Source organism: Streptomyces sp. NPDC049837, assembly GCF_040674455.1.
Classification (GTDB): domain Bacteria; phylum Actinomycetota; class Actinomycetes; order Streptomycetales; family Streptomycetaceae; genus Streptomyces.
Genome location: NZ_JBFAMP010000003.1, coordinates 115,344 through 230,686, shown reverse-complemented (window position 1 = coordinate 230,686; position 115,343 = coordinate 115,344). Strand labels below are relative to the sequence as shown.

The window sequence follows — 115,343 nt, the reverse complement described above, 5'->3', positions numbered from 1 at the left end:
GGTGGCGTTCGGCGAGGCGGCGACGCCCGAGTTCGCGGCGTACACCCATCGGGTGGTCGCCAACGCCCGCGCGCTGGCCGACGCGCTCGCCCAGGAGGGCTTCGCCATCACCACCGGCGGCACCGACACCCACCTGATCACCGCCGACCCGACGCCCCTGGGCATCGACGGGCGCGCCGCCAAGGCCCGCCTCGCCGCCGCCGGCATCGTGCTGGACACCTGCGCCCTGCCGTACGGGGACGGGCGCGGCATCCGGCTGGGCACGGCCGCCGTGACGACCCAGGGCATGGGCGCCACGGACATGGAGCGGATCGCCGCCCTGTTCACGGCGGCGCTCCAGGAAGGCGACGAAGTGGCCGGGAAAGTCCGTACCGAGGTACGTGAACTGGCCGAGCGATTTCCACCGTATCGGGGGTAGAAGAGCGGCCGTGCAACCGTCCGCGGCGGACGTGTGTCCTCAAGCATGGGGACGGCAGAGCTAGGGTGTGGGGCTGAGATGGCCAGCGATTCCTGTGGGGCAGCCCGTGCGTGATTACCTGCTGACGCTCTGTGTCACGGCCGCGGTGACCTATCTGCTGACCGGTCCGGTGCGGAAGTTCGCCATCGCGGCCGGAGCGATGCCGGAGATCCGCGCCCGCGACGTGCACCGAGAACCGACGCCACGGCTCGGCGGCATCGCCATGTTCTTCGGGCTGTGCGCGGGGCTGCTGGTCGCGGACCACCTGACGAACCTCAACAGCGTCTTCGAGCTGTCCAACGAGCCACGCGCGCTGCTCTCCGGCGCCGCCCTGATCTGGCTGATCGGCGTCCTGGACGACAAGTTCGAGATCGACGCCCTGATCAAGCTCGGCGGCCAGATGATCGCCGCGGGCGTGATGGTCATGCAGGGTCTGACGATCCTGTGGCTGCCCATCCCGGGCATCGGCACGGTCGCCCTGACGCAGTGGCAGGGCACGCTGCTGACCGTCGCCCTGGTCGTCATCACCATCAACGCGGTGAACTTCGTGGACGGCCTCGACGGCCTGGCCGCCGGCATGGTGTGCATCGCCGCCGCCGCGTTCTTCCTGTACGCGTATCGCATCTGGTACGGCTTCACCATCGAGGCCGCCGCCCCGGCGACGCTGTTCGCGGTGATCCTGATGGGCATGTGCCTGGGCTTCCTGCCGCACAACATGCACCCGGCGCGGATCTTCATGGGCGACTCCGGCTCGATGCTGATCGGCCTGGTGCTGGCCGCCTCCGCGATCTCGATCACCGGCCAGGTCGACCCCGACGCGCTGAAGATCTTCGAGGGCTCGACCCGTGAGGCCACGCACGCCGCGCTGCCGGTGTTCATCCCGCTGCTGCTGCCGCTGACCATCATCGCGATCCCGGTGGCCGACCTGGTGCTGGCGATCGTGCGCCGGACGTGGAACGGCCAGTCGCCGTTCGCGGCCGACCGGGGGCACCTGCACCACCGGCTGCTGGAGATCGGCCACTCGCACAGCCGCGCCGTTCTGATCATGTACTTCTGGTCGGCGCTGATCGCCTTCGGGACGCTGGCCTACTCGGTGCACTCGGCGTCGATGTGGATCGTCCTGGTGATCGTCGCGCTGAGCGCGATCGGGCTGGTGCTCCTGTTGCTGCCGCGCTTCACGCCGCGCGCCCCGCGCTGGGCGGAGGCCTTCGTCCCGCCGCGCTACCGCCGCCGGAAGGTGCGGCCGGCGGCCGCCGAGGCGGTGCCGTCGCCCGCGTACGAGGAGGAGACCGAGCGCGTACCCGTCCCGGCGGGAGTCAACGGGGCGACCGCCCTCAGCGCCCTTCCCGAGCTCCACGACCGGCGGAAGGCCGGAACGCGCGGTTGACGAACCGCCCAGCCGGTTCCTTTACCAGACAAACCGATCCGCTGTCTTGCACACACGCGCAGGGTCACTCTCATGTGTGAGAGTTGGCACACCCCCGGGTAAAGACCTCATCAAATAGTTTGTGATACCGTTCACGAGACCCGGCGACAGAGCCGAAGGACCGTAGTGCGACGGTTCCTCGGCCCCCGAGAGCACGCCTCGGACCGGGCTTACGCTCGTCCATGACGACACCACTGCCCCCACCAGCAAGCGGAGATGCCGCCATGCCGTCCAACGACGCACGCACCCTGCTGTACGCCGCCGTACCCACGCTCGCCACCGGCGCTGTCGCCACCGTGGTGAGCGGTGTGGTCGCCGGCGGCAAGGGTGCGATCGGCGCCGTGGCCGGCACGCTCGTGGTCGTCCTCTTCATGGGGATCGGGCTGGTGGTGCTCCAGCGGACGGCCAAGTCTCTGCCGCAGCTCTTCCAGGCCATGGGTCTGATGCTCTACATGGCTCAGTTGCTACTGCTGTTCATGTTCATGGCCTTGCTCAAGAACACCACGCTGTTCGACTTCAAGGCCTTTGCCTTCACGCTGCTCGCGGCGACCATCGTCTGGGTCGCGGCCCAGGCCCGCGCCTACATGAAGGCCAAGATCCTCTACGTGGACCCCGCCTCCGAAAAGGGCTCGAAGCCCGAGAAGACGGGGCCGTCGACGTGAGGAGTAGGGCCGGGATAAACGCGCGTTCGCGATGCTGCTATCGTCCGGTGCCAACTGCGGCACTGCGGGCGCGGCCATCCGAGCTGACGCCTGTCCCAGCGCGAGGCTCGACGCCGAACCGCCGCCCCCCCATCCGTAAGACCAGTCCAGTGCCGAACCGCGGCTGCGTGCCGCGCCGACACAACGAGGTTGCCGTACCTATGCGCCACGCTGAAGGAGCCCGCGGTGAGTGCTGACCAGACGCTTGCCTTCGACCCGAGCTGCCACATCTTCACCCCATGCGGCTTCCCGGCGCCGGGCCTCCACACGTTCATGTACGAGCCCATCGCCACCGTGGCCGGCTTCGAGTTCACGAAGCCGATGCTGCTGGCCCTCCTGGGTTCGATCGCGATCGTTGTCTTCTTCTGGGCCGCCTTCGCCAAGCCGAAGCTGGTGCCGGGCAAGGTGCAGATGATCGGTGAGGCCGGGTACGACTTCGTCCGTCGCGGCATCGTCTACGAGATCATCGGCAAGAAGGACGGCGAGAAGTACGTCCCCTTCATGGTGTCGCTGTTCTTCTTCGTCTGGATCCTGAACCTCTGGTCGATCATCCCGCTCGCCCAGTTCCCGGTCACCTCGCTGATCGCCTTCCCGGCCGGTCTCGCCCTGGTCGTCTACGTGATGTGGGTCAGCCTGACCTTCAAGAAGCACGGCTTCGTGGGCGGCTGGAAGAACATCCTCGGCTACGACAAGAACCTCGGCCCGATCCTCCCGATGGTCATGGCGCTGGAGTTCCTCTCCAACCTGATCATCCGGCCCTTCACGCACGCGGTCCGGCTCTTCGCGAACATGTTCGCCGGCCACATGCTGATCGTGATGTTCTCGCTGGCCACCTGGTACCTGATGAACGGGTTCGGCTTCGTCTACGCCGGTGCCTCCTTCGTGATGGTCGTCGCGATGACCGCCTTCGAGCTCTTCATCCAGGCCGTCCAGGCGTACGTCTTCGTCCTCCTGGCCTGCAGCTACGTACAGGGCGCGCTCTCCGAGCACCACTGAGCCAGCCCCTCCCTAAAGACCCCCAGTCATCCGGTGGCCAACCCCCACCGGGTCATTGAAAGAGAAGGAAGATCCGGCATGTCCGTTCTCCAGACCCTCGCCGCCGAGAACACCGTCTCCGGCAACATGAACGCTGTTGGCTACGGCCTCGCGGCCATCGGCCCCGGCGTCGGCGTCGGCATCATCTTCGGTAACGGCACCCAGGCCCTCGCCCGCCAGCCCGAGGCGGCCGGTCTGATCCGTACCAACCAGATCATGGGTTTCGCCTTCTGTGAGGCGCTCGCCCTCATCGGCATCGTCATGGGCTTCGTCTTCCAGTAAGCCGGAACCGACAGCCCAACCCCTTTCACGGAAGGCACTGATGTGAACGCTCTGTTCCTTGCGGCGGCGGAGGAGCCTCAGCCTCCTATCGTCCCGCATCTCGACGAGCTCGTCATCGGCCTGATCGCCTTCGTCATCGTCTTCGCTTTCCTCGCCAAGAAGCTCCTCCCGAACATCAACAAGGTTCTGGAGCAGCGCCGCGAGGCCATCGAGGGCGGCATCGAGAAGGCCGAGTCGGCCCAGATCGAAGCCCAGAGTGTGCTGGAGCAGTACAAGGCTCAGCTCGCCGAGGCCCGCCACGAGGCCGCGCGGCTGCGTCAGGAGGCGCAGGAGCAGGGCACCGCGATCATCCAGGAGATGAAGGCGGAAGGCCAGCGCCAGCGCGAGGAGATCATCGCGGCCGGCCACGCCCAGATCGAGGCCGACCGCAAGGCCGCGGCGACCGCGCTGCGCCAGGACGTGGGCAAGCTCGCCACCGACCTGGCCGGCAAGCTGGTCGGCGAGTCCCTCGAGGACGTCGCCCGCCAGAGCCGCACCATCGACCGCTTCCTCGACGAGCTCGAGGAGAAGGCCGAGGCCGCCCGATGAACGGAGCGAGCCGCGAGGCACTGGCTGCCGCGCGCGAGCGTCTCGACGCGCTGACCGACAACACGTCGGTCGACGTGGCGAAGCTCGCCGGTGAGCTGGCCGCCGTTACCGCGCTGCTCGACCGCGAGGTGTCGCTGCGTCGGGTCCTGACCGACCCGGCGCAGGCCGGTGAGGCCAAGGCCGACCTGGCCACGCGACTGCTGAGCGGTCAGGTGGGCGGGGAAGCCGTCGACCTGGTCTCCGGCATGGTCCGGTCCCGCTGGTCGTACTCGCGTGACCTCGTCGACTCCCTCGAGGAGCTGGCGAACACCGCGGACCTCACCGCGGCGCAGCAGGCCGGCGCGCTCGACGACGTCGAGGACGAGCTGTTCCGGTTCGGCCGGATCGTCCAGTCGAGCACCGAGCTGCGGGCCGCGCTGACCGACAAGGCGGCCACCGTGTCCGCCAAGGGCGAGCTGCTGCGCAGCCTGCTCGGCGGCAGGGCCAACCCCGCCACCGAGCGACTGATCGTCCGTCTTGTTACCCAGCCCCGGGGACGTAGCCTGGAAGCGGGACTCGAGTCCCTGTCCAAGCTCGCCGCGGCGCGCCGGGACCGGATGGTCGCGGTCGTCACCTCGGCGGTGCCGCTGAGCGACCAGCAGAAGCAGCGCCTCGGCGCCGTACTGGCCAAGCTGTACGGCCGCCAGATGCACCTGAACCTGGACGTGGACCCCACGGTCCTCGGCGGGATCTCGGTGCGGGTCGGCGACGAGGTCATCAACGGCACGGTCGCAGGCCGCCTCGACGAGGCTGCCCGGCGTCTGGCCGGCTGACCAGCACCAACTCAACAAGCGTTACCTACGGCCCGGTTGGGCCGTGCAGAGGATGCAGAAGTTCTGGGGGGAGCCCCCAGATCCCCCAAAGAAACTTCGGGCCCAACAAGGAGAGCAGGGAACCCAGATGGCGGAGCTCACGATCCGGCCGGAGGAGATCCGGGACGCGCTGGAGAACTTTGTCCAGTCGTACAAGCCGGACGCGGCCTCGCGCGAGGAGGTCGGTACGGTCAGCCTTGCCGGCGACGGCATCGCGAAGGTCGAGGGTCTGCCCTCGACCATGGCGAACGAGCTGCTGAAGTTCGAGGACGGCACCCTCGGCCTCGCCCTCAACCTCGAGGAGCGCGAGATCGGTGCCATTGTCCTCGGTGAGTTCAGCGGCATCGAGGAGGGCCAGCCGGTCACCCGCACCGGCGAGGTCCTGTCCGTCGCTGTCGGCGAGGGTTACCTGGGCCGGGTCGTCGACCCGCTCGGCAACCCGATCGACGGTCTCGGCGAGATCGCGACCGAGGGACGTCGTGCCCTCGAACTGCAGGCACCCACGGTCATGCAGCGCAAGTCGGTGCACGAGCCGATGGAGACCGGCTACAAGGCCGTCGACGCCATGACCCCGATCGGCCGTGGTCAGCGCCAGCTCATCATCGGTGACCGTCAGACCGGCAAGACCGCCCTGGCCGTCGACACGATCATCAACCAGCGCGACAACTGGCGCTCGGGCGACCCGAAGAAGCAGGTCCGCTGCATCTACGTCGCCATCGGCCAGAAGGGCTCCACCATCGCGTCCGTGCGCGGCGCGCTGGAGGAGGCCGGTGCCCTGGAGTACACGACCATCGTCGCCGCCCCGGCGTCCGACCCGGCCGGCTTCAAGTACCTGGCGCCCTACACCGGCTCCGCCATCGGTCAGCACTGGATGTACCAGGGCAAGCACGTCCTGATCATCTTCGACGACCTGTCGAAGCAGGCCGACGCCTACCGTGCCGTCTCCCTCCTGCTGCGCCGCCCGCCGGGCCGCGAGGCCTACCCGGGTGACGTCTTCTACCTGCACTCGCGTCTGCTGGAGCGCTGCGCCAAGCTCTCCGACGACATGGGCGCCGGTTCGATGACGGGTCTGCCGATCGTCGAGACCAAGGCCAACGACGTCTCGGCGTTCATCCCCACCAACGTCATCTCCATCACCGACGGCCAGTGCTTCCTGGAGTCCGACCTGTTCAACGCCGGTCAGCGCCCGGCCCTGAACGTCGGTATCTCGGTCTCCCGTGTCGGTGGCTCCGCCCAGCACAAGGCGATGCGCCAGGTCTCCGGCCGGCTGCGCGTGGACCTCGCCCAGTTCCGTGAGCTGGAGGCGTTCGCCGCCTTCGGTTCCGACCTGGACGCCGCGTCGAAGGCCTCGCTGGAGCGCGGTAAGCGCATGGTCGAGCTGCTGAAGCAGCCCCAGTACCAGCCGATGCCGACCGAGAACCAGGTCGTCTCCGTCTGGGCCGGCACCACCGGCAAGATGGACGACGTCCCGGTCGCGGACATCCGCCGCTTCGAGTCGGAGCTGCTGGACTACCTGCACCGCGAGCACAAGGGGCTGATGACCTCGATCCGCGAGGGCGCGAAGATGTCCGACGACACCCTCACGGCCGTCGCCGACGCCATCGCCGCGTTCAAGAAGCAGTTCGAGACGTCGGACGGCAAGCTGCTGGCTGAAGACGCCCCGGCCGCCGTCAACGTCTCGAAGTGACGACGGAAGGGACCTGACTCATGGGAGCGCAGCTCCGGGTCTACAAGCGTCGCATCAAATCCGTCACGGCGACCAAGAAGATCACCAAGGCGATGGAGATGATCGCCGCCTCGCGCATCGTCAAGGCGCAGCGCAAGGTGGCGGCCTCCACGCCGTACGCGACCGAGCTCACCCGCGCGGTCACCGCGGTGGCCACCGGGTCGAACACGAACCACCCGCTGACCACCGAGACGGACAACCCGACCCGGGCCGCTGTCCTGCTCATCACGAGCGACCGCGGTCTGGCCGGCGGCTACTCGTCCAACGCCATCAAGGCCGCGGACCAGCTCACCGAGCGGCTGCGCGGCGAGGGCAAGGAGGTCGACACGTACATCGTCGGCCGCAAGGGTGTCGCCTACTACGGTTTCCGCGAGCGCAAGGTCGCGGACGCCTGGACCGGCTTCACCGACAGCCCGAGCTACGCGGACGCCAAGAAGGTCGCCGCGCCGCTCATCGAGGCCGTCACCAAGGAGACGGCCGAGGGTGGGGTCGACGAGCTGCACATCGTCTTCACGGAATTCGTGTCGATGATGACGCAGACGCCCGTGCAGAACCGGATGCTCCCGCTCAGCCTGGAGAAGGCTGGGGAAGAGGCCGGGACCAAGGGCGAGATCCTTCCGCTGTTCGACTTCGAGCCGTCGGCCGAGGACGTCCTCGACGCCCTGCTGCCGCGGTACGTCGAGAGCCGTGTCTACAACGCGCTGCTGCAGGCTGCCGCTTCCGAGCACGCCGCCCGCCGCCGCGCGATGAAGTCGGCGACCGACAACGCCGGAGACCTGATCAACAGCCTCTCCCGGCTTGCCAACGCGGCCCGCCAGGCCGAAATCACCCAGGAAATCAGCGAGATCGTCGGTGGCGCGAGCGCCCTCGCCGACGCGACCGCGGGGAGTGACAAGTAATGACCACCACTGTTGAGACGGCCACGGCGACGGGCCGCGTCGCGCGGGTCATCGGCCCGGTCGTCGACGTGGAGTTCCCCGTCGACGCGATGCCGGAGATCTACAACGCGCTGCACGTCGAGGTCGACGACCCGGCCGAGAACGGCAAGAAGCGCACGCTGACCCTGGAGGTCGCCCAGCACCTGGGTGACGGCCTGGTCCGCACCATCTCGATGCAGCCCACCGACGGTCTGGTCCGCCAGGCCACGGTGATCAACACCGGCGAAGGCATCACGGTGCCGGTCGGCGACTTCACCAAGGGCAAGGTGTTCAACACCCTCGGTGAGGTGCTGAACCTCCCCGAGGAGAACGCCAACGTCGGTGAGCGCTGGCCGATCCACCGCAAGGCCCCCGACTTCGACCAGCTCGAGTCCAAGACCGAGATGTTCGAGACCGGCCTGAAGGTCGTCGACCTTCTCACCCCGTACGTCAAGGGTGGAAAGATCGGTCTGTTCGGTGGTGCCGGTGTCGGCAAGACCGTGCTGATCCAGGAAATGATCATGCGTGTCGCCAACCTCCACGAGGGCGTCTCCGTCTTCGCGGGCGTCGGCGAGCGCACCCGTGAGGGCAACGACCTCATCGCGGAGATGGAAGAGTCCGGCGTTCTGGACAAGACCGCCCTGGTCTTCGGCCAGATGGACGAGCCCCCGGGCACCCGTCTGCGCGTCGCCCTGGCCGGTCTGACCATGGCGGAGTACTTCCGCGATGTGCAGAAGCAGGACGTGCTCTTCTTCATCGACAACATCTTCCGGTTCACCCAGGCCGGCTCCGAGGTGTCCACCCTGCTCGGCCGTATGCCGTCCGCGGTGGGTTACCAGCCGAACCTGGCCGACGAGATGGGTCTGCTCCAGGAGCGCATCACCTCGACGCGTGGTCACTCGATCACCTCGATGCAGGCGATCTACGTCCCCGCGGACGACCTGACCGACCCGGCCCCGGCCACCACCTTCGCCCACCTCGACGCGACGACGGTTCTCTCCCGTCCGATCTCCGAGAAGGGCATCTACCCGGCCGTGGACCCGCTGGACTCCACGTCCCGGATCCTGGACCCGCGCTACATCTCCGAGGACCACTACGCCGCGGCCACCCGCGTCAAGGGAATCCTCCAGAAGTACAAGGACCTCCAGGACATCATCGCGATCCTCGGTATCGACGAGCTGGGCGAGGAGGACAAGCTCGTTGTCCACCGTGCCCGTCGTGTCGAGCGCTTCCTGTCCCAGAACACCCACGCCGCCAAGCAGTTCACCGGTGTGGACGGTTCGGACGTGCCGCTCGACGAGTCGATCGCCGCGTTCAACGCGATCTGCGACGGTGAGTACGACCACTTCCCCGAGCAGGCCTTCTTCATGTGCGGTGGTCTTGAGGACCTCAAGAAGAACGCCAAGGAGCTCGGCGTCTCCTGAGTCCCGTGACTCGTGAAGGGGGGCGGGCACGCGTCCCGCCCCCCTTCGTACGCCCCGTTTGACCGAGGGGCCCGGCGTTTCCGCGCCGGGCGCCCTACTAGACTTATGACCCAACACCCGGCACACGCCGGGTGGTGACCCGAGGAGCCACCCTTGGCTGCTGAGCTGCACGTCGAGCTGGTCGCCGCGGACCGGAGTGTCTGGTCCGGCGAGGCCACCCTGGTCATCGCGCGCACCACCTCCGGCGACATCGGCGTCATGCCCGGCCACCAGCCGCTGCTCGGTGTGCTGGAGTCGGGCCCGGTGACCATCCGTACGAGTGAGGGCGGGACTGTCGTCGCCGCCGTGCACGGCGGTTTCATCACGTTCGCCGACAACAAGCTGTCGCTGCTCGCCGAGATCGCCGAGCTGGCGGACGAGATCGACCCCCAGCGCGCCGAGCGTGCGCTGGAGCGCGCGAAGGCAGAGTCGGACGCCGCCGCCGAGCGGCGCGCCGAGGTCCGGCTGCGCGCGGTAGCGGTGCACTGACGCACCGCGCCGACAGTTGTGCCCTCAGCCGCGGCCCGGTCTGGAATCATCCAGATCGTGCCGCGGCTGAGGTCGATGCAGGTGCAGGTTGTATTCCTTGAACGAACGATGCGAGGAGGTCGGTGGAGATGTTCCTCGCTCTGCTGGTGAGCGCCCTGGTCGTCGCGCTGGTGGTGATCGGTCTCTTCGTGTTCGGACTGCGCCGGCGGCTGATCCAGCGCTCCGGCGGCACGTTCGACTGCAGCCTGCGCTGGAACGTGCCGGAGGACGGTGACGTCTCCGGCAAGGGGTGGGTGTACGGCGTCGCCCGCTACAGCGGCGACCGGATCGCCTGGTTCCGTGTCTTCTCGTACGCGCCCCGCCCCCGCCGGGTCCTGGAGCGCTCCGGCATCGAGGTGCTGGCGCGCCGGATGCCCGAGGGCGAGGAGGAGCTGGCGCTGCTCTCCGACTCGGTGGTGCTGGGCTGCCTGCACCACGGGCGCCACCTGGAGCTGGCGATGAGCGAGGACGCGCTCACCGGCTTCCTCGCCTGGCTGGAGGCGGCGCCTCCCGGGCAAAGGGTCAATGTGGCGTGAGCCCCGGGATACCCCGGGTTTCGGCGGGGGAGTGCCATGTGTGGATCGCCGACGCCGTCCGCGTACCGTCGCCGCCGGCCCTGCTGGAGCTGCTCGACGCGCGTGAGCGGGCCCGCCATGACTCGCTGGTACGGGAGCGGGACCGCGCGCTGTATCTGACGGCTCACGCGCTGCTGCGCCAGGTGGTGGCCGGACAGCTCGGGGGCCGGGCGCGCGAGGTGCGGTTCACCCATGTGTGCCGGAACTGCGACCGGCCCGAGCCGCACGGGAAGCCGGGGCTCGTGGGGTCGCCGCTGGAGGTGTCGCTGTCGCACTCGGGGGACCGGGTGGCGGTCGCGCTGTCGCTCGCCGGGCCGGTGGGCGTCGACATCGAGCAGGTCGCGCGTGAGGTGGTGGACCTTCCCGAGGTCGTGCTGGCTGCGCCGGAGCGCGCGGAGCTGGAGCGGTTCCCGGCGGCGGAGCGGCCGCGGGCGTTCACCCGCTACTGGGCGCGCAAGGAAGCGGTGCTCAAGGCGACCGGTGACGGGCTGATGGTGAACCCCGCGCTGCTGACGGTGAGCGCGCCGGGTGCGCCCGCCGCGCTGCTGGAGTGGCGGGAGAGGGCGGAGCCGCACCGGCCGGTGCGGCTCCATGACGTCGACGCGGGTGACGGCTACCGGGCAGCGGTCGCCGTCCTGGGCGACGGGTGCCGTGTGGTGCGGCACGAGGTGGGGTACGGCGGGGACGGCACCCTGGGCCGGCCCCGCCGTGGGTGACTACTTCAGGCCGTTGCTGATGGCGCCCACCAGCTCGCCGTTCGCGGTGTCACCGCTGAACTCCCAGAAGAACGCGCCGCCCAGGCCCTGGTTCTTCGCCCAGCCCATCTTGGACGTGACGGTGGCCGGGGTGTCGTAGCTCCACCAGTTGGTGCCACAGTGCGCGTACGCCGTGCCGGCGACCGTGCCGTTGGCGGGGCAGGTGTTCTTGAGGACCTTGTAGTCCTCGATGCCCTGCTCGTACGTGCCCTGGGCCGGGCCCGTCGCGGTGCCGCCCGGCTCCTTCTGGGTGACGCCGGTCCAGCCGCGGCCGTAGAAGCCGATGCCGAGGAGCAGTTTGGCGGAGGGCACGCCCTTGGCCTTGAACTTGGCGATCGCCTCGGCGGAGTTGAAGCCCGCCTGCGGGATGCCGGGGTAGGAGGTGAGCGGGGAGTGCGGGGCCGTCGGGCCCTTCGCGGCCCAGGCGCCGAAGAAGTCGTACGTCATCACGTTGTACCAGTTGACGTACTGTGCGGCGCCGCCGTAGTCGGCGGCGTCGATCTTGCCACCGGAGGAGGCGTCGGCGGTGACGGCGGCGGTGACCAGGTTGTTCGCACCGAACTTGGCGCGCATGGCCTGCATCATGTTCTTGAAGGCCGCGGGGCCGCTGGTGTCGCAGGACAGGCCGCAGGCGTTCGGGTACTCCCAGTCCAGGTCGATGCCGTCGAAGACGTCGGCCCAGCGCGGGTCCTCGACCAGGTCGTAGCACGACTGGGCGAAGGCGGCGGGGTTCTGCACGGCCTGGCCGAAGCCGCCGGACCAGGTCCAGCCGCCGAACGACCACAGCACCTTGATGTGCGGGTACTGGGCCTTGAGCTTGCGGAGCTGGTTGAAGTTGCCGCGCAGCGGCTGGTCCCAGGTGTCGGCCTTGCCGTCGACGGACTGGTCGGCGGTGTAGGCCTTGTCGTAGTCGGCGAAGGCGTCACCGATGGTGCACTTGCCGTTCTGGACGTTGCCGAAGGCGTAGTTGATGTGCGTGATCTTCGACGCGGAGCCGGAGGTCACCAGGTTCTTGACGTGGTAGTTGCGCCCGTAGACGCCCCAGTTGGTGAAGTACCCGAGGTTGATCTTGGAGCCGGGGGCCGGGCCGGGGCCCGGGTCGGTGCCGCCGCCGGTGGTGCGGACGGCGCGGGCGCCGCTGACCGGGCCGGTCTGGTCGGCGGTGTCGCGGGCCCGGACGGTGTAGGAGTAGTCGGTGCCGGCGGTCAGGCCGGTGTCGGTGTACGTCAGGCCGGTCACCGTGGCGACCCTGGTGCCGCCGCGGAGCACGTCGTAGTTCTTGACGCCCTTGTCGTCGGTGGCGGCGGTCCAGGTCAGCTTCACCGAGGTGTTGGTGATGTCGGACGCGGCCGGGGTGCCGGGTGCGGAGGGCGGGGTGTCGCCGGGGACGCTGCCGCCGTCGCAGGAACCGCCGTTGAGCTTGCAGCCGGAGGGGGATCCGGTGCCGGTGCCGTTGAACCCGAAGGAGACGGTGGCGCCGGGGGCGAGGGTGCCGTTCCAGCCGACGTTCTTGGCGGTCCAGTGGGTGCCGCTGTTGGTGACGGTCGCGTCCCACGCGGAGGTGACCGACGTGCCGGAGGGGAAGTCCCACTCGACGGTCCAGGAGGAAAGGGTGGTGGTACCGGTGTTCTTCACCGTCCACTTGCCCTCGAAGCCGGAGCCCCAGTCGGAGACCTTGGTGTACGTGGCGGTCGCCGAGGCGGCGGCCTGGGCGGGGGAGGCGAGGCCGACCATGGCGGCCAGGGGAAGCAGCAGGGCGGTCAGTCCGGCCGTGGCTCTGGCCCGGAATCTCGTTCTGCGCGGAAGTGCTTGAGTGCTCAACGGTGCTCCTCAAGTTGCGGACGGACAGGTGGGGGTCGCTTGAGTCCGTGAGTCCGTGAAAGGTGCGCGCCGTGAGCGTAGGAAGGTCTGGACCAATCGTCAATAGGTCCAGACCATAGGAGCGTCTGCTTGTATCAAACTCCCAACTCCTGTGCGAGCACCGCCGCTTGCACCCGGCTGCGCAGCTCCAGCTTCCCCAGCAGCCGGCTCACATGGGTCTTCACCGTCGCCTCCGCCATCTCCAGGCGTACCGCGATCTCCGCGTTCGACAGCCCCTGCCCCAGGCAGGACAGCACCTCCCGCTCCCGCCGGGTCAGCGCGTCGAGAACCGACGGGTCGGGCGCGTTCTCCGCCCGCACCGGCCTCGTCGGCGCCGCGAACTCGGCGATCAGCCGGCGCGTCACCGCCGGGGCGATCAGGCCCTCGCCGCGCGCCACCGTCCGTACCGCCTCGATCAGGTCCTTGGCGTCCGTGTTCTTCAGCAGGAACCCGGACGCCCCGGCGCGCAGCGCCCCGAAGACGTACTCGTCCAGATCGAACGTCGTCAGCACCAGCACGTCGGCGAGGGACTCGGCCACCACCTGCCGGGTCGCCGACACTCCGTCCAGCCGGGGCATCTGAACGTCCATCAACACCAGGTCCGGCCGCAGCTCACGGGCGAGGCGCACCGCCTCCTCGCCGTCCCCGGCCTCGCCGACCACCTCGATGTCCGGCGCGCTGCCCAGGATCAGAACCAGCCCGGCCCGTACCGCGCTCTGGTCCTCCGCGACGAGCACGCGTACCCGTGGGCTGTTCGTCATGCGTCCGGCTCCTTGTCGTCCTCCGTCACGGGCAGCTCCACCCGCACCCGCCAGATCTTCTCGCCCCGCTCCTCGACCGGGCCCGCCTCGAACACGCCGCCCAGCAGCGCGATCCGCTCCCGCATCCCGACCAGACCGGCCCCCGACCCGGGTGCCCGCGGACCCGGCCGGGTGCCGAAGGGGCTGGTCACCTCGACGGTCAGGGCGTGGTCGGCGGAGTGCAGCGCGACGGTCACCTCGCCCGCGTCCGCGTGCTTGAGCGTGTTCGTCAGCGACTCCTGCACGATCCGGTACGCCGCCAGCTCGACCGGCGCGGGCAGCTCCGTGTCCGGCGCCCGGCCGTCGACCAGCGTGAACGTCAGGCCGCTCGCCGAGCCGTTCACCCCGGCCTGCCGCACCAGGGCGTCCAGGCCGTCGAGCGTCGGGGCGGCGGCCGGCTCGTCATGGCCGCTGCTGTCGCGCAGCAGGCCGATCAGCCGGCGCATCTCGGCCAGGCCGTCGACGCTGTTCTCGCGGATGACGCCCAGCGCGTCCCGGGACGTCTTCGGGTCGTCCAGCGACAGCGCGGCGGTGGAGTGGATGGCGATCGCCGACAGGTGGTTGGCCACCATGTCGTGCAGTTCCCGCGCCATCCGGGACCGCTCGGCGATCACCGCCTGGCGGCGGTCCATCTCGGCCAGCAGCGCGGTCTGCTCGGCGCGCAGCCGGGCCGTGTCGGCGGCCTGCCGGTGATTGCGCACCACGGCGCCGGTGATGGCCGGGAAGAACGAGATCAGCGCCGTGACCACGCCGATCAGCAGCGCCTCCGGCTCCCGGAACCAGGCCAGGAACCCGAGCGTCACCGCGATGGTGATCAGCCCCGTGGTGACGGGAATCCGCCGGGCGGAGGCGGGCGGCCCGTACACCACGGCGGCGTACACGATGTCGGCGAACATCACGACCGTCAGCAGGTTGCCCCGGGTGAACTGGTCCGCGACGACCGCGACCGTCCCGGCGAGCAGCGCCGTACGCGGCCTGGTCCGCCGCAGCAGCGCCAGCGCGGTCATCGCGAACAGCGGCACGAGCACCACCGGCCCGTCGGGCAGCGGGCTGTTCGGGCCCTGCGTGTACAGCCCGAACGACCACAGCAGCACGCCGCAGGCCAGCCCGGCGGCGGCGATCAGCGCGTCGTCGCGATGCGTACGGGGGAGTCTCACGCCTCCATCCAACACGCTGCGTGCGGCCGGGGCGTCCACGTGCGGTCGGAGCGCCGACTACATCGAAAGATGCAGTACGGGTTCGTCACCGGCGACGACGAATCGGCGCCCGGCGGCCGGAAGGCTGGTTGGGTACCGAAGGGAGAGCGCCGTGGTCGTCACGCTCATCGTGGTCTGTGAGGTCGGCTTCTGGGTGTTGCTGGCCGCCGGGCTCGCCACCCGTTACCTGTTGAAGATGCCCCGTACGGGCGCGGCGCTGCTGCTGTGCGAGCCGCTGCTGGAGGTCGTCCTGCTGGTCGTCACCGCGATGGACCTGAGGAACGGCGCTGAGCCGAGCTGGAAGCACGGGCTGGCCGCGCTGTACATCGGCTACACCGTCGGCCATGGCCACCGCACGGTGAAGTGGCTCGACGGCCACGCCGCCCACCGCCTCGGCGGCGCCCCGCGCCCGGCGGGCCCGCCCCGCTACGGCATGGCCCGCGCCCGCCACGAGGGCCGCATCTGGCTCGGCACGCTCGTCGGGGCGGTGACCGCCACCGTCCTGCTGTGGCTCGCGATCCTGTACGTGGGCGACGCGAGCCGGACCGGCTCGCTGGAGGGGTGGATGTACGCGGCGTGGCGGACGGCCGGCATCCACGGCCTGATCGCCCTCTCGTACGCGATCTGGCCGAGGAAGGCCCCGGACGAACCGGTCACCAAGGAGCGCGAACCGGTCCGCGTCGAACGCCCCTAGCGCCCTGCCGGGCTCAGCGCTCCCCGCCCGGCACCCACAGGACGTCGCCGACCTCCTTGTTGGCCGTCCTCGCGAGGATGAACAGCAGGTCGGACAGCCGGTTCAGGTACGTCGCCGTCAGGGGGTTCATCGTCTCGCCGTGGACCTCCAGTGCGGCCCACGTCGAGCGCTCGGCGCGGCGCACGACCGTGCACGCCTGGTGGAGCAGGGCCGCGCCGGGTGTGCCGCCGGGGAGGATGAAGGAGCGGAGCTTGTCCAGGCCCTCCAGGAACCGGTCGCAGTCCGCCTCCAGCTTGTCGACGTAACCCTGCTCCACCCGCAGCGGCGGGTACTTCGGGTCCTTGACCACCGGGGTCGACAGGTCCGCGCCCACGTCGAACAGGTCGTTCTGCACGCGGACGAGGACCTTGACGACCTCCTCGTCGAGGTTGCCCAGGGCGATGGCGGTGCCGATGACCGCGTTGGCCTCATTGGCGTCGGCGTACGCCGCGATCCGCAGGTCCGTCTTGGCGGTCCGGCTCATGTCGCCGAGTGCCGTCGTGCCCTTGTCGCCGGTGCGGGTGTAGATGCGCGTCAGATTGACCATGCGGCCAGCCTAGTTACGCTCCCGCCTTCCGGAACACACCTGTGCCCACCGTCACGGCCAGGGCCGCGAAACCGGCCGCGACCAGCGCCCCGTACAGCATCGCCGGGCTCGCGTAGTCGCCGACGTACCCCGCCCGGACGGCGTCCACCAGGTAGCGGAACGGCATCAGGTGCGACAGGGCGTCGAGCCAGGCCGGGGCCAGGGCCATGGGCAGCATCAGGCCGGAGAGCAGCATGGACGGCATGGCCACCGCGTTGATGGCCGGGCCGAACTCCTGCGGCTTGGGGAGCCTCAGGGCCAGCGCGTACGACAGCGACGCCAGCGCCACCGTCAGGACGGCGACGAACGCGAAGCCGATCAGGACCCCGCCCAGTGGCGCCCGCAGCCCCATCACCACGGCGGCCAGCACGAGCAGCACCGCCTGGAAGACGAAGAGCGTCGCGTCCCGCAGGACCCGCCCCAGCAGCAGCGCGAGCCGGCTGACCGGGGTGACCCGCATCCGTTCGACGACCCCCATCTGCTTCTCGATGATGATCGCGAAGCCGGAGAAGGACGCCCCGAAGAGTCCGAGCTGGAGCAGCAGCCCCGGGACGAGGACCTGCCAGGAGTCGCCCTCGGCGCCCAGCGGCAGGCCGGTGAGCAGCGGGCCGAAGAAGACCAGGTACAGCAGCGGCATCAGGACGCCGAAGAGGAGCTGGAACCGGGAGCGCAGGGTCTGGCGGGCGTACCGCCCGAAGACCAGCGCGGTGTCGTGGAAGAGCATCGGGTCTCCTGGATCGGGTCTTCTAGACGGCCACGGGGGCGGTGTCGGCGGGTGCCGGGCCGCGGCCGGTGATGGCGAGGAACGTGTCCTGGAGCGACGCGTCGGCCGAGCCGGCGTACCGCTCCTTGAGCGCGGCCGGGGTGCCCTCGGCGACGACCGCGCCCTTGTCGACGACGACGAGCCGGTCGGACAGGGCGTCAGCCTCGTCGAGGTAGTGGGTGGTGAGGAAGACGGTGGTGCCGTACGTGTCGCGCAACTGCCGCACCAGTCGCCACAGGTCGGCGCGGCTGCCGGGGTCGAGGCCGGTGGTCGGCTCGTCGAGGAAGAGGACTTCGGGGCGGTGTGTGAGTCCCATGGCGATGTCCAGGCGCCGCCGCTGTCCGCCGGAGAGCGCCGCGCACGGGCGGTCCAGCAGGTCGGTGAGGTCGAGGTCCCGCGCCAGTTCGCCGGCGCGGTCGGCCGCCTCGGCCTTGGTCAGGCGGTAGAGCCGGCCCTGGGTGACCAGCTCCTCGCGCACGGAGACGCTCAGGTCGACGCCGCCGGACTGGGCGACGTAGCCGATCCGCTGCCGTACGCCGACGGGGTCGCCGACCAGGTCGTGGCCCGCGACGGTGGCGGCGCCGCCGGTCGGCGGCAGCAGCGTGGTGAGCATCCGCAGCGTGGTGGTCTTCCCGGCGCCGTTGGGGCCGAGGAAGCCGAGGATCTCGCCCGCCCGGACGGTCAGGTCGATGCCGCGGACGGCTTCGACGGGGCCGCTTCGGGTGCGGAAGGTGTGGGCCAGTCCGGCCGTACTGATGATGGGCATGACCCAAGAAGAACAGAGTCACTTAAATTTTGCAACGACCCCAAGTTTTCACCGAGCCCAGAAAAGCTAGGATGAGGGCATGGCGACGACCGAGGGACTGAGAGAGCGCAAGAAGCGGCAGACCAGGCAGCACATCTCCGACGTGGCCACGGGCCTGTTCCTGGAGCGCGGCTTCGACGCCGTGACGATCGCGGAGATCGCCAGGGCGGCCGACGTCTCCGTCAACACGGTGTACAACTACTTCCCCGCCAAGGAGGACCTCTTCCTCGACCGGGGCGAGGACGTCGCCGACCGGCTCTCCCGCTACGTCCGCGGCCGCCGCCCCGGCGAATCCGCCGCCGACGCCGTCCTGCGCGAACTGCGCGCCGCCGTCGTGAGCCAGTCGCCCACCGTCGGCCTCTTCGCGGGCTGGGCCGACTTCATGCGCGTCATCACCGACGCCCACGCCCTCCGCTCCCGCCTGTGGGCCATCCAGCAGGAGGCGCTCGCCGAACTCACCGCGACCCTCGCCAAGGAGACCGCCGCCGCCGACGGCGACCCGATGCCGGCCCTCGTCGCCGGGCAGCTCTCCTGGGTCCACGGCACGCTCATGGCCTGGATCGGCGCCGAAATGGTCAAGCGGCGCGACATCGGCGAGGTGGCCCGCGAAGCCCTCGGCCTCCTCGACGAAATGGAGGAGCTGATGGGGCGCAAGGTGCTGGAGTACGCGGTCCGCGCCGACTGACCCGGCTCACTCCGGCGCCCGTACCCGTGTGATGTCCGTCATCTGAGACGTGACGCGCATCTCTTCGGCGCCACACAGCCGCGCCCGCCCGCTAACCTCCGCGAAGAGCCGATACGTAAACGGGTGTTAAGGGGAAGATCGTGGCCAGGAAGCTCGCCGTCATCGGGGCCGGACTCATGGGGTCCGGAATCGCGCAGGTCTCGGCCCAGGCGGGCTGGGAGGTCGTGCTGCGTGACGTCACCGACGCCGCCCTGACCCGGGGCACCGACGGCATCAAGGCCTCGTACGACAAGTTCGTCGCCAAGGGCAAGCTCGAAGCCGCCGACGCCGAGGCCGCCTTGGGCCGCATCACCACGACCACCGACATGGACGCCGCCGCCGACGCCGACATCGTCGTCGAGGCCGTCTTTGAGAAGCTGGACGTCAAGCACGACATCTTCCGTACGCTCGACAAGCTCGTACGTGACGACGCCGTCCTCGCCTCCAACACCTCCGCCATCCCGATCACCAAGATCGCGGCCGTGACCGAGCGCCCGGAGCGCGTCGTGGGCACCCACTTCTTCTCGCCCGTGCCGATGATGCAGCTCTGCGAACTGGTGCGCGGCTACAAGACCAGCGACGAAACGCTCGCCACCGCACGCGAGTTCGCCGAGTCGGTCGGCAAGACCTGCATCGTCGTCAACCGGGACGTCGCCGGGTTCGTGACGACCCGTCTGATCTCCGCCCTGGTCGTCGAGGCCGCGAAGCTGTACGAATCGGGCGTCGCCTCCGCCGAGGACATCGACATCGCCTGCAAGCTGGGCTTCGGCCACGCGATGGGCCCGCTGGCCACCGCCGACCTCACCGGCGTCGACATCCTGCTGCACGCCACCAGCAACATCTACACCGAGTCCCAGGACGAGAAGTTCGCCCCGCCGGAGCTGATGCGCCGGATGGTGGACGCGGGTGACATCGGCCGCAAGAGCGGGCAGGGCTTCTACAAGCACTGAGTCGCATCGAGGCCGTTTCGACCAGTTCACCATCACCCCTCGGGGTGAATTCGGTATCGGTTCGCTTACAAGGCGCAACTGCTCCGCCGGTAAGGCAGTCAGTTGTTGCATAGAAGTACGTGACGACGAAAGACGTGCACGACGTAAAGACGTGACGACAACGCACTCTCGGGGAGCGCATATGCACATCAGGGGCGACCACGCCGAGCTGGTCGTCGGGGGCCGCCTCGACGTCCGCAGCGCGGCGGACGCCCGTACGGTCCTGCACTCGGCCGTCGACGACGGAGCCGGCGACCTGGTGCTCGACCTGACCGGCCTCGACTCCTGGGACGCCACCGGACTCGGGGTCATCATGGGCGCTCACCGGCGTGCGGGCCGCTGCGGCCGCCGGCTGGTGCTGCGGGGCGTACCGCCCCAGATGCAGCGCCTGCTGGTGGCCACCCGGCTGCACCGCATTCTCGCCATCGAGGGCGGAATCGCCGCCGAAACGTTGCCCCGGGTGTAACGGTACGGGGCCTGGTAAACCACACCAGGCGCCCAATCCTCACAAGACCGTGACGTCTTGGGCGCCGTGCCACCCCGGCTCTTCATTCATACTGAGCGAAGGTCTAGGGTTCGGTCGCCTGCCGATTGACGGACCCACCCGGCGGGCACCGGACCAGAAGCGACAGCGGGCGTGCAAGGCCGGGAGGGGCTACGCCGCACGACGCTTTTGGGGGCTCTCACCATGGACCCGATCAACCGGGGACCGGAAGACTTCGGCCACGACGACGACCGCGACGACGCCGGTCGCCCGCGCACCACGCGCGACGACGGCCCCACGCCCGCCTACGGGCAGGGGGGCGCACCACCGGGCAAGGCCCGGACCGCCCAACTCGTCTCGGGCGACCTCCTGCTCACCATCAACCCGATAGACGGCAGCGAGATCGAACCGTGCCCGCCCGGGCGTCGCCCGGAGGCGCCCCGCCGTCACACCCCCGAAGAGCGCGCCGACCTCGCCCGCACCGCCGGCCCGCCCGTACCGCCCGGCCCCGCCGCCCCTCCGCTGCCCCTCCTGGAGCGCCAGGAGGAACGGGAGCGGCTGGTCCGGCTGCTGGCCCGCGGCCGCTCCGTACGGCTCACCGGACCGGCCGGTTCCGGCCGCACCGCGCTGCTCGACGCCGTCGCGGCCGACTGCGCCGACCTCGCCCCCGACGGGGTCGTCCGGCTCTCCGGCCACCACCGCACCCCCACCGAGCTGCTCCACGAGCTGTTCGCCACCGTCCACCACGCACCGGCCCACCGCCCCGACCGCGCCGGACTGCCGGCCGCCGTCCACGACATCGGCGCCGTCGTCGTCCTGGACGACCTGGAGTTCGGCGGCGCCGCGCTGGACGAGCTCCTCGACGCCACACCCGAATGCGCGTTCCTGCTCGCCGCCACGCCCGACGTCGCCGCGCCCTCGGCCGACTCCCACCTCGAAGAGGTGTTCCTCTCCGGGCTCGACCGCAGCTCCGCGCTCGAGCTGCTGGAGCGCATCGTCGACCGGCCGCTCACCGACGACGAGGCCAACTGGGCCGGCGACCTCTGGTTCGAGTCCGAGGGCCTGCCGCTCCGGTTCGTCCAGGCCGGCGCCCTGCTGCGGCAGCGCGACGAGCTGCGCGCACCCTCGGACGACGACGAGGACAGCGTCTTCGCCGACGGCCGGGAGGCGCCGCTGCCCTCCCTCGGCGACGGCGCGGCGCCCGCCCCGCTGCTCGCCTCCCGGCTCTCCGAGTCGGCCCGCGAGACCCTGCGCTTCGCCGTCGCGCTCGGCGGGGAGGTGCCGCACCAGGCACACCTGCCGGCGCTCGTCAACGACACGCACGCCGACGCCGCCCTCGGCGAGCTGCTGCGCTGCGGACTGCTCACCCCGGTCGGCACCCGCTACCGGCTCGCCGCCGGGGTGATGGCGCAGCTCGTCGCCAAGGGCTACGACGAGGGCGCCGCCGACCGCGCCCGCACCGCCGCCCACCACTACGCCTGGTGGGTCGGCCATCCCTCCGTCAGCCCCGAGCGGGCGGCCACCGAGGCGGACGCCGTCCTGGCCGCGCTGACCGCGCTGGTGAAGGCCGCGGCGGACGCCGGTCCGGGCGGGGCGCCCGACGCCGACGCCTCGGTCGGCACCGTCTTCGGCGGCTCCGGCTCCGGCTCCCCGGATTCCCCCGGCCTGTCCTCCTCGGACGACGAGGAAGAGGGCTACGCCGACGCGGCCGTCGTGCTGGCCCGCAGCGCGGCGCCCGCGTTCGCCGCCGGACTGCACTGGGGCGCCTGGGAACGGGCGCTGCGGACCGGCGCGGAGGCGGCCCGGCACGCGGGCGAAGTGGCCGAGGAGGCGTACTTCCACCACGAGTTGGGCGTCCTCGCCCTGTGCGCCGGGAACCTGGACCGGGCCCGCGCCGAGCTGGAGGCGTCGATCGCCATGCGCGGCGCGCTCGCCGACAAGCGCGGAACGGTGGCCGGCCGGCGCGCCCTCGCTCTGGTCGCGGACCGCGAGCGCGGGCCGCTGCCCGGTGGCCGGACGGCGGCGGGCGAGGAGGTGCCCGCGGCACGGTACGAGGAGTCGGCGTCCCCGCCCGGGGGCGTGGCGGCGGCCACGAGCGGGCCCACGCCGAAGCCGGCCGCCCTGGCGGGCCTCGGCGGTGACACCGAGACGCTCATCGCCCGCCAGGAACCTCCCGCCCCGGTTGCCCGGCCGGCCACCCGGCGCACCATCCTGAACGGTGCCCGGCGCAACCTGGTCGCGGCGGGCGCGGGCGCGCTCCTCGCGGCGGTCCTGGGCACGGTCGTGACCCTGGGCGCCACCTCGGGCGGCGACGACGGCAAGGGTGGCTCGGGCCGGGTCACTTCGGACCAGTCGGCCAACGAGGACGGCGGCGACGGCGGCCTCGACGCGGACGTGCCGGCCGAGGACTCCACGCGCGACCCCGGCAGCGGCGACGGCGGCACGGGCGGTTCCGGTTCGGGCTCCCATTCCGGGTCCCCCGGCACCCCCGGCTCCTCGGCCAGCCCGGGCGAGACCGGCTCCGCCGGGAACCCGACCACCCCGTCGGGCGACCCGTCCACGACGAGCGGTGCGACGCCGACCAGCTCGGGGCCCAGTTCGGGCAGCCCCACCAGCAGCGGGCCCACCACGGGCGCCCCGACGACCGGTGGCAGCACCTCGGGCGGCTCGACGTCCGGAGGCACGACGTCCGGCGGCACGACCGGCGGCACCACCTCGGGCGGCTCGACGTCCGGTGACACGACGGGCGGATCGACCTCGGGCGACACGACGGGCGGGTCCACCTCCGGTGACACGACCGGCGGCGGATCGACCACGGGCGATACGACCGGCGGGTCGACGTCGGGTGACACGACCAGCGGGTCCACCACCGGCGAGACGACGAGCGGTGCCGGCGGCGGTACCACCAGCGGCGGGTCCACCACCGGTGATACGACGAGCGGTGCCACCCAGAGCGCGCCCGCCACGAGCAGTAGTCCCACGCCGAGCGGGACGGCCGCCTGAGACGCGTACGGCCCCGGGGGAATCCGGGGCCGTACGTACGTCACAGGGTCAGAACAGCCGCAGCTTGTCGTCCTCGATGCCGCGCAGCGCGTCGTAGTCCAGCACCACGCACCCGATGCCGCGGTCGGTCGCCAGCACCCGCGCCTGCGGCTTGATCTCCTGCGCCGCGAAGACGCCCTTCACCGGCGCGAGGTGGGGGTCACGGTTCAGCAGCTCCAGATAGCGGGTGAGCTGCTCCACGCCGTCGATCTCGCCGCGCCGCTTGATCTCCACGGCCACGGTCGCGCCGTCCGCGTCGCGGCACAGGATGTCGACCGGCCCGATGGCGGTCGGGTACTCGCGGCGGATCAGCGTGTACCCGTCGCCGAGTGTCTCGATCCGGTCGGCGAGCAGCTCCTGGAGGTGTGCTTCCACGCCGTCCTTGATGAGGCCGGGATCGACACCGAGCTCGTGCGACGTGTCATGGAGGATTTCCTCCATCGTGATGATCAGTTTCTCGCCCGCTTTGTTCACGACCGTCCAAACGCGGTCATCACCCTCCTTGAGGGTGCACGGCGGCGACATCCAATTGAGCGGTTTGTACGCCCGGTCGTCGGCGTGGATGGAGACGCTGCCGTCGGCCTTTACCAGGATCAGACGGGGTGCGGAGGGCAGGTGGGCGGTGAGCCGGCCCGCGTAGTCCACGGAGCAGCGGGCGATGACGAGACGCATGGTCCGCAACGCTACAAGACACACGCTCTTCCGCGCGATTCGGTCCTAAACTCCCCTTCTCCCATGGCCGGTTGTGCACCCAATCTCCTGGTGCGGTCCGGACACCGCGCTTACCGTGGAAGCGGGAGGTTGTCGCTCGTGCACGCAGCGTGTCGTGCGGGGGGCGTCCTCCTTCCCTGCCCGTAAGACCCCGGTTCCCCGGGGTCGCGAGAGGAGAACCCATGTCGCTCGACGTCTCACCGGCGCTGTTGGAACAGGCCGAGCGAGGCGAGGTCGACGAAGCCGACTTCGTCGACTGCGTCCGGACCTCCCTGCCCTACGCATGGGAGATGATCAGCTCTCTGGTGGCCCAGCTCAAGGTGGACGGTGGTGCGTTCGCGGACAACCAGACGCCGCCGCCGGACGAGCAGGCACGCGGTCAGTTGCTGCGCGCACTGGCGAGTGACGCGATCCGGGGTGCGCTCCAGCGGCACTTCGGCGTCCGTCTGGCCTTCCAGAACTGCCACCGCGTCGCGGTGTTCCCGCTGGACTCCTCGGTCGACGAGCGGCTCGCCCGCTTCACCTCCGTGCGAGCCCAACTGCTGAACCAGTCGCCGACCCTGCGCGACTGCTGACGCCTTGTGCTGCCGCTCCGCATCGCGGGAGGTGCAACAGGTGCAGGGGCGGCAGCATGGAGCCCATCATTCGAGCCGGGGTACCACCTCCGCCCCCAGCCGCCGCACGTTCTCCTCCGTGGCCGCGACATCGCCGGAGCCCTCGACGAGCAGCGCGAAGCGCGTGATGCCCGTACGCTCCGAGGTCGCCGCCAGCCGGTCCGCCGCCACCCGGGGCGACCCCACCGGATGCAGTCGGCACAGCAACTCCGTGTAGGCGACCGGGTCACGCATCGCCCGGTGCCTGCCGTCCACGGTGACATGGGCGTCCAGCCCCTGTTTCAGCCAGCCGGGCATCGCCTTGACCAGCGTCTCCACCGCGTCCGCCGTGCGGTCCGCGAGCTGTGCGACACCCGCCGAGACATGGCCGTCCGCCGCCCGCGCGACCGCGTCCGGGGTGTGCCCGGCGGCGAGTGCCGCACGCCGCCACAGGGCGACCATGTCGGCCTTCTCCTCGTCGCCGCAGTGCATCCCGAGCAGCATCGGCAGGCAGCGCTCGGCGGCGAGCTTCACGCTCCCGGGCGAGGTGCAGGCGACGATCGTCTCGGGCACGGGATCCCCGTCGATGAGCTCCTGCGGCCTCGGTACGACGGCGACCTCACGGAACCGGTGCCGGGGCCCGTCCGCCGAGACGCGCGGCTCGCGCAGCCAGCGCAGCAGCAGGTCCAGCGACTCGGGGAACCCCGTCTCGTACGCCGCGAGGCCCGTGCCGAACACCTCCAGGTCGACCCACGGCCCGCCCCGGCCCACGCCGAGCGTGAACCGTCCGCCCGAGGTGACGTGCAGCAGCGCCGTCTGTTCGGCCAGCGCCACCGGATGGGCCGTCGGCAGCACGCTCACGGCCGTCCCGACCCGGACGCGCCGCGTCCGGCCGAGCAGCAGCGCGGCGAGCGTCACGGCCGAGGGACACACGCCGTACGGTACGAAGTGGTGCTCGGCCAGCCATACCGAGTCCAGCCCCGCTTCCTCGGCCACCTCCGCCGACCGCACCGCGCGGTGCAGCGTCTCCCCCTGGCCCTGGCCGGGAAACTGGGCCGCCAGTACAAAAGTTCCCACACGCATCGCCTTATGCCTCCTTGACCGGCCGACGCGGCTCCCCTCACTGGCAACAACGTCTGGCAGGTGCCAAAGGCAACGGCCGTGCGGGAAGTTGTTGCGATTTTCCGGTAACTCGTCAGCGACCGTGCGAGTACCCACAGTCGCGGCCCTTAGGCTGGACGGGCAAACGTCCGCGCCTGCCCCCAGTGAGGTGTTCCGTGTCCCCGCGCCGCAACCGCCCCCGTGGCGGCGAGAAGCCGAACGCGACCAGCGGTGAGCCGGGCGACAGGTACGGCGGCTTCCAGCGCACCGAGTCCTGGCAGGACGAGGAGTGGTCGGTCCGTCATGTGGCGGGCGCGAGCGCGGCCGGCAAGCGGTACCGCTGCCCCGGCTGCGACCAGGAGATCCCGCCGGCCGTCCCGCACGTGGTGGCCTGGCCCGAGTACGGCGGCGTGGACGACCGGCGGCACTGGCACAAGGCGTGCTGGAACGCGAAGGACCGCCGCACCACGCGGGTGCAGCGGTCCCGTAACGCTCCCCGTCACTGACGGGAAAGGGTGCTCCTACACATCCCGCTGCTCGGTGGCGAGGAACGCCCCGGCCAGTGCGACGGCGGCGACGCCGCTCAGAATCCACAGCGGGGTCCAGCCGTGCGGTCCGCCCGGGGTCAGGCCCGCTTCGCTGTAGAAGGCGATCAGCAGGCTCGGGATCGAGTACTGGAACAGGAACTCCTGGACCTTCTCCATCGACGACATGAACATCGCGGCCACCAGCGGCAGCAGCATGACACCGATCATGATGGTGATCGCACCGGCCGAGTGCCGGACCAGCGCGCCGACGGCGAGCGCCAGCAGCCCGAGCACCGCCGTGAACAGGCCCGCGCCGACCGTCGCGCGCAGCCACTGCTCCCCGGTCGCGGCGGCGCCGGAGTCGATCATCGCGCTCTGCATGGCCGCGACCAGGGCGGCGGTGACCGTCGTGACGACGAGGGTGAGCAGGAAGAAGACGATGGCCTTGGCGGCCAGCACGCGGCTGCGGCTGGGGCACGCGGTCAGCGTCGTACGGATCATGCCGGTGCCGTACTCGGACGAGATGGTGAGCACGCCGAGGGTGACCACGCAGATGCTGCCGAGCAGCACGCCGTTGAAGCCCAGCCCGAGGACCGGCTCCTGGCCCATGTCCGTGTCGGTGGCGTTGATGGCCACGACGGCGAGCAGGCCGACGCCGACCATGAGCAGGACCATGACGCCGAGCGTCCACATCGTGGAGCGCACGGAACGGATCTTGGTCCACTCGGAGGCGAGCGCGTCCCCGAGGTGGGCGCGCCGCACCGGGATGGGCGAGGTGTACTGCTGCTGGTAGGGGGCGGTGGTCATCGGGCGTCCTCGCTCTTGCTCAGGTCTGCGGGGGCGGGGGCGGGGGCGGGGGCGGGGGCGGCGGGGGGCACGGCCGGTGCGGCGCCGGGCGCGGGCTGCTGTCCGTCCGCGTACGGGTTCTGTCCGGGCGGCGGCGGGGCGTACCAGCCCTGCTGCGGCACCTCGGGGACGACCGGCTGCGGGGGCGCGTAGCCCATCGGGTCCGGCTGCTGCATCAGCCCGGCCCGCTGGTCGGTGGTCGAGCGGTAGTCCACGGCGCCCTGGGTCAGGCGCATGTACGCCTCTTCCAGCGACGCCTGGTGCGGCGACAGCTCCCACAGGCGTACGTCCGCGTCGTGCGCCAGGTCGCTGATCCGCGGCAGCGGCAGCCCGGTCACGCGCAGCGCGCCGTCCGGCTCCGACATGACCTGTCCGCCGGCCTCGGCGAGCACGCCCATCAGCTTCTCCCGCTGCGCGGGCTCGGTCTGCGGCGTACGCACCCGGGCGAAGTCCGCGGAGTTGGCCGAGATGAAGTCCTTGACGCTCATGTCGGCCAGGAGCTGGCCGCGGCCGATGACGATCAGGTGCTCGGCGGTGAGGGCCATCTCGCTCATCAGGTGCGAGGAGACGAAGACCGTCCGGCCCTCGGCGGCCAGCGCCTTCATCAGGTTGCGCACCCAGAGGATGCCCTCGGGGTCCAGGCCGTTGACCGGCTCGTCGAACAGCAGCACCTGCGGGTCGCCGAGGAGCGCGGCCGCGATGCCGAGCCGCTGCCCCATGCCGAGCGAGAACCCGTTGGACCGCTTGCGGGCCACGTCCTGCAACCCGACGACCCCGAGCACCTCGTCGACCCGGCGCGCCGGGATGCCGGCGAGCTGGGCCAGCGACAGCAGATGGTTGCGCGCGCTGCGGCCGCCGTGCACGGCCTTGGCGTCCAGGAGGGCCCCCACCTGCCGGGGCGCGTTGGGCAACTGCCGGAAGGGGTGGCCGCCGATGGTCACGTGGCCCGACGTGGGGCGGTCCAGGCCGAGGATCATGCGCATCGTCGTCGACTTGCCGGAGCCGTTCGGTCCCAGGAAGCCGGTCACGGTCCCCGGCCTCACCTGGAAGGAAAGGTTGTACACGGCCGTCTTGGCGCCGTAGCGCTTCGTCAGGCCGACTGCCTCGATCATTCTCCAGCCCCATCGACAGGTCGGTTGCGTCGTCCGGGCCTGCGGCATGCACACACAGGGCCCCCGTAAGAGGTAAGAGGGTATCCGCAGCTTGACGGTTCCACTCCCGCCCCGGGAGATGCCTCCTGTGTCCGGACAGGGCCTACGCGTCCCGCCGCTTCAGCACCACGTACCCGCCGGCCAGCGCCGCCGCCACCCAGGCGACCATGATCCCCAGGCCGCCCCAGGGGCCGTACGGCGCCGGGTCGCTGCCCAGGGCGCCGGGGACGACCTGCATGATCGTGGAGCCCGCCTGGTCGGGGAAGTACTCGGCCACCTCCTTGGCCTTCGGCACGGCGGAGAGGATCTGGGAGATGAGGAAGAAGAACGGGACGAGGATGCCGAGCGAGAGCACCGTCGAGCGCAGCATCGCCGCCACGCCCATCGAGAACACCGCCATCAGCCCCATGTAGAGACCGCCGCCGATCACCGCGCGCAGGACGTTCTCCTCGCCGATGGTGGTGCGGTGCTCGCCGAGCAGGGCCTGGCCGAGGAAGAAGGACAGGAAGCTCGTCGCCACGCCCACGACCACGGCCAGGACGCCGGCCACCGCGATCTTGCTGAAGAGGAAGGTCGCCCGCTGCGGTACGGCGGCCAGGGACGTCCGGATCATCCCGGTGCTGTACTCGGTGCCGACCACCAGGACGCCGAAGACCACCATCGCGAGCTGGCCCAGCAGCATGCCGGAGAAGCTGACCACCGTCGCGTCGAACGTGGCCTGCTCGATGGGCGGCATCTCGTCGAACGTCTCCCGCACCAGCGCGGACAGCGCCGCGCCCATCGCGACGGTGACGACCAGCGCGCTGGCCAGGGTCCAGACCGTCGAGGAGACCGTACGGATCTTGGTCCACTCCGACCGGAGGACCGCGGGTGCCGACGCCATCGTCAGACCTCCTTCGACCACTGAGGGGCGTTCGCGGAGTGCGCGTGGTACTCGACCGCCGTCGCCGTCATCCGCATGAACGCCTCCTCCAGCGAGGCCCGCTGGGCGCTCAGCTCGTGCAGCGTGATCCCGTGGCGGGCCGCCAGCTCGCCGATCTCCTCGGTCGTCGCGCCGTCGATCTCCAGCGTGCCGTTCGCGGCCTCGACCGCCGTGCGGCCGGCGGAGTGGAGCGCGTCGCGCAACTCCTCCCGCTGCGGGGAGCGCAGCCGTACATAACTGCGCGAGTTCTCGTGGATGAAATCCGCCATCGACCTGTCGGCGAGAAGCTTGCCTTGCCCGATCACGATCAAGTGGTCGGCGGTCAGGGCCATTTCGCTCATCAGATGACTGGATACGAAGATCGTCCGGCCTTCGGCGGCGAGTGCCTTCATCAGATTGCGGATCCAGTGAATTCCCTCGGGGTCCAGACCATTGACGGGTTCGTCGAACATCAAGATCTGCGGATCACCCAGCAGTGCGGTGGCGATTCCCAGTCGCTGCCCCATGCCCATCGAAAAACCTTTCGGTTTCTTCCTGGCCACGGCCGCGAGTCCGACAAGATCCAGCACCTCGGAGACCCGGCGCTCGGGAATGCGGTTGGACTGCGCCAGGCAGAGCAGGTTGTTGTACGCGCTGCGCCCGCCGTGCAGCCCCCGCGCCTCCAGCAGCGCGCCGATGTACTTCAGCGGTTCGTCGAGCTCCCGGTAGTGCCTGCCGTCGATACGGACCGACCCGCTGGTCGGGTGGTCCAGACCGAGCACCATCCGCATCGTGGTCGACTTGCCCGCGCCGTTGGGCCCGAGGAAGCCCGTCACCACGCCCGGGCGGACCTGGAAGGAGAGGTGGTCGACCGCCGTCTTCGTACCGAAACGTTTCGTTAGACCCTCGAGCTCGATCACCCGTCCACGCTACGGGCGCGCCCACGGGGACGCCACCGGAATGACACGGCCCTCTTTCCCGCACGAGAGGCACACGAATTTCCCGCATGAGAGGCACACGAAGGGCCCCGCAGGACCCACGCGCGCACGGCCGTCGGACGTGCGCCACGTGGGTCCGCAGGGCCCTCGCGGAGGAACCAGGCCCCTGATCCGGCCTGATCGACCGGACAGGAACTACCGGGTCTGCTGCGCCGGGACGCCGCGCGAGACCGGCTCGTCGTCGGCCGGGGAGCCGGCCGCGGCGACGGCCGCACCGGTCAGCGTGGCCAGCATCTCGCGGACGTTGGTGAGCTGGGCGTTGATCGAGTCGCGACGGTTCGTCAGCGCCGCCAGCTCGCGCTCCGATTCGCTGCGGATACGATCCGCCTTGGCGTTCGCGTCCGCCACGATGTCCTCGGCCTGGCGCTGCGCCGTCTCCACCGTCTGACGGGCCCGCCGCTCCGCGTCCGTACGCAGCTTCTCCGCCTCCAGGCGGAGCTGCTCCGCCCGGTGCTCGATCTCGGCGAGACGCTTCTCCGCCTTCGCCTGGCGCGAGGCCAGGTCCCGCTCCGACTGCTCACGCCGCTTGGCGAGGTTCGTCTCGAAGTCGGCGGCGGCCTGCGCGGCCTTCGCCCGGGTCTCCTCGAAGAGCGCGTCCGCCTCCTCCCGCTTGGACTGCGCGTCCTTCTGCGCCTCGGCACGCAGCGAGTTCGCCTCGCCCTGGGCCTTCTCGACGATCCGGACGCCCTCGTCCTCGGCCTTCGCCTTGCGCTCGGCCGCGAACGACTCGGCGTCGTTGCGCACCTGCTGCGCCGCCGACTCGGCGAGCTCGCGGTGCTGCTCGGCGGCGCGACGGGCCTCCTCGCGCAGGTCCTTGGCCTCCTCCTCGGCGAGGCGGAGGATCTTCTCGACGCGCGCACCCAGACCGGCGTACGACGGCTCGGCGTCGCTGACCTGGGCCTGGGCGTTCTGCGTCTCGAGGTGGAGCTCCTCGATGCGCTTTTCCAGAGAGGTGATTCGGGCCAGAGCACTGTCTCGGTCGGCGACGAGTTTGGTAATGCGGTCATCCACCTGACCGCGGTCGTAACCACGCCGCACGAGCTCGAAGCCGAAGGGGGAGGAAGTGTCGCTCATGGGGTTCCTGTCGAATGAGACCGGTGAGGTGTTAGGGGGAATCCTAGGGGTCGATGCGGCGTGTCTTCGAGCGGATGCCCGTTCAAACTGGAGAATGTCCAGCCTTTTGAGTGGCTTACTCGTCGGTTGACTTGCCGCTCGAACGGGTAACACCTGCCGCCGCGGTCGCCTTGACTCCGCCCTCCTTGGTACCCCCTGACGGCGCCTCGAAAGATTCCAGCGCCTCCAGCACGTCCTGAACCCGGGAGATTTCCGCCTGAATGTCCTCGCGGCGGCGCACCAGCACCTCCAGCTCCCGCTTGCCCTCGGAGATCATCTTCTCGGCCTCGCGCTCCGCGTCCGCCTTGATCTTCTCCGCCTCGCGGGTGAGCGTGGCCTTCTTCTGCTCGGCCTCCTTGAGCAGTCCCTCGGCCTTCTTCACCGCCGAGATCCGGACCTTGCTCGCCTCTGAATTCGCCTCGGCGAGCAGCTCCTTCGCCTTCGCCTCCGCCTCGGCGCGCTGCTCGGTCGCGGCCTTCACCAGCTTGTCGACCCGCTCGCCGGCCGCCTTCATCTGCTCGGCGCTCTCCCGGCGGGCCCGCTCGTGCAGCTCCTCGATCTCCGTCTCGGTACGCCGGCGCAGCTCCTCCGTACGCTCCCTTATGGCCGTCGCGTCACCACGCGCCCCGACCAGCAGCTCGTCGGCGTCCGTACGGGCCTTCTCCACCAGCGAATTGCCCTCGACGGTCGCCTCGGCGACGATCCGCTCGGCCTCCTTGCGGGCCGCGCCCACCATCGTGTCGGCCTGCGACTCCGCCTCCGCGGTCGCCCGCAGCGCCTCCTCCTGCGCCTTCGCGACCAACTGGTCGGCCTGCTCGGCCGCGTCCGCCCGCCGCTTGGCCGCCGCCTCGCGCGCCTCGTCGACCAGCCGGTCCGCCTCGGCCCGCGCCTCGGCGCGCACCTGCTCGGCCGCCGCCGCCGTCTCCGTACGAAGCCGCTCCGCCTCCGCGCGGATCCGCTCGGCCGCCTGCTGCGCGGAGCCCACCGTCTCGGCGGCCTCGGCCCGCAGCCGCTCCGCCTCGCCGGTCGCCTCGGCCACCAGCCGCTCGGCCTCCGCCGCGGCCTCCGAACGAAGCCGCTCCGCCTCCGCCGTCGCCTCCGCGACCAGCCGCTCGACCCGCTCGGCCGTCTCCGCGCCGATCCGCTCGGCCTCGCTCGTCGCCTCGCCGACCAACTGGTCCGCCTGCGCCGCCGCGTCCGCGCGCCGCTTGTCGGCGGCCTGCCGCGCCTCGTCCAGGACCTGCTCGCCGTCCGCCCGGGCGGCCGCCCGCAGCGCCTCGGCCTGGGCCTCGCCGTCCGCCTTGGCCTGCTCGGCCTCGGTACGCAGCCGCGCCGCGTCCCGCTCCGCCGTGGCCAGCAGCTCGGCCGCCTCGGCCGCCATCCGCTCGGCCTCGCTCGTCGCCTCGCCGACCAGCCGGTCCGCCTGCGCCGCCGCCTCCGACCGGATGCGGTTGGCGTCCTCCCGCGCCTCCGCACGCGTGCGTGCCGCGTCCTGCTCCGCCGAGGCCAGCGAGTCCGACGCCTCCGTGCGCATCCGCTGCGCGTACTCGGCCGTGTCGGACCTCAGCTTCTCCGACTCCGCGATCGCGTCCGCCATCGTGCGCTCCGCGAGCGCCTTGGCGGCCTCCGACTCCTCCTGAGCCCGCTCCCGCAGCCGGCCCGCGTCCTCCGCGGCCCGCTCCCGCTCCGCGTACGCGTCGGAACGGACCCGGTCCGCCTCCTCCAGCGCCTCCGCGCGCGTCCGCTCCGCCGCGTGCTCGGCCGCCGACCGCAGCCCGGCGATCTCCTCCTCGGCCTGCTCGTGCAGCCCCGCGACCGCGTCCCGCACCTGCTGCGCCGTCTGCTCGGCGGCCGACACCATCTCGGTCGCCCGCCGGTCCGCCTCCTCGACCAGCCGCTGCGCCTCGGTCTGCGCCTCCTCGACGCGCTTGCGCGCCGACGCCAGCAGCTCCTCGCTCTGCTCGCGCGCCCGCTCCCGCTCCTGGTCCGCCTCGGTGCGCGCGGCGCCCAGCGTCTCCTCCGCCTCGCGGCGCCGGCGCTCCGCCTCCGTACGCGCGGCGGCCAGCTCCTCGGCGGCCTCCGCCGTGACCCGCTCGGCGGCCGCCTGCGCCTCCGCCCGCACCCGGTCGGCCGACTCCTGCGCCTCCGACTTGAGCCGCTCGGCCTCCGCGGCGGCTTCGGCACCCAGCCGTACCGCGGCGTTCTCGGCCTCCGCGCGCGTGGTGGACGCGTCCGAGGCCGCCTCCGTGCGCAGCCGCTCCGCCTCCTGCTCGGCCTGCGACTGGAGCGTACGGATGCGCTCGGCGGCCTCGGCACGCTGCCGCTCGGTCTCCTCGGCGGCCTCGCGGCGGATCCGCTCGCCCTCCGCCCGCGCGTCGGCCAGCGCCTGCTCGGCGGCCGTGAGGCGGGTCTCCGCCTCCGTGTGCAGCCGGGTCAGCTCCTCGGCGGCCTCCGCCTGGCGGGCCGCGATGCCCCGCTCGGTCTCCTCGCGCAGCGCGGCGGCGGCCTGCTCGGCCGCGGCCTTCACCGACTCGGCCTGCTCCTCGGCCTCCGTACGGAGCCGCTCGGCCTCCTCGCGGGTGCGCTCCAGCGTCTCCTCGGCCTGCTTGCGCAGGGCCGTCGCCCGGTCGATCGCCTCCGTACGGACGCGCTCGCTGTCGGCCGTCGCGGCCGTACGCAGCTCGTCCGCGTCCGCCTTGGCCTTGGTCAGCAGCTCCTCGGCGGTCTTCGCCGCCTCCTCGATCTGCTGGACCGCCTCGCGCCGCGCCTCGCCCCGGATGCGCTCGCCCTCGGCGATCGCGTCGGCCCGCAACTGCTCGGCCTCGCCGCGCAGCCGGCGCGCCTCCTCCTGGAGCTCGACCGTCTTGGCGCGGTACTCCTTGGTGTCGTCCTTCGCGGCGCCCTTGAGCTGCTCGGCCGTGTCGTGTGCCTCGGCCCGCAGCCGGTCCGCCTCGGCCTCCGCCTCGCGGCGGATCCGCTCGGCCTCCTCCGACGCCTTGCGGGTGGTCTCCTGCGCGTCGTCCGACGCCTTGGACAGGACCTCCTCGGCGGTACGGGCCGCCTTGGCGAGCTGCGCCGCCGAATCCTCGGCCGCCGCCGTGCGGGCCTTCTCCGTGGCCTCGGCGATCAGTTGCTCCGCCGCCGCGCGGGCGTCCGCGAGGGCCTGCTCGGCCTCAGCCTTGAGGGCCTCGGACTCCTTGGTGGCCTCCCCGACCAGCCGGGCGATCTCCGCCTTGGCCGTACGGGTGCGCTGCTCCGTCTCCGACTCGGCGGTCGACAGCCGCTTGGCCGCCGCGTCGCGGGCCTCCGCGACGACCTTGTCGGCCTCCGCGCGGGCCTCGCGCAGCCGCTCCTCCGCCTCGGCCATCCGCTGCTCGGCCGCCCGGCTCAGCTCGGCCGCCTGCTGGCGCGCCTGGTCCGACTCGGCGGTCGTCGCGGTACGGAGCTGCTCGGCGTGGCTGGTGGCCTCCGCCGCCTGCGTGGACGCGGCGTTCAGCAGCCGCTCGGCGTCCTTGCGGGCGCGCAGCAGGATCGCCTCGGCCTCCGCGCGGGCGGTCTCGGTCTCCGCGCTGAGGCGCCGGCGAGCCTCCTCGGCGAGCCGGGTCGCCTCCGCGCGGGCCGCCGCCAGGGCCTGCTCGGCCTCCGCGCGGGACTCCTCCATCAGACGGCGGGCCTGCGCCTCCGTCCGGGCGCGGAGCTGCTCCGCCCAGGCCACGTTCTCGTTGACGTGGGCCTCGACCGTCTGGCGGCGCTCGGACAGCTCCTGGTCCAGCCGCTGCCGCCGCTGCACCGCCTCGGCGTGCAACTCCGCCTGGAGGCGGGCCTGGTGCTCGGCGTGCTCCTGCAGTATCCGCTGCGTCTGGGCCCGTGCCTCGCGCAGCTCGCGCTCGGCGTCCGAGCGGAGCTGGTCGGCCTGGATCTGCGCGTTCCGCAGCAACTGTTCGGCCTGGTAGCCGATGTCCGCGTTGTCGTACGCCGGCCGCGACGCGATCGTGCGGCGCGCCTCATGGAGCTTGGCGCGCAACACCTCGACCTGGTAACCGAGGTCCTCGGCGTGCTGGACGGCCTTCTCCCGCTCGGTCTTCAGCCGGTCCATCTCGGCTTCGAACCGCGAAAGGTGGTCGTCAGCCCGGTGGCTCTCCTGGCGTTCGTAGCCCCGCACTGCGCGGTCCCATCCGTCCCCTGGTCGCAACTCTCTTTGTACGAGCACCGTTCGCCGGCGAACGGCCCCCCGGGGAATGGTGTCAGATCACAGACGGAGTCGCGGCACGGCCCCGATCCGGCCCCGGCCCGGAGCCGCCCACTCTACCGGGCCAGGAATCCGGAGGTCAGTGCTCCACTGAGGACGACCCGGAGGAGGGTTCGGCCGAGGTCACCAGTTCCGTGAGGACGCCGTGGCAGTCCTTGGGGTGCAGGAACGTGATACGGGACCCCATGGAGCCGATGCGCGGCTCGTCGTACAGAACCCGCACACCCTTTTCACTGATCGCCGCGGCGTCGCCGTCCACGTCCGCGGTGCCGAAGGCGATGTGGTGGACCCCCTCGCCGTTCTTGGCCAGCCACTTCGCGACGGTGGAGTCCTCGCGGGTGGGTTCCAGGAGCTGGAGGTAGGAGGCGCCGCCGTCGGAGGTCTCGTTGATCTTGAGCATGGCCTCACGGACCCCTTGCTCCTCATTGACCTCGCTGTGGAACACCTCGAAGCCGTACGTGGCACGGTAGAACTCAACGGTCTTGTCGAGGTCGAAACAGGCGATCCCGATGTGGTCGATTCGCGTCAGCATGGGACCAGTGCAGCGCGGCGGAGGTGGTTACGCAACGTGCGCGCCATCACACTCGCTGCCCGGTGACCAGGACACGTACCGCTCAGTACATTGGCGGTAAACCCTCGTTCACTCTCCACATCCAAGGGGCCGTGCCTCATGTCTGGAACGACCGGTACCACCTCAGTCATCGTCGCGGGCGCACGCACGCCCATGGGCCGCCTGCTGGGCTCGCTCAAGACCTTCTCCGGCGCCGACCTCGGCGGCTTCGCCATCAAGGCCGCCCTCGACCGGGCCGGGATCGGCGGCGACCAGGTGCAGTACGTGATCATGGGACAGGTGCTTCAGGCCGGGGCAGGGCAGATCCCGGCGCGGCAGGCCGCGGTCAAGGCCGGCATCCCCATGAACGTGCCCGCGCTCACCATCAACAAGGTGTGTTTGTCGGGTCTCGACGCCATCGCGCTCGCGGACCAGCTCATCCGCGCCGGCGAGTTCGACATCGTCGTCGCCGGCGGCCAGGAGTCCATGACCAACGCGCCGCACCTGCTGCCCAAGTCCCGCGAGGGCTACAAGTACGGCGCGATCGAGATGATCGACGCCATGGCGTACGACGGTCTCACCGACTCCTTCGAGAACATCGCCATGGGCGAGTCCACGGAGAAGCACAACACGCGCCTCGGCATCGCCCGCGAGGCGCAGGACGAGATCGCCGCGCTGTCCCACCAGCGGGCCGCCGCCGCGCAGAAGAACGGCATCTTCGAGGCCGAGATCACGCCCGTCGAGATCCCGCAGCGCAAGGGCGAGCCCGTCGTCTTCAGCAAGGACGAGGGCATTCGCGCGGAGACCACGGTGGAGTCGCTGGGCAAGCTGCGTCCCGCCTTCGCGAAGGACGGCACGATCACGGCCGGGTCCTCGTCGCAGATCTCGGACGGTGCGGCGGCCGTGGTGGTGATGAGCAAGGCCAAGGCCGAGGAGCTCGGCCTGGACTGGATCGCCGAGATCGGCGCCCACGGGAACGTGGCCGGGCCGGACAACTCGCTCCAGTCGCAGCCGTCGAACGCGATCGCGCACGCCCTGAAGAAGGAGGGGCTGGAGGTCGCCGATCTTGATCTGATCGAGATCAACGAGGCGTTCGCCGCCGTTGCCGTGCAGTCAATGAAGGACCTGGGAGTATCGCCGGAAAAGGTGAACGTCAACGGCGGCGCCATCGCCCTCGGGCACCCGATCGGCATGTCCGGCGCCCGTCTCGTCCTCCACCTGGCGCTGGAGCTCAAGCGGCGCGGCGGCGGGGTCGGCGCGGCGGCGCTGTGCGGCGGCGGTGGTCAGGGCGACGCGCTGATCGTCCGCGTTCCGGGCAACGGCAAGTAATCCGCGCTTGATCCGCGCTGCGAGTAAGGAGCTACGTACGTGAAGGTGGACGTCCCCACACTGGTCGCCCAGGCACGGGAGGGCCGGCCGCGGGCCGTGGCCCGGCTGATCTCGCTCGTGGAGGGGGCGTCCCCGCAGCTCCGTGAGGTGATGGCGGCGCTGGCACCGCTGACCGGCGGTGCGTACGTGGTGGGCCTGACCGGCTCGCCCGGTGTCGGCAAGTCGACCTCGACGTCGGCGCTGGTCACCGCGTACCGGAAGGCCGGGAAGCGGGTCGGCGTGCTCGCCGTGGACCCGTCCTCGCCGTTCAGCGGCGGCGCGCTGCTCGGCGACCGGGTGCGGATGTCCGAGCACGCGTCCGACCCGGGCGTCTACATCCGCTCGATGGCGACCCGGGGGCATCTGGGCGGGCTGGCGTGGGCCGCCCCCCAGGCCATCCGCGTCCTGGACGCGGCCGGGTGCGACGTGGTGCTGGTGGAGACGGTCGGTGTCGGCCAGTCGGAGGTCGAGATCGCCTCCCAGGCCGATACGTCGGTGGTGCTGCTGGCCCCGGGCATGGGGGACGGCATCCAGGCCGCGAAGGCGGGCATCCTGGAGATCGGTGACGTGTACGTCGTCAACAAGGCCGACCGGGACGGGGCGGACGCGACCGCTCGGGAGCTGAACCACATGCTGGGGCTCGGCGAGTCGCGGGGGCCCGGCGACTGGCGGCCGCCCATCGTCAAGACGGTGGCCGCGCGGGGCGAGGGCGTCGACGAGGTCGTCGAGGCGCTGGAGAAGCACCGGGCGTGGATGGAGGAACGGGGCGTCCTCACGGAACGCCGCCGCGCGCGGGCGGCCCACGAGGTCGAGACCATCGCGGTCACGGCCCTCCGCGAACGGATCGGCGACCTCCACGGCGACCGGCGCCTGGACGCCCTCGCCGAGCGCATCGTCGCGGGCGAGACGGACCCGTACGCGGCGGCGGACGAACTGGTGGCGGGCCTGACGGGCCGGTAGGCGTCTCGCCCTCTCCGCTGCGGGCTCGCGCCAGGGTGCGGCCCGGCGGGCCGCAGGGCTCCTGCCGGTGGGGTGCGGCCCGTCGGCGGGCCGCCGTGGGCTCCTGCCGGTGGGCGGGTGCGTGGCCGGGGCCTTCGCCCGGGTGCGGCCCGTTTGGGGGTGCGCTGTCCGCTCCGTTGTGGGCTTGCGCCGGGGTGCGGCCCGGTGGGCGCTCTCGCCGTTTCCGTTGTGGGCATTCGTCCCGCAGGGCGGGACGGGTGGGCACAACGGACTGGGGCGGTGCCTGTTCTCGGTGCCCACGCGGGCGGTGCCCTTCCGGCGGCCGCCCCCGGTGGGTGGGGGGCGGGGCCCCTCCGGGCTCGCCTCCTCGAGGCCGGCGGCCTTGGGTTACGGGCGCTGGGGAGCCCACGCTTCGCCGCCAACCTCTGCGGGGGCGACCCTGCACGGCCCCGCCCGGCCGTCGTCCGGGTGCGGGACGTCAGTCGTCCGAGTCGTCCGAGTCGTCCTTGTCCTGGGTCGCCTTGGCCGTCTGCGCGTCGACGGTCCAGTCCTGGGCCTTGCCGTCCTTGGTGACGAGTTCGACGTCCCACGTCTTGGTGCCGCCGTTGTCGTCGTCGTCCAGGTCCAGGGACACCACCGTGCCGTGGTTCGCGACCGCCTTGAGGGCTTCGTCTGCCGTCACCTTGGTGCCCTGGACGGCGCGCTGGGCCTCCTCGGCGTCGGACGCGTCGTCGCGGTCGTCGTCGACCTGGGTCGCGGCGTGGTGGACCTTCGTCGGGGCTTCCTCGGTGGAGGAGGCGAACGCGGCTGCCGTGCCGCCCGTCAGCAGGGCCGCCGCGGTGACCGTGGCGATGATGAGGTTGCGCTTCATGGATGCCTCCGAATGTCGGTGCCTTCTCGGTACGGCAACCACACTGCCGGTGGGGTGCTGAACGCAGCCTGAAGGTGGCTGAAGGCTTCTTCAGGCTGCGTTTGGGACCCTGAACGCATGCGTCTGTTGATCGTGGAGGACGAGAAGCGGCTCGCCCTGTCGCTCGCCGCCGGGCTACGGGCCGAAGGGTTCGCCGTGGATGTCGTCCACGACGGGCTGGAAGGGCTGCACCAGGCGGGGGCCGGGGCGTATGACCTGGTCGTGCTGGACATCATGCTGCCCGGCATGAACGGGTACCGCGTGTGCGCGGCGCTGCGGGCGGCCGGGAACGACGTGCCCATCCTGATGCTCACCGCCAAGGACGGGGAGTACGACGAGGCGGAGGGGCTCGACACGGGTGCCGATGACTACCTGACCAAGCCGTTCTCGTACGTGGTGCTGGTGGCCCGGGTGAAGGCCCTGCTGCGGCGGCGCGGCGGGAGTCCGTCGCCGGTGCTGAAGGCCGGAGAGCTGAGTGTCGATACGGCGAGCCGGCGCGTGCGGATGGGGGACGCCGAGGTCGCGCTGACCGCCAAGGAGTTCGCCGTGCTGGAGCAGTTGGCCACCCGGGCGGGTGAGGTGGTGTCGAAGGCGGAGATCCTGGAGCACGTCTGGGACTTCGCGTACGAGGGCGACCCGAACATCGTCGAGGTGTACGTGAGCGCGCTGAGGCGGAAGCTGGGGCCCGGGGTCATCACGACGGTGCGTGGCGCCGGGTACCGGCTGGAGGAGCGGTGAGTTCCGTACGCGCCCGTACCGCGCTGGGGGCGACGCTGGTGGTCGCGCTGGCTCTGGTGGTGGCCGGGGTCGCTCTGCTGGGGGTGCTGCGGGGCAACCTCGTGGACCAGGCGGAGCTGGAGGCGGAGGTGTCGGCCCGTTCCGTGGCCTCGCAGATCGCGGGCGGGACGCCCTTCGGCAAGCTCGACCTGCCCGACGACACCGAGGAGCACCCGGTGCAGGTGGTCGACGAGGAGGGGCGGGTCGTCGCGATCGGAGAGGACATCGAGGCCATTGGGGGAACCGGGAGTCCTGGGACCAAGGTGGTCGCGGGGGGAGGAGAGGCGGAGACCGGCGAGGTCGGCGAGGAGGCCGCGTACTCGACCGGTGACGTCACCGTGGACGGTGACACCGCCGCGTACCGGTTCGCCGCGGTCAAGGCGTCCGGCCCGCAGGGTGAGGTCACCGTGTACGCGGGGGCTCCGCTCGCGACCGAGGCGGCGACCGTGGCCGGGGTGCGGGACGCGATGCTGGCCGCGCTGCCGTTGCTGCTGCTCGTCGTCGGGGGCGTGACCTGGCTGGTGACCCGGCGCGCGCTCAGGCCCGTCGAGGGCATCCGGCGGGAGATGGCCGCGATCACGGCGTCCGAGGACCTGACCCGGCGCGTGCCGGAGCCGGCGACGCGCGACGAGGTGGCCCGGCTGGCGCGGACGACGAACGAGACGCTGGCCGCGCTGGAGGCGAGCGTGGAGCGGCAGCGGAGGTTCGTCGCGGACGCGTCGCACGAGCTGCGCAGCCCCATCGCGAGCCTCCGCACCCAGTTGGAGGTCGCGGCGGCCCACCCCGAGCTGCTGGACCTTCCCGGGGCGGTCGCCGACACCGTACGGCTCCAGCAGCTCGCCGCCGACCTGTTGCTGCTCGCCCGGCTGGACGCGGGGGAGCGGCCCGGTCAGGGGCGGGTCGACCTGGCGGCCCTGGTGCGGGAGGAGGTCGCCCAGCGGGTGGGCGACCGGGTGCCGGTGCGCGTCGAGGCGGAGCAGGCCGAGGTCGACGGGTCGCGCGGGCAGCTCGCCCGGGTGCTGGGCAACCTGCTGGACAACGCCCAGCGGCACGCGGAGGCGGCCGTGGCCGTGACGGTGCGCCGCGAGGGCCGGCACGTCGTGCTCACCGTCGCGGACGACGGGGCCGGCGTGCCGGAGCCCGAGCGGGAGCGGATCTTCGAACGGTTCGTACGCCTCGACGACGCCCGCAGTCGCGACGAGGGCGGTGCGGGGCTGGGGCTGGCCATCGCCCGTGATGTGGCGGTCCGTCATGGGGGCACGTTGACGGTCGGGCGGGCGCCGTTGGGCGGTGCGCTGTTCGTGCTGCGTCTGCCGGGTGGGTGAGCCGCTACGGTTTGCCGCGCAGACCCCGGAGCTGTTCGGCGATGGGTTTCAGCGACTGGCGCAGTTCCTCCAGGGCCTCGGGGCTGAGCTGGTCGATGAAGTGCCTGCGCACGGAGTCGACGTGGTGCGGCGCGACCTTCTGCATGGTTTCCATGCCCTGCTCGGTCAGCACCGCGTACAGCCCGCGCCGGTCGGACTCGCAGTTCTCCCGTCGTACCAGGCCCGCGTTCTCCATACGGGTGATCTGGTGGGAGAGCCGGCTCTTGGACTGGAGCGTCGCGGCGGCCAGGTCGCTCATGCGGAGGCGTCGGTCAGGCGCCTCCGAGAGGTTGACCAGGATCTCGTAGTCGTTGTTGGTCAGGCCGAACGGCTGGAGGTCCTTCTCCAGTTGGTACGTCAGCAGCCTGTTGACGTCCAGATAGGTGCGCCAGGCGCACTGCTCGGCATCGGTCAGCCAGTTCGTGGCCGTCTCGGTCTCCATATAGGGATTCTACCTAAGAAGTTGAATTCTGGACGAAGTTGTGACGCCGGGCACTCCGGCCCCCCGTCCTCGCGTCCACCTGGGTGCAGACGTTCGAGGGCGTCACACTCCGCAGACTACCGCTCACAGCCCGAAGCGACGCTGGAGGTCCCCTAGCTGTCCGGGAAGGCGCGGTGTCGAGCCGTGGTGACCTTGGCCGGATCCGGCCCCCGGCACTCCCTGCTCGTGCGGCACCGCACCCGTCGCCTGCTCCGGCATCAGTACCTCCGTGGACTGGAGCAGCACCGTGCCGGCCCCCGCGAACTCGAACTGGTGCTCCTCGCCCGACGCGCCGCCCAGGCCGGTCAGCGCGCGCAGCCCGCCCATCACGCCCGTCATGTAGCCGTGGTCGTAGTGGTGGCAGGGGGAGGGGCAGTCCGCCCAGCCGACCAGCGCCTGCGGGTCGACGCGGAGCGGCGGCTCCATGAAGACCACCGGGCCGTTCGACGCGGCGACGAACTTGCCGGTGCCGATCAGGGTGAGGAAGCCCGGCACGATCGACTGCTTCAGGGCGAGGCTCGGCTGGTAGGCGAGGAGGTTGCCGGCCCGGATGGTGAGGTTGCCGTCGTCCAGGTCGAAGGAGTTGACGTCGAAGGCGCGGTCCGCGAGCAGCATCTTGCCGCTGCCCTCCGCCACCACCCAGTCGCTCGCGTGGAGGGGCGAGTGGAAGCTCGTACGGACCAGGCGGTCCAGGCGGCCGTGGCCGATGCCGTTGAAGTCGATCCGCCCGTAGTAGGCGATCATCTTGCCCTTCTGGAGGAACCACTGGGAGCCCTTCAGCTCCACGCAGAAGGTGTACGGATTGACGTTGTCGTCGCTCGGCAGGGTCGACGGATCGTGAATGACGGGCGTGCTCACAGCTTCTCCTCCGACGCCTGGACGTACACCGCACCGCTGCCGCTCAGCTCCAACTGGAACGCCTCGCCGGAGCCGCGCCCCACCATGTCGCGCCAGCCGAGCGCGGTGGAGAGCTTGTTGCGTACGTCGCCGTGGTGGGCGACGTAGGCCTGCGGGTCGACGTGCACGGGGCGGTTCGGGGTGATGGGCAGTTCGATGACCCCGCCGTGGGCCATCACCGCGACCGCGCCGTGGCCCTTGAGGGTGGTGGTGAACAGGCCCTGGCCGGTCACCTGGCCGCGCACCATGCCCATGACGCCGCCCTGGGAGCCCATGAACATCGTGCCCTGCTGGAGCGTGCCGTCGAAGGCGAGCAGGCGGTCGGCCTCGACGTACAGGGTGTCGCCGGAGAGCTGGATGACCTGGATGTGGTGGCCGCCGTGCCCGAACATGACGGTGCCGCTGCCCTCGACGGTCATGAGCGGGGCCGCCTCGTCGGCCACGCGGCGGCCGATCATCGACATGACGCCGCCCTGGCCGCCCGCCATGTTCGGCGTGAAAGTGACGTCACCCCGGTAGGCCAGCATCGCGCCACGCTGGCTGAACATCTTCTGTCCGGGGGAGACGGTCGCCTCGACCATCTTCGAATTGACCTCGCGGAACGGCATCAGACGTCCCCTCCGACCGTGTTGCGCTCGCTGGGCTGTACGTACACGAGACCGTCGCCCTCGAAGCGGATCTGGAACGCCTCGCCGCCACCCTCGCCCATCAGTGTGCGGAAGGTCACACCGGACTGGAAGTTCTGCTGGAGGTTGCCCTGGTGGGCGATGTAGGCGCCGGGGTCGACCGACAGCGGGTACTGCGGCGTGACGCGCAGCACCACGGCCGGGCCGTCCGACATGATCGCGGCCTGGCCGGAGCCCTCCACGGTGGTGGTGAACAGGCCGGTCCCGGTCGCCCCGCCGCGCAGCCCGGTGAAGCTGGTGCCGGTGCGCAGGGAGGCGTCGGCGCACAGCAGGTTGCTGGACTCGACGTACAGCTTGTCGCCGTGCAGCGAGACCAGGTTGATCTCGGAGGCGCGGTCGGCGAAGTAGCAGGTGCCCTGCCCCTTCACCTCCATCATCTCCATCTGCTCGCCGGTGAGGCGGCGGGTGACCATCCCGCGGAGGCCCTCACCGCCGCCGGACATCTTCTTGAAGGCCATCTGGCCGTCATAGGCGACCATCGAGCCGTTCTTCGCTTTGACGGCGTCGCCTGTCATGTCGACGGCGAGCACTTTGCTGCCTTGGAGTCGGAACGTTGCCACGCCACGACGGTAACCGGCGGCCAGGGGTGCGGATACAGCCCTGAGGAGGATCCGGACCCTGATAAAGGGCGCGCGAGGCCGCCTGTCACAATGGACGGGTCGCTTGTGCATCCATTCACAAGATCGGGGCGCAGGTGACAGTCGACCCCCGACCGACGCTGAAGGTGCTTCCTCGTGGACATCAAGACCGCCGCCTCCCTCCACCGCCTCCGACTGGTCTCCGGCCCGGAGGCCGTGTCGTTCATCCTGCTGCTCGTCTGCTCGGTGCTGAAGCGCACGACGGAGTTCAACGCGGTGCCGGTCATGGGCGCGATCCACGGCGTGCTCTTCATCCTGTACGTGCTCTTCTGGCTGGACGCCTGGAACCGCACCAAGTGGGAGCTGAAGACGGCCGCCCTGTACTTCGTGCTGTCCGTGCTGCCCTTCGGCGGCTTCTTCGCCGACCGCAAGCTCAGGCGCGCCGCCGACGACGCCGTCATCGCCTCCCGCGCCCGCCGCGAGGGCAAGGTGAACGCATGATCGTCGCGTTCTCCGTCACCCCGCTCGGCGTCGGCGAGGAGGTCGGCGAGTACGTCGCCGACGCGGTGCGCGTGGTCCGCGAGTCGGGCCTGCCGAACCGCACCGACGCGATGTTCACGTCCGTCGAGGGCGAGTGGGAGGAGGTCATGGACGTCGTCAGGCGCGCCGTGGCCGTGGTCGAGGCGCGTGCGCCGCGCGTCTCGCTCGTCCTGAAGGCCGACATCCGGCCCGGCGTCACGGACGCGCTGACCGCCAAGGTCGAGACGGTGGAGCGCCACCTGTCCGCCTGACGCTCACCCCTGAGAACCCCGGCCCGCGTGCGGGCCGGGGTTCCGCCATTCCGGTGCACCGCGCGCCGGAAAGCGGGCTCAAACCTCCCGGCCGCGAGAAACGCCCGCTCGGACGCCTCCAGTCGACACGTCGCCAGATCTCCCCTTTCGTGGGGATATAGCGACCCGCTCCGAGAGCTGGAGGCACCGTGCGGCCCGAGGGCTACGACTACGACACCTACAGCCGACTCGCCGGTCCCCTCACGGAACCGGACCGGGCGGCGTACCAGGTCCGGTACCGCAGCCTGCTCTCCCAGGAGCCGCACCGAATACGGGCAGTCCTGCTGATGACCCTCGCACCGCTGCTCTCGGCGGTGCTGCTCGTCTACCTCGTGTGGCCCTCCCACTGGACGACCCGGGAGGGCGGCGACCGGTGGCTCGTCAGGTTCGACACCGTGATGCTCGTGTCCATCGGGCTCATCTGCCTGTTCATGCTCGTCAACGTCGTCTCCATCGCCCACGCCACGATGGTCGCCCGCGACCCGATACCCGTCGTCCCCCGCAAAGGCACCCGCGTCGCGTTCCTCACCACCTACGTACCGGGCAAAGAGCCGCTCTCCATGGTCCGCGCCACCCTCGAAGGGGCCGTCCGCATCACGCACGACGGGCGCCTCGACGTGTGGCTGCTCGACGAGGGCGACGACGAGCAGGCCAAGGCCCTGTGCAGGGAGCTGGGCGTACGCCACTTCACCCGCGCCGGCGTCCCCGCCTGGAACCGCCCCAAGGGCGTGCACAAGGCCAGGACGAAGCACGGCAACTACAACGCGTGGATCGCCATGCACGGCGACGACTACGACTTCTTCGCCTCCGTCGACACCGACCACATACCGCTGCCCAACTTCCTGGAACGGACCCTCGGCTTCTTCCGCGACCCCGACGTGGCCTTCGTCGTCGGCCCCCAGGTGTACGGCAACTACACCTCGCCCGTCACCAAGGCCGCCGAATCCCAGCAGTTCCTCTTCCACGCCCTCATCCAGCGCGCCGGCAACCGCTACCACGCGCCCATGTTCGTGGGCACCAACAACGTCGTACGCGTCGCCGCCATCAAGCAGATCGGCGGCCTGTACGACTCGATCACCGAGGACATGGCGACCGGTTTCGAGCTGCACCGCACCAAGAACCCCCGGACCGGACACCTGTGGCGGTCCGTCTACACCCCGGACGTGCTGGCGGTGGGGGAGGGGCCCGCCTCCTGGACCGACTTCTTCACCCAGCAGCTCCGCTGGTCGCGCGGCACGTACGAGACCCTCTTCAAGCAGTACTGGAAGGCGTTCTTCCAACTGCCGCCGGGCCGGCTGCTCAACTACACCCTGATGCTCGTCTACTACCCGATGACGGCCGTCAACTGGTTCCTCGGCATCCTGTCCTGCGTCCTGTTCCTCTGGCTCGGCGCCTCCGGCACCCAGGTGTCCTCCTCCGTCTGGCTGATGCTCTACAGCGACGCCGCCGCCCTCCAGATCGGGCTCTACCTGTGGAACCGCCGCCACAACGTCTCGCCCCACGAACCGGAAGGGTCCGGCGGACTGGCCGGCATGGCGATGTCCGCACTCTGCGCGCCCATCTACCTCAAGTCCCTCGCCTCGGCCGTGCTGCGCACCCGGGGCCGTTTCGTCGTCACCCCCAAGGGCGGCGAGGCGAGCTGCGACCGGCCGGCCACCTTCCGCATCCACCTGTACTGGGCCGCCGTCCTGGTCGCCTCCCTCGTCGCCTCCGTCGTCCTCGACCACACGCACGCGGCCATGCGCACCTGGGCGGTGCTCGCCCTCGTCATCGCGCTCGCCCCGGTCGGCGTCTGGAGCTGGGGCCTGTACCGGGAACGCCGGGCCCACGTCCGCCTCCGCGCCCTCGAACCGAAGCCGGCCGCCCAGGCGAAGCCGAAGGCGAAACCGAAGACCGGCGACGAGCCCGAGCCCGCGTTCGCCACGACGACAGGAGGGAACTGAACCATGGCCTACCGGCCGTCGAAGAAGCTCAAGAAGACCCTGCTGGGCGGTGGAGCGGTGGTCCTGCTCGCGGGCCTCAACGCACCGGCCGCGCTCTCCTTCGCCGAGGCGAAGTACCACGCGTACAAGATCTCCCAGCCCGGGTACAAGGCCAAGTACGGCTCCTGGCAACAGCTCGACGTGCCCGACCAGTACCGGCTCAACGCCATCCACGCCGCCCTGCTCCACACCGGCAAGGTGCTCCTCATCGCCGGCTCCGGGAACAACCAGAAGAAGTTCGACGCGGGCACCTTCGACACCATCCTGTGGGACCCGGTCAAGAACACCTTCAAGAAGATCCCGACCCCCGAGGACTTCTTCTGCGCCGGTCACAGCCAACTGCCCGACGGGCGCCTCCTGGTGGCCGGCGGCACGGCCCGCTACGAGGTCCTCGACGGCGAGGTGAAGCGCGCGGGCGGCGGCATGCGCGTCAAGAACGAGAGCCCGGACAAGGCCATCACCCTCAAGAAGGGCACCGTGTTCCGCTCCCCGACGGGCGTCGAGTACGTGTCGAAGTTCGACGTGACGGTCCCCAAGGCCAAGCGCGAGTTCAAGATCTCGTACTTCACCAGCGGCCAGATGAAACCCTGGGAGACCAAGGTCACCGCCGCCGAGGCGCGGGTCTTCGTCGAGGCGCGCAAGGAGGGCCCCAAGGCCCTGACCACCGAGGCCGCCCAGTACAAGGTCCTGGGCCTCAAGGGCAAGGACGCGAACAACGTCTACGGCATCGCCCAGAAACTCACCACCGAGAAGCAGGACTTCCAGGGCATCAAGGCGGCGTACGAGTTCGACCCCAAGGCCGAGAAGTACGTCCCCGTCGCCCCCATGAAGGACGCCCGCTGGTACCCCACCCTGGTGACCCTCCAGGACGGCAGGGTGCTCGCCGTCTCAGGCCTCAACGACGTCGGTGACGTCGTCCCCGGCGACAACGAGATCTACGACCCGAAGACGAAGAAGTGGTCCAAGGGCCCCTTCCGCTACTTCCCCACCTACCCGGCGCTCTTCCTCACCCAGGGCGGCAAACTCTTCTACACCGGCTCCAACGCCGGCTACGGGCCCGCCGAGAAGGGCCGCGTACCCGGCCTGTGGGACCTGAAGAAGAACACCTTCCAGGAGATCAGGGGCATCACCGACCCCGACCAGCTCGAAACCTCCGCCTCGCTGCTGCTGCCGCCCGCCCAGGACCAGAAGCTGATGGTGCTCGGCGGCGGCGGGGTCGGCGAGTCCGAGCTGTCCACCGCCCGCACGGCGCTCATCGACCTCAAGGCCGCCAAACCCGCCTTCCGCAACGGCCCCTCCCTGCCGCAGGGCACCCGCTACCTGAGCAGCGTGCTCCTCCCGGACGACACCGTCTTCACGACCGGCGGGTCCGAGAAGTACCGGGGCCGCAGCTCCAGCGACATCCTCAAGGCGCAGTTCTACGAGCCGAAGACCGACTCCTTCCGCGAGGCCGCCGAACCGACCGTCGGCCGCAACTACCACTCGGAGGCGCTGCTGCTGCCCGACGGGCGGGTGGCGACGTTCGGCTCCGACCCGCTGTTCAGCGACAAGGACAACACCAAGCTGGGCACCTTCGAGCAGCGCGTGGAGATCTTCACCCCGCCCTACCTGCATGGCGGCGGCGCCGAGGCGCGGCCGGTGCTGGGCGAGGGCCCGCAGGAGCTCGACCAGAACGGCCGGGCCACCTTCCGCACCAAGGACGCCGCCCGCATCACCAAGGCGCGCCTGATACGGCCCAGCGCGGTGACGCACACGACGGACGTGGAGCAGCGCTCCATCGGGCTGGGCCTGACCAAGGGCGCGGACTCGGTCACCGTCCAGGCGCCGCTGGACAAGACGCTGGTCCCGCCCGGCTGGTACATGCTGTTCGTGGTCGACAAGGACGGCCGGCCGTCGGTCGCCAAGTGGGTCCAGGTGGACTGAGCGGGGACGGGTCAGCCCTTCGCCCGGCTCGCCAGGCCCAGCGCGTACTCCGGCCACCAGGTCCCGGCCGCCGGTCCGCCCCGGCACGTGCCGTCCGACTCGCCCGGACGCTTGACCCACAGGTAGGCGTCCACCCGCTCGTCGCCCGTGTTCTCGGTCGGCGGCGTGCCCAGCGCCCGCCCCGGCGGGTTGCACCAGGCCTCCTCGCCGTCGCCCTGGAGCGGTCCCGCGCCGTTGCGGCTGGTGTCGACGACGAAGTGGGTGCCGTCCAGGAGCCCGGACAGCTCCGTGCCGAAGGCGGTGACCGTCGGCGTGGTCTGGAAGTTCGACACGTTCAGCGCGAAGCCGTCCGCCCTGCCCACGCCGGCCCGCCGCAGCGGCTCCACCAGTTTGCCCGGGTCCTTGATCCACGCCGGGTTGCCCGCGTCCAGGTACACCTTGGTGTGCGGCTGCCGCTTGAGCCGGTCAACCGCCTCGGAGAGCAGTTGGTAGCGCTCCTCGTGGTGCTGGGCGGGCGTGCAGCCGTCCACCACGTGCGGCACGGCGTCCGGCTCCAGGACGACGATGGCGGGCGCGTCCCCGATGGCCTCGGCGAACGAGCCGATCCACTCCCGGTACGCCTCCGGGCTCGCCGCGCCGCCCGCCGAGTACAGGCCGCAGTCGCGGTGCGGGATGTTGTACGCGACGAGGACGACCGTCTTGTTCTTCGGCGCCGCGTCGCGCACCGCCCGCCGGATGTCGGCCACGGGACTGTTCCAGGCGGGCCACAGGGCGGTGGGCCGCTCGGAGATCCGCCGCAGGAGCTTGGCGTCCTCGGTGCGGCCCTGGGCCTGGTACGCCTTGACCTGGCGGGCGGCGGCGCTGTCGGGGTCGACCCAGAACGGCGAGCCGTTGGCGGGTGCGCTGCGGCCCACGGGCTCCTGGGCGGTGCCCTCCTCGCCCCGGGCGCCGCCCGTGCCGCCGGGCGCGCAACCGGCGGCGGTCAGCGCGGTGGCGGCCAGCGCGGCGGCCAGGAGCAGGGCGGTGCGTACGCGGAACGATCCGTGGCCGGACATCCAGCCCCCTCGTATGGCTGTGAGCTGCGGACTACAGACCGGGCAATCGTGACATAACGGTCACTGACTGCCGTGCTGCGACACCGCGCCGTCACGGCGGAGGACCGAACCGCGAGACGGGGCTGACCAGCATGTGACCAGTCGGTAAGGTCGATGACGTGCCGAAACCGCTCAGTCTCCCCTTCGACCCCATCGCCCGTGCCGACGAGCTCTGGCAGCGTCGCTGGGGGCCCGTCCCCTCCATGGCCGCCATCACCTCGATCATGCGCGCGCACCAGATCCTGCTCGCGGAGGTCGACGCGGTGGTCAAGCCCTACGGGCTGACCTTCGCCCGGTACGAGGCGCTGGTGCTGCTCACCTTCTCCAAGGAGGGCGAGCTGCCGATGTCCAAGATCGGCGAGCGGCTGATGGTCCACCCCACGTCCGTGACCAACACGGTCGACCGCCTGGTGAAGTCCGGCCTGGTGGCCAAGCGCCCCAACCCCAACGACGGACGCGGCACCCTCGCCTCCATCACCGACAAGGGCCGCGAGGTCGTCGAGGCGGCGACGGCGGACCTGATGGCGATGGACTTCGGCCTGGGCGTGTACGACGCCGAGGAGTGCGCGGAGATCTTCGCGATGCTGCGGCCGCTGCGGATCGCGGCGCAGGACTTCGAGGAGAAGTGACCCCCCCTCGCGGACGGGGGGTCCCCGCGCGAAGATCGCCCGGAACGTGACGTTACGCTCGACGTCATGAAGAGGAGCGTGCTGACCCGCTACCGGGTCATGGCCTATGTGACCGCCGTCATGCTGCTCGTGCTCTGCACGTGCATGGTGTTCAAGTACGGGTTCGACACGGGCGAGGACGTGACCTTCATGGTCTCCCAGGCCCACGGCGTCCTCTACATCATCTACCTGATCTTCGCCTTCGACCTGGGCTCCAAGGCCCGGTGGAAGTTCGGCAAGCTCCTGTGGGTCCTGCTCTCCGGCACGATCCCCTTCGCCGCCTTCTTCGTCGAGCGCAAGGTCGCCCAGGACGTGGAGCCGCTGCTCGCGGACGCGTCCCCGGCCGTCGCCAAGGCCTGACGCCCACGGCCGTACGCCACGCGTACGGCCGTCGGCCATCGACATTTACTAGGACGTCCTAGTAAATTCGAAGGTATGGACGCTGACGCCATCGAGGAAGGCCGCCGACGCTGGCAGGCCCGCTACGACGCCGCCCACAAGCGCGACGCCGACTTCACCACGCTCTCCGGCGACCCCGTGGAGCCTGTTTACGGGCCCCGGCCCGGCGACACCTACGACGGCTTCGAGCGGATCGGCTGGCCCGGTGAGTACCCCTTCACCCGTGGCCTGTACCCGACGGGCTACCGGGGCCGCACCTGGACCATCCGCCAGTTCGCCGGCTTCGGCAACGCCGAGCAGACCAACGAGCGCTACAAGATGATCCTCGGCAACGGCGGTGGCGGCCTGTCCGTCGCCTTCGACATGCCGACCCTCATGGGCCGCGACTCCGACGACCCGCGCTCGCTGGGCGAGGTCGGCCACTGCGGCGTCGCCATCGACTCCGCCGCCGACATGGAGGTCCTCTTCAAGGACATCCCCCTCGGCGACGTCACCACGTCCATGACCATCTCCGGTCCGGCCGTGCCCGTCTTCTGCATGTACCTCGTCGCCGCCGAACGGCAGGGCGTCGACCCGGGCGTCCTCAACGGCACCCTCCAGACGGACATCTTCAAGGAGTACATCGCCCAGAAGGAGTGGCTCTTCCAGCCCGAGCCCCACCTCCGGCTCATCGGCGACCTGATGGAGCACTGCGCCCGCAACATCCCGGCGTACAAGCCCCTCTCGGTCTCCGGCTACCACATCCGCGAGGCCGGCGCGACGGCCGCGCAGGAGCTGGCGTACACGCTCGCCGACGGCTTCGGGTACGTCGAGCTGGGCCTGAGCCGCGGCCTGGACGTGGACGTCTTCGCGCCCGGCCTGTCGTTCTTCTTCGACGCGCACGTCGACTTCTTCGAGGAGATCGCCAAGTTCCGCGCCGCCCGCCGCATCTGGGCGCGCTGGATGAAGGAGGTGTACGGCGCGAAGACGGACAAGGCGCAGTGGCTGCGGTTCCACACCCAGACCGCGGGCGTCTCGCTCACCGCCCAGCAGCCGTACAACAACGTCGTCCGCACGGCCGTCGAGGCCCTCGCGGCCGTCCTCGGCGGGACCAACTCCCTGCACACCAACGCCCTCGACGAGACCCTCGCCCTGCCCAGCGAGCAGGCCGCCGAGATCGCCCTGCGCACCCAGCAGGTGCTCATGGAGGAGACCGGCGTCGCCAACGTCGCCGACCCGCTGGGCGGTTCCTGGTACGTCGAGCAGCTCACCGACCGCATCGAGGCCGACGCCGAGAAGATCTTCGACCGGATAAAGGAGCGGGGCCTGCGCGCCCACCCCGACGGGCAGCACCCCATCGGGCCGGTCACCTCCGGCATCCTGCGCGGGATCGAGGACGGCTGGTTCACCGGCGAGATCGCCGAGTCCGCCTTCCGCTACCAGCAGGCCCTGGAGAAGGGCGACAAGCGGGTCGTCGGCGTCAACTGCCACCACGGCTCGGTCACCGGCGACCTGGAGATCCTCCGGGTCAGCCACGAGGTCGAGTGGGAGCAGGTCCGGGTCCTCGGCGAGCGCAAGGCGCGCCGCGACGACGCCCGCGTGCGGGCCGCGCTGGACGGGATGCTGGCCGCCGCGCGGGACGGCTCGAACATGATCGAGCCGATGCTGGACGCCGTACGGGCGGAGGCCACGCTCGGCGAGATCTGCGACGCCCTGCGCGACGAGTGGGGCACGTACACCGAGCCGCCGGGCTTCTAGGCTGGGCGTATGGCAGCACTTCCCGTACCGGTCCCAGGCGTGGCCGTCCGCTACTGGTACGTGGGCGCCTGCGGGCCGTTCGCGCTGTTCGACGCGGACTTCGAGCCGCCGGGACCGGACGGGGAGAGCGAGTTGCTCAATCTGGTCCCGGCGAAGCTGCTGCCGCCCGAGTACGCGGACGCCCTCTGGGAGGGCGTCCAGGAGGGCCTGCGCGGCACAACTGCCGCCGTCCTGCTCACCCACGGGCGGTACCACGAGGTCGACTCCTCCGAGCGGGCCTTCCGGGAGGCGGGCGAGATGGCCGGCCGCGCCGCGCTCGTACGGGCCGGGCTGCTGCCCCCGGAGGAGGGGCCACCCGAACGGTTCGTGCGGGCCCCGGCGGCTCGCGCCAGGCCCAGAAAGGGCATGCTGGGCCGATGAAGATCAGCATCAGGGAAGCCACCGCGGATGACTGGCCCGCCATCTGGCCGTTCTTCCACACGATCGTCGCCGCCGGTGACACCTTCACCTACCCGCTCGACCTGGGGCAGGAGGAGGCCCGCGACTGGTGGCTGCTCGCCGCACCGAACCGTACGGTCGTCGCCGTCGACGACGAGAGCGGCACCGTCCTCGGCACGGCCAAGATGAACCGCAACCAGGCCGGCAACGGCGCGCACATCGCCAGCGCCAGCTACATGACCGACCCGGCGTACGGCGGCCGGGGCGTGGGCCGGGCCCTCGTCGAGTACAGCCTGGAGTGGGCGCGGGCGGCCGGCTTCCGGGGCATGCAGTTCAACGCGGTCGTGGAGACCAACGTCCACGCGGTACGGCTGTACGAGCGGCTCGGCTTCGGGATCGTCGGCACGGTCCCGGACGCGTTCAAGCACCCCACGGAGGGGTACGTCGGGCTGCACGTCATGTACCGGCCCCTGTAGGGAGCTTCAGGCCGCACCTGTTGGTGGCCGACCGCCATCAGATCCGAGCCGCCGCTCCCAGGCCTCCCAGCAACAGGGCGGTGAAGCGCTGGACCCACTGCGCGTCGACGGGTTCGGCGCTCACCAGTGCCCGGTGGACCACGGCGCCCGCGATCACGTCGAAGATCAGGTCGTCGGTGCCGGTGGTGGACGCGGGGTTCGCGGGAAGCTCTCCGCGGGCCTGGGCGCGCCGCCGGCCCGCCAGGACGAGTCGTTTCTGCCGGTCCACGATGGAGGTGCGGATGCGTTCGCGCAGCGGCTCGTCGCGGGTGGACTCGGCGATCACGGCCATCAGCGCCGTCTTGGTCTCGGGCCGCTCCAGCAGGGCCGCGAACTGGAGCACCACGCCTTCGATGTCGGCCATGAGGCTGCCGCGGTCGGGCAGTTCGAGCTCGTCGAAGAGGACGGCGACGGCGTCCACGACGAGTTCGTTCTTGCTCGCCCAGCGCCGGTAAAGGGTCGTCTTGGCGACTCCGGCGCGGCCGGCGACGTCCCCCATCGTCAGCTTGGACCAGCCCAGCTCGACCAGGGCCGCCCGGGTCGCCTCCAGTATCGCGGCGTCGGCGGCCGCCGAGCGGGGGCGGCCGCCGGTACGGCTGCGGGGGGAGGTGGAGCTGCTGCACATGACGCTCGACCATACCGGCGAGTACGCCCGGTGTTACCGGCCCGTACATGTGAGGCAGTTCACCCGGGGGTCCGGGTCCTCGGCGGGAGGGATCGGGGTTACGCTACGACCCGTAGCGAAAGGCTTTGAGCGGCCGAAGCGACAACCACTGGCGCCAGGGTGGGGACCCGGTGCCGAAAACATCTGCTGGATCGCGTACGTCCGTACGCCCCGCACACCGGCGGGGGGCGCGCGGGCGGGCGCGGTTCGGCCGTGGCTCCACCGGTTCGGCCATGGCTTACCGGTTACGCGCGCGGAAGGGGGAGGATGTACCCATGCAGCCTAGGAACATGTCCATGAGCGGCGTCGTCGACCTCGCCGCGGTGAAGGCGGCCGGAGAGGCCAAGGCGAAGGCGGAGCAGGCACGCGCCGAGGCCGCCCGGCGGGGCGGCGGCGGAGCGGTGCCCCCGTCGGCCCTGGTGATCGACGTCGACGAGGCGGGGTTCGAGCGCGACATCCTCCAGCGCTCCACCGAGGTCCCGGTCGTCATCGACTTCTGGGCCGAGTGGTGCGAGCCGTGCAAGCAGCTCGGCCCGCTGCTGGAGCGGCTGGCCGTCGAGTACAACGGCCGGTTCGTGCTCGCCAGGATCGACGTCGACGCCAACCAGATGCTGACGCAGCAGTTCGGGGTCCAGGGGATCCCGGCCGTCTTCGCGGTGGTGGCCGGCCAGCCGCTGCCCCTCTTCCAGGGCGCGGCGCCCGAGGCGCAGATCCGCCAGACGCTTGACCAGCTCATCCAGGTCGGCGAGGAGCGGTTCGGCCTCACCGGCATCACGGTCGACGCGGACGCCGCCGCCGGTCCCGCCGCGGCCCCGGCCCAGCCGGCCGGCCCGTACGACGGTCTGCTGGAGGCGGCGGCGCGCGCGCTGGACGCCAACGACCTCGGCGGCGCGATCCAGGCGTACAAGAACGTCCTGGTCGACGACCCGGGCAACACCGAGGCCAAGCTCGGCCTCGCCCAGGCGGAACTGCTCTCCCGCGTCCAGGGCATGGACCCGCAGGCGGTCCGCAAGAGCGCGGCGGACGACCCCGCCGACGTCCGGGCCCAGCTCGCCGCCGCCGACCTGGATCTGGTGGGCGGGCACGTGGAGGACGCGTTCGGCCGGCTCGTCGACACGGTGAGCCGTACGGCGGGTGACGACCGGGACGCGGCGCGGCTGCGGCTGCTGGAGCTCTTCGAGGTGATCGGCCCCGAGGACCCGCGCGTGACCAAGGCCCGTGCCGCGCTGGCGAGGGTGCTGTTCTGACGCGCCGGCTCCCTGGCGGGAGCGTCGGCGATTTGGCGACACAGTGACAAAACGCGGCCGTGCTTTACCAAAGTTTGGTAAACACGGCCGCTGTTACTTGCAGTAAATCAACACCCTCTTTATGTCCGGCTTTTGCCGATGAAATCCGCTTCTGTCGAACCGGCGAGTAGCACCCTGAGTGCCCGCCCGACATCACCCCGTCGTGGCCTGGTTATCCACCCGTTACTAGTGGGTAACGACGGGCCTTGTGTCGAAGCCGTGAATGGACCACGATCGGCCACGCTCGGTCCAATCCCGTACCAGCCCGGCAACCAGCCGCGCACCACGGGAGCGGGTCCCCACCGAGTGGGCCGGCACACCTGACCGCCGGCCCCGGACAGGGGGGTTCCTGCCCATCCCGGCAGGGCCTGTCCAAGCAGGGTTGCGCGAAGGCGTGGCCAGTGGTTGTCGCTCGGGGGTGATCGCCGGTGATCCGGACGCGGCTCGCGCCTGATCCACGGGCGCTCTCCTTCCCGAGGACGTAGCACTTCTCCCATCCCAGGACGGGCTTCGGCCCATCCGGAGATGTACGTCCGAGAAGGAGGAAATCTATGAAGTCCCAGGTTCGCGGTGGGACCAGATGGAAGCGGTTCGCCGTTGTCATGGTGCCGAGCGTGGCCGCGACGGCCGCGATAGGCATCGGCCTGGCACAGGGAGCGCTGGCGGCGTCGTTCAGCATCTCCGGCCAGGAGTTCAAGGTTAAGGCGAAGAGCCTCGAAGGCACCGACTTCGTCCAGTACGGCAGCATCGTCAAGGGCAAGGACCTCGACGGCAAGGGCTTCTGGGAGCCCGTGGCGGTCTCGGGCTTCAGCGAGGCCTACATCACGGACATGTGCCAGTCCGTGGTGACGCCGGTGCCGTTCCTCGGCAACGTCAGCCTTGAGCTGACCGCCGGTACCTCCGCAGCGGCGAAGAAGGGTGACAAGGATCACCAGGTCTACGCCAAGGACATCTACCTGGATGTCTCGAAGCTTGACGCCGACGCCGAGTTCAGCAACATCGACATCGGCGTGGCCGCCGGTTCGCTGAAGGACCCGGGCATCCAGCCCGGTACCGAAGCCAACAAGAACGGTTTCTCGCAGCGCGCGAAGACCGCGAAGCTCACGAACGTCGAGCAGGAGGCGTGGGCGACCACGGCGGGCACCTTCCGGCTGCCCGACCTCAGCCTGAAGCTGCACAAGGGCACCAAGGAGTGCTTCTCCGACTAGTGCTCGCCGGGCGGGCCGGAGCCGCGCGTGCCGCGGCCCCGCCCGTTCGGGCCCTTGTCGCGATTTTCACCAATCTTCTTAGCACCACCGCTTCCAGGGAGCTGTTTTCCATGAGCGCCGAGTCCACTGGTTCCCGCGGATTCACCTACTGGCGGCTGCGCTTCCGGGCGTGGCGGGGCAACCGGCCTTTCTGGGGCGGGCTGTTCACCATGATCGGCGGCGTACCGATCGCCTACCTGCCGTACGCCGACATGCGGCTCGGCAACATGACGATCGCCATGGCCACCACGGCGGGCGCGGGTTCGCTGATCATCGGCGTCCTGCTGGTCACGCTGGGCCTGACGATGTGGTTCCACTCCGTCGTCCGGGTCTTCGCGGGTGTCGCCGCGATCGTCCTGGCGCTCGTGTCCCTGCCGGTGGCCAACATCGGAGGGTTCCTCATCGGTTTCCTCTTCGCCCTGATAGGTGGTGCCCTGTCCGCCTCGTGGGCGCCCGGCGAACCGGCGAAGGAAACGGCCGACGAAGCAGCCGAGGAAGCAGAAGCGCCCGAGCGCGACGGTGAGCGAGCCGACGAACTGTCGGCCGTGACCCCGCAGAGCAACGCGACCGACAGCACGATCGACCCCAACGGCGGGAGGAACAGTGCGGGGTGACGAAACTCAGCCGGCGATCAGAAAGGGGCCGCGTCACGCGGCCCCCAGGAAGTCGCTGCTGACCAAGCTTCAGGCACCGGCGGGCAAGGCGATGGCCCTGGCCGCGATGCCCACCGCCGTACTCGTCGGTCTCGGTATGACGCCCAAGCTCGCCCTCGCCGACGAGAAGGACATCCCCTTCGCGCCCGGCCCGTGCGTGACGCGGTCCGACGAGCCGTCGGAGTCGGAGAAGCCGAAGGAGACCGAGTTCCCGACGCCCAAGCCGTCGCTGAGCGCGACCGAGACCCCGGGGGCGGACGAGGAGAAGGAGCCGATACCCGGCGCCAGCCCGTCCGCGAGCGAGACGGAGAAGGAGACCACCGAGCCGAAGGCCGGCGAGACGAAGCCGCCCGCCGCCACGAGCCCGACCCCCTCCGCGACTCCCACGCCCACGCCCACCCCCACCGAGCCCAAGAACCCCCTGGACCCGCTGGGTGTCGGTGACGCGATCAAGGACATCTTCGACGGCCCCGACAAGGAGGAGCCGACGGCGACCCCGTCGACCACCGCTCCTACCACGCAGCCGCCTGCCAAGCCCGCCACCGAGCCGTCGACCGAACCCGCGCAGACGGCCCAGAAGGACGACGCGGCCAAGGGTGACGCGGCCAAGGACGACGAGGTCGTCGACGAGACCAAGGAAGCGATCAAGGAAGCCGCCGACAAGGCCGGCGCCGAGGTCGAGGAGCTGCCCGAGGACGTCAAGGGGCTCGACCCCAAGGAGGACGAGGACATCCCGGACGGCGCCAAGCCGCGTTTCCCCTGCCCGACCCCCGACCCGGAGGCCCTCGCCGCCGCCGAGCTGGAGCCCGGCATCCCGCTGCTCCCCGACGAGCCGTGGAAGCTGGAGAGCACCAAGCTCACCCTGCGGGGCCTGGACTACCACGGCATCGTGGAGGTCAAGACCTACGGCGGCAAGGTCAAGAAGGTCCTGAAGTTCACCGCGAGCGAGGTCGACATCAAGGACCTCCACCAGCTCACGGTCCACTCCGAGGGCCACACGGGCCACGTCACCTCCCGCCCGGGCTCCGAGTCCACCATCCGGGGCGGCACGGTGACGATGTACACGGAGGAGCTGAAGGGCAACCTCTTCGGCCTCATCCCGATCACCTTCAGCCCCGAGACCCCGCCCCCGCTGAACGTCCCCTTCGCCTTCTTCACGGACGTGAAGGTGACACAGGCGGGCCAGTTCGGCGGCACCCTGACGGTGCCGGGCCTGAAGAACTTCATCGAGGGCTGACCGGGCCGGGATTCCGGCATTCGCACGAACCATGGCCGCCCCACCGCACGGTGGGGAGGCCATGGCGCGTTCCGGATGGCGTCCGCCGTCAGCCGAGTGCCTCGGCCGCCGTCCGCCTGATCCGCTTGGTACGGCCGGAGGCGGCCAGTACGCGCAGGACCGCCTCGTCGGACACGTCGGCGACGATCCGCGACTGGAGCCAGTCGCTCCAGCCGTCGATCAGCTCCGGGGCCCGGTCGAGGGCGATCGCCCCGGACCGGAGGTCCTCCAGGACCCCCAGCTCCCGTGCCCGCCGTTCGCTGAACGCCCGTACCGCAGGCGCGAGGGCCTGGACCCAGGCGTCCCGCTCGCCGCGGGTCACCCGCTCCAGGACCTCACCCACGACGCCCGAGGCGAGCGCGCCGTCCGGTTCCGCCGTGACGGCGGCCAGCAGAGCGGGCCGGGCCGCGTCGGATACGAGCGCGGCCCGGTACAGCTCCCAGCGGGCGTGCCCGTCGTGGGCGTCGGTCAGTGACCTGCCGATGTGCTGCTCCAACTGCCGCAGGGCGTCCAGCAGCTCGGGCGGGAGCTCAGCATCCGCCATTGGCCTTGTGCCTTTCCATGGCGACTCGAATGTTCTCCCTGATGGTACGGATGTTGTTGTCGACCACGGCCTTCTGCAGCCGGGTCAGCTCGTTCTCGCCCGCCAGGGGCCGGCCGTTCTGGCCGATCCGCACTTCCTTGCCCTTGCCCTTGACGTGCGCGTGCGGCGGTGCGTGGTCGTTGGCGTAGATCTGGATGGTGACGCCGCCCTCATTCACGATCGTGCCCACGCCGGGGTACTGCGAGGAAGCCGCGGCCGCGCGGGCCGTGGTGGCCCCGGCCGGGGCGGCGAGGGCAGCGGTACGTACCGCCGACGGCTTGGGCTTCACCGGGCAGGCGTGACCCTTGCCCTGCTTGGCGTCGTCGATGATCTTGCGGAACTTGTCCAGCGTCCGCTTGGCGGTGACGGACTTCTCCAGGAAACCGCCGACGCCACTGGCCACCCGGACGATCGCCTTGCCGACCGACCACGCCTTCGTGACCGGAATGGCCTTCACCAGCGTCCACAGGCAGCTCTCGATGTCGAACTCGCCGAAGCAGCGCTCCAGGTCGCGGTAGCCGATCTCCTCCAGGAGGATCTCGCCGCCGTTGGCCTTGAGCCAGTCGAGGACGCCCTGGCCGGCCAGTGCCTTGGCCGCACGGAACTCCTCCACACATTCCTGGCCGCATTCCTTCAGCAGCAGCGCTTCCTCGTCCAGCGTGAGGTCCGGCCCGGTGTCGCCGCCGTTGGCTTCCAGACGCTCCTTGACGGCCTGCCGCTCCCGCTCCCGCTCGGCGGCCTCGGCCCGGTCGGCGGCCTTGTCGGCCTCCGTCGCGTCCTCGACCGCGTGGGTCGCGGCGGTCTCGGCCGCGGTGGCGTCGGTCTCAGCCTTCGTGGCGGTCGCGCGGGCGCTACCGGCGTCCTTCTCCGCCGCGGTGGCATTGGCCCGGGCTCCGGCCGCGTCGCGCTCGGCGTCGGTGGCCTCCCGGTCGGCGGCAGCCGCCTCCGACTCGGCCTCGTTCGCGGCGAACGCCGCGTACATGGCGTCGGTGCCGGCCTCCGCGTCGTACTTCTGGGCGTTGGCGTCGGCCTTCTTCGCCGCTTCGGCCGCCTTGGCTGCCTCCGCAGCGGACGCACGGGCCGCGGCGACGGACTGCAGGGCCTTGGCCGCGTCCGCCGCTGCCGCCGCTGCCGCCTGTGCTGCGATCTTGGCGTCACCGGCGGCCTTGTCGGCGAGCGCCTTGGCCTCGGCTGCGGCCTTCGACGCCTCGTTCGCCTTGGCCTGAGCGGCAGCCGCCTGCTGTTCGGCCAGGGTCTTGGAGGCCTGCCCGATAAGTACGGCGAAAGCGGCAGATGTGTCCGTCTCCTGGTAGGGGCTGCCCACAGCGATGGCCTCGTTCGCGGCGACGGTCACGGCACGCGCCGCGTCCCGGGCGCCGGCGGCTGCCTGGCCGGCGGCATAGGCGAAGCCGGCGGTCTTGACCGCCCACGCCGAAGTCTTGGCGGCCTCGGCCTTCGCCGCGGTTGCCTCCTGGCGTGCCTTGATGGCGGCGGCCTGTGCCTTCTTGGCCTCGGCCTCCGCGTTGCGGGCGTTGACCTTGGCCGCGGCGGCTGCGTCGATGGCCTCGGCCGCGGCGGCGTGAGCGGTCGCTGCCGCCGCGCTGGTGGTGAGATAGGCCGACCACGCACTGTCCGCCGCGGCACGCGAGCGGGACGCCGCGGCGGCGGCGCGGGTGGCGGCGGCGCGGGCGTTCACCGCGGCGGTGGACGCGTCGTTCGCGGCCGCCCGGGCCCGGCTCGCGGCTCCCGTGGCGTCGTTGGCGGCGGCCCGGGCCGCGGTCGCGGCCTGTCGTGCCTCGCCGGCGCTGCTGGTGCCCTCGGCCGCCGCGGCGGCGGCTTCCAGGGCCGAAGCGCGCGAGGCCTTGGCGTCCTTATCGCGCTCGGCGGCCTCGGCGTTCGAGCGGGCGAGGGCGGCCCTCGCCTCGGCGGCCTCGGCGGCCTCACGCTTCTCGGCGGCGGTGGCGCCGGCCGCTTCGGCGGATCCGCGAGCCCGCCCTGCCGCGTCACGCTCGGTCTGGGCACGCTGTGCGGCGGCCGCGGCCTTCTCCCGCTCACGCGTGGCGTTGGCGTGCTCCCGGGCGGCGTTGGCCTTCTCCGCCTCCGCGATGGCGCGCTGCTTCTTCGCCTCGGCCGCGCCCGCCTTCGCGGTCTGCTCGGCTGCCTCGGCCGTCGCCTGCGCGTTCTTCGCCTTGGTGGCGTTGGCGGCGGCTTCCTTGGCCTGGGCGTCGGCGGCCGTGGCGGCGGCCTTCGCCTGGGCGGCGGCCTCTTGGGCGGCGGCCTTGCGGAACTCGGTGTTCAGGGCGTGCGCCTGGGTCTTGCTCAGGGCGTAGAGGGCGCTGCTGTCCGCGGCGGTCGCCTTGGCCGCGTTCGAGGCGGTCAGCGCAGTCTTGGCGGCGGCCTGCGTCGCTGCGTACGACGCCTTCGCGACCTGCACCGACTGCTGCGCGTACATCAGGCCACGACCGCGCGGCAGCTTGGCCTGATCGGCGATGGCCCATGCGGCGGTCTGCTGGGCGGCTGCCTTGTCGGCGGCGGTCTTGGCCCTGGTCACCGCGCTGTTGGCGATGGGCACCTGGGCGGCCGCCGCGGCGCGGGCGGCGTTCAGATCGGCCGTGGCCTTGGTGAAGGCCGCCGGCTTGGGGTAGTCGAGGGCGCCCTTGTTGGCCGCCCAGTGCTTCTGCCAGAACAGGATCTGGTCGGCCTGCCAGGCCTGCCGGATCGCTTCGATCATGGCGTCGGTCGCGGTGCGCAGTTCCTTGGCCGCCGCCGCTTCGGCGGTGACGATCTCCTTGCGCTGCGTGGCCTGGGACGCGTACTCCGCCTCCCACTCCATGTGGGCTTGGAGGACGGCGCCGGAGAGAACCCGGTAGTGGTCGATGGGATTGTCACTGTCGCAGCCGGCCCAGGCGAGCTTCAGCGTCTCCACCTCGGAGCGGAACTCCGGCGAGTCCGGCTCGGGCGCCTTGGTCGGGAACCCTCCGAAGCGCAGGAAGGTGGCGACGTCGTTGGCGGAACCGGTCTCGCTGCCGCCGAATCCGAACAGCTCGTTGCCTGCGACGGGCTTGTACGCGGTCGCCCACGAGTCGTCGGGCGTAGAGAGAGCGTCGAAGACCTGCTTCGCCTTGTCCAGTGCGGGCTTGCCGGGCCGTGGCGTCGGGTTTTCCGCCGTCTTGTTGTAGAGCTCGCGCTGGGTCTTCAGGGTGAAGGAGAGGATGTCCGCACCGAACTCCGGTGCATGGTACGGCCGTCCGTTGAACGAGTTCGTCGAAGCGTACGGCTTGTTCGTCTCGTTCAGCCTGATCTGACGCGCCTGGTACGCGTCGGCGTACGCACGGCCCGCATCGACGTCCTTCTGGTCGGCCAGGATGGACGGTTCGTAATTCCAGTACATCGCCGCCTGGCGCAGGACCTCGGGTGGCCCGGACAGGTTGCTGTTGGCGAGGGCCTTGGTCTCCGGGCCGCCGTAGTGGACGGCCCGGGAGACCTGGCAGCGGTCCTTGCGTTCCTGCGCGCCCAGACTGATGCGCAGCGTGCGCTGGTAGGGATCGGCCGGGTTGTCCCCCGGCTCCTCGGCCGCCGCCGGGACGGCGGTCACCAGGCCGCCCAGGAGGGCGGCCGTTGTCGCCAGGACGATGCCTGACGTCGTCTTCTTCACCGGTCCGGCGCGTCTGCCGCGGCGCCGTCCGGACAGGGGCACTCTTCGCACTTCGCAGCCTGTCTGCTCGACGTATGGGTCAGCCCAGGAGGAAGTACGTAAAAGGGGCCCATGTCGTGGGCGTTGAGGCATGCCGCATGGGCGCATGGTGGTCTGTTCGAAGATGTCGCTGGTCAGGGCGACGTCATTGAATGCGCGTGCGCTCTCCACACGCACGGTTCCCCCGCCTTCCCCCCGAAGGCCCGGCGATCATCGCATGCCGGTCGCCGTTGGCGGAAGGGCGATTTACCGCCGGTACGCCAGTGGGCCGCGCCCTCCGGGTGCGGAAGGTGCGGCCCACTGGCGGGGATGGGTCAGGAGCGGGACTCGCCGCCCAGGTGGTGGACGCGGACCATGTTGGTGGTGCCGGGGACGCCGGGCGGGGAGCCGGCGGTGATGACCATGGTGTCGCCGGCGTTGTAGCGCTGGAGCTTCAGCAGCTCCGCGTCGACCAGGTCGACCATCGCGTCCGTGTTGTCCACGTGGGGGACCACGAAGGACTCGACGCCCCAGCTCAGGGTGAGCTGGTTGCGGGTGGAGACCTCCGTCGTGAAGGCGAGGATCGGCTGCTGGGCGCGGTAGCGGGAGAGGCGGCGGGCGGTGTCGCCGGACTTGGTGAAGGCGATCAGGGCCTTGCCGTCGAGGAAGTCCGCGATCTCGGCGGCCGCGCGGGCGACCGAGCCGCCCTGGGTGCGGGGCTTCTTGCCGGGGACCAGGGGCTGGAGGCCCTTGGCGAGGAGTTCCTCCTCCGCCGCCGCGACGATCTTCGACATGGTCTTGACCGTCTCGATCGGGTAGGCGCCGACCGAGGACTCCGCGGACAGCATGACCGCGTCCGCGCCGTCCAGGATCGCGTTGGCGACGTCGGACGCCTCGGCGCGGGTCGGGCGGGAGTTGGTGATCATCGACTCCATCATCTGGGTCGCCACGATCACCGGCTTGGCGTTGCGGCGGCACATCTCGATGAGGCGCTTCTGGACCATCGGGACCCGCTCCAGCGGGTATTCGACGGCCAGGTCACCGCGGGCCACCATCACACCGTCGAACGCCATCACGACGTCCTGCATGTTCTCGACGGCCTGCGGCTTCTCCACCTTGGCGATGACCGGCACGCGGCGGCCGACCTCGTCCATCACCTTGTGGACGTCCTTGACGTCGTTGGCGTCGCGGACGAAGGACAGGGCGACCAGGTCGCAGCCCATCCGCAGCGCGAAGCGCAGGTCCTCGACGTCCTTCTCGGACAGGGCCGGGACGTTCACCGCGGCACCCGGCAGGTTGATGCCCTTGTGGTCGGAGATGACGCCGCCCTCGACGACGATCGACTTGACCCGGGTGCCGTCGACCTCGGTGACGCGCAGCTCGACGTTGCCGTCGTTGATCAGGATCTGGTCGCCCTTGGAGACGTCGCCGGGCAGGCCCTTGTACGTGGTGCCGCAGATGGACTTGTCGCCCGGCACGTCCTCGGTGGTGATGGTGAACTCGTCCCCGCGGACCAGCTCGACCGGCCCCTCGGCGAACGTTTCCAGACGGATCTTGGGGCCCTGGAGGTCGGCGAGGACGCCCACGGCCCGGCCGGTGTCCTCGGCGGCCTGGCGGAGGCGGTGGTACCGCTCCTCGTGCTCAGCGTGGGATCCGTGGCTCATGTTGAAACGGGCCACGTTCATACCGGCCTCGATGAGAGCCTTGAGCTGCTCATACGAGTCGACGGCGGGGCCCAGTGTGCAGACGATTTTGGAACGGCGCATAAGGCGGATCCTATCGGTTTGTTTCACTGCGGAATATTCCGTCTGGTGGAATGTACAAATGGGCGGGGGGCCGCTCAGTCGTGGACCAGTGAGTAGGTTTGCCGCGCGATTTCCAGCTCCTCGTCCGTCGGCACCACGGCCACCGCCACGCGCGCGTACTCCGGCGAGATCAGCCGCGGTTCCGGCGAGCGGACCTCGTTGAGGGCCGCGTCCACCGCCAGGCCCAGCTCTTCCAGGCCCGCGATGGCAGCTTCCCGCACCGGAGCCGCGTTCTCACCGACACCCGCCGTGAACGCCACCGCGTCCACCCGGCCGAGCACCGCGTAATAAGCGCCGATGTACTTCTTCAGCCGGTGGATGTAAATGTCGAACGCGAGCTGCGCCCGCTCGTCGCCCTCATCGATCCGCCGACGGATCTCACGCATGTCATTGTCGCCGCAAAGCCCCACCAATCCGCTCTTCTTGTTCAGCAGGACATCGATCTCATCGGTCGACATTCCGGCCACCCGCTTCAGGTGGAAAACGACCGCCGGATCGACGTCGCCCGAGCGGGTACCCATCACCAGCCCCTCCAAGGGGGTCAGGCCCATCGAGGTGTCCACGCACCGGCCGCCGGCCACCGCCGACGCCGACGCGCCGTTGCCCAGGTGCAGCACGATCACGTTCACCTCGGCCGGGTCCTTGCCCAGCAGCCCCGCCACCCTGCGCGACACGTACGCGTGCGACGTGCCGTGGAAGCCGTAGCGGCGGATGCGGTGCGCGTCGGCGGTCTCGGTGTCGATCGCGTACCGCGCCGCGTACTCCGGCATCGTCGTGTGGAACGCCGTGTCGAACACCGCCACCTGCGGAAGGTCCGGGCGCAGCGCCTGGGCGGTGCGGATGCCCGTGATGTTCGCCGGGTTGTGCAGGGGCGCGACCGGCACGAGGCGCTCGATCTCGGCGAGGACCTCGTCCGTGATGACGGTCGGCGCCGAGAACTTCAGGCCGCCGTGCACCACCCGGTGCCCGATCGCCGCCAGCTCGGGCGAGTCCAGGCCGAGCCCGTCGGCCGACAGCTCCTCGGCGACCGCCTTCAGCGCCGCCTCGTGGTCGGCGATCGGGGACGTGCGCTCGCGCCGTTCACCACTGGCCACGGGGGTGTGGACCAGGCGGGAGGTCTCCTCACCGATGCGCTCGACCAGCCCGACGGCCAGGCGCGCGCCGTCGCGCATGTCGAGGAGCTGGTACTTCACCGACGACGAGCCGGAGTTGAGGACGAGGACGCGGGTGGGGTCGGTCACTGGTGCGGTGCTTTCTGTCGTACGGGCGGTCATACGGATGCGGTGGGCTGGGACTGGATCGCGGTGATCGCGACCGTGTTCACGATGTCGCTGACGAGCGCGCCGCGCGACAGGTCGTTGACCGGCTTGCGCAGGCCCTGGAGGACCGGGCCCACGGCCACGGCGCCCGCCGAGCGCTGCACGGCCTTGTACGTGTTGTTGCCCGTGTTCAGGTCCGGGAAGATCAGCACCGTCGCCTGGCCCGCCACCTCCGAGCCCGGCAGCTTGGTCGCCGCGACGGACGGCTCGACGGCCGCGTCGTACTGGATCGGGCCCTCGATCTTCAGCTCCGGGTGCGCCTGGCGCACCAGCTTCGTCGCCTCGCGCACCTTGTCGACGTCCGCGCCCGAGCCCGACGTGCCCGTCGAGTACGACAGCATCGCGATCCGCGGCTCGACGCCGAACCGCGCGGCCGTCGCCGCCGACTGGACGGCGATGTCCGCGAGCTGCTCGGCGTTCGGGTCCGGGTTGACCGCGCAGTCGCCGTACACCAGCACCTTGTCGGCCAGGCACATGAAGAAGACGGAGGAGACGATCGACGCCTCCGGCTTGGTCTTGATGATCTCGAAGGCGGGACGGATCGTCGCCGCCGTCGAGTGCACCGAGCCCGACACCATGCCGTCGGCCAGGCCCTCCTGCACCATCAGCGTGCCGAAGTAGTTCACGTCCGACACCACGTCGTACGCCAGCTCCACGCTGACGCCCTTGTGGGCGCGCAGCTCGGCGTACCGCTCCGCGAAACGCTGGCGCAGCTCGCTGGTGGACGGGTCGATGAGCTGCGTGTCCTTCAGGTCGATGCCCAGGTCGGCGGCCTTCTTGCGGATGACCTCGACGTCACCCAGCAGCGTCAGTTCGCACACGTCACGGCGTACGAGGACGTCGGCGGCGCGCAGCACGCGCTCCTCCGCGCCCTCGGGCAGCACCACCCGGCGCCGGTCCGCCCTTGCCTGCTCCAGCAGCTCGTGCTCGAACATCATCGGCGTGACCCGGCCGCTGCGCGCCACCGAGATCCGCTTCAGCAGGTCGCCGGTGTCCACGTGCCGCTCGAACAGCCCGAGCGCGGTCTCCGCCTTGCGCGGGGTCGCCGCGTTGAGCTTGCCCTCCAGTGAGAACAGCTCGGCGGCCGTCGGGAAGCTGTTGCCGCTCACGGAGATCACCGGGGTGCCGGGCGCGAGCCGCGCGGCGAGGGTGAGGATCTCCTGGCTCGGCCGCTCGTTCAGGGTGAGCAGCACGCCCGCGATCGGCGGCGTACCGGCCGAGTGCGCGGCCAGCGCGCCCACCACCAGGTCGGCGCGGTCGCCGGGCGTGACGACCAGGCAGCCGGGGGTCAGGGCGTTGAGGAAGTTCGGCAGCATGGCGCCGCCGAAGACGAAGTCCAGGGCGTCACGCGCCAGCCCGGAGCCGTCGCCCAGCACCACTTCGGCGCCCAGCGCCTGGGTGATCTGCGCGACCGTCGGCGCGGACAGCGCGGGCTCGTCGGGCAGGACGTAACAGGGGACGGGCAGGCGGGCGGCGAGGCGCTCGGCGAGGGCGTCGCGGTCCTCGGGGGCCACCCGGTTGGCGACCATGGCGAGGATGTCGCAGCCGAGGCTCTCGTACGCCCGGAACGCGTTGCGCGTCTCGGCGCGCACCGCGTCGGCGTCCTGGCCCTTGCCGCCGACCACGGGTATGACCGAGGCGCCGAACTCATTGGCCAGCCGCGCGTTCAGCGCCAGCTCCTCCGGGAGCTGCGTGGCGTGGAAGTCCGTGCCGAGCACCAGCACGACCTCGTAGTCGCGCGCCACCCGGTGGAAGCGCTCGACGAGCTGCGCGACCAGTTCGTCGGTGCCCTTCTCCGCCTGGAGGGCGGACGCCTCCTGGTAGTCCATGCCGTAGACGGTGGCCGGGTCCTGGGACAGCCGGTAGCGCACCCGCAGCAGGTCGAAGAGGCGGTCGGGCCCGTCGTGCACCAGCGGCCGGAACACCCCCACACGGTCCACTTGGCGGGTCAGGAGCTCCATGACTCCCAGCTCCACGACCTGCCGGCCGTCCCCGCGGTCGATCCCGGTCACGTACACGCTGCGCGCCACGCAAGCTCTCCTGTCGAAAAAGCCGAAAGAATGTGTGAACAAAAAACCCTGTAAGGGTGGCGATACCCCCTTGACAATACCTCTGCGGCTGGGTAGGGCGCCCGCCGGGCGTCTGGCCTGCGAAGACGGGGGAACCCGGTACGGAACCGGCTGCGGCACGGGCGGCGTGAGCACGACGCGGAGGCCCGCCGTGGGACAATTCGGGAAGGCTCACCCGTACCACTACTGAGCAGGAGACACGGCACGATGCGCATCGGAGTTCTCACCGCAGGCGGCGACTGTCCCGGCCTGAACGCAGTGATCCGGTCGGTCGTGCACCGCGCCATGACCGGCCACGGCGACGAGGTGATCGGCTTCGAGGACGGGTTCAAGGGCCTGCTCGACGGCCACTACCGGCCGCTCGACCTCAACGCGGTGAGCGGCATCCTCGCCCGTGGCGGCACCATCCTGGGCTCCGCCCGGCTGGAGCGGGACCGCCTGCGCGAAGCCGCCGAGAACTGCGAGGAGTTGCAGAAGCGGTACGGGATCGACGTCCTCATCCCCATCGGCGGCGAGGGCACCCTGACCGCCGCCCGGATGCTGTCGGACGCCGGGATGCCGGTGGTGGGCGTGCCGAAGACCATCGACAACGACATCTCCTCCACCGACCGCACCTTCGGCTTCGACACGGCCGTGATGGTGGCGACGGAGGCCATAGACCGTCTGAAGACCACCGCCGAGTCCCACCAGCGGGTGATGGTCGTCGAGGTGATGGGCCGGCACGCCGGGTGGATCGCCCTGGAGTCCGGCATGGCGGGCGGCGCGCACGGCATCTGCCTGCCCGAACGGCCCTTCGAGGTCGACGACCTGGTGAAGATGGTCGAGGAGCGGTTCGCGCGCGGCAAGAAGTTCGCGGTCATCTGCGTCGCGGAGGGCGCGCACCCGGCCGAGGGCTCCATGGAGTACGCCAAGGGCGCCATCGACCAGTACGGCCACGAGCGCTTCGCGGGCATCGGCAACCGCCTGGCCAAGGAGCTGGAGCGGCGGCTCGGCAAGGAGGCCCGGCCGGTCATCCTGGGCCATGTCCAGCGGGGCGGCACGCCGACCGCGTACGACCGCGTCCTGGCCACCCGTTTCGGCTGGCACGCGGTGGAGGCGGCGCACCGCAAGGAGTTCGGGAACATGACCGCCCTGCGCGGCACGGACATCCACATGGTGCCGCTCGCGGAGGCCGTCACGCGGCTGAAGACGGTGCCGGAGAACCGGATGTACGAGGCGGAGTCGGTGTTCTGACACCTGTCCGCGCTTGGAGCGGCCCTGATCGTCACCCCCGTCGACGATCAGGGCCGCTCGTCCTTAACCACTCTTGAGATGCGCCTCCGGTTCGACAAGGCTTGCACTTGTCCGGGACATGTCCCAACTCCGTCCCGGCGGCGGGGTGGTGGAGAGAGGGAGGGCGCGCATGACCGACGGGGAACCGGCTCCCGACCCCCGGGAGGCGCGCGATCCCGCCGCGTTCGTGGCCCGGCTCCAGGCGCTCAAGGACTGGTCGGGCCTGACCTACCGCGAACTCTCGGCCCGCGCGGAGGCGGCCGGCGACGCCCTGCCCCGCTCCACGGTCGCGAACATGCTCTCCCGCACGACGGTGCCGCGCGAGGAGCTCGTCATGGCGTTCGTCCGCGCCTGCGGGGCCGGGCCCGCGGAGCTGGAGAACTGGCTCGCCGTGCGCAAGGAGCTCGCGGTGCGGGGCGCGGCAGGCGGCGCGGCGGGGGACGCGGTACGAGGCAGACACGGCGGCGCGGTACCGGGCAGACACGGCGGCGCGGACGGCGCGCCCGGCGATGTCTCCCCGCCTCCCGGGGCCTCCCGGTGGCGGGTGCTCGTGCCGGTGGTGGCGGTCGCGGCACTCGTCGTCGCCGCCCTCACGGTCGTGACGTTCCTCCGGGGCGACGACGCCCGGCACGCACCGCGCCCCGGGGCGGCCGCACCTGGGGCCGGGCCCGTGGACGTACGGGCCGTGCACTCGGGCCTGTGCCTGAACGAGCGGCCGGGGCAGCGCAGCGGTCAGGTGTACCAGGTGCCGTGCGCCGGGGCGGTCGTGCCGCGCTACAGCCTCGTACCGCTGGACGGCGGGCTGTGGCGGTTGCGCTCGGACCACCCCGACTACGGCCCCGGCTGCGCGGGCCTGCCCGTCGAGGCCGGCCCGCCCGAGGGCGCGCCCCTGGTGGACCAGGAGTGCGGCAAGCGGGGCGCCCGCGAGGCGTTCCGTATCGAGTCCGTCGGCGGCGGCAAGGGTTACCGCATCCGGTCCGCGCACTCGGACCTGTGCCTGGAGGTACGGGACGCCTCGGCCGCGCCGTGGACGGAGGTCGTTCAGCGGGCGTGTGACGGCGGCGGCCGGGGTCAGCTCTTCGGCTTCGACCGGCGCCGGGCGCGGTAAGGCGCGCCGTAGGGCGTCACAGCCGGGCCAGCTCCCAGAAGTGCTCGACGATCCGCGCCAGGAACTCGCGGCCCGCCTCGCCGCCGCTGTCGCCGGTCACGTCGGAGCCCCAGCTATTGGTCGCCACCATGCGCGACTGGTAGTCGGAGTAGAGCTGCTGGAGCACTTCCTCCAGGTGGTGGCGGTCCATCGGCAGCAGCTTCGCCGCCGGTTTCACGTACGCCTGCCAGCGCGTCGTCGCCGCGCTGCGCAGCACGTCCGCCAGCTCCTCGTCGCGGCCCGTCGCCGTGATGAGCTCGCGGGGCCCGAGGGAGAGGGCCTCGGCGAGGGCGGCGGTCTGGCGTTCGTTGCCGCGCCAGCGGCCGGACTCCTCCATGCGCAGGTACGCCTTGACGTCGAGGCCGACGCGGCGCGCCAGGTCCTCGGGCGCGATGGCCCGCGCCATGCGGTGTTCGCGCAGCGTCGTGGCGGCGGCGAGCAGTTCGCCGGGCGAACACCACAGGACGCCGGCGAGGGCGGTGAGCTCGCGTGCGTCGGGGGCGGCGACGCCCCGCTCCCAGGCGATCACTGTTTCGGGCGGCACGCCGAGGCCGTACTGGGCGCGCAGGCCGTAGGCGACGTGGGCGGGAGCCATACCCAGCGCCTCGCGCAGTCGGCGCGCGGCGAGGGCGTTGAACGGTGGAGACGGGGGAGAGTGCACGCGCACAAGGTAGAAGCAGAGGGTCACTTTTGGCTACGGTGCGTTCACCCAAGGCCAAATGTCGTAGGAACGTCCAGATGCTCCCCCTAGTGGCCTACCTGTCGGTAATTTACCGTGCCTTTCCGGCTTTGGGGGACACCCAGCGGTATTGGAGCTCCGGCCGGCCGACCTGCCCGTACTGCGGGCTGCGCTCCGCCCGCCCGGCGGTGACCAGGTGCTCCAGGTAGCGGCGGGCGGTGATCCGCGAGATGCCCACCGCCGCCCCGGCCTCGGCGGCGGTCAGCCCGGTGGCCGACTCGCGGAGGGTCCGGGTGACCGCGGTCAGCGTCGGGGCGCTCAGCCCCTTGGGCAGGGCGGCGGGCTGCGGCGCGCGGAGGGCGGCGAGGGCCCGGTCCACCTCCTCCTGGCCGGACGCCTCACCGGCGGCCGCGCGGAACTCGGCGTACCGGGTGAGGCGGTCGCGCAGGGTCGCGAAGGTGAAGGGCTTCAGTACGTACTGGACGACTCCGAGCGACACGCCCTCGCGCACGATCGCCAGGTCGCGGGCGGAGGTGACCGCGATGACGTCGGCGTGGTGACCCGCGGCGCGCAGCGACCGCAGCAGGTGCAGGCCGTGCCCGTCCGGCAGGTACAGGTCCAGGAGGATCAGGTCGACGGCCGTCCGCTCCAGCAGCCGCCCGGCGGCGGCGCGGGAGTGCGCCACGCCCACCACGGTGAAGCCCGGCACGCGCCCCGCGTACAGCGCGTGCGCGTCCGCCGCGACCGGGTCGTCCTCCACGACCAGGACCCTGATGTCCGCCGCGCCGGGCACCTCGGTCACGACGCCACCTCCGCGCCGTCGCCTGCCACGGCCCCCGCCGGGCGCTCGGCGCCCGCACGGCGCTCGGCCCCCTCCAGGGCCGGCGCTCCCGGGGCGGCCGACCCCGCCGCGCCCGCGTCCGGAGCCGCGCCCGTCCCGGTGCCCGCGCCCTGGGCTCCCGGGGCGGCCGCCCCCGCGCCCGTCCCCGCCCCCGCGTCCAGCGGCAGCCGGACCGAGAACTCGGCGCCGCCGTCCGGGGCGCGGCCGAGGTTCACGGTGCCGTGGCCCCGGTGGGCGGCCTGGCGGACGAGGGCGAGGCCGAGGCCGCGGCCCGGGCCGCGGGTGGACCAGCCGCGCTCGAAGACCGCGCCGTGGTCCTCCGCGCCCACGCCCGGACCGGAGTCGGCGACCCGCAGCAGCAGCTCGCCGGCGCCCTCGTCCGCCCGCGCGGTGACCGTGACCCGGGACAGGGGCGTGCCCTGGGCGGCCTCCAGGGCGTTGTCGATCAGGTTGCCCAGGATCGTCACCAGGTCCCGCGCCGGGAGCGTCGGCGGCAGGACGCCGTCGTCGATCCGGCTGTCCTCGGTCAGCACCAGCTCCACGCCCCGCTCGTTCGCCTGCGCCGCCTTGCCCAGCAGCAGCGCCGCCAGCACCGGCTCGGCGACCGCGTCCACCACCCGGTCCGTGAGCGTCTGCGCCAGCTCCAGCTCCGCCGTCGCGAACTCGACCGCCTCCGCCACGCGCCCCAGCTCGATCAGCGACACCACCGTGTGCAGCCGGTTCGCCGCCTCGTGCGCCTGGGAGCGCAGCGCCTGCGTGAACCCGCGCTCCGAGTCCAGCTCGCCCGACAGCGCCTGCAGCTCGGTGTGGTCCCGCAGCGTCACCACCGTCCCGCGCCGCTCCCCGCCGACCACCGGCCGGGTGGACACCACCAGCACGCGCTCGCCCGTCAGGTGCAGCTCGTCCACCCGTGGCTCGGCGGAGAGCAGCGCGCTCGTCAGCGACGGCGGCAGGCCGAGCGCGGCGACCGGCGTGCCCACCGCGTCCTCGCCGAGGCCCAGCAGCTCCCGCGCCCCGTCGTTGATCAGCGCGATCCGCCGCTGCCCGTCCAGCATCACCAGGCCCTCACGCACCGCGTGCAGCGCGGCCTCGTGGTAGTCGTGCATCCGGCTCAGCTCGGCGGCGTTCATGCCGTGCGTGTGCCGCCGCAGCCGGGCGTTGATCACATACGTACCGGCGCCGCCGAGCGCCAGCGCCGCGCCCGCCATGCCGAGCAGCGCGGCGACCTGTCCCCGCAGTTGCTCACTGATCCGGTCGACCGTGATGCCCGCGCTCACGAGACCGACGACCTCGCCCCGGTCGTACACCGGCGTCACCGTCCGCACCGACCGGCCGAGCGTGCCCCGGTAGGTCTCCGAGTACGTCTGGCCGCGCCGCGCCTCCTCGATGTGGCCCAGGTACTTCTTGCCGATCCGGTCCGGTTCGGGATGCGTCCAGCGCGTCCCGTCCGGCGCCATGATCGTGACGAAGGTGACGCCCTGCTCGCCGACCAGGGAGGCGGCGTACGGCTGGAGGGCCGCCGTCGGGTCGTCCGAGCGGGCCGCCTGGACGACGGCCGGGGAGCGGGCGACCGCCGTCGCGGTCGCCGTCGCCTGCCGGCGCGCGGTCTCCTCGGCCTGGTGGCGGTCGTTGACGTAAGCGAAGATCGCGCACCCCGCCACGATGGCGGCCACCAGCACGACCTGCATCGCGAAGAGCTGGCCGGCGAGGCTGCGGGGGCGGGTGTGCGCAATACGCATGAGGTAAGTCTGCCTGTCCGAAAAATGTGTGAACGAAAGGTACGCAACGGTGACCGCCGTCACAAGGTGAGAGATGGTCTCGGGGATCCACAGGGACAGTGGAGCGACTCACCGAGGAGGACCCCGTGGCCGCACGACGGGACCGTACCCACTATCTGTATCTGGCCGTCATCGCGGCGGTCGTGCTCGGCATCGGCGTGGGCTTCGCCGCCCCCGGCGTGGCCGTCGAGCTCAAGCCGCTGGGTACCGGCTTCGTGAACCTGATCAAGATGATGATCTCGCCGATCATCTTCTGCACGATCGTGCTGGGCGTCGGCTCGGTCCGCAAGGCCGCCAAGGTCGGCGCGGTCGGCGGACTGGCGCTGGGCTACTTCATGGTCATGTCGACCGTCGCCCTCGCCATCGGCCTGCTCGTCGGCAACCTGCTGGAGCCGGGCGCGAGCCTGCGCCTGACGGACGAGGTCGCCGCCGCGGGCGAGAAGCAGGCGTCGGGCGCGAGCGAGGGCACCGTCGACTTCCTCCTCGGGATCATCCCCAAGACGCTGGTCTCCGCCTTCACCGAGGGCGAGGTCCTCCAGACGCTGCTGGTCGCACTCCTCGCGGGCTTCGCGCTCCAGGCCATGGGCAAGGCCGGTGAGCCGGTGCTGCGCGGCATCGGGCACATCCAGCGCCTGGTCTTCCGTATCCTCGCGATGATCATGTGGGCCGCCCCGGTGGGTGCCTTCGGCGCCATCGCCGCCGTGGTCGGCGAGACCGGTCTCGACGCCCTGAAGTCGCTCGCCGTCATCATGATCGGCTTCTACATCACCTGTGCCGTCTTCGTCTTCGTCGTGCTCGGCGCCCTGCTGAAGCTGGTGGCGGGGGTCAACATCCTGACGCTGCTGAAGTACCTGGGCCGCGAGTTCCTGCTGATCCTGTCCACCTCCTCCTCCGAGTCCGCGCTGCCGCGCCTCATCGCGAAGATGGAGCACCTGGGCGTGAGCAAGCCCGTCGTCGGCATCACCGTCCCGACCGGGTACTCCTTCAACCTGGACGGCACCGCCATCTACCTGACGATGGCCTCCCTCTTCGTCGCCGAGGCGATGGGCAACCCGCTCTCCATCGCCGAGCAGATCTCGCTCCTCGTCTTCATGATCATCGCCTCGAAGGGCGCGGCGGGCGTCACCGGCGCCGGTCTCGCCACCCTGGCCGGTGGCCTCCAGTCGCACCGCCCCGAACTGGTCGACGGCGTCGGCCTGATCGTCGGCATCGACCGCTTCATGAGCGAGGCCCGCGCGCTGACCAACTTCGCGGGCAACGCGGTCGCCACCGTGCTGGTCGGCACCTGGACCAAGGAGATCGACAAGGCGCGGGTCGCCGAAGTCCTCGCCGGGCGGGTGCCGTTCGACGAGAAGACCCTGGTGGACGACCACGCGCCGGCGGCGGAGGACATGGACGACCTCCCCGAGTCCCGGGAGCCCGTCAAGGTCTGACGCAGGTGAAGCGAACCGCGCGGGAGGGCGACTCCCGCGCGGTTCCGCGTTTCCTGGCCGTACCGCCGGTAACCGGAACGTGTCATCGTAGGGGCTTCTGGCATGTGCATGAAGGGATCCCCCATGTCACGTCTTCCCGCACTGCTCGCCCTGACCCTCACACTGGCCCTCGGCTCGGTGACCGCGTCCTCCGCCACGGAGAGCGAGGCGTTGCGCGATGTCGTCGTCGTCGGCAACAGCGCCGACGGCACGGTCAGCTTCATCGATTCCCGTACGTACGAGAACCTCGGCTCCCTCGACGTCGTCCCCGACCTCGACGCGATCCTCGCCGGCATGGACCCCATCCGCCGTGCCGCCTACGAGGTGGTCAAACAGCAGGCGGGCGGCGACAAGTTCGTCGACGACGCCCACCTCTCGGCCGACGGCCGCACCCTGTACGTCTCGCGCGGCAACCTCGGCGACGCCGCCGCGTACGACATCGCCTCCGGCCGCCAGCTCTGGCGTACGCACCTGGACGGCTTCAAGGCCGACCACGCCGCCCTCTCCCCGGACGGCCGCACCTTCGTCGTCTCCGCCATCACGGCCGCCAAGGCCCAGGCCCTGGACACCGCCACCGGCCGGATCACCGGGGAGTTCGCGACCGGCACCTACCCGCACGAGAACATGTACTCGGCGGACGGCGGCCGCCTCTACAACATGTCCATCGGCGTCACCTCCCTGCCCAAGGCCCTCAACGCTCTCAAGGGTGCCAAGCAGGTCACCGTCGCCGACGCCCGCACGCTGAAGGTGCTGCGGACGTACACCTTCGACAAGGGCGTCCGCCCGGCGGTGATCACGCCGGACGGGAAGACGATGTACGCCCAGCTCTCCTACCTCAACGGCTTCATCGAGTACGACTTGGAGGCCGGGCGGACCCTGCGGACGGTCGAGATGCCGTTCAGCGCGGCGGGCGCGGCCCTGAAGCCCGACGACTACCCGCAGAACTCCGCCCACCACGGCATGGCCATGAACGGCACGAACGACAAGCTCTGCATGGCCGGGACCATCGACGACTACACCGCCGTCGTCTCCCGCCCCGGCCTGACCACCGACGGCTTCGTCCACTACGAGCCCGGCGCCCTGCCCTACTGGTCCCTGACCGCGCCCGGTGGCACGCACTGCTTCGTCACGCTCTCCAACCGCGACGAGGTCTCGGTCGTCGACTACCGCACGGCCAAGGAGGTCGCCCGCGTGAAGGTCGGCGACTTCCCGCAGCGCGAGCGGGCGGGCAAGGTGGCCGAGGCCGCCCTGCCGGGGCTCAGCCGGTAGGCCCTGGGGAACGCCTGCCGGGGCTCAACCGGTAGGCCCGGGCAGGGACTCCACCAGTTCCTCCGCACGTCCGGCCGGAACCCCGGCCGAGATCAGCATCGTCACCGCGGCGGACCGCCCGGCCCGGTCCGCCGCCAGCGCCCCCGCGTTCACGGCCTCCATCAGCCCGAACAGCACCTGTTCGTGTACGTATGCGAGGGCGGCGGCCGGCAGCGGCGAGGTGAACACGCCCTCGTCCAGCCCGCGTTGGAGCACCGCCGCGCAGGCCTCGCGCACCGGGGTGAGCCGGGCCCGGATGCCCTCCATGGTGACGCTGCGCTGGGCGAGGGAGACCAGCAGCCGGTAGCGGTCGGCGATCTCCCAGACCGCGAGCGTCGCCCGGGCCAGCGCCTCCGCCGGGTCGTCCACGCCCTCGCGGCCGCTCGCGTGCGCGTGGGCCACCGATTCGACCGCGCTGTCCACGAGCGCGGCGATCAGTGCCTCGCGGCTGGGGAAGTGCCCGTACACGGTTCGGCGTACGACGCCCGCCGCGCGGGCGATCTGGTCCATGGACGCGTCGGGGTCGCGCAGCAGCTCGGTGAGGGCCACCTGCTCGATGCGGCGCCGGTTCGCGTCGGCTCGTCCTGATGAGGTCACCCGCTCATTTTGCACATGGCTGTGCAGTGGCGTAACTTGCACAGTGATGTGTAATTGCACATCGCTGTGCAAGATTGGGCAGAGGAAAGGACGGATCGGGCCATGCGTCTCGTGCTGAAGGAGCCGGTCGAGCGGATGGAGCGGCCCTACCCACGGCGCTGGTGGGCCCTGCTCGTGCTCTGCCTGAGCCTGCTGATCATCGTGATGGCGAACACCGCCCTCACCGTCGCCGCCCCCGACATGACCCAGGACCTCGGGCTGACCAGCTCCGACCTCCAGTGGGTCATCGACGGCTACACCGTCCCCTACGCCGCGCTGATGCTGCTGCTCGGCGCGATCGGCGACAAGTACAGCCGGCGCGGCGCCCTCGTCCTCGGGCTCCTGGTCTTCGGCGCCGGCTCGGTCGCCGGATCGCTCGTCGACTCCTCCACCGGCGTCATAGCCGCCCGGGCCGTGATGGGCGTCGGCGCGGCGATGATCATGCCCGCCACGCTGTCGCTGCTCGCCGCGACCTTCCCGCGCGCCGAGCGCGCCAAGGCCATCGTCCTGTGGACCGCCACCGCCGGTCTCGCCATCGCCGCCGGACCGCTGGTCGCGGGCGCGCTCCTGGAGAACCACGGCTGGGCGTCCACGTTCCTGATCAACGTCCCCGTAGCCGCGCTCGCGATCGTCGGCGCCTTCACCCTCGTACCGCCGTCGAAGGCGGCCCGGCACGGGCGTATCGACTACGTCGGCGGGCTGCTGTCCGTCGTCTGGACCGGCGCGCTCGTCTACATGATCATCCAGGGCCCGCACTTCGGCTGGGACGCCAAGGCCGTCGGCGCGGCGGTCGTCGCGGGTGCCGGACTGGTCGCCTTCGTCGCCTGGGAACTGCGCCACCCGCGCCCGGTGCTGGACGTCCGCCGCTTCCTGAACCGCGGCTTCGCCGGCTCCAACCTGGCCGTCGCGCTCTTCTTCCTCGCCGTCTTCGGCGCCTTCTACTACCTCACCCAGCACCTCCAGTTCGTGCTCGGGTACGACCCGCTCGACACGGGCGTCCGGATGCTCCCGCTCGCCGGCGCCGTCTTCGCCGGCTCGGCGCTGACCGGGTTCCTCACCCCGCGCCTCGGCATGAAGGTCACGGTCACGGCGGGCATGGCCGCCGGTACGGTCGCGCTCGCGCTCCTCACCCGGGTCGACGCCGGTTCGGGGTACGGGGACCTCGTCGCCCCGCTCGTCATCCTGGGCGTCGCGATCGGCCTCGCGCTCTCCCCGTGCACCGACGCGATCATGGGCGCGTTCCCCGAGTCGGAGCTGGGCGTCGGCGGCGCCGTCAACGACACCTCCCTGGAGCTCGGCGGCTCGCTCGGCATCGCCCTGCTCGGCTCGGTGCTGGCGTCCTCGTACTCCTCGCACCTCGCCGACGCCACCGAGGGCAGCGGCCTTCCCGCCTCGGCCCTCGCCACTGCCCAGGACTCGGTCGGCGCCGGGTACGCCGTCGCCCACGGCATCGGCGAACAGGCCGCCCACGCCGCCAACCCGCAGCAGGGCGCCCAACTCGCCGAGGGCGCCCGCCGGATGGCCGACGCGGTCGGCTCGGCCTTCTCCGACGCGGTCGCCCACACCAGCCTCGTCGGCGCGGCGATCCTCGCCGTGGGCACGGTGCTGGTGGCGGTCCTCCTGCCGGGCCGGAAGGCGCGCACGGAAGCGGAGCCCGAGGCCGCCCGCGAACCCGAGCTCGTCTGAACCCCCGCACGGCTGGGCCCGTGACGTGCCGCCGGGGGGCCGCACGTCACGGGCCGAGCAGCGCCAGCTCCCGCTCGTCCAGGACCAGTCCCGCCGCCGCGGCCGAGTCGCGGGCCGTCTCGGGGCGGCTCGCGCCCGGGATGGGGACGACCACCGGCGAGCGGGCCAGCGCCCACGCCAGGGCCACCCGCTGCGGGCTGACCCCCCGTTCCCGCGCCACCTGGTGGAAGGCGCCGAAGCGGGGGTCCGCCTCCTGGGCGGACGCGCCGTCGAGCGAGCTGCGCGAGATCCCGCCGAGCGGGCTCCACGGCAGGAACGCCAGCCCCAGCTCGGTGCAGAGCCGCAACTCGGGCTCGCTGTCCCGGACGGCGGGGGACCAGCGGTTCTGGACGGAGACCAGCCGGTCGCCCAGGACCTCGCGGGCGAGGCGGATCTGCGCCACGTCCACGTTCGAGACGCCGGCCGTGCGGATGGTGCCCGCGTCGAGCAGGTCGCGCAGCGCGCCCAGCGACTCGGCGTACGGTACGGCCGGGTCCGGCTTGTGCAACTGGTACAGCCCGATCGCGTCGCCGCCCAGTCGCCTCGCCGACGCCTCGGCGGCGCGCCGCAGGTGGCCGGGGTCGCCGTTGACGGTCCAGCCGCCGTCCGGGGTGCGGCCCCGGCCGCCCTTGGTGGCGACCAGCACGCGGTCGCGTACGCCGCCGCCGTACGTCGCGAGGGCGCGGGCGACCAGCAGTTCACCGTCGCCCGGCGCGCCGCCGCCGGGCGCGTGGTAGGAGTCGGCGGTGTCGATCAGCGAGACACCCGCGTCGAGCGCGGCGTGGACGGTCGCGAGGGCACGCGCCTCGCCGGGCCGGCCCTCGATGGACAGGGGCATGGCGCCGAGCCCGACGGCCCCCACCCCGATGCCTCCGACGTACCTCACGCCTGGCCTCCGAGAGTCTCGCCGACGGCCCGGTCCAGCCAGTCGGAAGTGTGCCGGAAGGTGTAACCGAGCGCCGTGGCGCGCGCGTTGTCCATGGCGTACGAGCGCCGGAAGGAGAACGGGGACACCTCGCCCACCTCCACCTCCTGGAACACGGCCTTCCCGCCGGTCCGCGTTTCGACGGCGGCGCAGATGTCCCCGGTCGTCAGGGAGCCGTTCGACGCGGCGTTCACGGGACCGGTGAATTCCCGTTCGGCCGCCCACGCCAGGAAGTCGGCGATCTCCTCCACGTACACATAGGTCGCCGGATGGTTCACGGGCGGTACGGCGATGGGCCGCCCCTCCCGTATCCGGTCCGCGTAATGCGTCAGGCGCCCGGTGAAGTCGTCGGCGCCGCCCAGGACGTGGGCGACGCGCACGGCCGTGAACGGCAGGGCCGAGTCCCGCGCGAAGACGGCCTCGGCCTGCCGCTTGCCCTCCCCGTACGGCAGCTCCGCGTCCAGGTCCACGGCCACCGTGCGCGGGTCGACGGCTTCCTCCCGTACGGGCGAGGCGGAGTCCTCGTACTCGTACACCTCGACGGTCGACGTCATCACATAGCGCCGGGTGCGCGGCCCGAGAACGCGCCGGGCGATGTCCGCCTGGCGCGGGGTGTAGCAGACCTGGTCGATGACGACGTCGAAGGCCCGCGAGCCGAGCGCCGTCCGCAGGGCCCGTTCGTCGTCCCGGTCGGCGACGACGTGAAAGGCCCCGGCGGGCGGGGTGGAAGAACCGCGATTGACGACGGTCACCTCATGACCCGATGTCAGCAGCCGCTGAATGAGGCGCTTTCCGAAATACCGGCTCCCGCCGATCACGCATATTCGAAGCATGCGCTCCAGTGTTACGTTGACGGGCCGCAGCCTGAAGGGGGAACCATGGGAGATACGGCCGCCGCGCCGAAAGAACAACGGCATCTGCGTCCCGCCACCAACGAAACATCGGCGCCCGTTTTCGACCCCGTCGACCGGCAGATCCTGGAGCTGGTCCAGACCGACGGCCGGATCAAGCTCAGCGAGCTCGGCCGCCGTGTCCGGCTCAGCCCGGCGGCCGTCGCCGAGCGGGTCCGCCGCCTGGAGTCGTGCGGCGCCATCACCGGCTACGGCGCCCATGTGTCCCCCGCCCGGCTCGGGTACGGCATCCAGGCGTTCATCCGGGTCAACCCGCACGGCGGGTACACCTTCAAGCACCCGAGGACCCTGGAGCTGCTCGCCCGGCCCGAGATCCTGGAGGCCCACCACGTGGTGGGGGAGGACTGCTGGATCCTCAGGGTGGCGGTCACGGACACCGTCCACCTGGAGGACGTCCTGGAGCAGACGTCGGCGCTCGGCCGCACCACGACGTCGATCGTGTTGTCGTCCCCGGTGGCCCGCAAACCCCTCCTGCCCTGACGTCCTTGCCTTGACGTCCACGTCAACCCCTACCGTCGACGCATGCGAATCGGCGAGCTGGCGAGGCGCGCGGGTACGACCACGAGGACCCTGCGCTACTACGAGTCCCGGGGCCTGCTGCGCGCCCGGCGGACGGAGAACGGCTACCGCACGTACGACGAGGACGACCTGCGGCTGCTCCAGCAGATCCGGACCCTTCAGGACTTCGGGTTCGAGCTGGAGGAGACCCGGCCGTTCGTCGACTGCCTGCGCGCCGGTCACCCGGCCGGCGACGCCTGCCCGGCCTCGCTGGACGTCTACCGGCGCAAGCTCGACGAGCTGGACGGCCTGATCGGGCAGCTCCGCTCGGTACGCGCCGAGGTCGCCGCCCGGCTGGCACTGGCGACCGCAACACCCGCACCCGCTTGCGAATTCGGAGGCACCCTGTGAGGCACCCCGTGAGGAATGTGACCGACGCGGACTTCGACACCGAGGTCCTGGCGGCCGACCGCCCGGTCCTGGTGAAGTTCACCGCCGACTGGTGCGGCCCGTGCCGCCAACTGGCGCCGGTGCTGGGGGCCCTCGCCGCCGAGGAGGCGGACCGGCTGAAGGTGGTGCAGATCGACGTCGACCGGAACCCGGAGACCACGGTGCGCTACGGGGTGCTGTCGACGCCCACGCTGATGGTCTTCCGCGCGGGCGAGCCGGTGCGGTCAATGGTCGGCGCCCGCGCCAAGCGTCGCCTGCTCCAGGAACTGGAGGACGTCCTGCCCGCCTGACCCGCCTCGCGCACATAAAAAACACCCCGGTCCGAATTGACGGCCGGGGTGTTTCTTCGCGTATATTTGACGTTTCGTATGCGGACATGGCAAGCCGCACGCGGAAGTTCAATAAACGCACTGTATCGCGTCAGGAGTCGGATTGTCAACCGAGGAATATCGGAAAGAGCAGCAATTCATCAATGAGCTCTACGCGCGACTCGACCACCTGCGCGACCAGGCGGAAACCGCCGTCCGCGCCGCCCTCAAGGACGTGGGCACCGGGTTCCAGGCGCGGCTGGAGCGCGATGTGCTGGTCGCCGAGCAGTCCGGACTGCTGGCGGCGTTCGACGCGGGAGAGAACGGGCTGTGTTTCGGGCGGCTCGAATTCCGCGACGGGCGTGACCACCACATCGGGCGCATCGGAATCCGTGAGGACGACGAGGAACGCACCCCCCTCGTCGTGGACTGGCGCGCCGAGATCGCCCGGCCGTTCTACCTCGCCACCGGGTACGAGCCGATGGGGCTGCGCCGACGGCGTCACATCACCACCAAGGGGCGTGACGTCACCGCCCTGCACGACGAGATCCTGGACCTCACCGACACCACCCGCACCGGGCACGAGAGCCCCGACGCCGACGAGGTGCTGCTCGCCGCACTCGACGCCGCCCGCACCGGGCGTATGCACGACATCGTGCAGACCATCCAGGCCGAGCAGGACCGCATCATCCGCGCCCCGCACCAGGGCGTCCTGGTCGTCGAGGGCGGCCCCGGCACCGGCAAGACCGCCGTCGCCCTGCACCGCGCCGCCTACCTGCTCTACGCGCACCGCGAGCAGTTGGCCCGGCGCGCCGTCCTCATCGTCGGCCCCAACCCCGCCTTCCTCGGCTACATCGGCGAAGTCCTGCCCGCGCTCGGGGAGACCGGAGTGCTGCTGGCCACCATGGGCGAGCTGTTCCCCGGCGTCCGCGCCACCGGCACCGACACCCCCGAGGCCGCCGAGATCAAGGGCCGCGCGGCCATGGCCGACGTCCTCGCCCGGGTCCTGCGCGACCGGCAGACCGTGCCGCCCACCCACGCGCCGATCGAGATCGACCACGACGACTACGGCACCCTGCTGCTGGACCGGAACATGGCCGAGGACGCCCGCTGGGACGCCCGCTCCACCGGCCTGCCGCACAACCTCGCCCGCCCGCGCTTCGCGTTCCGGATCATCGACGCGCTCACCGACCAGCTCGCCGAACGGCTCGGCGCCGACCCCTTCGGCGGCCCCAACCTCCTCGACCGCTCCGACATCACCCAGATGCGCAAGGAGATCGCCGCGAGCCCCCGCGTCCACGCCGCGATCGAGGAGCTGTGGCCCACGCTCACCCCGCAGGCGCTCGTCACCGCCTTCCTCGCCGAGCCGGACGGCTACCTCCCCGACGGTGAGGCCGAGTTCGTCCGCCGGAGCGAAGGCCCGTGGACCGAGGCCGACGTACCCCTCCTGGACGAGGCGGCCGAGCTGCTCGGGCACGACGACACCGCCGAGCGCGCCGCCGCCGAGCGCGAGCGCAGCGCCCGTGTCGCCTACGCGCAGGGCGTGCTGGACGTCTCCTACGCCTCGCGGACGTACGAGTTCGAGGACGAGGAGTCCGAGGTGCTCGGCGCCCACGACATCATCGACGCCGAACGGTTCGCCGAGCGCCACGAGGAGGCCGACCACCGCAGCGCCGCCGAACGCGCCGCCGCCGACCGCACCTGGGCGTTCGGGCACGTCATCGTCGACGAGGCGCAGGAGCTGTCCGCCATGGCGTGGCGGCTGCTCATGCGCCGCGTCCCGACCCGCTCGATGACGCTCGTCGGCGACCCGGCCCAGACCGGCGACGCGGCCGGCTGCGGCTCCTGGCAGGAGATCCTCGGCCCGTACGTCGGCGACCGCTTCGACCACGTCCGCCTGGGCGTCAACTACCGGACGCCCGCCGAGATCATGGAGGTCGCGGCGGCGGTGCGCCGGGCCGAGGACCCGGACTTCACCCCGCCGCGCTCGGTGCGCTCCACGGGCGTGGCGCCCTGGGAGCGGACCACGGACGACCTGCCCGGCGAGGTCGCCGGCGCCGTACGCCGCGAGGCGCCCGCCGAGGGCCGGCTCGCCGTCATCGCCCCGGCGACGCACCACGCGGCGCTGGCCGCCGCGCTGCCCGACGCCGCGCACGGCCCGGACCCCGACCTCACCCGGCCGGTCGTCCTGCTGGAGCCGCGGCAGGCCAAGGGCCTGGAGTTCGACACGGTGATCGTCGCCGACCCGGACGCCATCCGGTCCGGCGGGCCGCACGGCGTCAACGACCTGTACGTGGCGCTGACCCGCGCCACCCAGCGGCTGGGGATCGTGCGCGTCACCGGCTGAGGGGCGCACGCGCGGAGGAGGCCGGCCGTGGCGGCCGGCCTCCCCGCACCCGGATCACACCGGCTTCAGCCACACCGTCGCCAGCGGCGGCAGCGTCAGCCGGACGTACCCGCCCTCCGGCTTCGCCGGATCGGTGTTGTGCACGCCACTGCCGCCGTACTCCGCCGCGTCGGTGTTGAGGACCTCCGCCCAGGCCGGGATCCGATCCGGGACCCACAGCCGGTACTCGTGGCGCACCACGGGGGAGAAGTTGCTCACCGACAGCAGCGGCGACCCCTGGGCGTCGTACCGGAGGAAGGCGAAGACGTTGTCCTCGGCGGCGTCACCCAGGGACCACTGGAACCCCTCCGGAACGGTGTCCCGCTCCCACAGCGCCGGTGTGACCGCGTACACCGCGTTGAGGTCGCGCACCAGGTCCCGCATGGCCCGGTGGTCGCCCGCCGAGTGGTAGTCGTCCTCGGTCAGCCACCACTCCGGGCCGTGCGCCTCGGACCACTCCGCCCCCTGGGCGAACTCCTGCCCCATGAACAGCAGTTGCTTACCGGGGTGCGCCCACATGAAGCCCAGGTAGGCGCGCTGGTTGGCGCGCCGCTGCCACCAGTCGCCCGGCATCTTCGACACCAGCGCCTGCTTGCCGTGCACCACCTCGTCGTGCGAGATGGGCAGGACGTAGTTCTCGCTGTACGCGTACACCATCGAGAAGGTCATCTCGTTGTGGTGGTACTTGCGGTGCACCGGCTCCTTGGAGACGTACACCAGCGAGTCGTGCATCCAGCCCATGTTCCACTTCAGGCCGAAGCCCAGGCCGCCGTGGTCGGTGGGGCGCGTGACGCCCTCCCAGGCCGTGGACTCCTCGGCGATGGTCACCACGCCGGGGCAGCGGCGGTAGACCGTGGCGTTCATCTCCTGGAGGAAGGCGACCGCGTCGAAGTTCTCCCGCCCGCCGTGCTCGTTCGGCGCCCAGTCGCCGCCCTCGCGCGAGTAGTCCAGGTACAGCATCGAGGCTACCGCGTCGACGCGCAGGCCGTCGATGTGGAACTCCTCGCACCAGTAGACGGCGTTCGCCACGAGGAAGTTACGGACCTCCGTGCGGCCGTAGTCGAATTCCAGGGTGCCCCAGTCGGGGTGCTCGGCGCGCCGCGGGTCGGGGTGCTCGTACAGCGGCGTGCCGTCGAACCGGGCGAGCGCCCAGTCGTCCTTGGGGAAGTGGGCGGGCACCCAGTCGACGAGGACGCCGATCCCGGCACGGTGGCAGGCGTCGACGAAGTACTTGAAGTCGTCGGGCGTGCCCAGGCGGGCCGTGGGCGCGTAGTAGGAGGTGACCTGGTAGCCCCAGGACGGGCTGTAGGGGTGCTCGGCGACCGGCATCAGCTCGATGTGCGTGAAGCCGAGGTCCTTGACGTACGCGGGCAACTGCTCCGCCAGCTCCCGGTACGTCAGCCCGGGCCGCCAGGAGGGCAGGTGCACCTCGTACACCGAGAAGGGGGCTTCGTGGACGGGCCGGTCTCCCCGGTGCGCCATCCAGTCGGCGTCCTGCCACTCGTAGTGCGAGGCCGTGACGATCGACGCCGTCTCCGGCGGGCACTGGGCGCGGCGGGCCATCGGGTCGGCGCGCAGCGAACAGTGGCCGTCCGGCCCGGTGACGGCGAACTTGTAGAGCGTGCCCTCGCCCATGCCGGGCACGAACAGCTCCCACACGCCGCTGCGGCCCAGCGACCGCATGGGCAGCCCGGTGCCCGCGTCCCAGTAGTTGAACTCGCCGACCAGGCGCACCCCGCGCGCGTTGGGCGCCCACACCGTGAAGCGGGTGCCGGTGACGCCCTGGTGGGTCATCGGGTGGGCGCCGAGCGCCTTCCACAGCTCCTCGTGCCGGCCCTCCCCGATCAGGTACAGGTCCAGCTCGCCGAGCGACGGCAGGAAGCGGTACGGGTCCTCCACCTCCAGGACGCCGGAGTCGTAGGCGACCTGGAGCCGGTACGCCGGGACCTCCGGCAGCGGCAGCACGGTCGAGAACAGCCCGTCACCGTCGTCGTGCAGCTCGGTGCGCGCCCCGTCCACCAGCACGGCCACGCTGCTCGCGCACGGGCGCAGCGCCCGGACGGCGACGCCGCCGTCCACCGGGTGGGCGCCCAGCAGGCCGTGCGGGTCGTGGTGCTCACCGGCGAGCAGCCGGCCCCGGTCGGCGGGGTCGAGCGGTGGGGCGCCGGCGGTGGTGGCGCCGCCCGCGCGGGGCTTGGGCGTGGCGCCGGGCGGCGGCGCGGGGAGGGCGGTGGCGTCCCCGACGGGCGTCTTCTTGGTGGCCGCCGGCGTGGCCGGGGCCTTCTTGGCGGCCGGTGCGGCCGGGTTGCGGGTGGGACGACGGGGGGTCACGGGGGAGGGCCTCCTCAAGGGCGTTCACATCACGGGGTGGTGGCCTGCGCGGCCAGGCGGCGGATGGCCGCCATCGGTACCGGGAGCCAGTCGGGGCGGTGCCGGGCCTCGTACACGACCTCGTACACGGCCTTGTCCGTCTCGTACGCGCGCAGCAGCGCGGGCTCGGCGCGCGGGTCGGTGCCCGATGCCTCGGCGTACCCGGTGCAGTACGCGTCGTGGCACCGCTCCGCCCAGTCGGGGTTCCAGGGACGGTAGGAGCGGGCCGCGTAGTCGAAGGAGCGCAGCATCCCGGCCACGTCGCGCACCGGGGGCTGGGGGCGGCGGCGCTCGGCGAGCGGCTTCGCGGGCTCACCCTCGAAGTCGATCACCGACCAGTCGCCGTCGTTCGTCCGCAGGGTCTGGCCCAGGTGCAGGTCGCCGTGGACCCGCTGGGCCCGCCACAGCTTGCTGCCCGACCGCAGATCGCCGACCGCCTCGAACGCGGCGCGCAGCCCGGGGACGTACGGCATCAGCGCGGGCACCGCCTGCGCGGCGGCGTCCAGGCGGCGGCTCATCCCGTGGACCAGGTTCTCGGTCTGCGGGCGGCCCAGCGCGACCGTGGGCAGTGCGTCGGCCAGCGCGGTGTGCACCTCGGCGGTGGCCCGGCCCAGCGCGCGGGCCTCGGTGGTGAAGCCCCGCCCGGCGCCGAGCGCGTCCAGGGCGAGCTGCCAGCCGTCCTGGGAGCCGCGCAGGTAGGGCTGGAGCACGCCCAGGGTGCTGGCCTCCGGGCGGCCGTTGCCGGTCTCGTACCAGGCGACGGGCGCGGGGACCCGGGTGCAGCCGGCGCGGGCGAGCGCGAGAGGCAGCTCCAGGTCCGGGTTGGCGCCCGGGTAGACCCGGCGGAAGACCTTCAGGATGTACGAATCGCCGTACACGAGCGAGGAGTTGGACTGCTCCGCGTCCAGCACCCGGGGCGTGAGCCCGTCCGGGATGGCGACGGTCCGGGAGAACCGCAGCGGACCCATGGGGCCGGGGGTGCGCAACCGTTCCAGCAGGAGCGTGGCGAGCCGTGGGTCGCTGAGTCCCTCGTAGATCGTGCGCCCGGCGAGCGGGCCGTCCGGGACGTGCCCGATCAGTGCGGGCGCGAGCTGGGGCGGCAGGCTGTTCCGGACGCCCAGCAGAAGTTGGTAGCAGTCGCCCTGGGCGGCGGTGTTGAGGCCGGGCTGCTGGACCCGCACGAGCAGGTGCAGCAGCCCCGGTCCGGTGGTGTCGAGCGGGAGCAGTTCGGTCGCCGAGACGAGGGAGAACCCCGTGACGGGGCGCCCCTTCCCGGCGAACCAGCGCTGGCGCGGCAGCCATTCGTGGAGCAGCGGCACCAGGGAGGGGAGCAGGGCGACCGGGGCCCGGGCGGTGGATGCGGTCTCCGACATGGCAGCGCGTCCTTTCCCCGGGCACCACAAATGCACAGAACGTGCAGAGTGTCCCGGAATGCGGCGAGTGCTGTCCGGCTGTGCGGGACGTGTCGGGCGGGGATGGTCGAGATAGACCCGAATCGACGTATGAGGGGGAGAGTGCCCAGGGCGGGGCGACGGAAACGCCCCGCCCTGATGTCCTCACCCCTTCCCGGTCACCCGCCTCGCCGCGGGGTCCACCCCGGCCCGGGTGGCTGACTCCCCGTCGGCCGCCGCCGCCCGGGCACCCGCGCCGGACGCCCCGGCCGGTGCGGTGCCCGCCTCCGCCGGGGTCACCGGGGTGCCGGCATCGCCCGCCGTGGCCGAGGGGCTGCCGCCGCCCGCCGTCGTGCCCGCCCGGGCCGCCGGTGCGGGTGCCGACTGCGGTGACGCTCCGTCAGCCGCTGCTCTGCGCGCGGACGCGCCCGGGTGCTTGGTGGCGTCCGCCGTGGCGCCCGCCTGCACCGTGCGTGACGCGTCCGGCGGATTCGAGACCGCTCCCGGCGCGGCTACGGCCGCCGCACCGGTCGTGCCCGCCGCACCGGTCGTGCCCGCCGCCGCTGCCCGTGCCGGGGCCCCGCCGGTGTGGGGCGCCGTGGCGACCGTCGCTTCCGTGACCGTCTTGCCCTTGGTGGGCTTGACCGCGTCCTTGCGGAGGCGGAACCAGTAGAAGCCGTGACCCGCGAGGGTGAGCAGGTACGGCCATTCGCCGATCGCGGGGAAGCGGACCCCGCCGATCAGCTCCACCGGGTGCATGCCGTTGAACCGTCGCAGGTCCAGCTCCGTCGGCTGCGGGAAGCGCGAGAAGTTGTGCACGCACATCACCAGGTCGTCCCCGTACTCCCGCAGGAAGGCGAGGACCGCCGGGTTGGACGACGGGAGCTCCGTGTAGGAGCCGAGTCCGAAGGCGAGGTTCTGCTTGCGGATCTCGATCATCCGCCGCGTCCAGTGCAGCAGCGACGACGGGGACGCCATCGACGCCTCGACGTTGGTGACCTGGTAGCCGTAGACCGGGTCCATGATGGTCGGCAGGTACAGCCGGCCCGGGTCGCAGGAGGAGAAGCCCGCGTTGCGGTCGGGCGTCCACTGCATCGGGGTGCGCACCGCGTCCCGGTCGCCGAGCCAGATGTTGTCGCCCATGCCGATCTCGTCGCCGTAGTAGAGGATCGGCGAGCCGGGCAGGGAGAGCAGTAGAGCCGTGAACAGCTCGATCTGGTTGCGGTCGTTGTCGAGCAGCGGGGCGAGCCGCCGCCGGATGCCGATGTTGGCGCGCATCCGGGGGTCCTTGGCGTACTCCGCGTACATGTAGTCACGTTCTTCGTCCGTGACCATTTCCAGCGTCAGCTCGTCGTGGTTGCGCAGGAAGATGCCCCACTGGCAGTTCGCCGGGATCGCCGGGGTCTTGGCCAGGATTTCGGAGACGGGGTAGCGGGACTCGCGGCGCACCGCCATGAAGATGCGCGGCATCACCGGGAAGTGGAACGCCATGTGGCACTCGTCGCCGCCGGCCGGGAAGTCGCCGAAATAGTCGACGACGTCCTCCGGCCACTGGTTGGCCTCGGCGAGCAGCACGGTGTCGGGGTAGGCGGCGTCGATCTCCTTGCGCACCCGCTTGAGAAAGGCGTGGGTGGCCGGGAGGTTCTCGCAGTTGGTGCCCTCCTCCTGGTAGAGGTACGGCACGGCGTCCAGGCGGAACCCGTCGATGCCGAGGTCCAGCCAGAAGCGCAGCGCGGACAGGATCTCCTGCTGCACGGCCGGGTTCTCGTAGTTGAGGTCCGGCTGGTGGGAGAAGAACCGGTGCCAGTAGTACTGCTTGCGCACCGGGTCGAAGGTCCAGTTGGACGTCTCGGTGTCGACGAAGATGATCCGGGCGTCCTGGAACTGCTTGTCGTCGTCGGCCCAGACGTAGTAGTCGCCGTAGGGGCCGTCGGGGTCGCTGCGGGATTCCTGGAACCACGGGTGCTGGTCGCTGGTGTGGTTCATCACGAAGTCGATGATCACTCGCATGCCGCGCTGGTGGGCGGCATCGACGAACTCGACGAAGTCGGCCAGGTCGCCGAATTCGGGCAGTACGGAGGTGTAGTCCGATACGTCGTAACCGCCGTCCCTGAGGGGGGACTTGAAGAACGGCGGGAGCCAGAGGCAGTCGACCCCGAGCCACTGGAGGTAGTCCAGCTTGGCGGTGATTCCCTTGAGGTCGCCGACGCCGTCGCCATTGCTGTCCTGGAACGAGCGGACCAGAACCTCGTAGAAGACGGCTCGTTTGAACCAGTCGGGGTCACGGTCCTTTGCCGGCGTGTCCTCGAAGGTGTCGTGGACGGGCTCGTTGACGATCATGATGTGGGTGACCCTCCGATCGGCGGGGACGGTCGCAGGACGAGGATGTGCGCGGGCGTGACACCCGGCTCGAGGCGCACATAGTTGGCCCTGCCCCAGTGATAGGTCTCGCCGGTGAGCTCATCGCGCACCGGCACGGTCTCGTGCCAGTCGAGGCCGAGCTCCGGCATGTCCAACGACACCGTCGCCTCGTGGGTGTGGCGCGGGTCGAGGTTGACGACCGTCAGAACAATGTTCGAGCCCGCCCGCTTGCTGTAGGCGATGACGGCGTCGTTGTCGGCGTGGTGGAAGCGCGCCGAGCGCAGTTGCCGCAGCGCGGCGTTGCGGCGCCTGATCCGGTTGAGGCTGGTGATCAGGGGGGCGATGCTGCGGCCCTCGCGCTCGGCTGACTCCCAGTCGCGCGGGCGGAGTTGGTACTTCTCGGAGTCGAGGTACTCCTCGCTGCCCTCCCGTGCCGGGGTGTTCTCGCACACCTCGTACCCGGCGTACACGCCCCACGTGGGGGACATCGTGGCGGCCAGCACCGCGCGCACCTCGAAGGCGGGGCGGCCGCCGTGCTGGAGGTAGGCGTGCAGGATGTCCGGGGTGTTCACGAAGAAGTTCGGCCGCATGTAGGCGGCGGCGTCGCCGGACAGCTCGGTGAGGTACTCGGTCAGCTCCTGCTTGGTGTTGCGCCAGGTGAAGTACGTGTACGACTGCTGGAAGCCGATCGCGCCGAGGGTGTGCATCATCGCTGGCCGGGTGAACGCCTCCGCCAGGAAGATCACGTCCGGGTCGGTCTTGTTGATGGCGCCGATGACCTTCTCCCAGAACACCACCGGCTTGGTGTGCGGGTTGTCGACGCGGAAGATGCGTACGCCGTGGGACATCCAGTACCGCAGCACGCGCAGGGTCTCGCGGACGATGCCCCGCATGTCCCGGTCGAACGCGATCGGATAGATGTCCTGGTACTTCTTCGGGGGGTTCTCGGCGTACGCGATGGTGCCGTCGGCCCGGTGGTGGAACCAGGCAGGGCGCTTCTTCACCCACGGGTGGTCCGGCGAGCACTGGAGCGCGAAGTCCAGCGCGACCTCCAGGCGCAGTTCGCGCGCCCGTTCGACGAAGGCGTCGAAGTCCTCGATGGTGCCCAGGTCCGGGTGGACCGCGTCGTGTCCGCCCTCGGGGGAGCCGATCGCCCACGGCACGCCGACGTCGTCGGGCCTGGCCGTGAGGGTGTTGTTGGGACCCTTGCGGTGGGTGGTGCCGATGGGGTGGATGGGCGGCAGATATACGACATCGAAGCCCATCGCGGCGATGGCCGGAAGCCGCTCGGCGGCGGTACGGAAGGTGCCCGACACCAGCCGGCCGTTCTCCACCCTCGCCCCCTCGGAGCGCGGGAACATCTCGTACCACGAACCGAACAGCGCCCGCTCCCGCTCCACCAGCAGCGGCAACGGCTTTGAGGACGTGACCAGTTCACGCAGCGGATGCGCGGCCAGCGCCTCGACCGCCTCCGTCTCCAGCGCGGCGGCGAGCCGGTCGGCGGGGGAGCGCCGTTCGTCGCGCAGGGCGTCCACCACGGCGAGCACGGCCTCGCGGCCCTCGCTCTTCGGTACGCCGTCGGCGGCCCGCTCGTGGAGGGCGGCGCCCTCGGCCAGGACCAGCTCGGTGTCGATACCGGCCGGGATCTTGATGCCGGCGGTGTGCCGCCAGGTGGCGATCGGGTCGCTCCACGCCTCGACAAAATACGTCCACCGCCCTTCGGCCGTTGGAGTGACCTCGGCGCCCCAGCGGTCGGTTCCGGGCGCCAGTTCCCGCATCGGCGTGAACGGGCCCGGGTGTCCGGACGGGTCCTTGAGCACGACGTTCGCGGCCACGGCGTCATGACCTTCGCGGAACACGGTGGCCGTAATCTGGAAGGTTTCGCCGACCACTGCCTTGGCGGGCCTTCTGCCGCAGTCGACCAGCGGGCGTACATCGAGAACGGGAATGCGACCAATCAGCGAGTTCACGGCATCACCTGAGGGTTGCGTACGGGGTATCGCTCTTTGTACTTGCTCCGTTGACGAGTGGCAGAGCGCAGGCATCACCGCTCCTGTCCGGGTTCACTCGGGTGGGCGGGTACCGGAGGAGCCCTACCCACACCCTTCGGGTGGGCAATCCGGCGCGTTGTTAACTACTCAGGCGTAGCCGGACACGACGAGAACCGGCCCCGTTCGAGTGGAAAATCGGGACCGGTTCGCGCTCGGGTGTGTCAGGTGGCGTTCAGGTGAGCGACTGGGCGTCCTGCTCCTCCGGGTCGTTCGCCCAGATCTGCCACGGCTGACGGGAAACCCACTCGTCAACCGGGCGTGCCTCCACCGTCAACGCGCGGGCCGACACGCCGTCATCACCGGCCAGCAGCAGCGGCTCGGCACCCCCCGCCATGTAGTGGTAGATGCCCGCCACCCCGGCCGCCGCGGCCGGGCCGATCGCCTGTGCGAGGCCCTGCTCGAAGATGTGCGGGGCCAGCGCGCGGTACCGCACCACGCGCCCCAGGCCCCGGCCGAAGGCATCCGCCAGCTCATCACCCGTCAGCGCCCGCACACCGCCGATGTCGTACGTCCGCCCCTCCAGGCCCTCCACGGTGAGCGCCGCGCACACCGCCTGAGCCAGGTCCCGGTGCGACAGCCACGCCGCCGGCGCGTCGGCGGGCAGCGGATAGGCGAGGATGCCCTCGTTGACCAGGGCCGGGCCGTTCCAGGGGCTGAACAGGTTGTCCAGGTACACCGGCGGGCGCAGCACCACCATCGGCACGCCGCTCTCCCGCAGCACCTCCTCGGCGATCCGTCGCGTCTCGAACGCCGCCACATCGGTGGACGTGCGCGGCACACGGGTGTTGGCGTTGTAGACCAGCCGCCGCACCCCTGCCGCCACGGCGGCCTCGGCGATGTTCCGGGCGTACGCGCGCACCCGCTTGGCCTCGTACACCAGGGGCATCACCACCGCCGCGTGCGTCGCACCCGCGAAGAGCTGCCGCACGGCCTCGGCGTCGGCCAGGTCACCGGTGGCGCACGAGACGCCGGGCATCGGCGGCCGGTCGCCCTCGGGACGGCGGGAGAGGGTACGCACCCGGTGGCCCCGCGCACTGAGCAGGCGGGCCACCGCGCCGCCCTGGAAACCGGTCGCGCCGACGACCGCCACCCGCATCTGATTCTGCTCCGACATCTGCTCCGACATCCGCTCCGACATATGCCTGATTGGCCCTTCGATAGGGTGTGACTGCTGCCATGACGGCTCCTCTCAGGCTGGCGGCGGCGGCTTTGGCCGATCAATTAACAATTCGGGGCGGGGGTTGAAGGATCGTCCATGGACACCGTGCGCACCGAAACCGGGAAAACCGGCCGGAACACCGACCGGAACGACGACCTCCTCAGTGAGCTGTTGCAACCGTTGCGGCTCACCGGCGTCTTCGACAGCCGCTGGCACGTCCGCGCCCCCTGGGCCATCGAGGGCGACGCCGAGCAGGGCTGCGCCGTCCTGCACTACATCGTCGAGGGCGGCTGCTGGATCACCGCCGAGGGCCAGACGCCCCAGGAACTGCGCGCCGGTGACCTCGCCGTCTTCCCCACCGGGACCGCGCACCGGCTCTCCGACCGCCCCGACCGGCAGGGCGTACCGCTCAAGGCCGTGCTGCCCGAACGGGAGCCCGGCACCACCGGCGAGATCCGCATCGGCGGCACCGGGCCGGAGAGCCGGCTGCTGTGCGCCGGGCTGCACTACGACGCCAGCGCCGCCACAGGTCTGTACAAGGCGCTGCCCTGGGCGCTGGTCCTCGACGGCTCCCAGGTCGACCGCGAGCCGCTGCTGCGGGACACGCTGCGGCTGCTCGCCGCCCCCGACCGGCCCATCGGCCCCGGTGACCGGCTGATCACGCTGCGGGCCTTCGAGATGGCCCTGGTGCTCGCGCTGCGCCCGCTGCTGCGGGAGTTCGCCGAGAACCCGGCCTCCCTGCCCGTGCTGCGCCACCCGGGCGTCAGCCGCGCCCTGGTGATGATCGCGACCCGGTTCGCCGAGCCGTGGACCATCGAGTCGCTCGCCCGCGAGGTCGGCATGTCCCGCTCGGCGTTCACGGCCGCGTTCCGCGCGCTGGTCGGCGAGGCCCCGGCGCGTCACCTGACCGGGCGGCGCATGCAGGAGGCGGCGCGGCTGCTCGGCGAGACGTCCCTGCCGCAGTCGGCGGTGCCGCAGCGGGTCGGCTACCAGAGTGCGGTCGGTTTCCACCTTGCCTTCCGCAAATGGTTCGGCGTCACTCCGGGTGAGTACCGGGCGGGTGCGGCGAACGCCGCGTAATGGTTTCCGGAGGGCGACTGGCCGGTTCTTAAGGACCATTGGACGGACGTTCATTGCCGAAGGTGTGGACCAACGGACAGGCTCTGCTGCGGCAATGGCATCCGCAAGAGGAGAAATGGTGACGAGGTCCGGTCACGACTATCTGGCGTCGCTGCGCGACGGCCGGGAGATATGGCTCGACGGGGAGCGGGTCGGGGACGTCACCACGCACCCGGCGTTCCGCAACACCGCCGCCTCCATCGCCCGCCTGTACGACCTGGCGCACGACTCCGAGCACACCCCGGTCCTCACCCAGGGCGGCGTCCACCGCGCCTACGCGATCCCCCGGTCGTACGAGGACCTCGTCGCGCGCCGCGAGGCGTACAAGGTGTGGGCGGAGGCCAGCTTCGGCTTCCTGGGCCGCACGCCCGACTACATGGCGGGCGGCGCGGCCGGATTCGCGGCGCTGCCGGGCCTGTTCACGACGGAGACGTACGACGGTTCGGGCGCCGCCCTCGCCTACCACCGGCGGCTCGCCGAGGGCGACCTGTACCCGACCTTCACCATCGCCAACCCGCAGATCGACCGCACCAGGGCCGCCTCCGAGCAGGAGGAGGACGATCTGGTGGTCCGGGTCGTCGCCGAGAAGGACGGCGGGATCGTGGTGCGCGGCGCCAAGATGATCGGCACCGCGGCGGTCTTCGGCAACGAGGTGATCATCGGCACGATCGAGCCCCTCGCCCCCCAGGACGTCGACCACGCGGTGTGCTTCTCGATCCCGATCGACACGCCGGGCCTGAAGTTCGTCTCCCGCACCTCCTACGAGGCACAGGCGCGCAGCGTCTTCGACAACCCGCTCTCCTCGCGCTTCGACGAGAACGACGCGCTGCTCGTGTGCGACGACGTGTTCGTGCCGTGGGAACGGGTGCTGACGTACCGGAACGTCGAGGCGACCTGCCAGATGTGGTGGCAGACCCCCGCGTACCTGAACTTCGTGCACCAGGCCGCCACCCGCTTCTGGACCAAGCTGGAGTTCCTCACCGGCATCGCGATCCTGATCACCAAGGCCAACAGCACCTACGAACTGCCGCCGGTCACCCAGGCCATCGGCCGCCTCCTCGGCCATGTCGCGCAGGCCAAGGCGTTCGTGCTGGCGGCGGAGGCGTCGTACGAGGAGGTCGACGGCGGCCGTGGCGGCGTCGCGCCGGGCAGCGACATCTCGTACGCCCAGCGCATCATGGCGGGCGAGCTGTACCCGAGGGCCGTGCAGGAGATCAAGCTCCTCGCGGGCGGCGGCGTCATCCAGCTCCCCGCGTCCGGCGAGGACCTGCTGCACCCGGAGCTGGGCCCGCTGGTGCGCAAGTACATCCGCTCGCCCGGCACGCCGGCCGAGGACCGGGTCAAGCTGCTGAAGCTGGCCTGGGACGCGCTCGGCTCCGAATTCGCGGGCCGCCACGAGCAGTACGAGCGCTTCTACCACGGCGCCCCGCACGTCTACCTCACGATGCAGACCTGGGCGGGCGGCGCCCCCGCCTGCGAGGCGCTCGCCCAGACGTGCCTGGACGGCTATGACCTGGAGCCGGTCCGATGACCGCCCCGGCGCAGCTCCGGGCGGCCGATCCGGGGCGGTGCGCCCGGGGCGGGCGCGCGGTGCGATGGCCTTCGTGCGGCCCGCGCCGGGCCGTCCCGCGGGCCGGCGATCCCGGGTGGCGCACCCGGCGGCTCGGCGATCCGGGATGGACCCTGCGGCCCGGGGTGGTCCGGTGAGCGGCGCCGGGGGAACGCGCGGCGCGCTGGCGCTGCTGGCGGCGACGCAACTGCTGATGATCATGGACACGGCGATCGTCAACGTCGCGCTGCCGTCCGTCGGCCACGACCTCCGGGCCGGGTCCGCCGGACTGTCCTGGGTGGCCAACGCCTACCTGATCACCTTCGGCGGGCTGCTCCTGCTCGGTGGCCGCGCCGCCGACCTGTTCGGCCACCGGCGGCTGTTCACCGCCGGGCTCGCCCTGCTCGCGGCCGCCTCCGCCGCCGGGGGCCTCGCCCAGTCCACCGGCGCGCTGGTCGCCGCCCGCGCCGTGCAGGGCGTCGGGGCGGCCCTCGCCGCGGCCGCCGCGTTCGCCCTGCTGCTGATCCTCTTCCCGGACGGCCCCGCCCGGCACCGGGCGCTCGGCGCGTTCGCCGCGATGGGCGGCCTCGGTGGGGTCATGGGCACCGTCCTGGGCGGAGTCCTCACCGACCTGCTCGGCTGGCGCTCCACCTTCTGGCTGAACGTCGTCGTCGCCGCCGTACTGGGCCTGCTCGCCCTCCGGCTCCTGGACGGCGGAACCAGAGGCGCCGAGTCCGGCTTCGACCTGCTCGGCGCGCTCACCGCCACCGGCGGGCTCGGCCTCGTCGCGTACGCCCTCGTCGGGCGCAGCCCCCTGGCCGGGGCCGCCGGCGTTCTCCTGCTCGCGGCCTTCGCCGTGACCGAGACCCGCGCCGCCCGGCCCCTCGTCCCGCCCGCCGTGCTGGGGCGGCCCGCGCTGCGCCTGGCCAACCTCCTCAGCGCCCTCGCCCAAATGGCGCTGTTCCCCATGTTCTTCCTCGTCAGCCTCTACCTCCAGAGCGTGCTGGGACAGTCGCCGCTCACCGGCGGCCTCGGCCTGCTCCCGCTGTCCCTGGTCGTCGTCGCCACCGCCCCGCTGACCGGCCGCCTCATCCTCCGCCTCGGCCTCGGCCGGACCATGACCCTCGGCTTCGGGCTGCTGTTCGCCGGCATGGTCTGGCTCGCCCTCGCGCTGAGCGCCCACGGCACCTTCGCCACCACCGTCCTCGCACCCAGCCTCGTGCTGGGTGCCGCCCTGCCGCTGGTCATGGTCACCACCAATGTGGCCGCCACGGCAGAGGCCACGCCAGAGGAGACCGGCCTCGCCTCCGGGCTGATCAACACCAGCCAGCAGTTCGGATCCGTCCTGGGCCTGGCCGTCCTCGTGGCCGTGGCCACCACCCGTACCGGCACGGCCACACCCCAGGCCGAAACCGCGGGCTTCCAGGCGGCGCTGCTCACCGGCGCCGCCTTCGCCGCCGCTGCGGCACTGCTGTCCGTACGGCTGAGCCTGCCCGCGCCCGCACCGGCGCCGCCACGCCAGGACCGGGTGGGCGACCCGCGGTGACCGCCTGACCAGCGGACACCGCGCCACTCCCGAATCCACACTGCCCGAGGGGGGCATCCCGTTGACCCTGTACGACCTTGTCGCGCCCGGTCTCGATACCTGCGCCGAACCGCGCTACCGCATAGCCGAGATACGCGCGGCCGACCCGCTCGGCGCCGACGCGCTGCTCGCCGCGCTCCCCGCGATGAACCGTGACGCCGACGTCCCCGCGCTCACCGTCGCGCTGCGCGCCCTCATCCCCGACCTCGACCGGGTCGCCGAGTGGTGCGTCATCGAGGCGCTGGCCGCGATGCGCGACCTCGGCATCGTGCTCGGCTCCCTCAAACGGCACGGCGTCCAGCCGGTCGCCGCCGTCCCCGAGGTCCTGCCCGTCCTGGAGGAACTGGCCCGCCGCACCGACATGGTGCCCCGCGACACCGTGCACCACTACACCACCTGGAACCCGCTCGGTCCCCGCCAGCGGATGTACACCGGCCACGAGATGGAGGCCCACCTCCAGGACGCCGTCCGGATGGTCTTCCCCAGCCTCGTCGCCGCCCTCGACACCTGCGGCCAACTGGCCGGCCTCGAACCGTACGACCCGGGCTTCGCCCTCGCGCTGGACCGCACCGCACAGCACGTCCAGGCGATGGTCGACGCCATCGACTTCACCGTCGACAACGTCTCCCCGGCCTACTTCGCCCGCACCCTGCGCCCGTACTTCGAGGAGATCGACGTCGCCGGGCGCGACTACCTCGGCCCGGCCGCCGCCCAGGTACCGCTGTGGCTCGTCGACCTGACGGTCTGGCAGTGCGACCGCACCGACCCCGGCTACGACGCCTTCCTCGCCGAATCCGTCGAGTACAGCCTCCCGTCCTGGCGCGCCTTCCACGCCGCCCACAAGGGCGGGGTCTCCGCCGTCAGCAAGCTGTCCGCCGCGCTGAGCTGGGAGACCGTGTACCAACTGCCTCCGCAGCTCGTGGCGTCCGCCCACTCCCTGGCGCGGGTGCTGCGCATCCTGAAGACCTTCCGCGCCCGCCACCTCGGCATCGCCCGCAAGGCCTACAGCGACGACGTACGGCTGTACGACCAGGGCAGCGGCGGCGCGCCCGTCGCCCTGCTGCGCTCCGTGCTCGACCTGACCCGGGACAACGAGACGCTGGTGCGCCAGGCCACCCAGCGGCCGCGCACCCCGGTGAGGGGAGCCGCTGCGTGACCCCCCACATACTCGTCGCCGGCGGCGGGGTCGCCGGCCTGACCGCCGCGCTCGCCCTGCACGCCGCCGGCTTCCACCGGGTCACCGTCGTGGAGGCGGCCCGCGAGATCCAGCCCGTCGGCGCCGGGCTGAACATCATGCCCAACGCCGTACGCGAACTCGACGCGCTCGGGCTCCTCGACGACCTGGAGGCCGACGCCGTACGTACCCGGGAGCTGCGCTACTACCACCGCTCCGGCGGGCTGATCTCCCGCGAACCGCGCGGGCTGAGCGCCGGATACCACTGGCCCCAGCTCTCCATCCACCGCGGCCGGCTCCAGCAGGTCCTCGCCGACGCGGTACGCCGCCGGATCGGCCCGTCCGCGATCGTCACCGGCGTCCGGGTGGCCGGCCTTGAACAGTTGCCCGACGGCCGCCCGCGCGTGCGCCTGGAACACCGCGAGGGCGCCAGGTGCGGCCGGGCGTCGCTGGAACCGGACGTCCTGATCGGCGCCGACGGCATCCGCTCGGCGGTCCGCGCCGCCCTCAACCCCCGCGAGGGCGAGCCCCCGTGGAACGGCATGCTGGTGTGGCGCGGCGTCTCGTGGCTGGACGCCCGCCGGGCCGGAACGTTCATGCTCATCGCGGGCGACGACCGGCAGAAGGCCGTCGTCTACCCGATGGCCGAGCGGCCGGGCGGGGACGTCCTCGTCAACTGGGCCCTGGCGATGCCCGCCGACAGCATCGCCGGCGCCGCCCGCGGGGACTGGAACCGTGCCGTACCCGTCGAACGGTTCCTCCACCACTACGACGGCTGGGAGTTCGACGGCGTCAGCGTCCCCGAGGTGCTGCGCGCCGCCGAGGCCGCCTACGAGTACCCCATGGTCGACCGCGAGCCCCTGCTGCGCTGGAGCCACGGCCGCACCACCCTCATCGGCGACGCCGCCCACGCCATGTACCCCATCGGCTCCAACGGTGCCACCCAGTCGATCATCGATGCCCGGGCCCTCGCCCACGCCATGGCCCACCACCCCGCGCCGGCCGACGCCCTCGCCGCCTACGAGGCGGAGCGGCGCCCCGCCATGACGGAGCTTCAGCGCGCCAACCGGCGCCTGGGTCCGGAAGTCGTCATCAATCTGGCCCACCAGCGCGCCCCCGGCGGCTTCGACCGCATCGACGACGTGATCCCGCCGCACGAACGGCGCGAAATCGCCGCCCGGTACGCCGCGACCGGCGCGTTCGACCCGGAAACCGTCAACGCGGGCTCCCCGTACCGGGTCCCGGTGAGCGCCCTGTGAACGCGCTCCCCTGAGTGCGCCGTGGTTGCGGAGGGCGGGGTGCCGATACCGTCGGAGGGTGAAGGCGGACGCACACCGTTGTGCGTCCGCCCCGATACGTACCTGCCCTGCGAAGGTGGAACACGTGAAGGCAATCCGTCGATTCACCGTGCGCCCCGTCCTCCCCGACCCGCTCCGGCCGCTCAGCGACCTCGCGCGCAATCTGCGCTGGTCCTGGCATGCCGAGACCCGCGAACTGTTCCAGGCCGTCGACCCCGAGGGGTGGCGGACGGCCGGCGGCGATCCGGTCCGGCTGCTGGGCTCCGTGCCCGCCGCCCGGCTCGCCGAGCTCGCCCGTGACCGGCGCTTCCTGCGCCGCCTGTCGGCCGCCGCCGACGACCTCGACGACTACCTGCGCGGCCGCCGCTGGTACCAGAGCCAGAACAGCGACCTGCCCGCCGCCGTCGCCTACTTCTCGCCCGAGTTCGGGGTCACCGCCGCCCTGCCCCAGTACTCCGGCGGCCTCGGCATCCTCGCCGGTGACCACCTCAAGGCCGCCTCCGACCTCGGCGTACCGCTCATCGGTGTGGGACTGCTCTACCGGCACGGCTACTTCCGCCAGTCGCTCTCCCGGGACGGCTGGCAGCAGGAGCACTATCCGCTGCTGGACCCCAACGAGATGCCCGTCAGCCTGCTGCGGCAGCCCGGCGGCGCCCCCGTCCGGGTCTCCCTCGCCCTGCCGGCCGGCCGCTGTCTGCACGCCCACATCTGGGTGGCCCAGGTCGGCCGCGTACCGCTGCTGATGCTCGACTCTGACGTCGAGGAGAACGGCCCCTCCGAACGGGACGTCACCGACCGGCTGTACGGCGGTGGCAGCGAACACCGGCTGTTGCAGGAGATGCTGCTGGGGATAGGAGGTGTCCGGGCGGTACGGGCGTACTGCGAGCTCACCGGCCACCCCGCGCCCGAGGTGTTCCACACCAACGAGGGGCACGCCGGTTTCCTCGGCCTGGAGCGCATCCGGGAACTGAGCGAGGAGGGCGTCGAGTTCGACGCCGCCCTGGAGGCCGTCCGCGCGGGGACGGTCTTCACCACCCACACCCCCGTCCCGGCCGGCATCGACCGGTTCGACCGCGAGCTCGTCGCCCGCCACTTCGGCGACGGTGCGGAGCTGCCCGGCGTGGACGTCGAGCGCGTCCTCCAGCTCGGCATGGAGACCTACCCCGGCGGCGAGCCCAACCTCTTCAACATGGCCGTCATGGGACTGCGCCTCGCCCAGCGCGCCAACGGCGTGTCCACGCTCCACGGCGCCGTCAGCCGCGAGATGTTCGCCGGCCTGTGGCCCGGGTTCGACCCCGACGAGGTGCCGATCACCTCCATCACCAACGGCGTCCACGCCCCGACCTGGGTGGCGCCCGAGGTGTTCCGGCTCGGCGCGCGGAAGATCGGCACCCAGCGCGCCGAGGACGCCCTCAGCGTCGGCGGCTCGCAGCGCTGGGACGCCGTCGGGGAGATCGCCGACTCCGAGATCTGGGAGCTGCGGCGCGAACTGCGCGAGCAGCTCGTGACGGAGGTACGGACCCGGCTGCGCGCCTCGTGGCGCCAGCGCGGCGCCGGGTCGGCGGAGCTGGGCTGGATCGACGGGGTCCTGGACCCCGACATCCTCACCATCGGGTTCGCCCGCCGGGTCCCCTCCTACAAGCGGCTCACCCTGATGCTGCGCGACCGCGACCGGCTGATGGAGCTGCTGCTGCACCCGGAGCGGCCGGTCCAGATCGTCGTCGCGGGCAAGGCCCACCCGGCGGACGACGGCGGCAAGCGGCTGGTGCGGGAGCTGGTGCGGTTCGCCGACGACCCGCGCGTACGCCACCGGATCGTCTTCCTGCCGGATTACGGGATGGGCATGGCGCAGAAGCTCTACCCCGGCTGCGACGTGTGGCTGAACAACCCGCTGCGGCCGCTGGAGGCGTGCGGGACGTCCGGCATGAAGGCCGCCCTGAACGGCTGCCTCAACCTGTCCGTCCTGGACGGCTGGTGGGACGAGTGGTACGAACCGGACTTCGGCTGGGCCATCCCGACCGCCGACGGGCCGACCACCGACGAGGACCGCCGCGACGACCTGGAGGCGGCCGCGCTGTACGAGCTGATCGAGCAGCGCGTCGCCCCCCGCTTCTACGACCGCAACGGCAGCGGCCTGCCCGAGCGGTGGATCGAGATGGTCCGCCGTACGCTCGCCAACCTCGGCCCCAAGGTGCTCGCGGGGCGCATGGTGCGCGAGTACGTGGAGCGCCTGTACGCCCCGGCCGCCCTCGCCCACCGGTCGCTGGACACCGGCGCGGCCCGGGAACTGGCCGCCTGGAAGGCCCGGGTACGGGCCGCGTGGCCGCGCGTGGCGGTCGACCACGTCGAGGTGGACGAGGCCAACGGCACCGCCGAGCTGGGCACCACCCTCGCCCTGCGGGTACGGGTCGCCCTCGGCGACCTCCAGCCCGAGGACGTGGAGGTCCAGGCGGTCGCGGGCCGCGTCGACACCGACGACCGGCTCCGGGACGCCCAGACCGTGCCGCTGAAGCCGGCCGGCGGCCCGGACCAGCAGGGGCGGTGGGTCTACGAGGGCCCGCTCACCCTCGACCGGACGGGCCCCTTCGGGTACACGGTCCGGATACTGCCGACGCACCGCCTGCTGGCGGCGGGCGCCGACCTGGGACTGGTCGCGCTGCCCACGGAGGCGACCGGAGAGGGCGCGGGCGTCCTGATGCGGTAGCGGTCCCGCTGGCTCGTCGCCCCCTCCCCTCGTGGGGGGCGACGAGCCGTGCGCCGCACAGCCTGCCGCCCGGGCGGGGGCCGGGACATCGGCCGCTGAACCGATCCCGCCTAGGCCCTTCGGCGTATGACCCCCGTCCGTGAGGAAGAGACGAGTCCGGCCACGGCCGAAAAGCGCGGACCCGCGTGGGGACACCGAAAAGGGGGCGGAAATGGGGGTGGAAATGGGGGCGGAAGTGAAAAGCGGGCAAGCCGCGAAAAGGGGGAGCGGGCTTCCGGGAAAAGGCGGCGGATTTCCGCGTCCCGTCTGGTTCTGGGCCGGCGTGGCGGCCGGTACGGCGGGCACGGTGATGCATCTGCCGATGTTCTGGCACGCCCGCCACATGGGTTACCGAATGGCGGGGATGACCCCCGATCCGGCCATGGTGGCCGGCATGGCGCTCATCGTGTGCGGAGTGGCGGCCGTGCTGGTGGGACTGTGGCCGCCGCGCGCCGAGGCGCTGCGCCGGGAAGCGGCGGCCGTGCGGGTGCGCGCGGACGACGACGCCCGGCTGCGGCCCGCCCACGTGATGCTGCTGACCGTGCTGTCGCTCGCCGTGACGATCGACGTGATGAAGCCGCTGACGCTCTCCCTCGTCGTCCCCGGAGTCGCCGCCGAGTACGGGCTGGCCTCACCGCTGCGGCCGGGCGGTGGCGTATCGGTGGCGTGGCTGCCGCTGGCCGGGATCACCGGGACCATGGTGGGCTCGTTCGTCTGGGGCCGGCTCGGGGACCGGATCGGGCGGCGGAATTCGATCCTCCTGGCGGGCGTGCTGTTCGCCACGACGTCCGTCTGCGGAGCCATGCCGGGCTTCTGGTGGAACGTTCTGATGTGCCTGGTGATGGGCATGGCGGCGGGCGGCATGATCCCGATCGCGTTCACGCTGCTGGCGGAGACGGTGCCGCGCCGCCACCGGGGCTGGCTGATGGTGCTGATCGGCGGGAACGTCACCGTCGCGTATGCCCTGACGAACTGGCTGGCGGCGCTGCTCACCCCGGAGTTCGGTTGGCGCGCCCTGTGGCTGGTGGGGCTGCCGACTGCGCTGGTGCTGCTGGTGCTGAACCACTGGATCCCGGAGTCACCGCGCTTCCTGCTCGCCACGGGCCGGGTGGAGCGGGCGCGCGAGGTGCTGTCGCGGTACGGCTCGACGATGGTGCCCGTGTCCGGGCACATGGCCGATTCGCCGGGGCCGGGCGCCGCGCCCGGGTACGTGCGGCTGTGGGAGCGGGGGTTCGGCGGCCGTACGGCGGTGCTGACCCTGCTGGCGGCGGGCGCCGGGCTGCTGGCGTACGGCTTCCAGATGTGGCTGCCCGTCAATCTCGGGCGCGCCGGGTACCCGGAGGCGTCCTCGGCCCGCGTCCTGCGCGACAGCGCGCTGATCAGCCTGCCGCTCAACCTGGTGACCGCGCTGCTGTACGGGCTGTGGAGCAGCCGCCGCACGGCGGTCGTCGTGGCGGGGGCGGCCGCCGGGGCGCTGGTGGTGCTGGCGGTGGCGGGGGAGACGGTCGCCGGTGACGAGTCGCTGATGCGGCTGCTGCTGTTCGTGCCGCTGTGGGGGATCAGCGCGACGGCCGCGGTGGTGGCCGCGTACAGCTCGGAGGTGTACCCGACGGCGCTCCGGGCCCGGGGGACCGGCTGGGCGGCCGCCGTGAGCAAGGCCGGCGGCGTGCTCGTGCTGGCGCTGTCGGTGGGGACGGCGGCGGTGCCGCCCATGGAGGTCACGGCTCTGGCGGCGGCGGTGCCGCTCGCCCTGGCGGCGGTGGCCTTCGTGTTCCTCGCGCCGGAGACGCGGGGCCGGCGGCTCGACGAGGCCTGAATTCCAACGGGCGCCTTATTGGCCTTTTCTGACGTATTCTCGCCAGCGATGTCTAATCCTCCGAAGAACCCCGGACGGGTGAATTCCGCCTAGGAAATGGTCCGAATGGCGGCACTCGGGAATGTCAGATGTGCACCCCACACACTCCCCGAGTTATGTTCGGAGGTTCTTCACGTGACCACGGCCACCGTGCTGCCGTCCATCGGCGCCGAGATCCCCTGTAGTTGCTACGCGGCGAACGTGCCGCTCAAGGTCCGCACCGCGCTCGTGAACGTCGAGTTCAAGGGCGGCATCAAGGTCCGGGTGGAGACCCACCCCGACGAGCCGCCCCACAAGGCCGTCGTGCTCAAGGTCGTCGGCCACAAGGTGGAGGCGGACCACCCGCAGTTGGGCCGCATCACCATCGAGCAGGACAACATGGAAGCGACGCCGGACAGCCTGCTCAAGATCGTCCAGCACTTCCCGCCGAAGCTCAGCGCGACGATGTTCCTGTCGTTCAAGCTGACCATCGAGCGGCCGCCCGGCTCCGAGGAGGGCCCCGGCGCGATGGCCCGGCCGGAGCCGCTGGTGCTGCGGACCAAGGAGCCCGCGAAGCTCCTGAGCCCGGAGCTCAGCAAGTTCCCGCCGGACGGGGACTTCTACCGGCTGGAGACCCCGATCAAGCTGGTCCACCCCGACAACGACCAGGTCATCGCCACCATCGACAAGTTCCCGGTCCGCGTCGGCGGCTGAACCGGAGCCGGTGACGGCCGGGGCGGGGGGTGCCAGATGAGCCATGCCGACAACCCGAAGGTGACCGTCGCCGCCGGGCTCCTGCGGAGCCTGCGCGTCTGCCTCATCCTGACGGTCCGGCTGGCCGTCCTGGGCGCCGTCGCTCTGCGCTGCTCGCTGTCACCCGGCAGGGGCCGCTTCGCGCCCCGGCGCGACGCCTGGCTCCTGAACACGGTGACCGCACTCGGGCCGGCCTTCGTCAAGGTCGCCCAGATCCTCAGCACCCGCGCCGACGTGGTCCCTCGTCATGTCGCCCGGGTGCTGAGCACCCTGCACGACCAGGTGCGGCCGTTACCGCTGGGCGACGGGTCGCGGCACTTCGGACCCGAGCTGAGACGCCTGCTGCGGGACGACCCCGGCCTCGCCGCGCGCCCCCCGGTGGCGGCGGGCACCATCGCCTGCGTCTACCGGGCCCGTCTGACCGACGGCCGGACCGTCGCCCTGAAGGTCCGCCGCCCCGGCGTCGCCCGCCAACTCTCCACCGACCTGGCCATCATGCCGGCCCTCGCCCGGCTCGCCGCGCCGCTCCCGCCGCTGCGGGGCGTGCCGGTCGCCGACATCATGCGGCAGTTGGCCGCGTCCCTGCGCGGACAGCTCGACTTCGACCGCGAGCGGAGAAGCCTCCGCTTCCTCAAGGAGAACCTGGCCGAGGAGCCCCATGTGCGGGTACCGGCCGTGTACGACGACCTGTGCGGCCCCGAGGTCCTCGTCATGGAGTACCTCGACGACCTGCACCGGCCGCCGCCCGGCGGGACGGACGGCGAACGGGCCGCCGTCACCGCGCTGCGCGCCGCCTACCACATGCTGTTCCTCGACGGCTTCGTCCACTGCGACCTCCACCCCGGCAACCTGATCTGCGGGCCCGGCCGCGACGTCACCATCGTGGACGCCGGGTTCACCGTGCGCCTGACCCCGCACGCCCGGGACAAGTTCACCGACTTCTTCCACGCGATGGGCCTCGGCGACGGACAGGCCTGCGCCCGCATCGTGCTCTCCACCGCGCGCTCGGGCCCCGGCACCGACACCGAGGGCTTCCGGCGCGAACTCGCCGCCCTCATCGACTCCTGCACGGGAGCGACCGCCGCCGACTTCGACCTGATGGATTTCGCCGTACGGCTCTTCGTCCTCCAGCGCCGCCACGGACTGTACGCCGACCCCCAGTTCGTCTTCCCGATCCTGTCGCTGCTGGTCCTGGAGGGCACGGTCCGCTCCCTCGGTCCCGACCTGGACTTCCAGGCCGTGGCCAAGCCGTACCTGACGATCGCCCTCATGGAACGTGCCATCGCCAAAGCTCAGAGAAAACAGGAGCCCGGCTGACATGCTCTCCCCCTTCTCGTCATCGCCCTCCGTGGTGCCGCGCCCGCTGCGCCGCGTCGTGATCCCGCTGCTGCGCCAGGACACCGCCCAGGTCGACTTCGGCGTACGCCGCTTCCGGCTCCGCCCCGGCCCCGCGCGCGGCACCCTGCAAGCCGCCGGACAGGCCTTCCTGCACGGCTTCCACGCCGCCCTGGACGCCCGCACCCTGACCGGCCTGGCGGCGGAAGTGGACCGCCTGCCGCCGCAGCGGCGCGGATTCGGCTACGAGGGCGCCGGCATGGCCTGCGGCGTACTGGACCTGCTCACCGCCGCACGCGGCCGCCGCTTCGCCGCCCTGCTGGCCGGGCCCGCCGCCCGGTACCCGCACCTCGCCCAGGTCGGCGCCGGGTGGGCGTACGCCCGGCTCGGGCTGCGCCCGCGCAACGGCATCCCCGGCGCCGGGCCGCCCGAATGCTGGCTCGCCTGGGACGGGTACGGCTTCCACCAGGGCTTCTTCCACCCCGACCGGGTCATCGGGCGCCGGCACGTCGAGCGCGGGCTCACCCCCGACGAGCGGGCCATCCGCGACCAGGGCCTCGGGCGGGCGCTCTGGTTCCACGAGTGCGCCGACCCCGACGGCATCGCCCTGCGGATCGCGGAGTTCCCGGCCGAGCGGCGCGGCGACCTGTGGAGCGGCGCCGGCCTCGCCGCCACCTACGCGGGCGGCGCCACCGCCAAGGAGCTGGAGCACCTCACCGACCTGGCCGGGGAGCACCGCGCACACCTCGCCCAGGGCGCCGCGTTCGCCTGCACGGCGCACCGGATCTCCGGCACCGTGCCCGAGCACACCGCCGAAGCCGCACCCGTCCTGTGCGGAGCCACCGCCGAGGAGGCGGCCGACTGGACCGACCGCTCCCTCGCGGCGCTCGGACCGGACGCCACCGGCACCGTCCACTACCAGCGCTGGCGCGCCGGAATCCGGGCCGCGTACGACCGCCGCCGCAGAGGGGACCGCTGACCATGGCGACGATGACGACCTTCGCGCGCCGGAACCTCGCCCGGATCACCGCGCTGCTCGCCTGCCTGCTGCTGTGGCACCTCAGCCAGCCGCCCGCCGCGTCCGACGCGCAACGCGACCGCCTCGCCCAGCGGTTCGCCTTCTCGCCGCACCTCGTGTCCCCCGCCGAGCGGCCCGGCGACCGCACCCTGCGGCCGGTCGCCCCCGCGTACAAGGACATCCCGTCCTGGATCTCCTCCGTGGGCGCCGGGGTGGCGCTCCTCGCGGCCGACGGGGGCAGCGTGTCGCGCGACATCTGCCTGGTCGATCCGCGCACCGACACGGTGACCGTCCGCCCGGCCCCCGGCACCGGCCGCCGGTACGCCCCCTTCACCCTCCGCCCGCCGGCCGCCACCATGCCGGCCCACGTCGCCCCCATGGGCTGCCTGCCCGCCGACCTCAACGAGGACGGGTGGCAGGACGTGATCGTCTACTACTGGGGCCGCTCACCCGCCCTGTTCATGCGCCGCCCCGGCCTCCCGCCGGGCGCCGGAGCCTTCCTCGCCCGGGAGCTCGTCCGCCCCCGCGCCGTGTGGAACACCAACGCCGCGACGCTCGGCGACTACGACGGCGACGGGCACCTGGACCTGGCGTTCGGCAACTACTTCCCCGACGGCGCCCGCGTCCTGGACCCGACGGCCCACCAGCCCGGCCGGCTCGTGATGAACGCCTCCCTGTCCAACGCCCGCAACGGCGGCACCAACCGGCTGCTGCGCTTCACCGGCGCCACCCGGGGCCCCGCCCCCGACGCCCGGTTCACCGAGGTGCAAGACGCCTTCGACACCGGGGCGGCGCGCGGCTGGACCCTCGCCATGGGGACGTACGACCTCGACGGCGACCACCGCCCGGAGCTGTACGTGGCCAACGACTTCGGCCCCGACCAGCTCCTGGTCAACCAGTCCTCCCCGGGCCGCGTCCGGTTCCGCGAGGCGGTGGGCGTGCGGCACGCGACCACCCCCAAGTCCAAGGTGCTCGGCCGGGACTCCTTCAAGGGCATGGGCGTGGCCTTCACCCAGCTCGGCCCCGACCGGGTGCCCGACATCCTGGTCGCCAACATCGCCGAGAACTTCGCCCTGCACGAGAGCAACTTCGCGTTCACCGCCACCGGCACCCCGAAGGCCGCCGGGCGCGCCCTCCACCGGGGCACGGCCCCCTACGACGACCACAGCGAGCCGCTCGGGCTGTCCCGCACCGGCTGGACGTGGGACGTGAAGGCCGCCGACTTCGACAACGACGGCGGCCCGGAGATCATGCACGCCACGGGCTTCGTCGCCGGACGGACCAACAGTTGGGCCCAGTTGCAGGAAACCGCCATGTCCAACGACCTGATCCTGGACCACCCCCGGTTGTGGCCGCACTTCCCGGCCGGCACCGAACTGTCCGGCCACGACCGCAACACCTTCTTCGTCCGCACCGGTTCCGGCGGCCGCTTCACCGACGTGGCACGCGAGGCCGGCGTCGGCACGGACGCCGTCAGCCGCGCCTTCGCGGTCGGTGACGTAGACACCGACGGCCGGCTCGACTTCGTGGTGGCCAACCAGTGGGCGCCGTCGGTGATGTACCGCAACACCGGCCCGGCACACCCCGCCCTGGGGCTCCGGCTGCGGCTGCCGACCGCCCACGGCCCGACCCGGCCCGCCATCGGCGCCACCGCCACCCTCACCCTGCCCGACGGCACCGTCCGTACCGCGCAGGTCTACCCCGCCAACGGCCACAACGGGGTGAACGCCCCGGACATCACCTTCGGCCTCGGCGACACCCCGGCGAAGGCGTCGCTGCCCGTACGCGTCACCTGGCGCGACGGCCACGGCCGCACGCACACCCGTACCGCGACGCTCCGCCCCGGATGGCACGAGCTCGTCCTCGACGAGGAGGCAGCACGATGACCCGACTCGGCCGCACGATGGGCCGTGTGCTCGGCGGCCCGGACGACCCGCGCAGCGCCGCACTGCGCCGGTTCGGGCTCTCCATCACTGTACTGACCGTGGTCGGCCACACCCTGCTCGGCTTCGAACAGGCCTACCTCACCCCGGTCGTCGCGGTGCTGTCCGGCCTGGCCGCCGAGGGCGTGCTGGCCACCGTCGACACGTACGCCCGGGGCACCCGCCCCTGGTTCGCCGGGCGTTCCCCCGGCGCGATCGTGGACTTCCTGCTGCCCGCCTACATCACCGCACTCGCCTGCGCGATGCTGCTGTACGCCAACGACCGGCTGATGCCCACCGTCCTGGCCACCGTCGCCGGCGTGGCGAGCAAGTACGTCGTCAAGGTCCGCGTCGCCGGACGGCCCCGGCACGTGCTCAACCCCAGCAACACCGGCATCGTCCTGGTCCTGCTGCTGTTCCCCTGGGTCGGCATCGCACCGCCGTACCAGTTCACCGAGTGGACCGCCGGCCCGCTGGACTGGCTGATCCCGCTGGCGGTGCTCGCGGCCGGGACCATGCTGAACGCCAAACTGACGCGCAAGACACCGCTGATCGCCGGCTGGGCCGCCGGGTTCGTGGCGCAGGGCGTCATCCGCTGGGCGCTGACCGACATCTCGCTGGCGAGCGCGCTGCTGCCGATGACGGGCGTCGCGTTCGTCCTGTTCACCAACTACATGATCACCGACCCGGGCACCACCCCGGCCCGCCCGCGCCACCAGGTCGTCTTCGGGGTGACGACCGCCGCCGTCTACGGCGTACTCGTCCAGTTCCACATCGTCTTCGGCCTCTTCTTCGCGCTGGTGATCGCCTGCCTGCTGCGGGCGCTCGTCCTGGTGGCCGCCGAGCGCCTCGCGCCGATGCCGGTGCGGGTCCCGGCGTGGCTGCCGGCCGCCCGGCGCGGGCCGCTCGTCCCGGAGTCACGATGAGCGGCGCCTACGACGACCGGGCCGTCGCGATCGTCGGCATGGCCTGCCGCTACCCGGACGCCGACCGGCCCGGCCGGTTGTGGGAGATGGTCCTGGACCAGCGCCGGGCGTTCCGCCGCCTGCCACGGGAACGGCTGGACACCGACGACTACCACGACCCCGACCCCACGGCCGCCGACAAGACGTACAGCCTCTACGCGGCCGTCCTGGAAGGCTGGACGTTCGACCGGTCGGCCTTCCGCATCCCGGGACCGGTGTACCGGGCCGGTGACCCCGCCCACTGGCTCGCCCTGGAGACGGCCGCCCGCGCGCTGGACGACGCCGGTTTCCCGGGCGGGGCCGGGCTGGTCCGGGACCGGGTCGCGGTGGTCCTCGGCAACAGCCTCACCGGCGACGCCACCCGCGCCGGGACGCTCCGGCTGCGCTGGCCGTACGTACGCCGGGTCCTCGCCGCCGCCCTGGAGGCCGCCCGGGTCACCGGCGACGTACGCGACGACGTGGTGCGCCGGGCGGCGGCCGGCTACCTCGCGCCGTTCCCGCCGACCACCGAGGAGTCGCTCGCCGGGGCGCTGTCCAACACCATCGCCGGCCGGATCTGCAACCACTTCGACTTCCACGGCGGCGGCTGGACCGTCGACGGCGCCTGCGCCTCCTCGCTGCTCGCGGTCGTCGAACTGTGCCGGGCGCTCGCCGACCACAGCGTCGACTTCGGGCTGGCCGGCGGGGTGGACCTGAGCCTGGACCCGTTCGAGCTGGTCGGGTTCGCCAAGACCGGCGCGCTCGCCACCGACCGCATGCGGGTGTACGACGAGCGGTCGGCCGGGTTCTGGCCCGGCGAGGGGTGCGGCATGCTCGCGCTGACCCGGGCGGCCGACGCACGGGCCGCCGGACTGCGGGTGTACGCCGAGATCCGCGGCTGGGGCGTCTCCTCCGACGGCAGCGGCGGCATCACCCGGCCGGGCCTGGACGGGCAACTCCTCGCCCTGCGCCGCGCGTACGACCTGGCGGGCGCCGACCCGCGCGACGTCCTGCTCCACGAAGGCCACGGCACCGGGACGCGGGTCGGCGACGAGGTGGAGCTGAGCGCGCTGACCGCGCTGCGGGAGGGCGCACGCGCGCGTGCGGCGCTCGGCACGGTGAAGGCCAACATCGGGCACACCAAGGCGGCGGCCGGGGCGGCGGGCGTCATCAAGGCGGCGATGAGCCTGCACACCGGCGTACTGCCGCCGACCACCGGGTGCGAGACCCCGCACCCGGTACTGCGGTCGCACACGTCACCGCTGCGCGTCCTCCGCAAGGCCGAACACTGGCCGGAAGGGCCCCGGCTGGCCGGGGTGAGCTCCATGGGCTTCGGCGGCATCAACGCCCACCTCGTGCTTTCCGCGCCCACCGCCCACGCCCCCCGCCCGGCGCGCGGCCCCCTGCCGGTACGCCGACCCGCCCCCGAACACGCCGTCATCGCCGCTGCCGGGGCGGACGCGGGCCAGGTGCGGGCGTTCTTCGCACGCGTCGCCGAAGTCGCGCACCGGCTGTCCTTCGCCGAGGTCCACGACCTGGCCGCCCAGTCGGCCCGCGAGCGGCCCGGCGGTCCGGTGCGGGCCGCGGTCGTCGCCGCCACCCCCGGCGAACTGGCCGCCCGCGCCGCCTCCGTGACCGCCTGCCTGGCCGAGGGCGCCGGACCCGGCGGCGGCCTGACCCGCCTGCCCGGCGCCTGGATCGGACACGGCGTACGAGGCCGCGTCACCCTGCTGTTCCCCGGCCAGGGCGCGCCCGGCCTGGCCGGCCCCGCGGGCACCGAGACGGCCCAGCCGGCCATCCACCGGGCCTCGCTCGCCGGTCTGCGCGTGCTGGACGCCCTCGGCGTCACGGCGGACGCCGCCGTCGGACACAGCCTGGGCGAGATCACCGCGCTCGTGTGGGCCGGTGCCCTCTCGGTACGGGACGGCTTCCGGCTCGTCCGAGCGCGCGGCCGGCTCATGGCCACCCTCGGCGCCTCCGGTACCGGCATGCTCAGCCTGCGTACGGAACCCTCCGCCGCGCTCGTGCTGTGCGCGGGCACCGACCTGGTCGTCGCCGCCCACAACGGCCCCCGATCGGTGGTGGTCGCCGGGCCGGAGGCGGACCTGCGGGTGGTCTCGGAACGGGCCGCCCGGGCGGGGGTCGCCCGCACGCTGCTTCCCGTGTCGCACGGCTTCCACTCCCCGGCGGTCCGGCCCTGTGTCCCGCCGCTGCGCCGGGTGCTGGACGACCTGGACTTCGGCCCGCCCGCGCGCCGCCTGGTGTCCACCGTCCACGGCAGGGCGCTCACCCCGGACGACGACCTGGCGGACCTCCTGGCCGAACAGGTCACCGCGCCCGTGCGGTTCTGGGACGCGGTCAGCGGCGTCCTGCCGGACACGGACCTGTTCTGCGCCTGCGGCCCGGGACAGGGCCTCGCCGCCCTGCTCACCGACCAGGGCTGCGGCATCCCGGTCGTCACGGTGGGCTCCGGCGACCCCGGTGCGGAGGCCACCGCCCACGCGGCGGCCGCCCTGTTCGCCGCCGGGGCGTGCGAGCGGCTCGACGCGCTGACGGCGGGCCGTGCGGCACGGCCGTTCGACCTCCGGCGGGAGCGGACCTTCCTCAGCAGCCCGTGCTCGGCGGCGCCGCCGTACAAGGAACCCAGCCCCGAAGAGCCGGAAGCCGCCCCGCGGCCCACACCGGACGCGACCGCCACCGACACCACCGCCGCCGACACCACCGCCGCCGTACGCGACCTGCTCGCGCGGGCCACCGAGCTGGAGCCCGAGCTGATCGGCATGGACACCCGGCTGCTGACCGACCTGCACCTCACCTCCCTGACGGTCACCCAGCTCGCCGCCACCGCCGCGCACCGCATGGGCCGACGGCCGCCGGCCGCCCCGCTCTCGCTGGCCGACGCCCGGGTGCGCGACCTCGTCGAGGCCCTCGACGCGCTGCCGTCCGCCGCCGGGCCCGCGCCCGACACCGCCGTCACCGGCGTCGACACCTGGGTCCACTGCTTCACCGAGCGGCCGCACCGCGCCCGGCGCGGCCTGCCGTCGCCGAGCCCCGGGTGGCGCACCACGGTGCTCGGCGACGGCGAACTGGCCGTACGCGCCAAGGAGATCTACGCCACCGCCTCCGACGAGGACACCGACCTCCTCTACGTACCGCCCGTCCCGGGCCCGCCACCGGTCGCCCGGCTCCTGGCCGCCGCCCGCTCCGCGATCCGCACCGGGCGCCTGGTCGCTGTCGCCCACGACACCGCCCTCGCGGGATTCCTCAGCAGCCTCCACAAGGAACACCCTGGCCTCGGCGTCACCCTGCTCCGCGTCCCCCCGACGGAGGCGGGCCTCCGCCACGCCACCCGCTTCGCGGGCGCCGAACCGGGCCGGTACCAGGAGCTGGTCCTCGACGACCACGGCACGCCGTACGTCCCGGCGGCCCACGTGCTGCGGCTCCCCGAGCCCGGCCCCGGAAGGCCGCTGCCGCTGGGCCCCGACGACGTGCTGCTGGTGAGCGGCGGCGGCAAGGGCATCGGCCACACCTGCGCCATGGCCCTCGGGCGGAGGACGGGCGTCCGGCTCGCCCTGATCGGCCGCGCCCGGCCGGAGCGCGACGAGGCGCTGCGGGCCAACCTGGCGGCGCTGGCCGGGGCCGGCGTGAGCGCCGCGTACGAGACCGCCGACCTGGCCGACGCCACGGCGGTGGCCCGGGCGGTGCGCCGGCTCAACGACCGGCTCGGCCGCCCGGTGACCGGCGTCCTGCACGCCGCCGGGATCAACGAACCGGTGCGCTTCGCCGACCTGGACGAGGCGCGCGCCGAGGCCCATGCCGCCCCGAAGGCGGCCGGACTGCGCCACCTCCTCGCCGCGCTGCCCACCGAACGGCTGCGGCTGCTCGTCGGCTTCGGTTCGGTGATCGGCCGTCACGGTCTGCCCGGCGAGAGCCACTACGCCCTGGCCAACGGGGTGCTGCGCACCGAGCTGGAACGGCTCGCGGCGGAGCTGGCGCCGCGCTGCCGGGTCCTGAACGTCGACTGGTCGGTGTGGTCCGGCGCCGGCATGGGCGTACGGCTCGGCGTGCTCGACGCGCTCGTGCGCGAGGACGTCACGCCCATCGCCCCGGAGACCGGCACCGACCTGTTCCTGCGCCTCCTCGCGGCCGGGGACCGCGTCCCGCCCACCGTCGCCGTGCACGGCAGGCTCGGG

General features: G+C 71.8%; 96 protein-coding genes and 1 pseudogene (2 of these 97 cut by a window edge). 59 read left to right on the top strand and 38 right to left on the bottom strand.

Features of this window, described 5'->3' with window-relative positions; translation table 11 throughout:
- From glyA to AB0J57_RS08915, 13 genes are all read left to right on the top strand, one after another.
- Positions 1-418, top strand: partial view of a serine hydroxymethyltransferase gene (glyA, locus tag AB0J57_RS08975; RefSeq protein WP_366127356.1) — the end only. Its footprint begins 836 nt before the window's first position; 418 of the gene's 1,254 nt are visible here — the last part of the coding sequence; its start codon lies off the left edge, out of view; its stop codon occupies positions 416-418.
- Positions 419-524: 106 nt separating this feature from the next.
- Positions 525-1,844: an undecaprenyl/decaprenyl-phosphate alpha-N-acetylglucosaminyl 1-phosphate transferase gene (locus AB0J57_RS08970; protein ID WP_366127355.1), complete on the top strand. Its 1,320-nt coding sequence runs from the start codon at positions 525-527 to the stop codon at positions 1,842-1,844.
- A 263-nt stretch (positions 1,845-2,107) separates the two neighbouring features.
- Positions 2,108-2,545 carry a hypothetical protein gene (locus AB0J57_RS08965; RefSeq protein WP_366127354.1) on the top strand — a complete coding sequence of 146 codons (438 nt, stop codon included), beginning with the start codon at positions 2,108-2,110 and terminating at the stop codon, positions 2,543-2,545.
- A 225-nt stretch (positions 2,546-2,770) separates the two neighbouring features.
- Complete coding sequence (gene atpB, locus AB0J57_RS08960) at positions 2,771-3,580, top strand: F0F1 ATP synthase subunit A (RefSeq protein ID WP_366127353.1); 810 nt, start codon at positions 2,771-2,773, stop codon at positions 3,578-3,580.
- Between the two features lie 78 nt (positions 3,581-3,658).
- Positions 3,659-3,901 carry an ATP synthase F0 subunit C gene (atpE, locus tag AB0J57_RS08955; protein WP_290111532.1) on the top strand — a complete coding sequence of 81 codons (243 nt, stop codon included), beginning with the start codon at positions 3,659-3,661 and terminating at the stop codon, positions 3,899-3,901.
- 42 nt (positions 3,902-3,943) lie between these two features.
- Positions 3,944-4,489, top strand: coding sequence for a F0F1 ATP synthase subunit B (locus AB0J57_RS08950; protein WP_366127352.1), 546 nt, complete (start codon positions 3,944-3,946; stop codon positions 4,487-4,489).
- Entirely contained in the window at positions 4,486-5,301 is an 816-nt protein-coding gene (locus AB0J57_RS08945; RefSeq protein WP_366127351.1) for a F0F1 ATP synthase subunit delta, read from the top strand. The genes AB0J57_RS08950 and AB0J57_RS08945 overlap by 4 nt, the downstream gene beginning before the upstream one ends.
- 127 nt (positions 5,302-5,428) lie before the next feature.
- Positions 5,429-7,027: a F0F1 ATP synthase subunit alpha gene (gene atpA / locus AB0J57_RS08940; protein WP_366127350.1), complete on the top strand. Its 1,599-nt coding sequence runs from the start codon at positions 5,429-5,431 to the stop codon at positions 7,025-7,027.
- Between the two features lie 20 nt (positions 7,028-7,047).
- Complete coding sequence (locus AB0J57_RS08935; RefSeq protein ID WP_366127349.1) at positions 7,048-7,965, top strand: F0F1 ATP synthase subunit gamma; 918 nt, start codon at positions 7,048-7,050, stop codon at positions 7,963-7,965.
- A complete protein-coding gene (atpD, locus tag AB0J57_RS08930) occupies positions 7,965-9,407 on the top strand; it encodes a F0F1 ATP synthase subunit beta (protein WP_366127348.1) in 1,443 nt (480 codons plus the stop codon). The genes AB0J57_RS08935 and atpD overlap by 1 nt, the downstream gene beginning before the upstream one ends.
- A 153-nt stretch (positions 9,408-9,560) precedes the next feature.
- Complete coding sequence (locus tag AB0J57_RS08925; RefSeq protein WP_073754366.1) at positions 9,561-9,935, top strand: F0F1 ATP synthase subunit epsilon; 375 nt, start codon at positions 9,561-9,563, stop codon at positions 9,933-9,935.
- A gap of 128 nt (positions 9,936-10,063) precedes the next feature.
- The gene (locus AB0J57_RS08920) at positions 10,064-10,510 is read left to right on the top strand and encodes a DUF2550 domain-containing protein (RefSeq protein WP_366127347.1); all 447 of its coding nucleotides are present in this window, start codon (positions 10,064-10,066) and stop codon (positions 10,508-10,510) included.
- 38 nt (positions 10,511-10,548) lie between these two features.
- A complete protein-coding gene (locus tag AB0J57_RS08915) occupies positions 10,549-11,265 on the top strand; it encodes a 4'-phosphopantetheinyl transferase superfamily protein (protein ID WP_366127346.1) in 717 nt (238 codons plus the stop codon).
- On the opposite strand, the gene AB0J57_RS08910 is transcribed toward AB0J57_RS08915, so the two are convergent.
- From AB0J57_RS08910 to AB0J57_RS08900, 3 genes are all read right to left on the bottom strand, one after another.
- Positions 11,266-13,125: a glycoside hydrolase family 18 chitinase gene (locus tag AB0J57_RS08910; protein ID WP_366127345.1), complete on the bottom strand. Its 1,860-nt coding sequence runs from the start codon at positions 13,123-13,125 to the stop codon at positions 11,266-11,268.
- Positions 13,126-13,259: 134 nt separating this feature from the next.
- A complete protein-coding gene (locus tag AB0J57_RS08905; RefSeq protein WP_366127344.1) occupies positions 13,260-13,925 on the bottom strand; it encodes a response regulator transcription factor in 666 nt (221 codons plus the stop codon).
- Positions 13,922-15,121 carry a histidine kinase gene (locus tag AB0J57_RS08900; protein WP_366127343.1) on the bottom strand — a complete coding sequence of 400 codons (1,200 nt, stop codon included), beginning with the start codon at positions 15,119-15,121 and terminating at the stop codon, positions 13,922-13,924. Before AB0J57_RS08900 ends, AB0J57_RS08905 begins: the two co-directional genes overlap by 4 nt.
- A 151-nt stretch (positions 15,122-15,272) precedes the next feature.
- Here AB0J57_RS08900 and AB0J57_RS08895 point away from each other — a divergent pair, with 151 nt between their 5' ends.
- Positions 15,273-15,854 (top strand): hypothetical protein, encoded by a 582-nt coding sequence (locus tag AB0J57_RS08895; protein ID WP_366127342.1) that lies wholly within the window; start codon positions 15,273-15,275, stop codon positions 15,852-15,854.
- A gap of 13 nt (positions 15,855-15,867) precedes the next feature.
- Here the strand turns inward: AB0J57_RS08895 and AB0J57_RS08890 are convergent, their stop codons facing one another.
- The 3 genes from AB0J57_RS08890 to AB0J57_RS08880 are packed head-to-tail and all read right to left on the bottom strand — an operon-like array spanning position 15,868 to position 18,008.
- Entirely contained in the window at positions 15,868-16,440 is a 573-nt protein-coding gene (locus AB0J57_RS08890) for a cob(I)yrinic acid a,c-diamide adenosyltransferase (RefSeq protein ID WP_366127341.1), read from the bottom strand.
- Positions 16,441-16,453: 13 nt separating this feature from the next.
- The gene (locus AB0J57_RS08885; protein WP_366127340.1) at positions 16,454-17,203 is read right to left on the bottom strand and encodes an ABC transporter permease; all 750 of its coding nucleotides are present in this window, start codon (positions 17,201-17,203) and stop codon (positions 16,454-16,456) included.
- A gap of 22 nt (positions 17,204-17,225) precedes the next feature.
- On the bottom strand, positions 17,226-18,008 hold the full coding sequence (locus AB0J57_RS08880) for an ATP-binding cassette domain-containing protein (protein ID WP_366127339.1): 783 nt from the start codon (positions 18,006-18,008) through the stop codon (positions 17,226-17,228).
- Between the two features lie 79 nt (positions 18,009-18,087).
- Between AB0J57_RS08880 and AB0J57_RS08875 the strand changes: the two genes are divergently transcribed.
- The 4 genes from AB0J57_RS08875 to AB0J57_RS08860 all read left to right on the top strand — a co-directional run bounded on the left by AB0J57_RS08875 (position 18,088) and on the right by AB0J57_RS08860 (position 23,247).
- Entirely contained in the window at positions 18,088-18,732 is a 645-nt protein-coding gene (locus AB0J57_RS08875; protein ID WP_366127338.1) for a TetR/AcrR family transcriptional regulator, read from the top strand.
- A gap of 140 nt (positions 18,733-18,872) precedes the next feature.
- Complete coding sequence (locus AB0J57_RS08870; RefSeq protein WP_366127337.1) at positions 18,873-19,721, top strand: 3-hydroxyacyl-CoA dehydrogenase family protein; 849 nt, start codon at positions 18,873-18,875, stop codon at positions 19,719-19,721.
- Between the two features lie 181 nt (positions 19,722-19,902).
- On the top strand, positions 19,903-20,226 hold the full coding sequence (locus tag AB0J57_RS08865; RefSeq protein WP_031073773.1) for an STAS domain-containing protein: 324 nt from the start codon (positions 19,903-19,905) through the stop codon (positions 20,224-20,226).
- Positions 20,227-20,448: 222 nt separating this feature from the next.
- Positions 20,449-23,247: an ATP-binding protein gene (locus tag AB0J57_RS08860; RefSeq protein WP_366127336.1), complete on the top strand. Its 2,799-nt coding sequence runs from the start codon at positions 20,449-20,451 to the stop codon at positions 23,245-23,247.
- Between the two features lie 48 nt (positions 23,248-23,295).
- Here the strand turns inward: AB0J57_RS08860 and nucS are convergent, their stop codons facing one another.
- Positions 23,296-23,958, bottom strand: coding sequence for an endonuclease NucS (gene nucS, locus AB0J57_RS08855; protein WP_366127335.1), 663 nt, complete (start codon positions 23,956-23,958; stop codon positions 23,296-23,298).
- Positions 23,959-24,179: 221 nt separating this feature from the next.
- On the opposite strand from nucS, the gene AB0J57_RS08850 reads away from it, so the two are divergent.
- Positions 24,180-24,572 carry an SCO5389 family protein gene (locus tag AB0J57_RS08850; RefSeq protein ID WP_064071815.1) on the top strand — a complete coding sequence of 131 codons (393 nt, stop codon included), beginning with the start codon at positions 24,180-24,182 and terminating at the stop codon, positions 24,570-24,572.
- Positions 24,573-24,638: 66 nt separating this feature from the next.
- On the opposite strand, the gene AB0J57_RS08845 is transcribed toward AB0J57_RS08850, so the two are convergent.
- On the bottom strand, positions 24,639-25,673 hold the full coding sequence (locus AB0J57_RS08845; protein WP_366127334.1) for an LLM class flavin-dependent oxidoreductase: 1,035 nt from the start codon (positions 25,671-25,673) through the stop codon (positions 24,639-24,641).
- Positions 25,674-25,867: 194 nt separating this feature from the next.
- Between AB0J57_RS08845 and AB0J57_RS08840 the strand changes: the two genes are divergently transcribed.
- The gene (locus AB0J57_RS08840) at positions 25,868-26,197 is read left to right on the top strand and encodes an ATP/GTP-binding protein (RefSeq protein WP_366127333.1); all 330 of its coding nucleotides are present in this window, start codon (positions 25,868-25,870) and stop codon (positions 26,195-26,197) included.
- Positions 26,198-26,212: 15 nt separating this feature from the next.
- Here AB0J57_RS08840 and AB0J57_RS08835 read toward each other — a convergent pair whose 3' ends face one another.
- The 7 genes from AB0J57_RS08835 to mce all read right to left on the bottom strand — a co-directional run bounded on the left by AB0J57_RS08835 (position 26,213) and on the right by mce (position 36,008).
- Entirely contained in the window at positions 26,213-27,025 is an 813-nt protein-coding gene (locus tag AB0J57_RS08835; RefSeq protein ID WP_366127332.1) for an ABC transporter permease, read from the bottom strand.
- On the bottom strand, positions 27,022-28,176 hold the full coding sequence (locus AB0J57_RS08830; protein ID WP_366127331.1) for an ATP-binding cassette domain-containing protein: 1,155 nt from the start codon (positions 28,174-28,176) through the stop codon (positions 27,022-27,024). Before AB0J57_RS08830 ends, AB0J57_RS08835 begins: the two co-directional genes overlap by 4 nt.
- A 142-nt stretch (positions 28,177-28,318) precedes the next feature.
- Positions 28,319-29,098, bottom strand: coding sequence for an ABC transporter permease (locus AB0J57_RS08825; RefSeq protein ID WP_366127330.1), 780 nt, complete (start codon positions 29,096-29,098; stop codon positions 28,319-28,321).
- A 2-nt stretch (positions 29,099-29,100) separates the two neighbouring features.
- The gene (locus AB0J57_RS08820; protein WP_366127329.1) at positions 29,101-30,036 is read right to left on the bottom strand and encodes an ABC transporter ATP-binding protein; all 936 of its coding nucleotides are present in this window, start codon (positions 30,034-30,036) and stop codon (positions 29,101-29,103) included.
- Between the two features lie 213 nt (positions 30,037-30,249).
- On the bottom strand, positions 30,250-31,188 hold the full coding sequence (locus AB0J57_RS08815) for a hypothetical protein (protein WP_064071808.1): 939 nt from the start codon (positions 31,186-31,188) through the stop codon (positions 30,250-30,252).
- Positions 31,189-31,303: 115 nt separating this feature from the next.
- Positions 31,304-35,389 (bottom strand): polarized growth protein Scy, encoded by a 4,086-nt coding sequence (scy, locus tag AB0J57_RS08810; protein ID WP_366127328.1) that lies wholly within the window; start codon positions 35,387-35,389, stop codon positions 31,304-31,306.
- 166 nt (positions 35,390-35,555) lie between these two features.
- On the bottom strand, positions 35,556-36,008 hold the full coding sequence (gene mce / locus AB0J57_RS08805) for a methylmalonyl-CoA epimerase (protein WP_366127327.1): 453 nt from the start codon (positions 36,006-36,008) through the stop codon (positions 35,556-35,558).
- 138 nt (positions 36,009-36,146) lie between these two features.
- On the opposite strand from mce, the gene AB0J57_RS08800 reads away from it, so the two are divergent.
- Positions 36,147-37,355, top strand: coding sequence for an acetyl-CoA C-acetyltransferase (locus tag AB0J57_RS08800; RefSeq protein WP_366127326.1), 1,209 nt, complete (start codon positions 36,147-36,149; stop codon positions 37,353-37,355).
- 39 nt (positions 37,356-37,394) lie between these two features.
- Positions 37,395-38,354 carry a methylmalonyl Co-A mutase-associated GTPase MeaB gene (gene meaB / locus AB0J57_RS08795; protein ID WP_366127325.1) on the top strand — a complete coding sequence of 320 codons (960 nt, stop codon included), beginning with the start codon at positions 37,395-37,397 and terminating at the stop codon, positions 38,352-38,354.
- Positions 38,355-38,832: 478 nt separating this feature from the next.
- On the opposite strand, the gene AB0J57_RS08790 is transcribed toward meaB, so the two are convergent.
- On the bottom strand, positions 38,833-39,225 hold the full coding sequence (locus AB0J57_RS08790; protein WP_366127324.1) for a PepSY domain-containing protein: 393 nt from the start codon (positions 39,223-39,225) through the stop codon (positions 38,833-38,835).
- Between the two features lie 117 nt (positions 39,226-39,342).
- Here AB0J57_RS08790 and AB0J57_RS08785 point away from each other — a divergent pair, with 117 nt between their 5' ends.
- On the top strand, positions 39,343-40,002 hold the full coding sequence (locus AB0J57_RS08785) for a response regulator transcription factor (protein WP_366127323.1): 660 nt from the start codon (positions 39,343-39,345) through the stop codon (positions 40,000-40,002).
- Entirely contained in the window at positions 39,999-41,366 is a 1,368-nt protein-coding gene (locus AB0J57_RS08780) for a HAMP domain-containing sensor histidine kinase (RefSeq protein WP_366127322.1), read from the top strand. The genes AB0J57_RS08785 and AB0J57_RS08780 overlap by 4 nt, the downstream gene beginning before the upstream one ends.
- A gap of 4 nt (positions 41,367-41,370) precedes the next feature.
- Here AB0J57_RS08780 and AB0J57_RS08775 read toward each other — a convergent pair whose 3' ends face one another.
- The 4 genes from AB0J57_RS08775 to AB0J57_RS08760 all read right to left on the bottom strand — a co-directional run bounded on the left by AB0J57_RS08775 (position 41,371) and on the right by AB0J57_RS08760 (position 44,029).
- A complete protein-coding gene (locus tag AB0J57_RS08775; protein ID WP_366127321.1) occupies positions 41,371-41,847 on the bottom strand; it encodes a MarR family transcriptional regulator in 477 nt (158 codons plus the stop codon).
- A 123-nt stretch (positions 41,848-41,970) separates the two neighbouring features.
- The gene (locus tag AB0J57_RS08770) at positions 41,971-42,744 is read right to left on the bottom strand and encodes an AIM24 family protein (protein ID WP_366127320.1); all 774 of its coding nucleotides are present in this window, start codon (positions 42,742-42,744) and stop codon (positions 41,971-41,973) included.
- Entirely contained in the window at positions 42,741-43,391 is a 651-nt protein-coding gene (locus AB0J57_RS08765) for an AIM24 family protein (protein ID WP_366127319.1), read from the bottom strand. Before AB0J57_RS08765 ends, AB0J57_RS08770 begins: the two co-directional genes overlap by 4 nt.
- Positions 43,391-44,029: an AIM24 family protein gene (locus tag AB0J57_RS08760; protein WP_366127318.1), complete on the bottom strand. Its 639-nt coding sequence runs from the start codon at positions 44,027-44,029 to the stop codon at positions 43,391-43,393. The genes AB0J57_RS08765 and AB0J57_RS08760 overlap by 1 nt, the downstream gene beginning before the upstream one ends.
- Positions 44,030-44,203: 174 nt before the next feature.
- Between AB0J57_RS08760 and AB0J57_RS08755 the strand changes: the two genes are divergently transcribed.
- From AB0J57_RS08755 to AB0J57_RS08740, 4 genes are all read left to right on the top strand, one after another.
- The gene (locus AB0J57_RS08755) at positions 44,204-44,548 is read left to right on the top strand and encodes a DUF3817 domain-containing protein (protein WP_366127317.1); all 345 of its coding nucleotides are present in this window, start codon (positions 44,204-44,206) and stop codon (positions 44,546-44,548) included.
- On the top strand, positions 44,545-44,838 hold the full coding sequence (locus tag AB0J57_RS08750; RefSeq protein WP_366127316.1) for an MTH1187 family thiamine-binding protein: 294 nt from the start codon (positions 44,545-44,547) through the stop codon (positions 44,836-44,838). Before AB0J57_RS08755 ends, AB0J57_RS08750 begins: the two co-directional genes overlap by 4 nt.
- A gap of 188 nt (positions 44,839-45,026) precedes the next feature.
- A complete protein-coding gene (locus tag AB0J57_RS08745) occupies positions 45,027-46,820 on the top strand; it encodes a cellulose synthase catalytic subunit (RefSeq protein ID WP_366127315.1) in 1,794 nt (597 codons plus the stop codon).
- 3 nt (positions 46,821-46,823) lie between these two features.
- Entirely contained in the window at positions 46,824-48,782 is a 1,959-nt protein-coding gene (locus tag AB0J57_RS08740; protein ID WP_366127314.1) for a kelch motif-containing protein, read from the top strand.
- 11 nt (positions 48,783-48,793) lie between these two features.
- On the opposite strand, the gene AB0J57_RS08735 is transcribed toward AB0J57_RS08740, so the two are convergent.
- On the bottom strand, positions 48,794-49,837 hold the full coding sequence (locus AB0J57_RS08735) for a glycoside hydrolase family 6 protein (protein WP_366127313.1): 1,044 nt from the start codon (positions 49,835-49,837) through the stop codon (positions 48,794-48,796).
- A 158-nt stretch (positions 49,838-49,995) separates the two neighbouring features.
- Between AB0J57_RS08735 and AB0J57_RS08730 the strand changes: the two genes are divergently transcribed.
- The 5 genes from AB0J57_RS08730 (at position 49,996) to AB0J57_RS08710 (ending at position 53,594) form a co-directional block, all read left to right on the top strand.
- Positions 49,996-50,505 (top strand): MarR family transcriptional regulator, encoded by a 510-nt coding sequence (locus AB0J57_RS08730; RefSeq protein ID WP_366127312.1) that lies wholly within the window; start codon positions 49,996-49,998, stop codon positions 50,503-50,505.
- Positions 50,506-50,571: 66 nt separating this feature from the next.
- A complete protein-coding gene (locus AB0J57_RS08725; protein WP_366127311.1) occupies positions 50,572-50,904 on the top strand; it encodes a DUF3817 domain-containing protein in 333 nt (110 codons plus the stop codon).
- Between the two features lie 75 nt (positions 50,905-50,979).
- Positions 50,980-52,680, top strand: coding sequence for a methylmalonyl-CoA mutase family protein (locus AB0J57_RS08720; protein WP_366127310.1), 1,701 nt, complete (start codon positions 50,980-50,982; stop codon positions 52,678-52,680).
- A gap of 9 nt (positions 52,681-52,689) precedes the next feature.
- Positions 52,690-53,100 carry a hypothetical protein gene (locus tag AB0J57_RS08715; RefSeq protein WP_366127309.1) on the top strand — a complete coding sequence of 137 codons (411 nt, stop codon included), beginning with the start codon at positions 52,690-52,692 and terminating at the stop codon, positions 53,098-53,100.
- A gap of 2 nt (positions 53,101-53,102) precedes the next feature.
- Positions 53,103-53,594, top strand: a complete 492-nt coding sequence (locus tag AB0J57_RS08710) for a GNAT family N-acetyltransferase (protein ID WP_366127817.1) — start codon at positions 53,103-53,105, stop codon at positions 53,592-53,594.
- Positions 53,595-53,631: 37 nt separating this feature from the next.
- Here the strand turns inward: AB0J57_RS08710 and AB0J57_RS08705 are convergent, their stop codons facing one another.
- A complete protein-coding gene (locus AB0J57_RS08705) occupies positions 53,632-54,258 on the bottom strand; it encodes a TetR/AcrR family transcriptional regulator (protein ID WP_366127308.1) in 627 nt (208 codons plus the stop codon).
- Positions 54,259-54,572: 314 nt separating this feature from the next.
- On the opposite strand from AB0J57_RS08705, the gene AB0J57_RS08700 reads away from it, so the two are divergent.
- The 4 genes from AB0J57_RS08700 to AB0J57_RS08685 all read left to right on the top strand — a co-directional run bounded on the left by AB0J57_RS08700 (position 54,573) and on the right by AB0J57_RS08685 (position 58,720).
- Complete coding sequence (locus tag AB0J57_RS08700) at positions 54,573-55,544, top strand: tetratricopeptide repeat protein (protein WP_366127307.1); 972 nt, start codon at positions 54,573-54,575, stop codon at positions 55,542-55,544.
- Positions 55,545-56,134: 590 nt separating this feature from the next.
- Positions 56,135-56,791: a DUF6230 family protein gene (locus AB0J57_RS08695; protein ID WP_366127306.1), complete on the top strand. Its 657-nt coding sequence runs from the start codon at positions 56,135-56,137 to the stop codon at positions 56,789-56,791.
- Positions 56,792-56,901: 110 nt separating this feature from the next.
- On the top strand, positions 56,902-57,444 hold the full coding sequence (locus AB0J57_RS08690; RefSeq protein ID WP_366127305.1) for a DUF6114 domain-containing protein: 543 nt from the start codon (positions 56,902-56,904) through the stop codon (positions 57,442-57,444).
- Complete coding sequence (locus AB0J57_RS08685) at positions 57,434-58,720, top strand: hypothetical protein (protein ID WP_366127304.1); 1,287 nt, start codon at positions 57,434-57,436, stop codon at positions 58,718-58,720. Before AB0J57_RS08690 ends, AB0J57_RS08685 begins: the two co-directional genes overlap by 11 nt.
- An 88-nt stretch (positions 58,721-58,808) precedes the next feature.
- Here AB0J57_RS08685 and AB0J57_RS08680 read toward each other — a convergent pair whose 3' ends face one another.
- From AB0J57_RS08680 to pta, 5 genes are all read right to left on the bottom strand, one after another.
- Positions 58,809-59,303: a hypothetical protein gene (locus tag AB0J57_RS08680; RefSeq protein WP_366127303.1), complete on the bottom strand. Its 495-nt coding sequence runs from the start codon at positions 59,301-59,303 to the stop codon at positions 58,809-58,811.
- A complete protein-coding gene (locus tag AB0J57_RS08675) occupies positions 59,290-62,997 on the bottom strand; it encodes a hypothetical protein (protein ID WP_366127302.1) in 3,708 nt (1,235 codons plus the stop codon). The genes AB0J57_RS08680 and AB0J57_RS08675 overlap by 14 nt, the downstream gene beginning before the upstream one ends.
- 353 nt (positions 62,998-63,350) lie before the next feature.
- Complete coding sequence (gene pyk, locus AB0J57_RS08670) at positions 63,351-64,781, bottom strand: pyruvate kinase (protein WP_366127301.1); 1,431 nt, start codon at positions 64,779-64,781, stop codon at positions 63,351-63,353.
- A gap of 74 nt (positions 64,782-64,855) precedes the next feature.
- On the bottom strand, positions 64,856-66,094 hold the full coding sequence (locus AB0J57_RS08665) for an acetate kinase (RefSeq protein WP_366127300.1): 1,239 nt from the start codon (positions 66,092-66,094) through the stop codon (positions 64,856-64,858).
- Positions 66,091-68,169 carry a phosphate acetyltransferase gene (gene pta / locus AB0J57_RS08660; RefSeq protein WP_366127299.1) on the bottom strand — a complete coding sequence of 693 codons (2,079 nt, stop codon included), beginning with the start codon at positions 68,167-68,169 and terminating at the stop codon, positions 66,091-66,093. The genes AB0J57_RS08665 and pta overlap by 4 nt, the downstream gene beginning before the upstream one ends.
- A 246-nt stretch (positions 68,170-68,415) precedes the next feature.
- Between pta and AB0J57_RS08655 the strand changes: the two genes are divergently transcribed.
- Both AB0J57_RS08655 and AB0J57_RS08650 read left to right on the top strand, forming a co-directional pair.
- Positions 68,416-69,441, top strand: coding sequence for an ATP-dependent 6-phosphofructokinase (locus AB0J57_RS08655; RefSeq protein ID WP_366127298.1), 1,026 nt, complete (start codon positions 68,416-68,418; stop codon positions 69,439-69,441).
- Between the two features lie 169 nt (positions 69,442-69,610).
- A complete protein-coding gene (locus tag AB0J57_RS08650; protein ID WP_366127297.1) occupies positions 69,611-70,588 on the top strand; it encodes an RICIN domain-containing protein in 978 nt (325 codons plus the stop codon).
- A 16-nt stretch (positions 70,589-70,604) separates the two neighbouring features.
- Here AB0J57_RS08650 and AB0J57_RS08645 read toward each other — a convergent pair whose 3' ends face one another.
- From AB0J57_RS08645 to AB0J57_RS08635, 3 genes are all read right to left on the bottom strand, one after another.
- Entirely contained in the window at positions 70,605-71,288 is a 684-nt protein-coding gene (locus tag AB0J57_RS08645) for a helix-turn-helix transcriptional regulator (RefSeq protein ID WP_366127296.1), read from the bottom strand.
- A gap of 109 nt (positions 71,289-71,397) precedes the next feature.
- Complete coding sequence (locus AB0J57_RS08640) at positions 71,398-72,108, bottom strand: response regulator (protein ID WP_366127295.1); 711 nt, start codon at positions 72,106-72,108, stop codon at positions 71,398-71,400.
- The gene (locus tag AB0J57_RS08635; RefSeq protein WP_366127294.1) at positions 72,105-73,886 is read right to left on the bottom strand and encodes an ATP-binding protein; all 1,782 of its coding nucleotides are present in this window, start codon (positions 73,884-73,886) and stop codon (positions 72,105-72,107) included. Before AB0J57_RS08635 ends, AB0J57_RS08640 begins: the two co-directional genes overlap by 4 nt.
- A 125-nt stretch (positions 73,887-74,011) precedes the next feature.
- Here AB0J57_RS08635 and AB0J57_RS08630 point away from each other — a divergent pair, with 125 nt between their 5' ends.
- Both AB0J57_RS08630 and AB0J57_RS08625 read left to right on the top strand, forming a co-directional pair.
- Complete coding sequence (locus tag AB0J57_RS08630) at positions 74,012-75,358, top strand: cation:dicarboxylase symporter family transporter (protein WP_366127293.1); 1,347 nt, start codon at positions 74,012-74,014, stop codon at positions 75,356-75,358.
- A 123-nt stretch (positions 75,359-75,481) separates the two neighbouring features.
- Positions 75,482-76,666 carry a PQQ-binding-like beta-propeller repeat protein gene (locus tag AB0J57_RS08625; RefSeq protein ID WP_366127292.1) on the top strand — a complete coding sequence of 395 codons (1,185 nt, stop codon included), beginning with the start codon at positions 75,482-75,484 and terminating at the stop codon, positions 76,664-76,666.
- A 24-nt stretch (positions 76,667-76,690) separates the two neighbouring features.
- On the opposite strand, the gene AB0J57_RS08620 is transcribed toward AB0J57_RS08625, so the two are convergent.
- The gene (locus AB0J57_RS08620) at positions 76,691-77,302 is read right to left on the bottom strand and encodes a TetR/AcrR family transcriptional regulator (RefSeq protein WP_366127291.1); all 612 of its coding nucleotides are present in this window, start codon (positions 77,300-77,302) and stop codon (positions 76,691-76,693) included.
- A gap of 102 nt (positions 77,303-77,404) precedes the next feature.
- On the opposite strand from AB0J57_RS08620, the gene AB0J57_RS08615 reads away from it, so the two are divergent.
- Complete coding sequence (locus AB0J57_RS08615) at positions 77,405-79,027, top strand: MFS transporter (RefSeq protein WP_366127290.1); 1,623 nt, start codon at positions 77,405-77,407, stop codon at positions 79,025-79,027.
- A gap of 46 nt (positions 79,028-79,073) precedes the next feature.
- Here AB0J57_RS08615 and AB0J57_RS08610 read toward each other — a convergent pair whose 3' ends face one another.
- Positions 79,074-79,952 (bottom strand): aldo/keto reductase, encoded by an 879-nt coding sequence (locus tag AB0J57_RS08610; protein ID WP_366127289.1) that lies wholly within the window; start codon positions 79,950-79,952, stop codon positions 79,074-79,076.
- Entirely contained in the window at positions 79,949-80,824 is an 876-nt protein-coding gene (locus AB0J57_RS08605) for an NAD-dependent epimerase/dehydratase family protein (protein ID WP_366127288.1), read from the bottom strand. The genes AB0J57_RS08610 and AB0J57_RS08605 overlap by 4 nt, the downstream gene beginning before the upstream one ends.
- 45 nt (positions 80,825-80,869) lie before the next feature.
- Between AB0J57_RS08605 and AB0J57_RS08600 the strand changes: the two genes are divergently transcribed.
- The 4 genes from AB0J57_RS08600 to AB0J57_RS08585 all read left to right on the top strand — a co-directional run bounded on the left by AB0J57_RS08600 (position 80,870) and on the right by AB0J57_RS08585 (position 84,505).
- Positions 80,870-81,382, top strand: coding sequence for an Lrp/AsnC family transcriptional regulator (locus AB0J57_RS08600; protein WP_366127287.1), 513 nt, complete (start codon positions 80,870-80,872; stop codon positions 81,380-81,382).
- Between the two features lie 42 nt (positions 81,383-81,424).
- Positions 81,425-81,811, top strand: a complete 387-nt coding sequence (locus AB0J57_RS08595) for a MerR family transcriptional regulator (RefSeq protein ID WP_366127286.1) — start codon at positions 81,425-81,427, stop codon at positions 81,809-81,811.
- Between the two features lie 8 nt (positions 81,812-81,819).
- On the top strand, positions 81,820-82,140 hold the full coding sequence (gene trxA / locus AB0J57_RS08590) for a thioredoxin (protein ID WP_366127285.1): 321 nt from the start codon (positions 81,820-81,822) through the stop codon (positions 82,138-82,140).
- A 142-nt stretch (positions 82,141-82,282) separates the two neighbouring features.
- Positions 82,283-84,505: a UvrD-helicase domain-containing protein gene (locus AB0J57_RS08585; protein ID WP_366127284.1), complete on the top strand. Its 2,223-nt coding sequence runs from the start codon at positions 82,283-82,285 to the stop codon at positions 84,503-84,505.
- Between the two features lie 54 nt (positions 84,506-84,559).
- Here the strand turns inward: AB0J57_RS08585 and glgB are convergent, their stop codons facing one another.
- The 5 genes and pseudogenes from glgB to AB0J57_RS08560 all read right to left on the bottom strand — a co-directional run bounded on the left by glgB (position 84,560) and on the right by AB0J57_RS08560 (position 93,831).
- Complete coding sequence (gene glgB, locus AB0J57_RS08580) at positions 84,560-86,875, bottom strand: 1,4-alpha-glucan branching enzyme (RefSeq protein ID WP_366127283.1); 2,316 nt, start codon at positions 86,873-86,875, stop codon at positions 84,560-84,562.
- Between the two features lie 29 nt (positions 86,876-86,904).
- Positions 86,905-88,287: a maltokinase gene (locus AB0J57_RS08575; RefSeq protein ID WP_366127282.1), complete on the bottom strand. Its 1,383-nt coding sequence runs from the start codon at positions 88,285-88,287 to the stop codon at positions 86,905-86,907.
- A 663-nt stretch (positions 88,288-88,950) separates the two neighbouring features.
- A pseudogene (treS, locus tag AB0J57_RS08570) lies at positions 88,951-90,645 on the bottom strand (maltose alpha-D-glucosyltransferase); the annotation flags it as partial.
- Positions 90,642-92,627 carry an alpha-1,4-glucan--maltose-1-phosphate maltosyltransferase gene (locus AB0J57_RS08565; protein WP_366127816.1) on the bottom strand — a complete coding sequence of 662 codons (1,986 nt, stop codon included), beginning with the start codon at positions 92,625-92,627 and terminating at the stop codon, positions 90,642-90,644. The gene AB0J57_RS08565 and the pseudogene treS, both read right to left, overlap by 4 nt.
- Positions 92,628-92,889: 262 nt before the next feature.
- Complete coding sequence (locus AB0J57_RS08560; protein ID WP_366127281.1) at positions 92,890-93,831, bottom strand: NmrA family NAD(P)-binding protein; 942 nt, start codon at positions 93,829-93,831, stop codon at positions 92,890-92,892.
- Between the two features lie 141 nt (positions 93,832-93,972).
- Between AB0J57_RS08560 and AB0J57_RS08555 the strand changes: the two genes are divergently transcribed.
- From AB0J57_RS08555 to AB0J57_RS08495, 13 genes are all read left to right on the top strand, one after another.
- Positions 93,973-94,956: an AraC family transcriptional regulator gene (locus AB0J57_RS08555; RefSeq protein WP_366127280.1), complete on the top strand. Its 984-nt coding sequence runs from the start codon at positions 93,973-93,975 to the stop codon at positions 94,954-94,956.
- A 118-nt stretch (positions 94,957-95,074) separates the two neighbouring features.
- On the top strand, positions 95,075-96,526 hold the full coding sequence (locus tag AB0J57_RS08550; RefSeq protein WP_366127279.1) for a 4-hydroxyphenylacetate 3-hydroxylase N-terminal domain-containing protein: 1,452 nt from the start codon (positions 95,075-95,077) through the stop codon (positions 96,524-96,526).
- 172 nt (positions 96,527-96,698) lie between these two features.
- Positions 96,699-98,090 (top strand): MFS transporter, encoded by a 1,392-nt coding sequence (locus AB0J57_RS08545; protein ID WP_366127278.1) that lies wholly within the window; start codon positions 96,699-96,701, stop codon positions 98,088-98,090.
- Positions 98,091-98,151: 61 nt separating this feature from the next.
- On the top strand, positions 98,152-99,285 hold the full coding sequence (locus tag AB0J57_RS08540) for a monodechloroaminopyrrolnitrin synthase PrnB family protein (RefSeq protein WP_366127277.1): 1,134 nt from the start codon (positions 98,152-98,154) through the stop codon (positions 99,283-99,285).
- Positions 99,282-100,562 (top strand): FAD-dependent monooxygenase, encoded by a 1,281-nt coding sequence (locus AB0J57_RS08535; RefSeq protein ID WP_366127276.1) that lies wholly within the window; start codon positions 99,282-99,284, stop codon positions 100,560-100,562. The genes AB0J57_RS08540 and AB0J57_RS08535 overlap by 4 nt, the downstream gene beginning before the upstream one ends.
- Before the next feature lie 124 nt (positions 100,563-100,686).
- Positions 100,687-103,305: a glycosyltransferase family 1 protein gene (locus AB0J57_RS08530; protein ID WP_366127275.1), complete on the top strand. Its 2,619-nt coding sequence runs from the start codon at positions 100,687-100,689 to the stop codon at positions 103,303-103,305.
- Between the two features lie 403 nt (positions 103,306-103,708).
- A complete protein-coding gene (locus AB0J57_RS08525; protein WP_366127274.1) occupies positions 103,709-105,160 on the top strand; it encodes an MFS transporter in 1,452 nt (483 codons plus the stop codon).
- A 174-nt stretch (positions 105,161-105,334) separates the two neighbouring features.
- Positions 105,335-105,892, top strand: coding sequence for a hypothetical protein (locus AB0J57_RS08520; RefSeq protein ID WP_366127273.1), 558 nt, complete (start codon positions 105,335-105,337; stop codon positions 105,890-105,892).
- Positions 105,893-105,928: 36 nt separating this feature from the next.
- Positions 105,929-107,248, top strand: coding sequence for an AarF/UbiB family protein (locus AB0J57_RS08515; RefSeq protein ID WP_366127272.1), 1,320 nt, complete (start codon positions 105,929-105,931; stop codon positions 107,246-107,248).
- A gap of 1 nt (position 107,249) precedes the next feature.
- On the top strand, positions 107,250-108,245 hold the full coding sequence (locus AB0J57_RS08510) for a DUF1702 family protein (protein ID WP_366127271.1): 996 nt from the start codon (positions 107,250-107,252) through the stop codon (positions 108,243-108,245).
- Between the two features lie 11 nt (positions 108,246-108,256).
- Positions 108,257-110,170 (top strand): CRTAC1 family protein, encoded by a 1,914-nt coding sequence (locus tag AB0J57_RS08505; protein ID WP_366127270.1) that lies wholly within the window; start codon positions 108,257-108,259, stop codon positions 110,168-110,170.
- Positions 110,167-111,132, top strand: a complete 966-nt coding sequence (locus AB0J57_RS08500) for an enediyne biosynthesis protein UnbU (RefSeq protein ID WP_366127269.1) — start codon at positions 110,167-110,169, stop codon at positions 111,130-111,132. Before AB0J57_RS08505 ends, AB0J57_RS08500 begins: the two co-directional genes overlap by 4 nt.
- Positions 111,129-115,343, top strand: the 5' portion of a protein-coding gene (locus AB0J57_RS08495) for an SDR family NAD(P)-dependent oxidoreductase (RefSeq protein WP_366127268.1). 1,386 nt of this gene lie beyond the right edge of the window; the window shows 4,215 of its 5,601 coding nt (coding positions 1-4,215); the start codon lies at positions 111,129-111,131; the stop codon falls past the right edge of the window. Before AB0J57_RS08500 ends, AB0J57_RS08495 begins: the two co-directional genes overlap by 4 nt.

Coding starts and splice junctions, on each gene's coding strand:
- AB0J57_RS08965 (WP_366127354.1), top strand. CDS start 2,108: ATGCCGTCCAACGACGCACGCACCCTGCTGTACGCCGCCGTACCCACG.
- atpE (WP_290111532.1), top strand. CDS start 3,659: ATGTCCGTTCTCCAGACCCTCGCCGCCGAGAACACCGTCTCCGGCAAC.
- AB0J57_RS08945 (WP_366127351.1), top strand. CDS start 4,486: ATGAACGGAGCGAGCCGCGAGGCACTGGCTGCCGCGCGCGAGCGTCTC.
- atpA (WP_366127350.1), top strand. CDS start 5,429: ATGGCGGAGCTCACGATCCGGCCGGAGGAGATCCGGGACGCGCTGGAG.
- AB0J57_RS08935 (WP_366127349.1), top strand. CDS start 7,048: ATGGGAGCGCAGCTCCGGGTCTACAAGCGTCGCATCAAATCCGTCACG.
- atpD (WP_366127348.1), top strand. CDS start 7,965: ATGACCACCACTGTTGAGACGGCCACGGCGACGGGCCGCGTCGCGCGG.
- AB0J57_RS08920 (WP_366127347.1), top strand. CDS start 10,064: ATGTTCCTCGCTCTGCTGGTGAGCGCCCTGGTCGTCGCGCTGGTGGTG.
- AB0J57_RS08905 (WP_366127344.1), bottom strand. CDS start 13,925: ATGACGAACAGCCCACGGGTACGCGTGCTCGTCGCGGAGGACCAGAGC.
- AB0J57_RS08890 (WP_366127341.1), bottom strand. CDS start 16,440: ATGGTCAATCTGACGCGCATCTACACCCGCACCGGCGACAAGGGCACG.
- AB0J57_RS08885 (WP_366127340.1), bottom strand. CDS start 17,203: ATGCTCTTCCACGACACCGCGCTGGTCTTCGGGCGGTACGCCCGCCAG.
- AB0J57_RS08880 (WP_366127339.1), bottom strand. CDS start 18,008: ATGCCCATCATCAGTACGGCCGGACTGGCCCACACCTTCCGCACCCGA.
- AB0J57_RS08875 (WP_366127338.1), top strand. CDS start 18,088: ATGGCGACGACCGAGGGACTGAGAGAGCGCAAGAAGCGGCAGACCAGG.
- AB0J57_RS08865 (WP_031073773.1), top strand. CDS start 19,903: ATGCACATCAGGGGCGACCACGCCGAGCTGGTCGTCGGGGGCCGCCTC.
- AB0J57_RS08860 (WP_366127336.1), top strand. CDS start 20,449: ATGGACCCGATCAACCGGGGACCGGAAGACTTCGGCCACGACGACGAC.
- nucS (WP_366127335.1), bottom strand. CDS start 23,958: ATGCGTCTCGTCATCGCCCGCTGCTCCGTGGACTACGCGGGCCGGCTC.
- AB0J57_RS08850 (WP_064071815.1), top strand. CDS start 24,180: ATGTCGCTCGACGTCTCACCGGCGCTGTTGGAACAGGCCGAGCGAGGC.
- AB0J57_RS08845 (WP_366127334.1), bottom strand. CDS start 25,673: ATGCGTGTGGGAACTTTTGTACTGGCGGCCCAGTTTCCCGGCCAGGGC.
- AB0J57_RS08835 (WP_366127332.1), bottom strand. CDS start 27,025: ATGACCACCGCCCCCTACCAGCAGCAGTACACCTCGCCCATCCCGGTG.
- AB0J57_RS08830 (WP_366127331.1), bottom strand. CDS start 28,176: ATGATCGAGGCAGTCGGCCTGACGAAGCGCTACGGCGCCAAGACGGCC.
- AB0J57_RS08825 (WP_366127330.1), bottom strand. CDS start 29,098: ATGGCGTCGGCACCCGCGGTCCTCCGGTCGGAGTGGACCAAGATCCGT.
- AB0J57_RS08815 (WP_064071808.1), bottom strand. CDS start 31,188: ATGAGCGACACTTCCTCCCCCTTCGGCTTCGAGCTCGTGCGGCGTGGT.
- mce (WP_366127327.1), bottom strand. CDS start 36,008: ATGCTGACGCGAATCGACCACATCGGGATCGCCTGTTTCGACCTCGAC.
- AB0J57_RS08800 (WP_366127326.1), top strand. CDS start 36,147: ATGTCTGGAACGACCGGTACCACCTCAGTCATCGTCGCGGGCGCACGC.
- AB0J57_RS08790 (WP_366127324.1), bottom strand. CDS start 39,225: ATGAAGCGCAACCTCATCATCGCCACGGTCACCGCGGCGGCCCTGCTG.
- AB0J57_RS08785 (WP_366127323.1), top strand. CDS start 39,343: ATGCGTCTGTTGATCGTGGAGGACGAGAAGCGGCTCGCCCTGTCGCTC.
- AB0J57_RS08775 (WP_366127321.1), bottom strand. CDS start 41,847: ATGGAGACCGAGACGGCCACGAACTGGCTGACCGATGCCGAGCAGTGC.
- AB0J57_RS08765 (WP_366127319.1), bottom strand. CDS start 43,391: ATGCCGTTCCGCGAGGTCAATTCGAAGATGGTCGAGGCGACCGTCTCC.
- AB0J57_RS08750 (WP_366127316.1), top strand. CDS start 44,545: ATGATCGTCGCGTTCTCCGTCACCCCGCTCGGCGTCGGCGAGGAGGTC.
- AB0J57_RS08740 (WP_366127314.1), top strand. CDS start 46,824: ATGGCCTACCGGCCGTCGAAGAAGCTCAAGAAGACCCTGCTGGGCGGT.
- AB0J57_RS08735 (WP_366127313.1), bottom strand. CDS start 49,837: ATGTCCGGCCACGGATCGTTCCGCGTACGCACCGCCCTGCTCCTGGCC.
- AB0J57_RS08725 (WP_366127311.1), top strand. CDS start 50,572: ATGAAGAGGAGCGTGCTGACCCGCTACCGGGTCATGGCCTATGTGACC.
- AB0J57_RS08720 (WP_366127310.1), top strand. CDS start 50,980: ATGGACGCTGACGCCATCGAGGAAGGCCGCCGACGCTGGCAGGCCCGC.
- AB0J57_RS08715 (WP_366127309.1), top strand. CDS start 52,690: ATGGCAGCACTTCCCGTACCGGTCCCAGGCGTGGCCGTCCGCTACTGG.
- AB0J57_RS08705 (WP_366127308.1), bottom strand. CDS start 54,258: ATGTGCAGCAGCTCCACCTCCCCCCGCAGCCGTACCGGCGGCCGCCCC.
- AB0J57_RS08700 (WP_366127307.1), top strand. CDS start 54,573: ATGCAGCCTAGGAACATGTCCATGAGCGGCGTCGTCGACCTCGCCGCG.
- AB0J57_RS08695 (WP_366127306.1), top strand. CDS start 56,135: ATGAAGTCCCAGGTTCGCGGTGGGACCAGATGGAAGCGGTTCGCCGTT.
- AB0J57_RS08690 (WP_366127305.1), top strand. CDS start 56,902: ATGAGCGCCGAGTCCACTGGTTCCCGCGGATTCACCTACTGGCGGCTG.
- AB0J57_RS08680 (WP_366127303.1), bottom strand. CDS start 59,303: ATGGCGGATGCTGAGCTCCCGCCCGAGCTGCTGGACGCCCTGCGGCAG.
- pyk (WP_366127301.1), bottom strand. CDS start 64,781: ATGCGCCGTTCCAAAATCGTCTGCACACTGGGCCCCGCCGTCGACTCG.
- AB0J57_RS08665 (WP_366127300.1), bottom strand. CDS start 66,094: ATGACCGCCCGTACGACAGAAAGCACCGCACCAGTGACCGACCCCACC.
- AB0J57_RS08655 (WP_366127298.1), top strand. CDS start 68,416: ATGCGCATCGGAGTTCTCACCGCAGGCGGCGACTGTCCCGGCCTGAAC.
- AB0J57_RS08650 (WP_366127297.1), top strand. CDS start 69,611: ATGACCGACGGGGAACCGGCTCCCGACCCCCGGGAGGCGCGCGATCCC.
- AB0J57_RS08635 (WP_366127294.1), bottom strand. CDS start 73,886: ATGCGTATTGCGCACACCCGCCCCCGCAGCCTCGCCGGCCAGCTCTTC.
- AB0J57_RS08625 (WP_366127292.1), top strand. CDS start 75,482: ATGTCACGTCTTCCCGCACTGCTCGCCCTGACCCTCACACTGGCCCTC.
- AB0J57_RS08615 (WP_366127290.1), top strand. CDS start 77,405: ATGCGTCTCGTGCTGAAGGAGCCGGTCGAGCGGATGGAGCGGCCCTAC.
- AB0J57_RS08605 (WP_366127288.1), bottom strand. CDS start 80,824: ATGCTTCGAATATGCGTGATCGGCGGGAGCCGGTATTTCGGAAAGCGC.
- AB0J57_RS08600 (WP_366127287.1), top strand. CDS start 80,870: ATGGGAGATACGGCCGCCGCGCCGAAAGAACAACGGCATCTGCGTCCC.
- AB0J57_RS08595 (WP_366127286.1), top strand. CDS start 81,425: ATGCGAATCGGCGAGCTGGCGAGGCGCGCGGGTACGACCACGAGGACC.
- AB0J57_RS08575 (WP_366127282.1), bottom strand. CDS start 88,287: ATGTCGGAGACCGCATCCACCGCCCGGGCCCCGGTCGCCCTGCTCCCC.
- AB0J57_RS08560 (WP_366127281.1), bottom strand. CDS start 93,831: ATGTCGGAGCAGAATCAGATGCGGGTGGCGGTCGTCGGCGCGACCGGT.
- AB0J57_RS08555 (WP_366127280.1), top strand. CDS start 93,973: ATGGACACCGTGCGCACCGAAACCGGGAAAACCGGCCGGAACACCGAC.
- AB0J57_RS08525 (WP_366127274.1), top strand. CDS start 103,709: ATGACCCCCGATCCGGCCATGGTGGCCGGCATGGCGCTCATCGTGTGC.
- AB0J57_RS08515 (WP_366127272.1), top strand. CDS start 105,929: ATGAGCCATGCCGACAACCCGAAGGTGACCGTCGCCGCCGGGCTCCTG.
- AB0J57_RS08510 (WP_366127271.1), top strand. CDS start 107,250: ATGCTCTCCCCCTTCTCGTCATCGCCCTCCGTGGTGCCGCGCCCGCTG.
- AB0J57_RS08505 (WP_366127270.1), top strand. CDS start 108,257: ATGACGACCTTCGCGCGCCGGAACCTCGCCCGGATCACCGCGCTGCTC.
- AB0J57_RS08500 (WP_366127269.1), top strand. CDS start 110,167: ATGACCCGACTCGGCCGCACGATGGGCCGTGTGCTCGGCGGCCCGGAC.